The 115,343-nt window shown below is 42.2% G+C and carries 109 protein-coding genes, 5 tRNA genes and 3 pseudogenes (2 of these 117 running past the window's edge); 49 read left to right on the top strand and 68 right to left on the bottom strand.

What is annotated here, in order from left to right; all coding sequences use genetic code 11:
- Positions 1-99: the 5' portion of a winged helix-turn-helix transcriptional regulator gene (locus tag FSB76_RS24100; protein ID WP_225976291.1), read on the bottom strand. 195 nt of this gene lie to the left of the window's left edge; only the first 99 of its 294 coding nucleotides appear in the window; it begins with the start codon at positions 97-99; its stop codon lies beyond the left edge, outside the window.
- 380 nt (positions 100-479) lie between these two features.
- On the opposite strand from FSB76_RS24100, the pseudogene FSB76_RS32535 reads away from it, so the two are divergent.
- Positions 480-1,183, top strand: a pseudogene (locus tag FSB76_RS32535) (enoyl-CoA hydratase/isomerase family protein).
- Positions 1,184-1,381: 198 nt separating this feature from the next.
- On the opposite strand, the gene FSB76_RS24085 reads toward FSB76_RS32535, so the two are convergent.
- From FSB76_RS24085 to FSB76_RS24030, 12 genes are all read right to left on the bottom strand, one after another.
- On the bottom strand, positions 1,382-2,512 hold the full coding sequence (locus tag FSB76_RS24085) for a TlpA disulfide reductase family protein (RefSeq protein ID WP_147057944.1): 1,131 nt from the start codon (positions 2,510-2,512) through the stop codon (positions 1,382-1,384).
- 32 nt (positions 2,513-2,544) lie between these two features.
- Entirely contained in the window at positions 2,545-3,891 is a 1,347-nt protein-coding gene (locus FSB76_RS24080; protein ID WP_147057942.1) for a MutS-related protein, read from the bottom strand.
- Positions 3,888-5,237 (bottom strand): MutS-related protein, encoded by a 1,350-nt coding sequence (locus FSB76_RS24075; protein WP_147057940.1) that lies wholly within the window; start codon positions 5,235-5,237, stop codon positions 3,888-3,890. The genes FSB76_RS24080 and FSB76_RS24075 overlap by 4 nt, the downstream gene beginning before the upstream one ends.
- 2 nt (positions 5,238-5,239) lie before the next feature.
- A complete protein-coding gene (locus tag FSB76_RS24070; RefSeq protein ID WP_147057939.1) occupies positions 5,240-7,540 on the bottom strand; it encodes a Gldg family protein in 2,301 nt (766 codons plus the stop codon).
- Positions 7,541-7,546: 6 nt separating this feature from the next.
- Complete coding sequence (locus FSB76_RS24065) at positions 7,547-8,488, bottom strand: ABC transporter ATP-binding protein (protein ID WP_147057938.1); 942 nt, start codon at positions 8,486-8,488, stop codon at positions 7,547-7,549.
- A gap of 40 nt (positions 8,489-8,528) precedes the next feature.
- Positions 8,529-9,410: a Rossmann-fold NAD(P)-binding domain-containing protein gene (locus FSB76_RS24060; protein WP_147057936.1), complete on the bottom strand. Its 882-nt coding sequence runs from the start codon at positions 9,408-9,410 to the stop codon at positions 8,529-8,531.
- 24 nt (positions 9,411-9,434) lie between these two features.
- Complete coding sequence (locus FSB76_RS24055) at positions 9,435-10,946, bottom strand: RagB/SusD family nutrient uptake outer membrane protein (RefSeq protein WP_147057934.1); 1,512 nt, start codon at positions 10,944-10,946, stop codon at positions 9,435-9,437.
- A gap of 11 nt (positions 10,947-10,957) precedes the next feature.
- Positions 10,958-14,560, bottom strand: coding sequence for a SusC/RagA family TonB-linked outer membrane protein (locus FSB76_RS24050; RefSeq protein WP_158642969.1), 3,603 nt, complete (start codon positions 14,558-14,560; stop codon positions 10,958-10,960).
- A 288-nt stretch (positions 14,561-14,848) separates the two neighbouring features.
- On the bottom strand, positions 14,849-16,045 hold the full coding sequence (locus FSB76_RS24045) for a FecR family protein (protein ID WP_147057930.1): 1,197 nt from the start codon (positions 16,043-16,045) through the stop codon (positions 14,849-14,851).
- Between the two features lie 104 nt (positions 16,046-16,149).
- Entirely contained in the window at positions 16,150-16,746 is a 597-nt protein-coding gene (locus FSB76_RS24040; protein ID WP_147057928.1) for an RNA polymerase sigma-70 factor, read from the bottom strand.
- Positions 16,747-17,301: 555 nt separating this feature from the next.
- Complete coding sequence (locus tag FSB76_RS24035; RefSeq protein WP_147057926.1) at positions 17,302-18,084, bottom strand: HD domain-containing protein; 783 nt, start codon at positions 18,082-18,084, stop codon at positions 17,302-17,304.
- Entirely contained in the window at positions 18,081-18,872 is a 792-nt protein-coding gene (locus FSB76_RS24030; protein ID WP_147057924.1) for an alpha/beta fold hydrolase, read from the bottom strand. Before FSB76_RS24030 ends, FSB76_RS24035 begins: the two co-directional genes overlap by 4 nt.
- 304 nt (positions 18,873-19,176) lie before the next feature.
- Here FSB76_RS24030 and FSB76_RS24025 point away from each other — a divergent pair, with 304 nt between their 5' ends.
- The 5 genes from FSB76_RS24025 (at position 19,177) to FSB76_RS24005 (ending at position 23,927) form a co-directional block, all read left to right on the top strand.
- Entirely contained in the window at positions 19,177-20,058 is an 882-nt protein-coding gene (locus FSB76_RS24025) for an AraC family transcriptional regulator (RefSeq protein WP_147057922.1), read from the top strand.
- Between the two features lie 268 nt (positions 20,059-20,326).
- Positions 20,327-21,157, top strand: coding sequence for an alpha/beta fold hydrolase (locus FSB76_RS24020; RefSeq protein WP_147057920.1), 831 nt, complete (start codon positions 20,327-20,329; stop codon positions 21,155-21,157).
- 185 nt (positions 21,158-21,342) lie between these two features.
- The gene (locus tag FSB76_RS24015) at positions 21,343-22,614 is read left to right on the top strand and encodes an aminotransferase class I/II-fold pyridoxal phosphate-dependent enzyme (protein WP_147057918.1); all 1,272 of its coding nucleotides are present in this window, start codon (positions 21,343-21,345) and stop codon (positions 22,612-22,614) included.
- Positions 22,615-22,634: 20 nt separating this feature from the next.
- Positions 22,635-23,288, top strand: a complete 654-nt coding sequence (locus FSB76_RS24010) for a TetR/AcrR family transcriptional regulator (protein ID WP_147057916.1) — start codon at positions 22,635-22,637, stop codon at positions 23,286-23,288.
- A gap of 72 nt (positions 23,289-23,360) precedes the next feature.
- A complete protein-coding gene (locus tag FSB76_RS24005) occupies positions 23,361-23,927 on the top strand; it encodes a hypothetical protein (protein WP_147057914.1) in 567 nt (188 codons plus the stop codon).
- A 10-nt stretch (positions 23,928-23,937) separates the two neighbouring features.
- On the opposite strand, the gene FSB76_RS24000 is transcribed toward FSB76_RS24005, so the two are convergent.
- The gene (locus FSB76_RS24000; RefSeq protein WP_147057912.1) at positions 23,938-24,348 is read right to left on the bottom strand and encodes a helix-turn-helix domain-containing protein; all 411 of its coding nucleotides are present in this window, start codon (positions 24,346-24,348) and stop codon (positions 23,938-23,940) included.
- A 29-nt stretch (positions 24,349-24,377) separates the two neighbouring features.
- The gene (locus FSB76_RS23995; protein ID WP_147057910.1) at positions 24,378-24,770 is read right to left on the bottom strand and encodes a helix-turn-helix domain-containing protein; all 393 of its coding nucleotides are present in this window, start codon (positions 24,768-24,770) and stop codon (positions 24,378-24,380) included.
- A gap of 438 nt (positions 24,771-25,208) precedes the next feature.
- Between FSB76_RS23995 and FSB76_RS23990 the strand changes: the two genes are divergently transcribed.
- The 3 genes from FSB76_RS23990 to FSB76_RS23980 are packed head-to-tail and all read left to right on the top strand — an operon-like array spanning position 25,209 to position 31,351.
- Positions 25,209-28,499 carry a SusC/RagA family TonB-linked outer membrane protein gene (locus tag FSB76_RS23990; protein WP_147057908.1) on the top strand — a complete coding sequence of 1,097 codons (3,291 nt, stop codon included), beginning with the start codon at positions 25,209-25,211 and terminating at the stop codon, positions 28,497-28,499.
- A gap of 10 nt (positions 28,500-28,509) precedes the next feature.
- Positions 28,510-29,898 (top strand): RagB/SusD family nutrient uptake outer membrane protein, encoded by a 1,389-nt coding sequence (locus FSB76_RS23985; RefSeq protein WP_147057905.1) that lies wholly within the window; start codon positions 28,510-28,512, stop codon positions 29,896-29,898.
- A gap of 22 nt (positions 29,899-29,920) precedes the next feature.
- On the top strand, positions 29,921-31,351 hold the full coding sequence (locus FSB76_RS23980; RefSeq protein ID WP_147057903.1) for a TlpA family protein disulfide reductase: 1,431 nt from the start codon (positions 29,921-29,923) through the stop codon (positions 31,349-31,351).
- A gap of 63 nt (positions 31,352-31,414) precedes the next feature.
- Here the strand turns inward: FSB76_RS23980 and FSB76_RS23975 are convergent, their stop codons facing one another.
- From FSB76_RS23975 to FSB76_RS23960, 4 genes are all read right to left on the bottom strand, one after another.
- The gene (locus FSB76_RS23975) at positions 31,415-31,708 is read right to left on the bottom strand and encodes a DUF6520 family protein (RefSeq protein WP_147057901.1); all 294 of its coding nucleotides are present in this window, start codon (positions 31,706-31,708) and stop codon (positions 31,415-31,417) included.
- 100 nt (positions 31,709-31,808) lie between these two features.
- On the bottom strand, positions 31,809-32,258 hold the full coding sequence (locus FSB76_RS23970) for a MauE/DoxX family redox-associated membrane protein (RefSeq protein ID WP_147057900.1): 450 nt from the start codon (positions 32,256-32,258) through the stop codon (positions 31,809-31,811).
- Positions 32,259-32,270: 12 nt separating this feature from the next.
- The gene (locus FSB76_RS23965; protein ID WP_147057898.1) at positions 32,271-34,883 is read right to left on the bottom strand and encodes a lanthionine synthetase LanC family protein; all 2,613 of its coding nucleotides are present in this window, start codon (positions 34,881-34,883) and stop codon (positions 32,271-32,273) included.
- A 346-nt stretch (positions 34,884-35,229) separates the two neighbouring features.
- Positions 35,230-35,805, bottom strand: coding sequence for a Crp/Fnr family transcriptional regulator (locus FSB76_RS23960; protein WP_147057896.1), 576 nt, complete (start codon positions 35,803-35,805; stop codon positions 35,230-35,232).
- Positions 35,806-36,048: 243 nt separating this feature from the next.
- Between FSB76_RS23960 and FSB76_RS23955 the strand changes: the two genes are divergently transcribed.
- The 4 genes and pseudogenes from FSB76_RS23955 to FSB76_RS32530 all read left to right on the top strand — a co-directional run.
- The gene (locus FSB76_RS23955; protein ID WP_147057894.1) at positions 36,049-37,236 is read left to right on the top strand and encodes a hypothetical protein; all 1,188 of its coding nucleotides are present in this window, start codon (positions 36,049-36,051) and stop codon (positions 37,234-37,236) included.
- A 651-nt stretch (positions 37,237-37,887) separates the two neighbouring features.
- Positions 37,888-38,730, top strand: coding sequence for an RteC domain-containing protein (locus tag FSB76_RS23950; RefSeq protein ID WP_147057892.1), 843 nt, complete (start codon positions 37,888-37,890; stop codon positions 38,728-38,730).
- 218 nt (positions 38,731-38,948) lie between these two features.
- Complete coding sequence (locus tag FSB76_RS23945) at positions 38,949-39,128, top strand: phosphoribosyltransferase domain-containing protein (protein ID WP_147057890.1); 180 nt, start codon at positions 38,949-38,951, stop codon at positions 39,126-39,128.
- Between the two features lie 338 nt (positions 39,129-39,466).
- Positions 39,467-40,246, top strand: a pseudogene (locus FSB76_RS32530) (recombinase family protein); the annotation flags it as partial.
- Between the two features lie 742 nt (positions 40,247-40,988).
- Here FSB76_RS32530 and FSB76_RS23935 read toward each other — a convergent pair.
- The 3 genes from FSB76_RS23935 to FSB76_RS23925 form a co-directional block, all read right to left on the bottom strand.
- Positions 40,989-41,061, bottom strand: a tRNA-Lys gene (locus FSB76_RS23935).
- Between the two features lie 95 nt (positions 41,062-41,156).
- Positions 41,157-41,229: transfer RNA gene (locus FSB76_RS23930), tRNA-Lys, on the bottom strand.
- A 133-nt stretch (positions 41,230-41,362) separates the two neighbouring features.
- Positions 41,363-42,370, bottom strand: coding sequence for a WD40/YVTN/BNR-like repeat-containing protein (locus FSB76_RS23925; protein ID WP_147057888.1), 1,008 nt, complete (start codon positions 42,368-42,370; stop codon positions 41,363-41,365).
- A 116-nt stretch (positions 42,371-42,486) separates the two neighbouring features.
- Here FSB76_RS23925 and FSB76_RS23920 point away from each other — a divergent pair.
- The 4 genes from FSB76_RS23920 (at position 42,487) to FSB76_RS23905 (ending at position 44,205) form a co-directional block, all read left to right on the top strand.
- A tRNA-Leu gene (locus FSB76_RS23920) sits at positions 42,487-42,570 on the top strand.
- A gap of 156 nt (positions 42,571-42,726) precedes the next feature.
- Positions 42,727-42,810: transfer RNA gene (locus FSB76_RS23915), tRNA-Leu, on the top strand.
- A gap of 106 nt (positions 42,811-42,916) precedes the next feature.
- Entirely contained in the window at positions 42,917-43,852 is a 936-nt protein-coding gene (locus FSB76_RS23910) for an alpha/beta hydrolase (protein WP_147057886.1), read from the top strand.
- A 62-nt stretch (positions 43,853-43,914) separates the two neighbouring features.
- Positions 43,915-44,205, top strand: coding sequence for a hypothetical protein (locus FSB76_RS23905; RefSeq protein WP_147057884.1), 291 nt, complete (start codon positions 43,915-43,917; stop codon positions 44,203-44,205).
- A gap of 51 nt (positions 44,206-44,256) precedes the next feature.
- Here FSB76_RS23905 and FSB76_RS23900 read toward each other — a convergent pair whose 3' ends face one another.
- Positions 44,257-44,622, bottom strand: coding sequence for a nuclear transport factor 2 family protein (locus tag FSB76_RS23900; protein ID WP_147057882.1), 366 nt, complete (start codon positions 44,620-44,622; stop codon positions 44,257-44,259).
- A gap of 322 nt (positions 44,623-44,944) precedes the next feature.
- Here FSB76_RS23900 and smc point away from each other — a divergent pair, with 322 nt between their 5' ends.
- Positions 44,945-48,484 (top strand): chromosome segregation protein SMC, encoded by a 3,540-nt coding sequence (smc, locus tag FSB76_RS23895; protein WP_147057879.1) that lies wholly within the window; start codon positions 44,945-44,947, stop codon positions 48,482-48,484.
- A 170-nt stretch (positions 48,485-48,654) separates the two neighbouring features.
- Here smc and FSB76_RS23890 read toward each other — a convergent pair whose 3' ends face one another.
- Genes FSB76_RS23890 through FSB76_RS23875 form a run of 4 tightly spaced genes read right to left on the bottom strand, consistent with a single transcriptional unit; the run spans position 48,655 to position 51,798 of the window.
- The gene (locus tag FSB76_RS23890) at positions 48,655-50,169 is read right to left on the bottom strand and encodes a S41 family peptidase (RefSeq protein WP_147057877.1); all 1,515 of its coding nucleotides are present in this window, start codon (positions 50,167-50,169) and stop codon (positions 48,655-48,657) included.
- Between the two features lie 54 nt (positions 50,170-50,223).
- The gene (locus FSB76_RS23885; protein WP_147057875.1) at positions 50,224-50,832 is read right to left on the bottom strand and encodes an HAD family hydrolase; all 609 of its coding nucleotides are present in this window, start codon (positions 50,830-50,832) and stop codon (positions 50,224-50,226) included.
- Positions 50,822-51,130 carry a hypothetical protein gene (locus tag FSB76_RS23880; protein ID WP_147057873.1) on the bottom strand — a complete coding sequence of 103 codons (309 nt, stop codon included), beginning with the start codon at positions 51,128-51,130 and terminating at the stop codon, positions 50,822-50,824. Before FSB76_RS23880 ends, FSB76_RS23885 begins: the two co-directional genes overlap by 11 nt.
- A gap of 14 nt (positions 51,131-51,144) precedes the next feature.
- Positions 51,145-51,798, bottom strand: a complete 654-nt coding sequence (locus FSB76_RS23875) for an ABC transporter ATP-binding protein (RefSeq protein ID WP_147057871.1) — start codon at positions 51,796-51,798, stop codon at positions 51,145-51,147.
- A gap of 180 nt (positions 51,799-51,978) precedes the next feature.
- Between FSB76_RS23875 and FSB76_RS23870 the strand changes: the two genes are divergently transcribed.
- The 3 genes and pseudogenes from FSB76_RS23870 to FSB76_RS23860 all read left to right on the top strand — a co-directional run bounded on the left by FSB76_RS23870 (position 51,979) and on the right by FSB76_RS23860 (position 56,929).
- On the top strand, positions 51,979-55,083 hold the full coding sequence (locus FSB76_RS23870; RefSeq protein WP_147057869.1) for a sensor histidine kinase: 3,105 nt from the start codon (positions 51,979-51,981) through the stop codon (positions 55,081-55,083).
- 60 nt (positions 55,084-55,143) lie between these two features.
- Positions 55,144-56,340, top strand: a pseudogene (gene sucC, locus FSB76_RS23865) (ADP-forming succinate--CoA ligase subunit beta); the annotation flags it as partial.
- A 91-nt stretch (positions 56,341-56,431) separates the two neighbouring features.
- Complete coding sequence (locus tag FSB76_RS23860) at positions 56,432-56,929, top strand: DUF4304 domain-containing protein (RefSeq protein ID WP_147057865.1); 498 nt, start codon at positions 56,432-56,434, stop codon at positions 56,927-56,929.
- A 35-nt stretch (positions 56,930-56,964) separates the two neighbouring features.
- On the opposite strand, the gene FSB76_RS23855 is transcribed toward FSB76_RS23860, so the two are convergent.
- From FSB76_RS23855 to FSB76_RS23835, 5 genes are all read right to left on the bottom strand, one after another.
- Positions 56,965-58,155 (bottom strand): winged helix-turn-helix domain-containing protein, encoded by a 1,191-nt coding sequence (locus FSB76_RS23855; protein WP_147057863.1) that lies wholly within the window; start codon positions 58,153-58,155, stop codon positions 56,965-56,967.
- Positions 58,156-59,191: 1,036 nt separating this feature from the next.
- Positions 59,192-59,662 carry a hypothetical protein gene (locus FSB76_RS23850; RefSeq protein ID WP_147057861.1) on the bottom strand — a complete coding sequence of 157 codons (471 nt, stop codon included), beginning with the start codon at positions 59,660-59,662 and terminating at the stop codon, positions 59,192-59,194.
- 430 nt (positions 59,663-60,092) lie between these two features.
- Positions 60,093-60,632 carry an AAA family ATPase gene (locus tag FSB76_RS23845; RefSeq protein WP_147057859.1) on the bottom strand — a complete coding sequence of 180 codons (540 nt, stop codon included), beginning with the start codon at positions 60,630-60,632 and terminating at the stop codon, positions 60,093-60,095.
- A gap of 261 nt (positions 60,633-60,893) precedes the next feature.
- Positions 60,894-61,163 carry a DUF1456 family protein gene (locus FSB76_RS23840; protein WP_147057857.1) on the bottom strand — a complete coding sequence of 90 codons (270 nt, stop codon included), beginning with the start codon at positions 61,161-61,163 and terminating at the stop codon, positions 60,894-60,896.
- 15 nt (positions 61,164-61,178) lie between these two features.
- Positions 61,179-62,480, bottom strand: coding sequence for a DEAD/DEAH box helicase (locus tag FSB76_RS23835; RefSeq protein WP_147057855.1), 1,302 nt, complete (start codon positions 62,478-62,480; stop codon positions 61,179-61,181).
- A 132-nt stretch (positions 62,481-62,612) separates the two neighbouring features.
- On the opposite strand from FSB76_RS23835, the gene FSB76_RS23830 reads away from it, so the two are divergent.
- The 8 genes from FSB76_RS23830 (at position 62,613) to FSB76_RS23795 (ending at position 67,407) form a co-directional block, all read left to right on the top strand.
- Entirely contained in the window at positions 62,613-63,269 is a 657-nt protein-coding gene (locus FSB76_RS23830) for a hypothetical protein (protein ID WP_147057853.1), read from the top strand.
- A gap of 80 nt (positions 63,270-63,349) precedes the next feature.
- Positions 63,350-63,706, top strand: a complete 357-nt coding sequence (locus FSB76_RS23825; protein WP_147057851.1) for a DUF1801 domain-containing protein — start codon at positions 63,350-63,352, stop codon at positions 63,704-63,706.
- Between the two features lies 1 nt (position 63,707).
- Entirely contained in the window at positions 63,708-64,466 is a 759-nt protein-coding gene (locus FSB76_RS23820; RefSeq protein ID WP_147057849.1) for an NADAR family protein, read from the top strand.
- Positions 64,459-64,839: a DUF1801 domain-containing protein gene (locus FSB76_RS23815; protein WP_147057847.1), complete on the top strand. Its 381-nt coding sequence runs from the start codon at positions 64,459-64,461 to the stop codon at positions 64,837-64,839. The genes FSB76_RS23820 and FSB76_RS23815 overlap by 8 nt, the downstream gene beginning before the upstream one ends.
- An 89-nt stretch (positions 64,840-64,928) precedes the next feature.
- Positions 64,929-65,519: a GDSL-type esterase/lipase family protein gene (locus FSB76_RS23810; RefSeq protein ID WP_147057845.1), complete on the top strand. Its 591-nt coding sequence runs from the start codon at positions 64,929-64,931 to the stop codon at positions 65,517-65,519.
- Between the two features lie 69 nt (positions 65,520-65,588).
- Positions 65,589-66,317 carry an esterase family protein gene (locus tag FSB76_RS23805; RefSeq protein WP_147057843.1) on the top strand — a complete coding sequence of 243 codons (729 nt, stop codon included), beginning with the start codon at positions 65,589-65,591 and terminating at the stop codon, positions 66,315-66,317.
- A gap of 84 nt (positions 66,318-66,401) precedes the next feature.
- Positions 66,402-66,473: transfer RNA gene (locus tag FSB76_RS23800), tRNA-Arg, on the top strand.
- Between the two features lie 244 nt (positions 66,474-66,717).
- Positions 66,718-67,407, top strand: a complete 690-nt coding sequence (locus FSB76_RS23795; protein ID WP_147057841.1) for a VIT1/CCC1 transporter family protein — start codon at positions 66,718-66,720, stop codon at positions 67,405-67,407.
- A 119-nt stretch (positions 67,408-67,526) separates the two neighbouring features.
- On the opposite strand, the gene FSB76_RS23790 is transcribed toward FSB76_RS23795, so the two are convergent.
- Positions 67,527-68,198 carry a cytochrome b/b6 domain-containing protein gene (locus FSB76_RS23790; RefSeq protein WP_147057839.1) on the bottom strand — a complete coding sequence of 224 codons (672 nt, stop codon included), beginning with the start codon at positions 68,196-68,198 and terminating at the stop codon, positions 67,527-67,529.
- Between the two features lie 269 nt (positions 68,199-68,467).
- Between FSB76_RS23790 and FSB76_RS23785 the strand changes: the two genes are divergently transcribed.
- The 3 genes from FSB76_RS23785 to FSB76_RS23775 all read left to right on the top strand — a co-directional run bounded on the left by FSB76_RS23785 (position 68,468) and on the right by FSB76_RS23775 (position 71,273).
- Entirely contained in the window at positions 68,468-69,145 is a 678-nt protein-coding gene (locus FSB76_RS23785) for a response regulator transcription factor (RefSeq protein ID WP_147057837.1), read from the top strand.
- On the top strand, positions 69,142-70,392 hold the full coding sequence (locus tag FSB76_RS23780) for a sensor histidine kinase (RefSeq protein WP_147057834.1): 1,251 nt from the start codon (positions 69,142-69,144) through the stop codon (positions 70,390-70,392). The genes FSB76_RS23785 and FSB76_RS23780 overlap by 4 nt, the downstream gene beginning before the upstream one ends.
- 122 nt (positions 70,393-70,514) lie before the next feature.
- Positions 70,515-71,273: a hypothetical protein gene (locus FSB76_RS23775; RefSeq protein WP_147057832.1), complete on the top strand. Its 759-nt coding sequence runs from the start codon at positions 70,515-70,517 to the stop codon at positions 71,271-71,273.
- Between the two features lie 337 nt (positions 71,274-71,610).
- On the opposite strand, the gene ychF is transcribed toward FSB76_RS23775, so the two are convergent.
- Complete coding sequence (gene ychF / locus FSB76_RS23770) at positions 71,611-72,714, bottom strand: redox-regulated ATPase YchF (protein ID WP_147057830.1); 1,104 nt, start codon at positions 72,712-72,714, stop codon at positions 71,611-71,613.
- Positions 72,715-72,946: 232 nt separating this feature from the next.
- Between ychF and mgtE the strand changes: the two genes are divergently transcribed.
- Complete coding sequence (gene mgtE / locus FSB76_RS23765; RefSeq protein WP_147057828.1) at positions 72,947-74,320, top strand: magnesium transporter; 1,374 nt, start codon at positions 72,947-72,949, stop codon at positions 74,318-74,320.
- Between the two features lie 82 nt (positions 74,321-74,402).
- Positions 74,403-74,900, top strand: coding sequence for a DUF5362 family protein (locus FSB76_RS23760; protein ID WP_147057826.1), 498 nt, complete (start codon positions 74,403-74,405; stop codon positions 74,898-74,900).
- A 75-nt stretch (positions 74,901-74,975) separates the two neighbouring features.
- Here FSB76_RS23760 and FSB76_RS23755 read toward each other — a convergent pair whose 3' ends face one another.
- On the bottom strand, positions 74,976-75,308 hold the full coding sequence (locus FSB76_RS23755; protein ID WP_147057824.1) for a DUF3276 family protein: 333 nt from the start codon (positions 75,306-75,308) through the stop codon (positions 74,976-74,978).
- Between the two features lie 165 nt (positions 75,309-75,473).
- Entirely contained in the window at positions 75,474-77,261 is a 1,788-nt protein-coding gene (locus FSB76_RS23750) for an ABC transporter ATP-binding protein (RefSeq protein ID WP_147057822.1), read from the bottom strand.
- A 216-nt stretch (positions 77,262-77,477) separates the two neighbouring features.
- Here FSB76_RS23750 and FSB76_RS23745 point away from each other — a divergent pair, with 216 nt between their 5' ends.
- A complete protein-coding gene (locus tag FSB76_RS23745; protein WP_147057820.1) occupies positions 77,478-77,702 on the top strand; it encodes a DUF6965 family protein in 225 nt (74 codons plus the stop codon).
- A gap of 56 nt (positions 77,703-77,758) precedes the next feature.
- Here the strand turns inward: FSB76_RS23745 and FSB76_RS23740 are convergent, their stop codons facing one another.
- The 15 genes from FSB76_RS23740 to FSB76_RS23670 form a co-directional block, all read right to left on the bottom strand.
- Positions 77,759-78,253 carry a nuclear transport factor 2 family protein gene (locus FSB76_RS23740; RefSeq protein WP_147057818.1) on the bottom strand — a complete coding sequence of 165 codons (495 nt, stop codon included), beginning with the start codon at positions 78,251-78,253 and terminating at the stop codon, positions 77,759-77,761.
- A 226-nt stretch (positions 78,254-78,479) separates the two neighbouring features.
- Positions 78,480-79,721, bottom strand: coding sequence for an efflux RND transporter periplasmic adaptor subunit (locus FSB76_RS23735; RefSeq protein ID WP_147057816.1), 1,242 nt, complete (start codon positions 79,719-79,721; stop codon positions 78,480-78,482).
- Positions 79,711-80,976: an efflux RND transporter periplasmic adaptor subunit gene (locus FSB76_RS23730; RefSeq protein ID WP_158642968.1), complete on the bottom strand. Its 1,266-nt coding sequence runs from the start codon at positions 80,974-80,976 to the stop codon at positions 79,711-79,713. The genes FSB76_RS23735 and FSB76_RS23730 overlap by 11 nt, the downstream gene beginning before the upstream one ends.
- Positions 80,960-82,195, bottom strand: coding sequence for a TolC family protein (locus FSB76_RS23725; protein ID WP_147057811.1), 1,236 nt, complete (start codon positions 82,193-82,195; stop codon positions 80,960-80,962). The genes FSB76_RS23730 and FSB76_RS23725 overlap by 17 nt, the downstream gene beginning before the upstream one ends.
- Positions 82,196-82,198: 3 nt before the next feature.
- Positions 82,199-84,091, bottom strand: a complete 1,893-nt coding sequence (locus FSB76_RS32750) for an efflux RND transporter permease subunit (RefSeq protein ID WP_147057809.1) — start codon at positions 84,089-84,091, stop codon at positions 82,199-82,201.
- Positions 84,088-85,362, bottom strand: a complete 1,275-nt coding sequence (locus tag FSB76_RS32745) for an efflux RND transporter permease subunit (RefSeq protein ID WP_147057807.1) — start codon at positions 85,360-85,362, stop codon at positions 84,088-84,090. The genes FSB76_RS32750 and FSB76_RS32745 overlap by 4 nt, the downstream gene beginning before the upstream one ends.
- A gap of 51 nt (positions 85,363-85,413) precedes the next feature.
- Positions 85,414-85,659 (bottom strand): heavy metal-binding domain-containing protein, encoded by a 246-nt coding sequence (locus tag FSB76_RS23710; protein ID WP_147057805.1) that lies wholly within the window; start codon positions 85,657-85,659, stop codon positions 85,414-85,416.
- Positions 85,660-85,795: 136 nt separating this feature from the next.
- The gene (locus tag FSB76_RS23705) at positions 85,796-86,176 is read right to left on the bottom strand and encodes an HYC_CC_PP family protein (protein WP_147057803.1); all 381 of its coding nucleotides are present in this window, start codon (positions 86,174-86,176) and stop codon (positions 85,796-85,798) included.
- Positions 86,177-86,366: 190 nt separating this feature from the next.
- Positions 86,367-86,738, bottom strand: coding sequence for a DUF6799 domain-containing protein (locus tag FSB76_RS23700; RefSeq protein ID WP_147057801.1), 372 nt, complete (start codon positions 86,736-86,738; stop codon positions 86,367-86,369).
- A gap of 52 nt (positions 86,739-86,790) precedes the next feature.
- Entirely contained in the window at positions 86,791-88,815 is a 2,025-nt protein-coding gene (locus tag FSB76_RS23695; RefSeq protein WP_147057799.1) for a copper-translocating P-type ATPase, read from the bottom strand.
- 144 nt (positions 88,816-88,959) lie between these two features.
- Positions 88,960-91,221: a multicopper oxidase domain-containing protein gene (locus FSB76_RS23690; protein ID WP_192910096.1), complete on the bottom strand. Its 2,262-nt coding sequence runs from the start codon at positions 91,219-91,221 to the stop codon at positions 88,960-88,962.
- Between the two features lie 42 nt (positions 91,222-91,263).
- Entirely contained in the window at positions 91,264-91,773 is a 510-nt protein-coding gene (locus FSB76_RS23685) for a DUF3347 domain-containing protein (protein ID WP_147057797.1), read from the bottom strand.
- 339 nt (positions 91,774-92,112) lie between these two features.
- A complete protein-coding gene (locus tag FSB76_RS23680) occupies positions 92,113-92,529 on the bottom strand; it encodes a hypothetical protein (protein ID WP_147057795.1) in 417 nt (138 codons plus the stop codon).
- A 96-nt stretch (positions 92,530-92,625) separates the two neighbouring features.
- The gene (locus FSB76_RS23675) at positions 92,626-92,817 is read right to left on the bottom strand and encodes a hypothetical protein (protein ID WP_147057793.1); all 192 of its coding nucleotides are present in this window, start codon (positions 92,815-92,817) and stop codon (positions 92,626-92,628) included.
- 42 nt (positions 92,818-92,859) lie between these two features.
- Positions 92,860-93,144 carry a hypothetical protein gene (locus tag FSB76_RS23670; RefSeq protein WP_147057792.1) on the bottom strand — a complete coding sequence of 95 codons (285 nt, stop codon included), beginning with the start codon at positions 93,142-93,144 and terminating at the stop codon, positions 92,860-92,862.
- A gap of 139 nt (positions 93,145-93,283) precedes the next feature.
- Between FSB76_RS23670 and FSB76_RS23665 the strand changes: the two genes are divergently transcribed.
- Positions 93,284-94,075, top strand: a complete 792-nt coding sequence (locus FSB76_RS23665; protein WP_147057790.1) for a CHAD domain-containing protein — start codon at positions 93,284-93,286, stop codon at positions 94,073-94,075.
- Positions 94,076-94,152: 77 nt separating this feature from the next.
- On the opposite strand, the gene FSB76_RS23660 is transcribed toward FSB76_RS23665, so the two are convergent.
- The 3 genes from FSB76_RS23660 to FSB76_RS23650 all read right to left on the bottom strand — a co-directional run bounded on the left by FSB76_RS23660 (position 94,153) and on the right by FSB76_RS23650 (position 95,688).
- A complete protein-coding gene (locus FSB76_RS23660) occupies positions 94,153-94,656 on the bottom strand; it encodes a GNAT family N-acetyltransferase (RefSeq protein WP_147057788.1) in 504 nt (167 codons plus the stop codon).
- Positions 94,657-94,754: 98 nt separating this feature from the next.
- Positions 94,755-95,258 (bottom strand): peptide-methionine (S)-S-oxide reductase, encoded by a 504-nt coding sequence (locus FSB76_RS23655; RefSeq protein ID WP_147057786.1) that lies wholly within the window; start codon positions 95,256-95,258, stop codon positions 94,755-94,757.
- A gap of 64 nt (positions 95,259-95,322) precedes the next feature.
- Positions 95,323-95,688, bottom strand: a complete 366-nt coding sequence (locus FSB76_RS23650) for a response regulator (RefSeq protein WP_147057784.1) — start codon at positions 95,686-95,688, stop codon at positions 95,323-95,325.
- Positions 95,689-95,858: 170 nt separating this feature from the next.
- Between FSB76_RS23650 and FSB76_RS23645 the strand changes: the two genes are divergently transcribed.
- Positions 95,859-96,344, top strand: coding sequence for a CAP domain-containing protein (locus FSB76_RS23645; protein ID WP_147057782.1), 486 nt, complete (start codon positions 95,859-95,861; stop codon positions 96,342-96,344).
- 42 nt (positions 96,345-96,386) lie between these two features.
- Here FSB76_RS23645 and FSB76_RS23640 read toward each other — a convergent pair whose 3' ends face one another.
- A complete protein-coding gene (locus tag FSB76_RS23640) occupies positions 96,387-96,698 on the bottom strand; it encodes a hypothetical protein (RefSeq protein WP_147057780.1) in 312 nt (103 codons plus the stop codon).
- A 45-nt stretch (positions 96,699-96,743) separates the two neighbouring features.
- The gene (locus FSB76_RS23635) at positions 96,744-97,577 is read right to left on the bottom strand and encodes an SDR family NAD(P)-dependent oxidoreductase (RefSeq protein ID WP_147057778.1); all 834 of its coding nucleotides are present in this window, start codon (positions 97,575-97,577) and stop codon (positions 96,744-96,746) included.
- A gap of 377 nt (positions 97,578-97,954) precedes the next feature.
- Between FSB76_RS23635 and FSB76_RS23630 the strand changes: the two genes are divergently transcribed.
- The 9 genes from FSB76_RS23630 (at position 97,955) to FSB76_RS23590 (ending at position 104,968) form a co-directional block, all read left to right on the top strand.
- Positions 97,955-99,040 carry a Glu/Leu/Phe/Val family dehydrogenase gene (locus tag FSB76_RS23630; protein ID WP_147057777.1) on the top strand — a complete coding sequence of 362 codons (1,086 nt, stop codon included), beginning with the start codon at positions 97,955-97,957 and terminating at the stop codon, positions 99,038-99,040.
- 48 nt (positions 99,041-99,088) lie between these two features.
- On the top strand, positions 99,089-100,036 hold the full coding sequence (locus tag FSB76_RS23625) for a transcription antitermination protein NusB (RefSeq protein WP_147057775.1): 948 nt from the start codon (positions 99,089-99,091) through the stop codon (positions 100,034-100,036).
- A gap of 81 nt (positions 100,037-100,117) precedes the next feature.
- On the top strand, positions 100,118-100,555 hold the full coding sequence (locus tag FSB76_RS23620) for a DUF1573 domain-containing protein (RefSeq protein WP_147057772.1): 438 nt from the start codon (positions 100,118-100,120) through the stop codon (positions 100,553-100,555).
- Between the two features lie 21 nt (positions 100,556-100,576).
- Positions 100,577-100,903, top strand: coding sequence for a preprotein translocase subunit YajC (gene yajC / locus FSB76_RS23615; protein WP_147057770.1), 327 nt, complete (start codon positions 100,577-100,579; stop codon positions 100,901-100,903).
- Between the two features lie 157 nt (positions 100,904-101,060).
- On the top strand, positions 101,061-102,008 hold the full coding sequence (locus tag FSB76_RS23610; protein ID WP_147057768.1) for a CdaR family protein: 948 nt from the start codon (positions 101,061-101,063) through the stop codon (positions 102,006-102,008).
- A gap of 599 nt (positions 102,009-102,607) precedes the next feature.
- Positions 102,608-103,204 carry a dephospho-CoA kinase gene (gene coaE, locus FSB76_RS23605; protein ID WP_147057766.1) on the top strand — a complete coding sequence of 199 codons (597 nt, stop codon included), beginning with the start codon at positions 102,608-102,610 and terminating at the stop codon, positions 103,202-103,204.
- Between the two features lie 53 nt (positions 103,205-103,257).
- Positions 103,258-104,202: an MBL fold metallo-hydrolase gene (locus tag FSB76_RS23600; RefSeq protein WP_317131355.1), complete on the top strand. Its 945-nt coding sequence runs from the start codon at positions 103,258-103,260 to the stop codon at positions 104,200-104,202.
- A gap of 64 nt (positions 104,203-104,266) precedes the next feature.
- Positions 104,267-104,461: a DUF5522 domain-containing protein gene (locus FSB76_RS23595; RefSeq protein ID WP_147057764.1), complete on the top strand. Its 195-nt coding sequence runs from the start codon at positions 104,267-104,269 to the stop codon at positions 104,459-104,461.
- A 57-nt stretch (positions 104,462-104,518) separates the two neighbouring features.
- The gene (locus FSB76_RS23590; protein WP_147057762.1) at positions 104,519-104,968 is read left to right on the top strand and encodes a MarR family winged helix-turn-helix transcriptional regulator; all 450 of its coding nucleotides are present in this window, start codon (positions 104,519-104,521) and stop codon (positions 104,966-104,968) included.
- Positions 104,969-105,124: 156 nt separating this feature from the next.
- Here the strand turns inward: FSB76_RS23590 and FSB76_RS23585 are convergent, their stop codons facing one another.
- The 4 genes from FSB76_RS23585 to FSB76_RS23570 all read right to left on the bottom strand — a co-directional run bounded on the left by FSB76_RS23585 (position 105,125) and on the right by FSB76_RS23570 (position 108,941).
- Complete coding sequence (locus tag FSB76_RS23585; protein WP_147057760.1) at positions 105,125-106,108, bottom strand: aldo/keto reductase; 984 nt, start codon at positions 106,106-106,108, stop codon at positions 105,125-105,127.
- A gap of 214 nt (positions 106,109-106,322) precedes the next feature.
- A complete protein-coding gene (locus tag FSB76_RS23580) occupies positions 106,323-107,402 on the bottom strand; it encodes a family 10 glycosylhydrolase (protein WP_147057758.1) in 1,080 nt (359 codons plus the stop codon).
- Entirely contained in the window at positions 107,395-108,474 is a 1,080-nt protein-coding gene (locus FSB76_RS23575; protein ID WP_147057756.1) for a carbohydrate-binding family 9-like protein, read from the bottom strand. The genes FSB76_RS23580 and FSB76_RS23575 overlap by 8 nt, the downstream gene beginning before the upstream one ends.
- Positions 108,475-108,527: 53 nt before the next feature.
- A complete protein-coding gene (locus tag FSB76_RS23570) occupies positions 108,528-108,941 on the bottom strand; it encodes an EVE domain-containing protein (RefSeq protein ID WP_147057754.1) in 414 nt (137 codons plus the stop codon).
- 78 nt (positions 108,942-109,019) lie between these two features.
- On the opposite strand from FSB76_RS23570, the gene FSB76_RS23565 reads away from it, so the two are divergent.
- Positions 109,020-110,225: a tyrosine-type recombinase/integrase gene (locus FSB76_RS23565; protein ID WP_147057752.1), complete on the top strand. Its 1,206-nt coding sequence runs from the start codon at positions 109,020-109,022 to the stop codon at positions 110,223-110,225.
- 31 nt (positions 110,226-110,256) lie between these two features.
- On the opposite strand, the gene FSB76_RS23560 is transcribed toward FSB76_RS23565, so the two are convergent.
- The gene (locus tag FSB76_RS23560; protein WP_147057750.1) at positions 110,257-110,670 is read right to left on the bottom strand and encodes a hypothetical protein; all 414 of its coding nucleotides are present in this window, start codon (positions 110,668-110,670) and stop codon (positions 110,257-110,259) included.
- A 50-nt stretch (positions 110,671-110,720) separates the two neighbouring features.
- On the bottom strand, positions 110,721-110,957 hold the full coding sequence (locus tag FSB76_RS23555) for a hypothetical protein (protein ID WP_147057748.1): 237 nt from the start codon (positions 110,955-110,957) through the stop codon (positions 110,721-110,723).
- Positions 110,958-111,096: 139 nt separating this feature from the next.
- Between FSB76_RS23555 and FSB76_RS23550 the strand changes: the two genes are divergently transcribed.
- The gene (locus FSB76_RS23550; RefSeq protein WP_147057747.1) at positions 111,097-111,891 is read left to right on the top strand and encodes a hypothetical protein; all 795 of its coding nucleotides are present in this window, start codon (positions 111,097-111,099) and stop codon (positions 111,889-111,891) included.
- Between the two features lie 2 nt (positions 111,892-111,893).
- On the opposite strand, the gene FSB76_RS23545 is transcribed toward FSB76_RS23550, so the two are convergent.
- From FSB76_RS23545 to FSB76_RS23535, 3 genes are read right to left on the bottom strand one after another with little or no spacing between them, the layout of a single operon-like run.
- Positions 111,894-112,601, bottom strand: a complete 708-nt coding sequence (locus tag FSB76_RS23545; protein ID WP_147057745.1) for a hypothetical protein — start codon at positions 112,599-112,601, stop codon at positions 111,894-111,896.
- Positions 112,561-113,022 carry a phage holin family protein gene (locus tag FSB76_RS23540; protein ID WP_158642967.1) on the bottom strand — a complete coding sequence of 154 codons (462 nt, stop codon included), beginning with the start codon at positions 113,020-113,022 and terminating at the stop codon, positions 112,561-112,563. The genes FSB76_RS23545 and FSB76_RS23540 overlap by 41 nt, the downstream gene beginning before the upstream one ends.
- 7 nt (positions 113,023-113,029) lie before the next feature.
- Positions 113,030-113,512: a lysozyme gene (locus FSB76_RS23535; RefSeq protein ID WP_147057741.1), complete on the bottom strand. Its 483-nt coding sequence runs from the start codon at positions 113,510-113,512 to the stop codon at positions 113,030-113,032.
- 64 nt (positions 113,513-113,576) lie between these two features.
- On the opposite strand from FSB76_RS23535, the gene FSB76_RS23530 reads away from it, so the two are divergent.
- Entirely contained in the window at positions 113,577-114,242 is a 666-nt protein-coding gene (locus FSB76_RS23530; protein WP_147057740.1) for a ribosome-recycling factor, read from the top strand.
- On the opposite strand, the gene FSB76_RS23525 is transcribed toward FSB76_RS23530, so the two are convergent.
- The 3 genes in view from FSB76_RS23525 to FSB76_RS23515 are tightly spaced (each overlapping or abutting the next) and all read right to left on the bottom strand, a layout consistent with a single transcriptional unit that may run on beyond the window.
- Positions 114,239-114,733: a hypothetical protein gene (locus FSB76_RS23525; protein WP_147057738.1), complete on the bottom strand. Its 495-nt coding sequence runs from the start codon at positions 114,731-114,733 to the stop codon at positions 114,239-114,241. The genes FSB76_RS23530 and FSB76_RS23525 overlap by 4 nt on opposite strands.
- The gene (locus FSB76_RS23520) at positions 114,733-115,323 is read right to left on the bottom strand and encodes a DUF6712 family protein (RefSeq protein ID WP_147057736.1); all 591 of its coding nucleotides are present in this window, start codon (positions 115,321-115,323) and stop codon (positions 114,733-114,735) included. The genes FSB76_RS23525 and FSB76_RS23520 overlap by 1 nt, the downstream gene beginning before the upstream one ends.
- A protein-coding gene (locus FSB76_RS23515; protein WP_147057734.1) for a phage portal family protein crosses the window boundary here: on the bottom strand, positions 115,316-115,343 show its 3' portion. 1,967 nt of this gene lie beyond the right edge of the window; only the last 28 of its 1,995 coding nucleotides appear in the window; the start codon falls outside the window, past its right edge; the stop codon is at positions 115,316-115,318. The genes FSB76_RS23520 and FSB76_RS23515 overlap by 8 nt, the downstream gene beginning before the upstream one ends.

Here is a 115,343-nt window from a genome sequence, read left to right as displayed (position 1 = left end):
CATTAAGGGCAAAACCTTTTGAAGTTTACCGAAACGATTAACATTTTTGCTTACAGCGTAGATGATCAGTATCTTCCACTTGCCGCCAATCTTATTCATACAATGGGTTACGGGGCAATTGTAGGGGTTATAATCTTTGTTTTTTCGCGTATCAGGCATTGGTCTAAAATATTTTACTTATAAAATAAAAATTGACTACTTGTATCTCCTTTATAAAGATAACAATTTTACTACGGCATCAGAGAAAGTGAGATTGTTGTGTCTTCCGGCCAATACAATCAGCTGAATACCTCAACGCTTAATCATTGCCAACAAACATTACTAAGAACTAAATTATGGATTAAAATCAGCTTTTACAGAATAGAACCAATCTGATAGATAGCAATGTACTTGTTGTAACCAAACAAACCCCAGGATACCTTCGTGCGGTTATTGCCGACCCGCCCCTCAACCTACTGGGCCCCGAGGTATTTGCTGGCTTGCAGCTGCTAAAAGATTATGCTGAAGGCAACAATGGTGCTAAGGTTGTTGTTTTCGAATCAGCTGTACCAGATTTTTTCATAGCTCATCTGGACCTGGCGCAAATGAATATAGTACCAGACATCCCAGGCGCGAAACATGTATTGAAGGATTGGCCTGCGTATAGCCATTGGCTGAGTACAACCCCCTTGGTATCCATTGCCAAAATCAGGGGCCGGGCGCGTGGCATGGGTAATGAATTTCTGTGTGCGCTTGATATGCGCTTTGCCAGTAAAGAAAATACCCGCCTGTGCCAAATGGAAATAAACTTTGGGGGGCACCAGGTGGTGGTGGTATCGAATGGCTGCCCCGCCATGTAGGCAGGTCCCGTGCATTGGAGATCATACTTGGCGGTGATGACTTCGATGCAGACACCGCAGAACTTTACGGCTGGATAAACCGTTCGATCGCAGATGCTGAGTTGGACAGCTATGTTGATCGGCTTGCAAGGAGAATAGCACAAATGGACGAAACGGCACTTGCAACAGCAAAGCAACTGATCAACCTACGGTCACCTGTTCCTGCGATAGCTGATTTCGAAGAAACTTTCCGAATCCTGGCCAAAGTTGCTGGCAGTGAAGGCGCAAAGGAGGCTATAAGGCGAAGCAAGGCCAACGGATGGGGAACCGAACCGTTAGAAATAGAACTGCCAAGATATGATTGAGAGAGATAAATCAAAATCCCGATAATTAGTTTGCAAAACATAACTAAAAAAAAATTTGCTGAAATCGCGTGATCCAGTGCTTTTTTTCTTCCCCCATGGTGCTAATGCCATAAATTTCCGTTCAAGCAAAAAGGCTGCCCCGAAAACATTCGGGACAGCTGAATTAAATTTATCAATAGTTATCTATGTCGTTCAGACTTAATTAAGTAACGAGGCCAGTTTCTGAATGAGTTCATCGCCATGGAGATTTTTCGCAATGATCTTACCACTGGGATCAATCAAGAAATTTTGCGGAATTGCCCTGATCCCATACAATTCAGCAGCTTCGCCATTCCAAAATTTGAGGTCGGAAACTTGCGTCCACTCCAGTTTGTCTGCTTTGATGGCTGCTATCCAGTCGTTTTTCTTGCCGGGGCGGTCAAGAGACACGCCAAGTACCGTAAAGTTTTTGCTTTTATATAAGTTATAGGCTTTGACAACATTCGGATTTTCGTTTCTGCATGGCATACACCAGGATGCCCAAAAATCAAGCAGCACATATTTCCCTTTAAATCCGGCAAGAGAAACAGGTTTGTCATTGACATCATTCAGCGTGAATAAAGGGGCAACTGCCCCGATAGCAGTTGCGCTGGCCGCTTCAAGCGACTTTGCAAAAGATTTACCAGCCTCAGAATTGCGAATGTCCGCTGACAAGTTATTATATAATGGTTCCATTTCCTGTACGTTAATCGCATCCCCGCCAATTTCTATTAAAGAAAGCAGACTGACATAAGAGTCCGGGTGTTGTTGAATGAAATCCTTTTGCAATTCTCGTCTTTTCGCGATTAGTGTATTAGCCTTCGATTGCAGGCTGTCGATAAATTTCTGGTCCCGTTTTTTATCGGCTGGAGCAGCAATGTAGATTCTGTTTAACTGCGCAACTTCCTGTTCGGGACCTGCAAGGAATGCTTTATACATTTTGTTCTCGTCGTTTAGTTTTGAACCGCTGATGGCCGCTTTTTTTACCGAATCCTTAGCCGTCAGGGTCAAAGTTCCCTTGTCAAGGTAAAACACCAAAAAATCAGCACTCCGGTCTAATCTGGCCAAACCAACCCCTTGGTGGTCGAGTACCAACTGAGCAACCAACGGATCATTCAGCGCGCCCTGGAACTCAAACAGCCCGTTCCTGACCGTCACAGAATCTTTTATAACATTTTCCCCTTGCTTGTATATCAGGTAAGCTTTGGCCGGCGCGTTGTCCTGGCCTACCTGCGCTTTTATTAAGAATTTGCTTTGGGCCAGCACAGCGGCCGGGATCAATGCCAAAGTCAATAAAATGATTTTTTTCATAAAGTTTTTTGTTTGATTATTTACTGTATTGATTAATTTCCCGGAGTTCGGGGTGCAGCTTCCACCTGTAATAAGTCCAGAATCCCTTCATTTCGGATGATCGTCATACCGTGGCGGTCCATCGTAATACCTTCCGTCAGCCGGTAAGTGTACCGCGGGCGGAGGCCCTGCATAATCGTCGGCAAATAGGTGAACCGAAAATTATTACAGCGCTCTCTCAATATTTCTCCAACTTCTGTTATATGGGTTGAGATCATAAAAAAACAGTTCCGGTTCTCTGAAAACGCTTCCGTGATAGCCAGCGTTGCGTCATAGGCATCTTTCACATTGGTGCCTTTGAACAGCTCATCAAAGATTACGACAAGATCCTTGTCTGCCGCTACGTCTGTCGCGACCTTTTTTACTCTTAACACCTCCGCATAAAAATGACTGTAACCCAAGCCGATATTATCTGACATGTTGATCGAAGTATAAAGTCCGTCCCTGACCGAGAATTCCATAGCTTCAGCCGCGACCGGAAATCCCATATGCGCAAGGTAGACAGCTATACCCATGGATTTCATCAGCGTCGATTTGCCGGCCATGTTGGCCCCGGTTAAAAACAGCACATTATTTTCCTGGTTAAGCGTTATGGTGTTCCCTACTGCCTTTTCGACCGTAGGGTGATATAAGCCCTGAATGTTCAAAACATTACGGGCTTTCGGCAAGGCGGTCGCATAACAGAAGTGATGATCCCTGGCTACAGCGGCGACGGCAGTGTATACGTCGAATTGAAAGATCGATTCGATGATTTTTTCCATTTCCTTTTTCAGCACACACCTCAGCAGATAATCATACTTTATCATTTTGAATAGTGGAAGCTCTTTTGCTGCCGGCACATTTAACACCTTTTGTAGTTTTTGAAGCCTAAAAATATCCTTCAACGCTATCAATTGTTCCCTGAGCAGGCCTTCATCGGTTTCCAGGGTGTCGATAAAGTCACGAAACCGGATCAAAAGCTTAATTGTCGATATAATTCCGGAATTAAAGAGGCTGTAAGCTTCGTCCTGAGCGACCACCTGAAGCGCTTTTTTTGATATGGCATTTTTAATGACCTCAGCCCGGTTGAGACTTCCCCTTGCTCCGAGATAATCTTCCAGCACAACGAATTCTTCAGCGCTGAACGGCAATGCTGACGGATACGCGGTAAAACGTTTAAAAATATCACTACGTTTATTGATCTCCGCCGGATCGGTAAGAGGCTGACGGAACATATGTTCCAGGAGCCTTATTCCCCCTGTTGTAATTACCTGATCAAAAAGAAAGGTAATAGAGTTGTTTTTGTACCTGCCAGTGATGTTCAGGTCGTCAAGTGTTTGTTTATCCGTGAAAAAGCTCATGCTCCTGGTTGTTTAAATTTCCGGCTCCGAATGATCTCCAGGATACGTTCATTATTGATAATGACCATTCCATGCCTGTCAGATGTAATGCCATTTTCTAATTTGTAGCTGTAAACCGGGGTGTTACCCTCCATATGGGTTGGCAGGTAAAGAAATTCAATATTGTCACACCGGTCCTTCAGTACGTCCCCGGCCTCTATAATGTGCGTAGAGACAACGAACATGCAGTTGCTTTTGCCGGCAAAGGCTTCGGTCAGTACGATCGTTCCTTCACAAGCATCCGTTACATTGGTTCCCCTGAACAACTCGTCCAGAATTATGAAAAGATTTTTACCCTGTGCAAGTTCCCTGGCAATTTTCTTTACCCGTAATACTTCAGCATAAAAGTGACTGTTGCCGGACCCAAGATCATCGGGGAGGTTGATGGTTGTAAATAAACCATCACATACGGAAAATTCCATTCTTTCAGCAGCTACGGGAAAGCCGATATGTGCGAGATATAGGGCTATTCCCAGCGATTTCATAAAGGTTGATTTACCGGCCATATTCGCACCGGTAAGAAAAATAATATTGCTTCCCGGCATCATATGAAGGGTATTGGGCACAGCCTGTTTTACTTGCGGATGCCAGACGTTTTCCAGGCGCAGGACATGCTGACCCTGGGGAAGTGGAAGGGGAAAAGTCAAATTTCTTTCGCGGGCTACTTTTGCAACAGTAATACAAACGTCCAGCCAATAGATCTGCTTCAGGATCTGCCTGATCTTTTCATGGTGTTGGAATCTGACCAGTTGGTCAAGAGCCGCAGCTTTTTCAAAAGAAAGCTTTGGGCCGGCATTCTCCGTCAACAGAGAAACCAGCGAAGGATCGTTTAACAGGCCCGATATCGTTGCTATCGCTTCCCGGATTGCAGGGGGCAGTGTACGCTTCGGCAAGCCGCTGACTAATGCTTGCAAAGCCCTAAGGGTCTGTATCAGTGCTTTTATACCACCAGCTATTTTTCTATAGGCTTCGTCGCCGGCGATGATCGCCGAAAGTTTTCTGACCAGCGTGTCGTGCACCGCAGACAGTTTCGACCGCTCGTCGGTATCCGCCATATACTGTTCCAAAACAGCCAGGGATTCGCTCTGAAAAGGAAAGTCAATCCCCACTGTTCTGAAAAAGCGAATCGCGCCGATCCGGCGGTCAATTGCATTCGGGTCTGAAAGTGGCAGGAGAAACATGGATTCCATGAGTTCAGCTCCGCCCTGCGTTCGCGTATGATTGAATATGTTATAAACCGAATCACTACCCCGCTTACCGATCAGATTCAGATCGTCCAAAGTTTGCTTATCTGTTGTAAAACTCATTTCTATTTTCTTTTTCGGCGGATTAATAATATAGAACCGATCACCAGCATCAAACCCGGAACCAAACCGAGGTAGAGCACTTTCATCACCTTCACCTGCACCGCCGTTACAGTAATGGTATTATCCGCCGGCGGACGGGGGGCAGTGAAGATGGGAAACTCGCCATCCGCGAACCAGCTGAAAAGCGCGTTCGCGAAATTGAAGTTCGCCGTTCTTATGTTCTCCTGGTTAAGACCCTTATTGCTCAAGAAATCAGCATCGCCTGTGATAATGATCTTTTGCTGCTTATTGCCTACTTTCCTTGTCAGGGCAATCGCGGTAGGAAGGGCACCCTTCTGATCCCCCTCTTTCGGCGAGTAAACGAGATTTGCCGAGTCAAGCACCAGCTTTCCTGTTCTGTTCCAGCTGTTTTTTGCGGATGTCATTAGCAAGGGAGTAATGCTAAACCCATTCGTCTGCGTATAACTCAGGGCAGAAACCCCGGGCATTAACACAGGATTTCCGTTGCTGAAATCGTCGATCAGCATGGGGGATAATTTTGCTCCGCCGGCAGTGATTTGCAGCGTCACCTGGTCACCTGAAAAATCCTTGCTCGGCTGCACGATGGTCCCTTCCTGCAGATGAACGCCTATAAGGTTAAGCAGGGCGTTATTCAATTGCTGCTTACTACCCTCAGCCGCCACAAAAAGATTACCACCTTTTTGAATATAGGAACGAAGCTTATTTAATGTCGCGGTATTATAATTCAGTCTTCGGTCAGCTATAACCAGCACTGTGGCATCGGGAGGAATTTCCTGGTTCTGTAACGAGATAGAATCCACGGCAAAGCCCCGGTTAACTAATGACGACCTGTTCGTTTTAAAAGTAGTTAATCCCTTATAATCTTTATCCCCGATCTTATCGATGCTTCGTTCATAACCGTCATTCACAAACAGGATTTTAGGCACCTTAACCATCAGGCGTTTTAAAGCGGTGGCTACTTCTGTTTCGCCGGGCCAAAAGTCGTTATCATCGAAAACACGCAAAAAAGTGGAGCGCCCCTTGTATTTAACCTGCATGACCAATCTATTCCTTTCCTCCCGCAGATCAAGCATCCGGTGAATCTCTCTGGGACTCCTGAACTGGCTGGGGTCAACTTCCATGAACCTGGCTTTTTTATCAAAAATTTGCTGCAGTGATTTCCCAGCATTCATACCGGTATAGAAGTAGGGATCCGGAATGCTGTCATAGTAATAAACCCATTTGAGGTTAATATTAGGTTTAAACCGTAAATAGGGCTCCCAGCGATCCAATTCCCTGAGGCGCTGATCCGGCGCGCCTTTACCGTAAGTGCCATCAAGAAAGTTTACATATTCCGTTATTTCTATAGGCTCCGGCCCGGTTTTCCCGAGTACCTCCTGCGTTTTTAGCCGGAGCGTGTTTCTTTTGGTAGCGGTGGCGTCATAATAGCCGGTATACTGTTGTCTTGAACTCAGGTAACTTACTGTTAGGCCCGAAAAGACAATGCCTGCATAAACACCCATGCGAAATAGGAAGTTTTTAGCGTCCCGTGCCATATGCAACTTACTTATGGTCAGCGCTATAAAAATGTAAACGATAACAAAAAAATAAATGACGTCCCGTGTAGTTAAAAAGCCCGCCAGCATTTTAAATGTTCTCCCCGGCATAGAAAGGCTAAACGCAAGGTCCCTGAGAAAATCCTTGTCCTGCCAGAAACTGCCGATAAGGGACAGGAATGCAAAAACCATAAAGGTGCTGATCGCGGCTACGACCTGATAGGTGGTCAGACTGGACATAAACAAGCCGATGGCAGCATAGGCGCAGAGCAGCAGGTAGATGCCTAAAAGCGCCGACATTACCTGCTGGTAACCAAAATGATCAATGGACAATGCACCTCCGATTCCAACTAAGGCCAACAGTCCGATCAATAAAAGATTGTAGGTCATCATCGCTAAAAACTTCCCGAGGATGATCTCTGAAATCTTTAAGGGCGAAGAATATAACAGCTTGATCGTCCCGCTGCTGGTTTCCCTACTGATCAGGCTCATGGTCACCAGCGGTATATATAAATATAAAGTTGAAAGCAGGTTGCTGAATATTCCCTGTCCGTTTTTGGTGAAAATATTGCTGGTGAGAAAGGAGAATGTCAGTTTATACCACTCCTGGGAGCGCTGCATACTTTCGATTGCGCCTACGAAGCCATATGCTACCTGTAGAAATAGCACAATCATCAGCAACCACGCAATCGGGGAATAAAACAATAAGCTCAGCTCCAGCCGCGCTATTTGCAAAGTTTTTTTCATAGAGATTTATATTTTAATCTTTTTAGAAGCTGAGACTTTTGACAACTGGGCGAAGGTGTCATTCAATGAGTTTTTTTCCATACCGATTTCACTCAGCCGCCAGCCGTATTGCGCACTCGCGAGGACAATTCTTTCTGCTACCGCCTTATCACCGTTAAAATGGATACGGATCTGGCGCTCTGTAAGAAATTCAACGCGGGCGACGCCTCCCAACTGGGATAAGGTGTCGGCAGAAGGGGCTTCCTCCATCACAACTAACAGACTGTTTGGCGCAACATAACTGTCAAAGGCCTCCATGGTATCAGCAAAAACGATCCTTCCGCCTTCAATCATCATGATATCCTTACACAAATACTGCACTTCGGAAAGTATATGTGTGGAAAGAATAACCGCATGCTCTACCGCTATCTCCTTTATCAGGCCGCGGACCTCCAGTATCTGGTTAGGGTCAAGCCCGTTGGTTGGTTCATCCAAAACAACCAGCTTGGGACGGTGAATAATAGCCTGTGCAATGCCCACCCGTTGCCTGTACCCGCCTGACAGATTCCTGATCAGCCGGGTGCTGATGTGCGATAAGCCGCAACGATGCTTCACTTCATCAAGCGCAGATTTTAGGTTTTCTTTTTCTACAGACCGTAATATGGCACAGTGGGTCAGGTATTCGTCGACGGTTAGTTCCGTATACAATGGCGGGGTTTGCGGCAGAAAACCAATAAACTGTTTCGCTTTTTCCGGCTCTTTCCTGAGATCCACGCCATTGATAAATACATCTCCTGATGTTTGTGTCAGTACCCCACAAAGTATGTTCATCGTTGTCGATTTACCGGCTCCATTTGAGCCAAGTAGTCCCACAATGCCGTTCTGATAAATTTCCATATCGATGTCCCGTATGGCCCAGGTGCTGCTATAACGATGTGACAATCCCGAGATCCTAAGAATAGGTTCCATTATTTATATATAATAAGTAAGTGTAGTGTGTTCTGTGTTTTTATTGCGGTACAGTGAAGCCTATAGTCTTGAAAATATCCAGCAGATAATTATACTTTTGGATAACCAGCGGATACGATTGATAGGTGTTCACAAAATCTGCAGGCGACATAACCAATACCGTATCGAGATAGGCCGCTAGGTCTTCAGCGGGCCCGTGAACATCATAATAGTTTGGTCCTTCAGTACCGTCAGGCAAAAGACCATATACAGGTTTGGGCTGATAGATAAGGTAATACGGACTCTGTGTTGAGCCATAAGCAGTCTTACCATAATAGGCACTACTGACCGCATAAAATTTCGTGGTTAGCGATGGATCTGCACCGATCTTTGCCGTTAAGATCACCTTCAGGATATCTTTCCGGTATATTTTCAACTGTGTCTGATCCATTGTTTTGATCGCCGGCACATAGGAAATAGCAACCGTATTAAAACCTAAATAAGCACTCAAAGGAACTTTTACAAGCGCGCCGCTACCGGAAGGATCGGGTTGAAATGTATACACGGAGTCGGTCAGCAGAATTGAATAAGGTTTCAACGAGTTAGATAGATGGGGAGCGATCTGATTTTTAACAAAATCCAAACCAGCCAGGATATCAGCCTGGTTGTGCAGGTATTTGGCAGTGACCATAGAATCTACGGTCGTCAAGTGATACCCGAGATTCAATTTGGTTAGCGGTGTTTTAGCTACCGTATCATTGTATAAAACCGGGATCCCGCTTTCTTTGTAAAACAGGTAGATCTGGTGATCGGCCGGATTATTTGTATTGTCAATGCGTGCAAAGGGGTCCTGCATGTTGGGTGACGCCTTCGGATTCTCCTCTTTTTTGCAGGATGCCAGGAACAGGCATATCGCAGAAAAATATATTAAATATCTTTTCATCGGATTTAATTGTGCTTATGTGAATTAAAATGTTCTGTTCTGACGTGCAGGGTTTTGCTTTAATGCGCCTTCATTGAATATAATTGCGTCTTGCGGTATCGGGATCAGGTAGTCCGGATCACCTGGCTGCAAAGTCAAACTCGCCTTTAAAAAAGGGCTTGAACCATAGTTTACATCCGAGTAATTATGAACGATGGTCGTGATAAAAGGGAAAGCCTTGTTCACCGCGTATCGCTTCAAGTCAAACCATCGGTGTCCCTCAAAACAAAGTTCACGACGACGCTCATCGCGAATAAAGCTGACCAGCTGCTCGCCGCTATAATTTACCGGAACGAATGCAGACGGAATGAAACGTGCTTGCCTTAGCGTGTTTAGCGCGTTATCGGCGTCCGCGGCACGGTCCAGCATAGCCGCTGCTTCCGCTTTGTTCAGGTAGGCCTCTGCATTTCGCAAATAATAGTTGTCAGAGAACATCTCTGTCGGGAATATGTTATAAGTCCGGGACCGGTACATTTTTGTATACCGTATTTTACCTGCGGCATCTGTTTCAAAGAAGGCGCTTCGGCGGAGATCGTTCGCCTCGTACAGATTAATCAGCGAAGGGCTGGCCTGGAAGGACTTCGTAAAGGCATCCCCCATTAAGTATACCATTGCATTACCTCCCTGTGTAAAGAGTGCTTCAGGATTGCTGCCGGAGAAAAAGCTGGTCTGCGGTTTGTAGGTCGAAAGATTAAAAAGCGCCGGTTTACGGGCAATAACCTTGTCAGCTGCAGCGATTGCATTTGCCCAGGATTGCATATAGAGGTAAACCCTGCTTTGCAGCAGATTAACGGCATTAACATCCACATGATAAAGTGAGGATTGTGTTACCCCGCCCAGATATTGCTCCGATGCATTTAAATCCGTCAGCATTTGTTGATATACGCTGTCAACCGTTGACCGGGTAAAGAATTTATCCTGTACAAACTCCGTTATTTTCAGGGGTACGCCCATGTCAGTCTTCGCGGTTGCCGGATTGTAAGCGGAAGCATATACATTCACCATATAGAAATAGTAGAACGCGCGCAGAAATAACGCTTCACCTTTTATCCGTCTTAATTGTGTAGGATTATCGTGAAGCTGGTCTGCCTGGTATATCATAATATTGGCCGCATTAATCGACTTATACACTTTGGACCAGGTATCGTCAGTAAATGGATGATATGTCTTATCTACAAAAGGGTTCGCCTGCCAGGTGTAGAAGCCGAATACGTCGTCCCGGTTATCAATGTAATAAGGGCGGCTCACAAACTCGGTAATATCATCATCCATGGCATTGAGCCAGGGAAAATACATAGCATCCGGGGACTCCTTATAAGAATTGCTTGGCGGGTTGGTGAAATGTCTCATATAAACATCACCCTGCATGACCTCGTCCAGTTTTTGCCAGGTATTGGCATAGGCCAGATCCTGTGATTGTTCTTCTAAAAACTTATTACAGCCTGTAAAAAGAAGGGAAGCGATCAGAACTGATAGCAGGTAAATTATATTTTTCATAATCAATACTTTTAAAATGAAACATCTAACGTAAGGGAATAAGTTGGTCGAGGCGATAACTGTGTACTCTGTGTAAAGTCCGACTGCTCCGGGTCCTGTCCATCCAGCTTTTTACTTGCCCAGGTATACACGTTGGTTGCAGAGAACATCACCGAAGTTTGTTTAAGATGCAGGCGCTTGGTTAAGCCATCCGACAGGGTATACCTGAAGTTGAACGTTTTAATTTTCAGGTAATCACCGCTGGCAACCCGCAGGTCTGAGTTATCATACATCTGCCAGATATTTTGCGCGTACTCATAGGTCTGGTTAGTTGACCAGTGTGCCAGGGTATTGTAATAGGCAGCACCTCCGACCAGTGCAGGAATGGTTGTGCGGGCCTCATCGCCGGGAGCGCGCCACCTGTTAATGAATTGCAGGCTCACGTTATTTTCCGGAAGTGGAGCTGCTACCGTAGAGGAAACAATTCCGTTTTCCGTGTTGCTGTATAATGGTTTAAGCCTGACTTTGCTGCCCAAACTATAGGTCAGATTAAAACTCATCGAAAACTGCTTATAACTGAATACATTCAGCAAGCCGCCCTGTATGGTTGGTACGCGGCTTCCGGATGGAACCATCACTTGTTTGATGATCTCGTCAAGTGACATTCCTTTGTATTTGTCAGCTAAGGCAGGATCGTCATTTTTGAATGTCGGTAGCCCGGTATTGTGATCAAGACCGGTAAATTGATAGGAATAAAAAGTGTTACTTGCCTTTCCATCCACTACTTGGCTTCCGGTGAGGTAGCTATTGTAAACATTTGCATTCTGCTCACCCAGATTCTGTGTGTTTATACTCTTTGAAAGCAGCTTATTGATCACCTGGCCAAGTTGCGGATCTACGCGCCAGGTAAAGCCTCCCTTTGTTCCACCTTTACCCAGGTTATTGATGGGCGTGAAACTAAGAGTCAGTTCAATGCCCTGATTTTTGATCGTGCCGGAATTAACTTCATAAGAGGTAACCCCGTTGATGTCAGCCACATTTTTATTCAAAAACGCATCGCTTGTCGTTTTGTTAAAATAATTGAACACACCCTGGATCTTGTTATTAAAGAAGCCGAAATCCAGTCCGATATTAATCTCTTTATTTCTTTCCCATTTCAGGTTGGGGTTGGGGTAAAAAGCAATGTTCGAATAGTAAGTCTGGGTTATCGGATCTATTGAACCTTGTTTAATAATGAGATTGGGTGTCTGATTCTCCAGCATATTACCCTGGAAACCGTAAGATGCCTTTAGCGCAAGCAGGTTAACAGATTTACTATCTTTAAAGAAATCCTTATCTATATCCCATCTGCCTGAAACCGACCATGTGGGTAAAAATTTCTCCTTCGCCCTTGATCCGAATTTGTTCGAGAAATCCGTACGAGTATTAAAATTCAGGATATACTTGTCATTAATGGTATAGCTGCTGGAAAAATAGGCTGATGCCAGATTGGTAAGTTCATTTCTGACAATATCCATGTCATTCAAGGTCGCCCATTGCGCGTATAAAGGATATTTAACCGGATCTATTGCAGCGAAGGTTTGTCCCCGGTCAGGCAGATAGCCCCTTCTGTCCATATTATAGCCGGAATATTTGTTGGACGATATTTCGGTGCCCAGGGTAACGTTCAGGTTATCCCTCGAGGCTATCGGTCTGTCATAGTTCAATTGTCCCCTGACCAGGTAAGACTCATTACGAACCTGGCTGGATTTCATCTCTCCGCCATAAGGCATCAGGCTGTTGGTGCCAGCAGGCTGCCCGAATTCACTTCCTCTTAATGACGCCGCATAAAATGTATTCTCTTCGTATACGGTTTGGTCATTACTGTTGTTATTGGAATAGGACAATAATACCGTACCATTTAAATAGGGATTGACTTTCAAATTCAGGTCGGTCGTCAGGTTAATGCCGGAATTGCCGATCAGGTCCCTGGAATGCTGCATTTCATTTTGGATATTAAAGGCATAATAGGCATTAGCAGCTGTAGGGCTGTATTTCTCGTAATAACTCAAGCTGCCATCTGCATTGTAGGCAGGCACTGCTCTGCTGGTGTTATAAGCGTATGATAACGCATTTACAGAACCGGCAACATAGTTGCTCTTTTGGGTATTACCACGCAGTGTCATATCCCAACTGAGTTTTGGGGTGAGCGTCGCATTTAATTTGACCATGGCAGTATACTGATCAGTTTTATCGCCCTTCAGCGTACCTCGTTGTGTGGCTACACCGACAGATGAATAATAAGTCATCTTGTTGGTACCACCGGATATGCTGACATTGTTTTGCGTAGATACCGCATCCTGCAGGATCGTCCCGAACCAATCCGTATTCATCGTTTCCATGGCCTGCACCTGATCCTGAAACTGGGCGTAATTGATTTTACCGGTATAAAGGTTATTCAACGCACCTTCATAGCCGACATAATTGATATTACCGGAATAATCCAGGCCGCTATTGATGATATCACGGGAATAATCAATCCGCTGTCTCGAATTCATTACGTTAATATTGTGGTCGGAATAGCGGGGGCGGCGGGTAAGCGTGGTTGACTGATCTAAAGTCACTAAGGGGTCCCCAGTCTTGCCCTTTTTCGTCGTAATTACAATTACCCCATTGGCCGCCCTTACTCCGTAAAGTGCGGTAGCCGAAGCGTCCTTCAGCACATCGATTTGTTCTATATCGAACGGCTTTAGCCCTGAAATTGCATTACCGAGCCTGTTCACAAAATCCAGGTCATTGATCGTTGCAGGGTCAATACCAACCGGATCATTAACGACGACGCCATCAACAACCCAGAGCGGCTCACGGTTACCCAATATCGTTGATGTTCCCCGGATCCGGATTTTGGGAGATACACCAATATCGCCTGAATTATTCAATACAAACAATCCGGGTATTCTACCCTCCAGAGCCTGGTCAACGGTGAAAAAAGCCGGATTACTAATATCCGACATTTTGACCTGAGTGATGGCACTTGTCAATTTGCGTTTGTCGATTTGTTGATACCCGTTGGTTACGACCACCTCGTCCAGCGTAGCAACCCGGACTTTTAATACAATTGCCTTTAAATTCGACTTTGCCGGAACTTCCATAGTTTCGTAGCCCAGGTAAGAGATCAGTAGGATATCATCTTCATTTACATCCGAAATGATAAACACACCATCTTTTCCCGTCTTTACACCCCGGCTTTTACCTTTTATTACTACGGTAGCATCTGCTAATGGTTCGCCCTGTTCGTTAGTTACCCGGCCGGTAATAACCATACTGATCATTTTTTCTTTGGGGAGCACTGCCAGATCAGCGGGCTTTTCTTTAATAACTATTGTTTTATCCGCAATCGTGAAGGTCATGGCCGTTCCGCTGATCAGTTGTTGCATAACTTCATCCAACGGGGTATCCTTAAAGTCAACGTCGATACGTTTACTGGTCTTGAACTTGGATGTAAAAGCGATCACATCATAGCCTGTTTGATCGCTGACGGCTTTGAAAACTTTCTCGATGGAGACATTTTTCCCCTTCAGCGTGATCCTTTGCGCAAATGTCGCCGCGCTAACCTGCATCAGTGCCGCAACTAAAATGAGTACGGTGATCTTCATGATTAATAATATTTTAGAGGGGCACGCAGGTGGAGCCCACCAACTTTTAGTAGAATTTTTATACATTTACAAGTCTGTTTTTGGGTCTTGTGCATAGTTTTACAAGGACGAGCACATCGCCGGTTAAGAAATATTTGTTAACGCAATATTTGAAATCAGATGAAAGGGCTTCGACCGCAAATCGGGGTCCTTTATCTTTTTAGCTGGGGATCAGGGAATTTCGTCTGGCTGTTTCATGTGTGGTTCTTTTGTTTATGGATCAATTAATTAGGAATTTGAATTATAGTGCTATTTCTGTATTCTGCTTATCGTAATGGTTCTTCCTTCCACCCTGAATTTTAATTTGTCGGTCCGTTCCATCATCTTTAATATTTTCGAAATATTCTCGTATCGGCTGAGTTTGGCAAAAACAAGCTCGTGTTTCAAAGTTTCATCGTCATCATAGACGATTGTTGTGTTATACCATCTGGACAAAGTTTTCATGATGCTGCCCAATTCTTCGTTATTGAACATAAAGTAACCGTTCTTCCAGGCAATGGCATCGGAGGCTTCCACATCCAGCTCGTTAATAGAATTAGGCGTTAATATCGCCTGCTGGTCCGGCTTTAATATCAGGCTGTCAGCGGCAGGCATCGTTTGAATGCCGGACCGCCTGACGGCGACCCTCCCCTCCAGGAGGGTCGTTTTTACCGCTTCATTATCGCGATAGCTGTTAACATCAAAATGGGTACCCAATACGGTAACTTCCTGGCGGGCCGATTGAACAATAAAGGGGTGAGCTTTATCCCTGACCACTTCAAAATATGCTTCACCATCCAGTTGGACCATTCGCTTCGAAATTCCTGCAAATGATGCCGGGTATTTCAGTTCCGAAGCTGCGTTCAGCCATACCTTACTTTTATCCGGCAATAAAACCATATAAGTTTCCCCATTGGCCGTAGTAAGGGTATTCATTTGGCCGGGAACCGCATTTACATCACTTACTTCGTATACAATTTGTCCCTTAGCGGTTTTCCTGATCCGGACGCCGGACTCTCTGGCCAATTCACCATTGGCCGCGTTCCCCAGCTTTATCTTCCTGCCATTTGCCAGCGTAAGTGTTGCGCCTTCTTTCCCCGGAAGGATATGGGCAACAGCAGGGTCGTTGGTATGCTCCCTGAACCGGCTGACAAAGAAGATCATACCGCCAATCATAAAAATAGCAATAGCGGCAGCTATGGAAAACCTTGGCCACATTTTCAGGATCCTTGACCTGTGTGGTGTTCTATGAGAAACTATAAAGTTCAAAATTTCCGCTTCCCGATTTCCATCCATCGCGATGAGCTCGGTTTCCGGAATAACATAATACGAGGCGTCGACTACCTCATCGAGCAATATTTTTTGCTGGGGATCCTGTAAGACGCTACCCCATTCAGCCATTTCCTGCGGAGTGGCCAAATGCTGTTGATAGCGCTGGTACAGGTAAGCAATTCTTTCTTTTTTCATTTTTTTCAAGGCAAACTTTACAGTTTAAATACAATAAAATAACCTTTTTTTAATACAAGACGTTTTAAAGGGCGGGATCGGAGTAACGGGAAAAAAAATAAATATTACCTAATCTTTAACAAGATCAGCGCGATCGCAATTTTGCTGTTTGTTGCTACGTAAGTCCGGACAAAACGTAATGCAAGCTGCATGTGCTTTTTAACGGTCAACGGAGATAGATTTAGCTTTTTTGCAGCTTCTTCATACTTCAATCCTTCCTGTTGACATAGCTGATACACTCGTTTTTGCTGGGGTGGCAGTTGGTCTATCGCCGTCTGTAGTAAATTGCGTGTATCATTCAGCAGAATAGCTTCCTCGGTATCATTATGACCTTCAATCCAATTTTTACCTTCCTGTAAATCGGACTTCATTTCCCGCTGTTGTAACCGTAATACATCGAGCGATTTATTACGGGAAAGCGTGACCAGATAGGCTTCAATATTGAGAATAGAATTCAGTGAGTCTCCTAATAACCATATTTTTAGAAAGCATTCCTGGACGACCTCTTCGGCCAGTTGCTTGGAATTCAATAGCCGAAACGAGAAAGTATAAATTTTCTTAACATACCTTTCATAAATCACAGTGAATGCCTGCTCATCTTTTAATGCTATTTTCAATAACAGCTCTCTTTCGAGACTAAGATTTCTGTCGTCCGCTGGCATCTTTCCAGTATTTATTCCAAAGTCATTAATAACTGAGCTAAAATTCGATATTTAAGAACGTAATATTAAACATTTTAATGAAATACTTGAAAAAGCACGTTTTATTAACGATAAATCAACTACACGAAGCCGTTAATTAACAATTTCTCAATAATTCAATGGACCGTTGGAGCTTCCCCCAATATTTTAGCAAGAGCTTTTCCGCCATAGGGCCTTACAGATGAACAAAATTTTTGTGAGTACGACTGCGGAAGAAATGGACATTTGGTCTGGTTGAGGGTCGGAAAAGCCGGGAGGCCAATAGCTTTCCGGCTTTTTTGTTGTAAATCCATTGCTGTGATAAGGGCCTGCCATTGTTAAAATTAAAACGAATGGTGGCGATTCTTCAGATTTAAAATAGCCGATCATAAATTTAATGACTCAGATACTGAATAAGATGGAATAGGTAATAATAGCAGTAATGGAAACACAAGCGCAAAATATGAAATATTGATATTTATTTGTACCCACAAGTTAACGCGGCGTATTTAATTCGGTTGCCATACAGTAATTCTGTTATTTATTTGAAAGATCAACATGTTCCAGTTGATTCAACGGGTTCTTCTTGCTCAACTTCTCCGCCCCAAATTTGGCGAAAAATGCTCCCCTTGAATTGGGCAAATGTTTCACATCCAAAATGTCCTCATTGAATTTCAACCGGGGGTACTCGTGAATGATCTTTGTTTTTTCCGACAGAGGTATCTTGGTATGTCCACCTCCTAAGAGATCCATAAAGGCTCCGCTTTTCAATAAAAATCCTTCCAGTCCATCTGTTTTACTAACCATTGGATTCAAGTGCATTCCTATGGCATTAAACAAAGCAATGGAGCGTTCTGGCATCCAGCCTTTTTGTTCAACAAATGCTTTTGCCTGGCCGGCACCAGTGATCGCAAAACAACATGATCCAATCTTGTGCTCATGAACTTTGGATAATCCGATATCATGTAATAATCCGCTAACATATAGAAATTCTAAATCCGGATGCACATTATCATATTGCCCTAACAAAACACCCCACAGATAGGTCCTAATACAATGATTGAGTAATGGCAGATCATACAACTCAGAAGCATATTCAAACGTTTCTTTAGCGATTTTTGAATCAGGTATAATAATCTTGCTGGCATCAACCCGGGCCATTTTATTTCTATTCAAGCCCAATTTATTCCCAGCCGCATTGAGAGCATCGAAGAGTTGGGCAGCTACCAGCTGACCAAACAATGCGATGCTCTCTTTTAAATTTAATGAGGTGTCCGTCGACAAACTCCATTCATAGGTGCCTACCTTCGAGCGCTTCATAATTGTTCCTGAAGGTTAGCCTTAGCAAAGTGACCGATGAGTTCAGCAACGCAATCAGGTTGTTGTAACATGCTCAGGTGCCCCGCATCTTCGACAATTACCAATTTAGAACCGGCTATTACGGCTTCAACTTCTATAGCCAATCTTTCCGGTGGATCGACAATGTCATTTTCTCCGGCAATGATCAGCGTAGGAACTTCAATCCCATCTACTCCGGCAGACACATCCTCAATCAGAGCAATTGTAGGCCAGCCTATTCTTGAGCTTTCATTGTGGCTTTGCATATCATGAACTAATTGAGCCCTGATTTCAGGTTTGATATCGGATGCCTTAAAGACATTGTCAATGGTCGCATTAATGCCCTCTATGGAGGTGTAAGCACGTTTCATGCCTTCATACCTCTCCGGAGGCATTACGGTTGGAACTGATGGGGATGGTGCAACTAAAATTAGTTTACGTAAACCAGCAGGTTTCCGTGCTGCAATATATTGAGCCACCTTGCCGCCCATTGAATGGCCTACAATAACATAATCGTCAAGATTCAAAGTTGCTATTAATGCGAGCGCATCTTCAGCCAATGAAGCGATGTCATAACCCGTTTCCGGTTTTTCAGACTGTCCCCAGCCGCGATGATCATAATTGATGCAGCGGAAATTGTCTTTTAGTTGGGTTGTTACTCCATTCCAGGTTTCTGTCGATCCTCCCCAGAAGTTCAAAAATAACAAGGCCAGGCTTCCCTCGCCTTCGTCCTTTACGTAAAGTTTTACGTTGTTTACTGTGTAGTACATTTGATTTTCTTTAATGATTTAATAAGTCAAATGTCGCCACAGTTGGATGGCAGGGAAAGGTAAATTAACGCTTTTTGATGATACTTTTTACCTTGATAGGGAAAGGTACAGGTCGTGAAAAACAGTTGGTGTGTAGTCTGTATGCTTCCGGAAAGACTTTACAAAATCGGTGGCTATTCAAACCCAAGCGAAAAGCCAATGTTTTCACGGTGTCATTACCGTAAATGGGAAGTCTTTTGGCGGCCAATAGGAATGTGTTGGCCAAATCATGTAATTTAGCAGTGTGTTTTTATAACTAATTCGATTGAACAAAACAAATAGTATACCCAATATCGATTTTGAAGGGCCTCAAAAAATAGGATTTGAGATTCTAAGTATCGATAGCCGTGATGCTCTTAAAATGAAGTATTTGAAGGTTCCTCACCGCGCCTCTTTTTACTGTGTTTTATGGCTAATCGAAGGAGCTATAACTCATCTTGTGGACTTCAAACCAATTCATCTTGTTGAAGATTCCCTACTATTTGTAAGAAAAGATGCTGTGCAGTATTTTAATCATAGCGACACTTATAAATTCCGCATCCTCTTGTTTACCGAAGCTTTTTTTTGCAAAAGCGAGGGTGATGTTACCTTTTTGCAGAATTCGCTACTCTTTAGTGATTCTAAAGCCAGCGGGCAACAGAGCGTTGGTCGAATGTCTAAGCCGCTCCGGGAACTGTGGCAGGAAATGGAGAAAGAGTTCTTGCTGCCGGATGAGCAGTTTCAATCAGATATTCTAAGAAATTACCTTGCAAACTTGATTTTTCTCGCCCAGCGCGTGACCTGGCCTGAATTGCCTGTAATTGGGCCGGCGAAATCCGGCGGCAACCTAATAGTCGAATTTAGAGAATTATTAGAACAGCATTTTCGGGAAGAGCAAAATGTTAAGTTTTACGCGCAAAAATTGGCAGTAACTGAAAAGTACCTCTCCAGATTGACTGCGAGGGCTACCGGTCGAAGTACAAAAGCTTTGATAAATGAACGTTTGATGCTTGAGGCAAAAAGGATGCTTATCTATTCTGACGTGTCAAGTAAGACCATCGCATTTGATCTCGGGTTTGGAGAACCAACAAACTTTACTAAATTCTTTAAAAAACAAGAGGGTACCACTCCCGCTGCATTTCGTGATAAATTTCCGCTTGCAGGTTAATTCGTCCGAGATTCACAATTTACAATGCCTTCCAGTTTGAACCCTTTTTAGTGAAAATCTTATTGTATTAAAAAAACATTAATCAATAGCAAGGCTAATGGTGGCAAATAGTATCATTTTTTGGCCGAAAGTTACCTTTATTAAAAAGGCTAAATTTCCAACTTTGTGTCGTATTAATTCACATAATGTTCAGCAGGCAAACGTTGCAAGCGTAATATACTGTTGCAAGCCCACGATCGATCAATTCACCATTTAAAGTATTTATTGTATGAGCAAAGAAAGCAAAATAATGTTGGAGTCTGATAATATAGAAGTAGATGGTTTATCAATCCGCCTTATACATCATAAAAAAAATGACGGAATTCCAATCCTTTTCACGGCACCCTGGCCGGAAAGTATTTATTCATTTTATCGTATTCTACCGCGCCTGGTAGACAGTTATTCCTACGTCGCGGTTGACTTGCCTGGATATGGTCATTCGCAAAGCCGGGCAGACGTGATGTCTCCGGAAGCAATGGGCGATTTTATCATTACTTTATTAAAGCAACTTGGTATTACCCGGACACATGTCGTTGCACCTGATGTTGGTACTCCAGCGGTTTTGTTTGCCGCTGCAAAAAAACACGAGTTATTCGAAAGTTTAGTTCTTGGGAGTGCAGCAACAAGGCTGGATTTGGCCGGTGGCATATTGAAAGATGCGATATACTCACCTAAGGATGCTTTCGTCGATATTGGTGCAGAGGCTGTTAAAGATTACCTAACCCATGCTGCGCAACTGACGCCGGCAGATATAATTGAAGACTTTCGGAAGGGATCTACGGGCCGTCGGTTTGAGGACGCCGCGCAATTTGTAAGGGCCTATAAAACTGACTTGCCAAAACTGGAGGTTCTGCTGCCGACAATTGAAACCCCTGTCCTGATTTTGGCTGGTAAAGATGATCCGATTGTTCCACCCGCAAACGGACAATTTTTATCAGAAAAACTTATCCGCAGTCGCTATGTATTGCTTGACGCATACCATAGAGTCTGGGAGGAAGCTTTTACTTCATATACGGATGAGCTTATCTCCTGGCTTGCAGGTGGATATCGCTCGATTTGAGTTCGCATTTTTTTAACACCTGATAAAGGCAAGATATCCGTTTAAAGATTCCCCACAGCTTTGCTGCCGGGGAATCTTTACGTTTAACCTAAGCTTAGGGTCGTGCCGCCGACCAAGCGATGATCTTTTAATACATCAGCTTGCATTAAGTTAGCCAGATCTGTTTGATCTAACAAAATTCAATTATGAACTCTTCAATAAACTTTGCAAAAGCAAGCTTCAAAGACTTTGAAAATATTTCAGGACTAAACGCATTTGAAAGAGCCGAAGTATTTCAGGAATTCACTGATTATATGGTAAAAAATGGTCAAATGAATTTCAGGTTTATGACCAGTAAACAAGGATGCGGCCCCGAAATGTGGGTTACATCTCCATTTAACCAAAAACCCAGAAAGTGTGTAAGCCTGGTTTCCAATGATTATTTAAATTTCACACAGCACCCGGAGGTAAAATTAGCCGCAATAAAAGGCATTGAACGATACGGAACTGGTGCAGGGGCATCTCCCCTAATAGGGGGCCATCACGAATATCATGAAATGCTTCAAAAGAAGGTCGCCGGATTTTTTAACCGTAGTGAAGATTCTGCACTGGTATTTACTACCGGCTACACCTCAAACAGTGCCGCGCTATTGGCTCTTTTGAAAGGGGAAGATGTGGCTATTTTGGATATGGCGGTACATGCATCGGTTTATGAGGGATGTAAGGAAACCAATCTCAAAATGTTTCCCCATAATGATCTTGATTTTTTGGAGCGGAATTTAAAAGAAGCACAGGAAAAATACCGAACAAGGTTGGTTATTATAGACGGCGTTTATTCACAGGACGGCGACCTTGCCCGGATGAAAGAAATTTACGATTTAACGAAGCGTTATGGCGGATTTTTAATGGTCGACGATGCACATGGTATAGGCGTAATAGGAAAAAACGGACGTGGTGCTATGGAGATTTTTGATCTGGTGGACAAAGTTGATATTATTTCCGGGACGCTGAGCAAAGCATTTGGTCATATCGGCGGTTTTATAGTTTCTACTCCTGAGATCATTAATTTCCTTAAATTCCAGTCCAGGCAGCAAGTGTTTTCATCAACTTCAACACCAGCTGCAGCAGGTTTGTTAAAAGCAATAGACTTAATAGATGAGGAGCCAAAGTGGCGGGAAATGCTTGCAGATAACGTGGCTTATTTTAAAAAGGGATTAATTGATTTGGGATTGAACATTGGCAATACAGAATCTGCAATTATCCCTGTAAAAATTGGCGACCCCCATAAAACAGGGGATGCTGGGCGGCTTTTGCTGGAGGCCGGGGTTTATGCCAATACCATCGTTTATCCAGGTGTAGCCCGCAAAAATGCTCGGATCAGAACGAGTTTGATGGCTACACATACTCGTGAACATTTAGATAAGGCATTAAATGCGTTTGAATATGTAAATCAAAAGCTGCATATTTCCGTTAATTAGGGACTATGTAATTTTGAATCATGCCAAAGAAACCTTACAAGGGAGCCTCTAATGATAAGGAACGCTCAATGCAAAAACTGGTAGATGCTGTTGGTACCATTATTAGAACTAAAGGTTATACAGGTCTCGGCCCTACTAACATCGCGAAATGCGCGGGTCTAAGCAAAAGACTGATCTACTTTTATTTTGGAACAGTCGACAAGTTAGTAGAAACTTATGTTCGGGGAAAAGATTATTGGGTAGCTACCAGTGGTAATGCCGGAGATCTAATGGAGACAAAAAAAGGCGACGATACCAGGGAGATTTTGGAAGCATTACTGTTAAATCAGTTCGACTATTTCTTTAATGAGGAAGAAATGCAAAAAATAGTGCTGTGGCAATTAAGTGAGCGAAGCCAAATTATGTATGAGGTTTGCGAAGAAAGAGAACGTTTAGGCTCAGAATTCTTTGATCTCGCCGATCCCTATTTTGAAAACACCAGCGTGGACCTGCGGGCGGTCGCGGGTTTGTTGGTTGGGGGTATTTATTACATGATATTGCATTCCAAATCAAATGACAGTTTATTTTGCCAAATAGATGTGAATTCGCCGGAGGGCGCAGCAAGAATTAAAAAGGCGGTTTCGGAAATTCTTTTGGATACTTATAAGCGCGCTGAAAAGCAGCGTAGGAACTAAAAATTTCATCGATCCTTTCAATTTTAACTATATGGGGAAAATTGTAAATTTGATCAATAAAAGTTTTTACCAATGAAAAAGTCTTGTTTATTAATTGTAACCCTTTTGATTGTTGTTGCAACGTCAAACGAAGTGCATGCCCAATTGAAAGTCAGAGTAGTATCAGGAATAATTGACATTAATGATGGCCCGCTATATCGCAATGCAAATAAATACGCGTCACTATCTGATAGCCTGGATAAGAATTTAAAAGCCAATCCAAAGGATACGACAAGTTTATTTTTCAGGGCGTTGCTTTATCTTAAATCTAATGATGTTATAGCTAAGCCCTATCAAAGGACAAAGGGGACACTGGAAAACTTAACTATAGCCAAAAATATGGCTGAAAAGGCGGTCAGTTTAAAAATGCAGGATTTCAATTTAAAAGTGCTTCGGGCTGAAATATACAAGGAACTAGTATACCGGTTTACAGGCGATGAATCGTGGATGTTTAATAGCAAGCAAAAGAATGAAAGGAAGGCGCTTTTTAATAATTATAAGGAATTGGCCAATAAGTATTATGATGAATTGATACAATTAGATAATCAGAATGCCTATGACTACGAAAAACTAAAAATAAAAGACAACTATCCTTTATAAGCCTTGGCAATCATTGGTTAATATTTTTATTACGCAGTATTTCTACTTTTTCCCGTTCAACTTTAAGGAGGCTTTCGTAAAGTTCTATAATTTTTTCAATCGGGTTATTAATGATTGTAAACTCATAACCATTATTAATTGAAGAATGTGTCACTGAACTACTATCATAAAAATTATGGTTATTGTTTAGTACTGTTTCATCATTAAAGCGCTTCAGGCCCTCTAACGTAACACCCAATACCGTTGCAATTTGTTCCAATCTTTCCTCATCGATTATTTCACTTTGCTCCAATTTAGATACAGCCTGTTTCGTAATGCCTAAACCTGTTCCTACTTCTTCTTGTGTTAATCCCCTTAACTTGCGAACTCTTTCAATCTTACGTCCTATATGTAATATTTTTCCTTTAGTGGCAGTTTCCATGTTAGATATTCAAATGAAGTGTTTTAAGTTTACTTATTTTTTAAAAGCTCATTTTTTTCCCGCTCGGTGGTCAACAGTCGCTCATATAATTCTGCAATCTTTTCTATTGGGTTAAAGACAAAATTATTAGTTGCATTATCTTTAATTTCATTATTGTAAATGTTATATTGATGATTTATTATATATGTTATCTTATCTTCATCAAAATTCTTAATTACTTCAGGTGTTACACCTAAAGCTTCGGCAATCTGCCTTAATAAATCGTCCTCAATTTCCTCTTCTTGTTCAATTTTAGAAACGGTTTGTTGTGATACACCGAGTTTACTCGCTAGGTATTCCTGCTTAAACCCCCTGAACGTTCTGATTCGTTCGACCTTCTGTCCGATGCTTAAGTGCTTCTTGTTAAATACAGTTTCTTCCATCAGAAAATATTATGCTTTAAAGTTAGTAAAAATCAAATTGAATAAAGTAAAAGTCAATTGAATAATTTTCCCTTATTAGGGAAAATTGGGTTAATTCGGTCAATTAATTATGCGCAATATAGTCAATAGCACCGACCAACAAAAAATAGTATTTGGACATCCATTCTACTACCATTTTGCAGTGTTTATTGAATTCAAAATATTCTTTTCCCCTGCCAGTATTCAAACGGCTAATGAATATCTGGTTAAGCCCTTTGCGCTTGGCAAAGCCCATTCTATCCCCTTCCAAGACCCGATTAAAAATGTCATTTGTTCACCGGAGTGACAAAAAAGGGCGACGGCAACCTGGAATCAGTTAATAGTTAATTTCTGCTTTATAGGTTGCCGTCTTTTTAAGCTTTAATTGACCGATACGCTAATTATCCGCATTTAATTTAAATGAAAAAAACAACGACCAAAATCGTAGGGGCATTGCTATGTACCTGCTATAGATATTTAAAAGAGAAAATTCCTGTATTCTTCTTGTCTTTAATTTTAACCCTTTTAGTAACCCGTTCTTACGGCCAACAGGTAAATCATACTAAGATAACTGGTATTGTTTTGTCAGCAGAGGATCAGAAACCCTTGCCTGGAGCGACTGTTTTGGACGTTAAATCGAACAATAAAGCCATAACTGACGCGAATGGCAGGTTTCAGCTTAACACGACAGACACTAGCGGATATCTGGTGATTTCCTATATAGGTTTCAAAACTACCCAAATAAAGGTTAGTCGTTCCGATCATCAGCCTTTAAAGCTTTTGATCAACCCTGAAACTGCCATGCTAAAGGAAGTACTGGTATCGACCGGGTATCAAACTTTACCAAAAGAAAGGGCAACCGGCTCATTTGCCCAAGTTGATAATCAGTTGCTTAATAGAAGGGTTAGCACTGATTTATTAAGCAAATTGGAAGGTGTGGTGCCGGGTCTCTTGTTTAATAGAAATACTAATAATTCTGCGGGCGGTCAGGCTGATATCAGCATTAGAGGAACTAACACGCTCTATGCCAATAATCAACCGTTAGTAATCCTGGACAATTTCCCTTACGACGGTAATATAAATAATATCAATCCCAATGATGTAGAGAACGTTACGGTATTGAAAGATGCTGCTGCTGCGAGTATCTGGGGTGTAAGATCGGGCAATGGTGTTATTGTTGTAACTACCAAAAAAGGCAAACTCAATCAAAAGCTTACCGCAGAGTTCAATGCTAATGTTACGGTAGGAAGTAAACCGGATCTTTACTATGGCCCTTATAATCTTAAATCCACCGATTTTATTAATATTGAACAGAACTTATTCAGTAAGGGACATTATAATAACGATTTGAGCACTGGGTATATCCCCGTAACCCCTGTGGTTCAGATATTAGCAAATCAACGCGGAGGTATTATTTCCTCCGCCACTGCTACTGATCAAATTAATGCACTACGAAACATTGACGTAAGGGATCAGTTAAATAAATATTTTTATCAAAAATCCGTCAATCAACAGTATGCGCTAAATCTTCGTGGCGGCAATAGTAATAGTAACTATACCTTTTCTTTAGGTGACGATCAGGGTCAAAGTTACTATAAGGGCAACTCCAATGGGAGGATCACAATCAACTCACTCTATAACTTTTATCCAGTTAAAAATCTTCAACTGTCAGCGGGACTAAATTATACGCAAACATCTACTCAAACTAATAACCCAATCTATAACAACGGCGGGCTGACCATTAATAATCAGCGGATTTATCCTTATGCGCAATTAGTAGATGCAAATGGCAATGCATTGTCGATTGCTAAGGATTTCGCAACATCCTATACCAGCACAGTAAATAGTAAGTACTTGGATTGGAACTACCGCCCCTTGGACGAATTAAATAGTGCCGACAACACCAGTAAATCAATAGATAACCGAATTAATTTAGGGGCGCAATATGACTTTCTAAAACATTTTAGTGCGAGTCTTAAATATCAGTACGAACATGCTAATACAAATACTCAAAATTACAATAGCCAGAATACCTATTTTACCCGAAATCTGATTAACGAGTACACTCAGATAAACGCTGATGGCAGTCTGAATTATCCAATACCTGTCGGGGGCATTCTACAGCAGACAGACGGTTTTCTCACTTCGCATCGGGGACGAGCACAAGTGAACTACAGTAATACTTGGAGTCAGCAACATGAACTTAATGTCATCGCAGGAGCCGAGATAAGTGCGGCTGTAAGTGAAACAAATTCAAACACCGCCTATGGGTATAATAAGGACACTGAGACAAGCCATGCCAATGTTGACTACGCAAGCAATTTTACAATAAAACCTTACGGATATGGTCAACAGATCCCAAACTCTCTTGGTTTTGCAAAATCTACTGACCACTATTTATCTTATTTCAGCAATGCCGTATATACTTACCGAAATAGGTACACAATATCGGGTAGCGCCAGAATAGACAAATCCAACCTTTTCGGAGTGAACACCAACCAAAAAGCCGTGCCTTTATATTCCGCTGGTTTTGCGTGGGATTTGAGTAAGGAAGACTTTTATCGATTGTCCTGGCTTCCTTATATTAAATTAAGAGGCTCTTATGGATATACCGGTAATATCAATAAAAGCGCAACAGCGGTAACAACGATAACTCAGTTTAGCGGTAACTACTACACAGGCGGGCCTGGTTCGCAAATTGCCAATCCCGGAAACCCTGAACTGCGATGGGAAAAAGTCCGTATGATTAATTTGGGCTTGGACTATGCTTTGAAAAGTGACATTGTTTCTGGTAGTCTGGAAATTTATAATAAAAAAGGAATAAACCTCTTTGGCAACTCTCCCTTAGCCCCTTCCACCGGATTAACAACTTTCTTTGGCAACACAGCAGACACAAAAGGGAACGGATTTGATATAGTTATCAATACGAAAAACATCAACGGCAAAAACTTTAAATGGACAACAAATTTATTATTGAGTCATGTCATAGACATTGTAACTAAATATGGTGTTACGCTTAAATCGTCAAATTATATTAACTCAGCCAGCGCAAGTTCTATTTTTCCATTAACCGGTAAATCCTTGTATGGACTATATAGCTATAAATGGGCCGGGCTTAATGCCACTGGCAATCCACAAGGTTATTTGAATGGTCAGATAAGCACAGATTATAGAAATATCATATCGAAAACCTCAGTCGACGATATGGTGTACAACGGTAGTGCACGTCCTACGACCTATGGATCTTTTAGAAATACTTTCTCTTATCAAGCCCTAACATTATCATTTAACATTATCTATAAGTTCGATTATTATTTTAGGCGCACATCGTTTACCTCTTCCGGCTTGCCTTATAGTGGTACTTCCGATTATTATAACCGATGGCAGAAACCAGGCGACGAATTAACAACGAGTGTGCCGGCATTTCCATATCCTTTTAATACTAATCGGGACGCCTTTTATAAAAACTCATCGGTCCTTATTGATAAAGGTGATCACATCCGTTTACAGGATATAACGTTAAGTTATGATTTGGATAAAGGCAAATTAAAAGGAATCTTTTCACACCTACAGGTCTACAGTTATATTAATAACATCGCTATCCTGTGGAGAGCCAATAAAGACCATCTTGACCCGGATATCAGCACCAATTATTCAACCGCGCTGCCGTTGCCCCGCACTATCGCTTTCGGAGTAAAAGCTAAATTTTAAACAGATCATTATGAAAAATCAAATATCAACATTTATATATTTTGTGGGTTTTAGTTGCTTGCTTTTGATAACAGGTAGCTGTAAAAAGCAAGATGCTTTTTTGGATACGAAGCCAAATCAGGCGTTGTCCGTCCCTGCAAGCTTAGGTGACTTGCAATCATTACTTTATAACGAAGGAGTATTCAATTTAAATGATCCTGCACTTGGCGAAATGAGTACTGATGATTACTATTTCACTGATGCAGATTGGGCAAGCTTGTACCTAACGCAGGAAAAGAACACTTACACATGGGACAAAGAGTTTTATGACGCAGGTTCGGTCGTTTTGGATTGGAACTTGCCATATCAGCAGGTCTATATCGCAAATACCGTTTTAGACTATTTGCCTAAAATTTCATATTCTGCCAGCCAGCAGACACAGGCCAACCAAATTAGAGGAGCTGCATTGTTTTATCGTTCTATTGCCTTTTATAATCTCGTTCAAACGTTTGCATTGCCTTATGATGTCAAAACGGCAGCAACAGATTTAGGGATTCCTTTACGATTAAATTCTGACCCGAACATTACTTCGATACGGGCAACAGAACAGCAATGTTATGATCTGGTCATTCAAGATTTAAAAATTTCATTGCCACTACTGCCTGTTATACCTGTTTATAAAACTCTTCCTTCAAGACCGGCAGCTAACGCTTTATTGAGCAGGGTATATCTTGCAATAGGTGATTTCAACAATGCTTATAAGTATGCGAATGATTGCCTTTCCGATTATAATACATTGGTGGACTATAACTCCCTAAATCCCGGAACTAATTCTTATTTAAGCAGTACATTTTTGTCGGAAGATATTTTCCATTCCGTTTTGGAAGCGTATTCAAATGATCAGCCTAATTCTGTTTCGATTGCAGACACACTATTGTATAAATCTTATGCAAATAATGATTTGCGTAAGAGTGTGTTTTTTACGCCTCGCAATGGGGCCTATTACTTCCGCGGGACATATGATATAAAAGGGTATTCATTTAGTGGGATTGCTACCGATGAAGTTTATCTTGTTAGAGCTGAATGCAATGCAAGGTTAGGGAATACGGCGGATGCCATCAAAGATCTTAATACATTACTTGTTAAGCGTTGGAAATCAAATACATTTATTCCTTATACCGCCAGTTCTTCTGATGATGCATTAAAGCAGATTCTCCTGGAAAGAAGAAAGGAGTTACTTTATAGAGGGTTACGCTGGACAGACCTGCGAAGACTTAATAAAGATAGCCGGTTCGCAATCACCTTAACCCGAAATCTCAATGGAGTAGTTTATTCATTGCCGCCAAATGATAAACGGTATGCTTTGCCTATACCTGATAATGAAATTCAATTAAGTGGCATTGCACAGAATGTTAGATAATTCTTAAAATCTAATTGATCAAATGAAGAATATATTATTAACAACATTATTGGTAGTAGGCGCTGCTATGAGAATTTACGCATCGGATTACGCAGTAATTTCAGGTTCTGTAAGCCAAATTGAAAAAGGTGATTCTGTTATAGTTCTTGTGAGCAAATACGGTTATTCTTTTTCCGAACCATTATTTGAATTTAAAGTTTATAAAGCTCCTATTTTAAACCATCGCTTTAACATTAAAATTTCTGTCGGTAACATACCATTATATACGGAAATCCGATTCGGAAGCAAGCATAAGGTAAAGCCGTTAATTGGTTATCTAATAGAAAAGGGGGATAATATAACGGTTAACTCAACTCCCGATGGATTCTATTTCACAGGAAAGGGTTCAGAAAAGTTGAATGTAATTTATGATATTGATAGAATTGAAAAGAGCGATTTGAAGGGAATCGGTGAAGATTTAGTTCATCCTGAAGGGCTAAACAATATATTTATGAAGATTGATATTTCAGCAAGTCACCAACTCCAACTATTGGAAACTCGAAAGCCAGATATTAGTAATGAAGCGTTTGTACTTATCAAAGCTCAAATACTTTTTAAACTTTATGGTGAAGGCGTTTCCAGGTACTATCAGAATTTTTCGAGAGATTCTTTGAGTCAAATAGCGCTAAAAACTGTTATTAATTACCCAAAGCCTGAAATCGTTAATCCTTCGTCTGTATATCTCTTCAATAAGAATGAACTACTGCAATATTCTGCAACATACGCTACCGCTTTAATATTAAAATATCAATTCGATTCTTGCTATGTTCGCCACAGGCCATTTCTCATTAATCCTTGTTATAAATTCATAAAAAATAATTACTCAGGGAGATTGCGCGAGAGGTTGATAACCAACCTTTTATACTATTACCGTGGAGATGACCAAGACCTATCAAAGCCTTTAAATGACGCATTGACTTTCATTCGCAATAATGACTTTGTAAAACTTTTATTTAAAATCAAATCATCAAGACTTATCGGGACACAAGCTTATAACTTTAAATTAATAGATACTATAGGTAAAATGCATAGACTTTCAGATTATAAGGGCAAAGTTGTTCTTATGGATTTTTGGTACACCGGATGTGGAAATTGCATACAAATTGCTCCTTACTTAGAGGAATTGGAAAAGACATATGCAAATAGACCGGTGATTTTTTTGAGTATAAATATTGATAGAACAAGAAATCAATGGATTAAAAGTATAAATGGGGGTAAATATAATTCGCACTATGTTACAAACCTTTTTACCAACGGAAAAGAGTTAAAGCATCCTATTTGTCTCCATTACAATATCAATGCCTGCCCAACTTTGATTTTAATTGATAAATCTGGCGCATTAATGCAGAACCCAACCGATCCTCGAATTGACAATGGTTATAACCTAAAAAAACAAATTTTAGATTCAATTTGATATAAAAGACACTGCATTTAAACTTCTAAATGCAGTGTCTTATTCGCTAACTTAAACCAGCAATTACCTGTAAATTTTATTGTCACTGGCATGTTGGACAGTATAATTGTCCGGAAAGCTGTTTTGAGTATTCAAAACGTCAGCCTGTGGAGAGGTCGAAGTTATTGTACATGCTACCGAATTTCCTGACTGACAACTTTTGCCAGATGGGGGTGTTAACGACCATACCTGATTTGAACCACTTAGGCTTGCATAATAGGTAGTGCCAATTTGTTTTTTGGGCGCGTTAAAAGCAAAAGCACTTCCGATACCACTCATTGCCGCAAAGGCCATTAGGCCCATTCTGATCTTTTTCATAATTGATTTTTTTTAAATTAATTATTAATAGCCAATTTTACCCAGGATTGGCGTAAACCTGATTTCGCGCGTGAAATATTTTTATGTTTGATAAACATTTTTAACGTTGATTTTTGGTGCTGTTTTTTCTTTCTTTCTTAATATTTAAAAATTCCATTCTGAGTACTAAACCAGCAATTAAAATAAAAAACAGGTTGAGAAATAAGTGTGGTAGCCAGCCAAGAGATTGTATTAGCCCGCCACACGAACACGGCACTATGGGAAATAAATTCAATAGAATAGCAACAATATAAAAGGTAAACAAGCTCATTATAATTATAAAGGCGTACAAACCCAATAGTCTTGTTCTTGAAAAAGCTAATAATCCAGCAATAGCGATCTCCAAAGGTGGAAGCATCCATATGATGGAGGTTACTAACCAATTAGGGAAAGGCTGCCGATGCATTGACTGCTGAAAGTATTTGAAATCGGCATATTTGCTAAAACTTGCATACACAAACAGTAGCACCAAAAGTGCGGAAAGAGAATCTTGTATTGCTTGCTTTTTCATGCTATTAGCGTTTTAGAATGGCAGCTCAATTTTATTAGGGTATAAGTAGTGCATGAGGAAATTAATGATACCCGCATTTCCATTCAGATAACCAGCGGAGGGCCGGGTATAATTTTCTTCGTGCCAATATGTAATTTTATCCAAGTCGGTTTTGCAACAATTCATGAAATAATAAACGATATACCTTGCGCGCTCTTTCCATTCATCATCTTCAAAGATTTTAAGTGCTTCAATATAAACCTGACCTAATCCACTAAGTCCGTTATTCATAGTGATATAGTTGCTGGAAATAAATTGGGGGTGACTTTTTAAAGCCTCTGAAGCGGCCTCCTTAAACATTTCATTCTTGAAAATCTCGTATGCTTTGATAAAAGTAAAGGCCACCCCCGAAAAGCCGTTTTCAAACCAGGGATCTATAACGCCATTTGTTGAATTAAGCGGCCATACCATGTGGACATCAGTGGAAACACGCTGTTTTAAAAGCCAGAATAATGCCTTCAAAATAGATTGCTTTACTTTCAAATCATTGTGCATTGAATAATGCATCATTAGGAAATAAACTATTCCAGCAATTCCATAAGAAAAGCCTAAAATCTTAATTCCTTTATAATCGGAATGATCCTGTTTAATTAGCCACGATCCATCTGTTTGTTGTTCTTTTAATATTTTTGAAACAATTGAATTGAGTTCCGGATAGTAAAACCGTTGATTGGTTCGTGATGCACAATATAACATCGCAAGGCCGCGGCCAGCCACGCCTGTTGCCAGATTTACACCGTTATCGTGTTTAGAAAGCCCTTTATAAATTTGGTTATGAAAGTGAATGGTTTTTTCTAAAAGCCCAGCATTTACCATGGCACATATTGCAACTGATTTGCCTGGGCTCCCATAAAACAACCCTGTATCATCATTTTCAGTCCGATCCGAATTCAAGCTCAAACGTTCCAAATTTCTTGTGATCGTAGAATTTAATGATCCAAGATCAAATCCCAATTTTTCCGCGTTTGCAAGCATATAAAGAACTCCTGCTGTTCCGTTAGCAAAGTCCTGGGCTGTTTCACAATTGTATAATTCGTTGGCTATTAAACCATCTGTTATGGCGGTTTTACCAATCCAGTGTCCAAACTGATCTATCATTATTGGATGAGCAAAGGCGTTTATTCCTTTTTGGATGACCTCTTTTATTTCCTTCGTTTCTTCTGAGTGAATTTTTATTTGTGGCCCACCGACTTGCTCATTTAAATTAGTTAGCAGTAATGCGTCATAAACTAATAGGGTGTGTCGAATAGAATTGATATTTGGTCTTAATGCGGGATCATAGGCCAAGCAGCTGCTGACCAGAGATGCAATAGCGTTATTACTTGTAAAAAATTTCATGGCCTTGAAAATAGATTCCTCATCATTACCTTGAAATTTTGATGGCGACATCCCGGTAAAGATTTTTACCATTAAGCCACCAAGCCCATAATAATCATCTTCCAGATTTGGTGTCATAAACTGAATTTGCTGCGGAGATATATAGCCAGGCGTACCCAATGTGTATGGGGGCTTAGGCCTGTTCGAACGATAATCGTAAATCAATTCAATGTCTATGGCCACAACAGTACCATCTTCACGGACTAAAAAATTTCCAGGACTAATATCGCGATGAACCAAACCCTTATCATGAAACAGATCTACAATTGCTACAACATCTAACAGAATTTTGAGTAATGCACGTTTAGCCTCAACTGGCATGTTTGACCACATCGTTCCTTGATGAAGTTGATGGATTTTATCATATAAATGGAGGCTCTCAATAAATTCGGTCACCAGGTAGGCATTACCTTGCTGTTCAAAATATTCGAGTGCCTTCGGTAAAGGGATTTTACCCTCATAGTATTTTAAAAGGTCATATTGCCATTCAAGCCTGTCTTTTATAGTCCTGCCAAAATCATCGGCACATTGGTATGCCAAGCCCTGTTTAATCACGCACCAATGAATATTAGTCCATCTTGTGACATTCAGGCATTTATACACATTGCCTTTTGCATCGCCTTTTAACTGCTGGACTATAAAATATTTTTTCAACCATTTCTTTGTTTTCGGATAAAGCGGCTTAGAAATTGAATAGAATGGCCAGCTAAAATTTAATCCTTCGCCATGATTGATTCCGGTATAAACAATACTGCGTAAATGAATAGCTGTAGGTATCACAGGCCCGGCAAAATCTCTAGTCAATTCGATTAGGTCTTTAGCTATGAGCAGGGCATTTTCGTCATTATAGGGATAAATACAAATAACCTTTCCTATTTGCTCATATCCTAAGCTACCATCTAAAATCGATGAATGGGCTGCACCGCTTTCCGGGATCTCAAATGATACACCGGCCATCAGGAGTTTAGGTATTAACAAGTTAAAGAGAGGGAACGCCTGTTGCCTGATAACTGAAAGGTATAAGACCCATCCATAATAAGGCCTTTCGTGTTCAACTATAATGTATGGACTATAAATATGGTATTTTACATCCCCGGTTTTAAAAAACGCTTCATAATCCCAATTTGAGGATATATTCAAACCGGGTCCAGTGATCGCTTTCGTTCCTGAGTTTACCTGATCAGTTCTAGGAATAGCAGATGTTTCCATTCACTTAATTAATTGTCAGTTAAAGCTACGGTACAATGAGGTTTGGATTTGTTGAGGAAACGTACAAAAAACACCATTTTTCTTTTGTGAATTTTGTACGGTAGATTATGCTAATTGATAAGGTATATCAACAAAAGATGGAAAATAATAATTATTAAATACTTTATTTCTGATGCCTGAGTCTGCAAATTTGGGCCACGAAATTGATAAGGCAATTGTAGTTTGCAACGGTAAAATAGAGTAAATTTCGACAAAGTTATTTTAATGAAAGTTACGGTACAATAACAAATAAGCGTGGAACATTATAAAATTCAATGAAGTAAACCGATGAAAAAGTTACGGAATATCAATATGGTAAGCCCTTATGCAGACGGCTGAATGTTTCTTTGGTAACATTCAGGTAAGAGGCGGCAAGATAATTGGGTATCCTCTTTAAAATAAAATCCTCATTTTCGGAAAGGAAATTGTACCGATCCTTAGCCGCCGGAAGCCTTAACAGCTTTTCCCTGTATTGCGCCTCGGTAGCGGTTTCTGCAACCAATAAAACCAGCAATTCCATTACTTCAGGTATGGTTTCACCAATTGTTTTTAAGCTTTTAAAAGGCAACGCAATAAGGCTGGTTTTGGTTACTGCGCTAATATATTCTCCGCTTGGCTGCTGATTGATAAGACCTTGTGGTATAATTAAACTCCCGTTCTGTTTGAACCATGTTGTTATTTTTTCGGCAGACCCCTCGATAGCCCCCCTTACTAATCCGTTTTCTATGTAATAAATAGAACTCGCATAATTACCTGGTGAAAGAAAGGTTTCCTGTGCTTCAAACCGGTTAGTCCTAAAGGCTTCCATTAATACGTTGGTGAGTTTTAATGAAAGTGTTTTGGTTCGGTTTAGGCGCTGTATAAATCCAACGGCATCAATCATTATTACTATTATTTTTTAGCAAATAACTATAATCTGCAAGCAGGGGTCAAGTGGCAACAGGTTGCAACAAAATTGCCACTCCTTATCAAAACGCATATTTTTGTCAAATTTGCGTATTAAGCAAAACAATATTCCCTTATTGGGGAAATTTATAAATATTTTTGTCGTTTCTTTTACATCTGTTTTTTTACAGCACTTTACCCCCTAAATAATACGGATACCTACCCATGACATATAAATACTATGGCCGCCTCGTTAACAAAAATAAAAGGATTTATTCAGACCTATTCAGGTTACAATTTTGAAAACCTATCGGAAACTGAATTTGAGGAATTAAAGAATTTCGTCAGCCAGGCATTATTAATGGTTCGATGGGAAATAGGGGACGAATTACACCAGATACCCGATGAACCCGGAAGATCACAATATGTCTCGGGGCTTCAATCGCAGTTAACCTATATGGCAGACGGTATCATCGGGTTCGAAAACGGCGAGGACATCAGAATTCCATTGGTGCCGGCGTTTGAATGGGTGATGATGAGCATTTTTGACCTGTTGGAACATATCAGGAATTATTTTCCCGACTACTTTGATTTTGGCGCAATACTGCCCAAAGAGTTTATTTCCCGCCACAGGGACAAAGACAAATTTTGGGGGTCGCAATTAATTGAGGTTTTAACAGAACATCACACAGACCCGGTATTAATCGAATTAATCAAAAACTATAATGAGGCTACAGATAAATCGGAATGGTTTAAAATAAAAACCTGGCGGCAATGGGATTTTTTAATTAAAACAGTCACGGTGATATCGGATTTTATGGACAATCCACCAAAAAGTGACATTGACCTCGAATTATTTAAATTATTTGTCCGCCGTGATTTTAACAGCATACAGGTATATGCGTATTTTCTAAAATATATTGAAAGGATTACGCTAAGTGAGGCCAGCTTCGAGGAACAGCAGCAGGATTTACTTTACCTGTTAAAAGTTTTCAAGCAGGTTAGAATAGAGGAGAAATATGTTTATGACCCCCAGGTGCAATCTTTAAAGACTTCTGTAATTGAAAGCATTAGCGCAGAACTGAATTATCTGGAGGAAAAGGAAAAAATTTATTTACAAAGCTTTAAACCTGCTGACACCGAAATACCCTCAAAATTTTATTTTAAAGTCATGGTTACCTTAGCAGAGCTGATGTTTCTGTTTCGGATTTTTATTGAGGTTGGATTTATAAATACCAAGTTTAAATCTTACCTGTATGAATTTGTTTCCAATCATATCCAAACGGATCGTTCGGAAAAGCCGTCCTTAAAAAGTCAGCGTAATCATTTTAATAACAAGCCATTTCCAGACAGGACAGTTCAATCAATCCGCAACTGGCTTTCTAAAATGATTCAGCATATTGACCTTTATTATAAAATTACTATTTAGCAGGAAATTACTTTTCCATTAAATGAATTAGCCCCGCACTATCTAAAAATCTGATTACCTCATTGAACATTATATAATCAAAATTATCGGTTTCCCGCATACCTTTCCATCCTTTGTTGGTCACCTCTATAAGTTTACAAATACCTTTACTTTTCAGGTACGTTTTGCAACCGGTGCTTAGACTCAAGTCTACAACCGGCTGTTCAAGAATTTCATGTTTACTGTCCCCCATAAAAAAATAGCGTGGAACACCAGTTATCTGCTACAGGAGGTACGGCTAAGAACCTACACACAGGATAAACCAATGCCCACGCAAAGCTTGGACGATCTATCTATTACACCCTTGTGTGTTTTATGAATTTAGCCGATTCCCTGTAACAAGGTCAATAGTGTCGTTATATTTTAATAATTGCTTCTTTAACTCATTCTCAAAAATACTTATATGCCTTGCAAATTGCGAGAACTCGAAAAAAAAATTAAAAAAAACGACAATCAGGGTTGCTTCTATTTTCCTGGTTACTATGCTCAAATTGCTTATTATTAACGGAGTATGGCATAAATACCAGCCATCTTAGCCACTTTACATCAAAGTTATTTTATACCAAGTTTGCTGCTGATTTTAAAAATGGTGTCAAAAATAATTTTAAAACTATGATAATCGAACCTGCAAAAGCACGCTTAGTACAACTTGATGAAGATCTGGAATTATTTGATGAAATGGGAATTCCAGCCGGGCAAAAACTGAACGGTAAGCTCAACAGCATCAGGCAGGCAATTGCCGACCTTAAAACATTATTGAACCAACATCCCTTTTCTTCAACAGATGAGGAAATCCAATTTTTTAAATATGTCAAACCGCAGTTCATTGCGCGGCAATTATTTGCCTTGGACATTTTTACCATCGAAACAGGTAAACCCGTTGATACTGCCGAAGTGATTAAAAATTACTTTGAACAAGAACTAAAATATACCGTGAAATTTCACGACCAGAATAAATTTATGCATCAATATTACCTGTTTGATGGAGCTGAACTCGATGCCTTATTATTTGTCCGCAATGTTCAGCCACCAAGTTCGCTAATTCCTGATGCTCAGAGTTTCGATCCCGAATTTTCAACCGCCGGTGATTATGTATTTGCAAGGTTTATTGCCAATGAGTGGGTGCAGGAGTTTTTAACGGATCGTTTGTATAGCCCTGAAGAAACCGAAAGGTTATCCAACATGACTAAGAAGAAAGTGACATTAAAGTGGACGGGCGATGCGATTAACCTGGCGGAAATGGCTTATGGTATATGGCTGACCGGTCAGATCAATCAGGGCAACGCCGGGATTGCTGAAATTGTGCGATGCCTGGAAGTTACCTTTCAGGTAAGCATTGGGCGGCCATTCAGAAGGTGGCAATCGATCTCCAGCAGGAAGCGGGTGAGCCAGGTTAAATATATTGACCAAATGAAGGCCGCAATATTAAAGCGGTTGGATGATGAGTATGCGTGAGAAAAGGAAAGCCGGAAAACCTGGCTTTTTTTATTTCAATGAGTTTTATTACTTAATTTTATGCCGCATATAAAGCCGATCCGGCATGAAATTAATGCCCCGAAAACTGAGATATGACCATACGCGGTCCTTTGATTTCCTGCATTTATGTTATTACCTTTCCAAAAACGAATTCAAGGATCAGGGTCAGCAGCGTATCATCGACTTTAATCTCGGATATGTTCGACCTTAATACCCGTAAGTTGATAATCATTAACGATGTAGTTACTACAGGTTCAACAACATGTGCCATTATTGAAGCCATTTTGAAGGTTTATCCCAATGCCGACATTACCGTTTTTTCACTTGCCTGGACGCTTACGGCCAAACAACAGGAATACCTTCGCCAGCTGGAGTAACCGCAGGCGTTGCTTAATGAACCAGCCGTTGAATATGGAAACATACGGTCTGAGAAATTGGTGGATGAGGATTTTATAAATAGAGAAACTAATATCTCAATAACCATAATTAGAGGGGCCCACCCTTAAAGGCACCCATGACATTATAAAGAAAAGACCATCATTGTTTTTTATGGTCTTTTTATATTTATTATGTCCCAAAAGAGAAAAATCAACCCGGAAATGGCAGTCAAAATTTTAAAGAAAAACAACATCGAAGTTGATGAAAAAGAAGCGGAAAAAGTCTTGGAAATGATGTATTTTTTTGCTAAATTGATTGTAAATCAGAACTTTAAACTATGAAAATCGCAGATCTTTATATCAGGGTAAGTACAGATGAGCAAGCCGATAAGGGTTATTCGCAACGCAGCCAGGAAGAAGTATTAATTAAATATTGCGAGCTTCAAAAAATCACTGTCCGCAAGGTGATCTTTGAAGACCACTCTGCAAAAACCTTTGTAAGACCGGAATGGGCAAAATTACTTTCCTATCTCCGTCAGCATAAAAATAAATCCGATTTAATTCTGTTTACAAAATGGGATAGGTTCAGTCGTAACGCACCTGATGCTTACCAAATGATAGCCACGCTAAAGGGCTTGGGTGTCGAGCCGCAAGCTATAGAACAGCCGCTGGATATGTCCGTGCCTGAAAACAAAATGATGCTGGCCATATACCTTACCGCACCTGAGATAGAAAATGACCGCCGGGCGCTGAATGTTTTTTATGGTATGCGCAGGGCAAGGAAAGAGGGGCGCTATATGGCCACCGCACCCGTTGGCTATGTTAACAAAACATTAGAGGGCGGAAAAAAAATGATCTTACCAAAGGAACCGCAGGCATCTATCGTCAAATGGGCATTTAATGAGATTAGTCTTGGGCATACAACGATTGTGGATGTATGGCGTCAAGCAAAAAGGCAGGGTTTAAATTGCAACCGGAGTAACTTCTGGAACACTATTCAAAACCAAGTTTATATTGGAAAGATAACCATCCCAAAACTGAAAGACGAAGATAGTTATACAGTCGATGGACTGCATGAACCATTGATCCCGGAGAGTTTGTTTTGGGCAGTACAGGATGTAATACATGGCCGTAAACGCGCCGTAAAGGCAAGAATTATTACGATTGATATGCTGGCATTAAAGGGCTTTATTAGTTGCCCAAAATGCAGAAAAGCATTGACAGGCAGTGCATCTAAAGGCCGGACTGCCTATTATCATTATTACCATTGTACCTCAGCTTGTGGCTACCGCATTAAAGCCGAACAAGCTAACACTTTTTTTAACCAGCAGCTTGAGGAATTCGTTTTAAATCCCAAGACTTCAGAACTTTTTAAGCAGGTAATAATGGATGTTTATTCCGAAAGTGATGGGGCTACGAAATCCAACCGAAAGCAACTTATTGATCAGATCACTTCTTTGGATAGTCGTATAAGTAAAGCGCGTGAATTGTTGTTGAACGGGGACATTGATGCGGTTGATTTTAAGGCTATCAAATCAGAAGCGGAGTATAAGATGCGAGCTTTAGAAAGTCAGTTGGAAGACCTAAAATCGGGTTTTATGAAGCTTTCAGAAGTAGAAAGGTTATTGGATGAGGCATTAGACAAAATATGCCTTCTTGATAGAATTTACAGCAAATCAGAGAGTTACGACCAAAGAAAAATAATTGGTTCGATATACCCCGAAAAATTCACTTTTGAAGAAATACGTTTTCGAACCGCAGAGATGAGTGACCCATTCAAACTTATATGGTTGATTAACAATAAGTTAGAGGCAAAAAAAAGTTGGACTGCGAACGATTTCTCGTTGCAGTCCAACTGGGTGATCCCGCTGGGATTCGAACCCAGGACCCCAACATTAAAAGTGTTATGCTCTACCAGCTGAGCTACGGAATCATTACTTTTCAACTTTTTCGGTACTGCTACCGTTTCGGCTTAAAGCGATTCATTATGGTTTTAAATAAGAAAAGCCTTCTTTCAAAGGCTTTTCGTGATCCCGCTGGGATTCGAACCCAGGACCCCAACATTAAAAGTGTTATGCTCTACCAGCTGAGCTACGGAATCAAACTTTTAACTTTTCCGATACTGCTACCGTTTCCGTTTAAAGTGGTGCAAATATAGGGCGATTAATAATACGATGCAAGTGCTAATTGTAATTAATTGTAAAGTATTTGTTAAGCTATTAATTGCCAATAAACTACATTTTAAATACCGCTATTTTACCCCTGTCGCCGGCCAGTAAAACCAACTTTCCGTGTTTAGCCCTCCGGCAAACATTAAAGCTGGTGCTGTCGATTTTTTTCCAGGACTCACCGTACGCTGCCGACAAGCTGGTGCCAGATGTCCCGGTGGATAAATATGTCCGTCCCTGTATGCGCTCAACGCATGACTGAAACCCGGTAGCACCTGCAGGCAAAACCTTATATACGTTGCTTTTTTTGTCGTACTTACAAATTACAGAATCCGTGGCTTTATCTTTTGAATAGTTGCCACCTACTGCCACCAGCAGATCGTCAGATATCGAAAAAGAGCCTTTACTGCTTGCATTTTGTGCCAGCGGTAAACTTTTTGTTTGCCATTGTGGCTTATCGCAATTACACAATTGCAAAAAACGTGCAGCCATGCCACCGCTTGCTATAACCACGCCCAAATCTTTATTAACCCTTAAACAGGTACCGCTTGCCGCAAAGGCAGCCTCGCCGGGTAAGGCATCGGGCGTGTTTTGCATTTCGGCCCAGGTTTCGCCGCCATCTTTGGTTTCCATCAGCAGGAATTTATTTTTTATAGGGTCGCCTAAAATATAGCCGTGTTTGGCATCGGCAAAATCCATGGCATCAAAAAAGTATATGCTATCGGTTTTGCGGCATTTTTCCTGCCAGGTTTTACCGCCATCGGTAGTTTTTAACACCAGTGCCGGAGTGCCCGAGCTCATGATTACGGCCTCTTTATCATTAAATGCTTCAATATCCCTAAAATCGGCTTTTTCATAGCCGGCAACCTGTTGCCAGGCCCAGGTTGTGCCGCCATCGGTAGTAATGGCTATGTGGCCTTTGCTGCCGCTTATCCAGGCGATTTTATCATCAACAACCGATAAACCTCGAATGCTGGTTGGCTTATCCTGTTGTAAAATGGTGATGGTTTGCGCTGTCGAAATAAATGGAGTAAGTAGTAAAACTGTAATTATTAACTGGTAAAAACGTTTCATGAAGCCTAAATTAAGCCTAAAGCGGGCAAGTAACAACTGCCCGCCAATTTTTTTATTTATTATAATGCTTTTTGACGGAAACGTTTATATTTGCACGCTTGTTAATAAAACAACAGGCCCGGATGGCGAAATTGGTAAACGTTGCGGTCTCAGAAGCCGTTGAGAATTGTCTCTTGAGAGTTCGAGTCTCTCTTCGGGCACGCCTTTTTTAAGATATGAGAATTGAGATGTGAGATTTGAGAAAATTTCACGTCTCGTCTCAAATCCAACATCTGGTCATCGAGTGTCAGAATTGAATCGGATGTGTGATTATTTTCCGGTCTCATATCTCAAATCTGACATCTCAAATCTATAAAGCCCAGGTGGCGAAATTGGTAGACGCACCATCTTGAGGGGGTGGCATTCGTAAGGATGTACGAGTTCGAATCTCGTTCTGGGCACTTCGCAAAAATTCAAAATCATTTCCTTCACAACCCCAGGTTATAACAAGCATGCTTGCAAACATCTGACGATATTGGTTGTAACGTATATACGTTAAACAAGCAGATGTATAAGTATACCCTATCTATTTTCATAACTATAGCTGCCGCCTGCAACCTGCCGGCGCAAAACCAGCCTATCCATCAATATAAAGATCATGTTTTTCCGAATATAGACGTAACGGAAAACTTAACTTATAATCCCGGTTCAAAGCCTGCCGACGCTAATTCATACCTGTTTGATCTATATCAGCCCAAAGGCGACCATTCAAACGCCAGGCCTTTGATTATCTGGATGCACGGGGGTGGCTTTAAATACGGCTCGAAAACAGCCAAAGGCATCAAAATATGGAGTACTGATTTTGCCCAACGTGGTTATGTATGCGCGGCCATTAACTACCGGCTAAGCAAAAACAACCCGGTATTTCATTTTGACGAGTTGCAAAAAAGTTGTTATTACGCTGTGCAGGATGTAAAAACGGCCATAGCCTATTTTAAACAGCACCATGCCGAATACCATATCGACACCAACAAAATAATTCTTGCCGGTAATTCGGCGGGCGGCATTATAGCCTTGCAAGCCGCTTATAGCAGCAATGCCGAACTATCAAGACGTACAGGCGTAGTTGACTCGACAGCCTTACTTAAACCCGACGACAAAGCCAAAATTGCCGGCATCATTAACTTTTGGGGAGGCATTCTTGACATCCGCTGGTTAAAAAATGCCCGGATACCTATTGTAAGCGCCTATGGATCGCACGACCGTATTTTAAACCCCATGCACGTAGATACCGGCATGTATGGCAGTATCACTATCCATCATAAGGCAGATGACCTGCATATAAAAAACAACATAAAAGTATTTGAAGGTTTTGGCCACGAGTTGCAACGGCATTTCAACCCTTTGTTTGATGCCGGTAAGCCCACGCAAAAAAGGTGGCTTGAGGCAGCACAATTTGCAGCCGATTTTTACTACGAAATATTATTTAAGAAACCGGAGTAAACAATTGTTGTTTTTTGTAGTTATAATGCTGAATTTGCTTTGATCCAATTAATTACAAGTACATGAAAGTCACAAAAATCATCACAATTGCAACCATAGCGCTCATGAGCTTTGAGGCTTTTGACGCCACTGCCGAAGCCCTACCGGTTGTTGAAGCAACATCTGTTTTACAGGTCAGGCTTCCGCCACCACCGCCCAGGCCGCCTGCACCACCAAATCCGTTCAGGAGGCATCACCGCCGCGTACGCAGGCATCGCAGGTTGCATTTAAGGCTGCCGCCACGCCCGCCGGCTCCGCCAAATCCGTTACATTTGCCAACACCGCCGCGTCCGCCTTTGCCGCCGCGTCCATAATTAAAAAAAAGCCCTCCCGATAGTGCATCCGGAGGGCTTTTATATTTAGGTTTATTGGGGCAGGCTATAAAAAAATGTTTCGGTTACAATTTTGCCTTCTTTAACTTCGTAAACACAAACTTCGCTCATCATGCTGCGCCCCTGGCCTTTATAGGTTACATCCATATCCATGGTAACCGAAAAAAAGTTACCGCTTACAATCGGGTCAGATACCTGGCCGCTATGCACCTCTTCAACCATATCATACCACTGCTGGTTTTTGGCTATCGCGGCTTCCTTGCCCTCCGACAGTTCCATATGCGAACCTTTGGGTTCATGGCTTACTACATCATCAGCATAAAGTTCATCTATCGCATCTAAATTTTTGCCTTCGCGGCAAAACTCAACTAACTTGTTGGCTACTTCCTGTGTATTCATCTCAATTGTTTTTATTGGTTATTGCTTATATAAAGTTAATCAGTATCATAAAATATCAAGGCATTATTTGTTTTAAGTTTAGGTTAAGCTTTATTCAAGTCAATAGTCTTAAGTTCTAAGTCTTTAGTCGACTTTGTACTATCTGATACGGCATTCAATACTTAGGATTCAAGCCGCCAAAAAACGAAACAAAACACACCAACCTTTCACCCTTAACCTTTAATCTTTTACCTCCTCCCCCTTTCCCAAAAAAAGTTTAATAAACTCAATTTTTTATGATTACTTTGAAGGTTAAATTTTTGCAAGGGATACAACAAATTAAATGCAGCTTACCCGCTTAGAAATCAAGGGCTTTAAGAGTTTTGGAGATAAGATCACCATTAATTTTAATGAGGGTGTAACTGCTATAGTAGGCCCCAACGGCTGCGGTAAATCAAACGTTGTCGACTCTATCCGCTGGGTACTGGGCGAACAAAGCACCAAGATGCTCCGATCTGAGAAGATGGACAACGTGATATTTAACGGAACCAAAAGCCGTAAAGCTGCCAACCTTGCCGAAGTTTCCCTTACTTTTGATAACACCAAAAACGTACTGCCTACTGATTATTCGCAGGTTACCCTTACCCGCAAGCTTTACCGCACCGGCGAAAGCGAGTACCGGCTGAATGATGTGCAGTGCCGTTTAAAAGATATTACCGACCTTTTCCTGGATACTGGTATCGGGTCTGATTCCTACTCCATCATCGAACTGCGGATGATTGACGAGATCATTACCAACAAAGAAGGCTCCCGCCGTAATTTATTCGAGGAAGCATCGGGCATATCCAAATACAAACTGCGCAAAAAACAAACTTTTAATAAGCTAAAAGATACCGAGGCCGATTTGGAACGTGTGGAAGACCTGCTTTTCGAGATTGAAAAGAACCTGAAAACACTGGAGAACCAGGCCAAAAAAACCGAACGCTATTACCGCATTAAGGATCAATATAAATCATTGAGCATTATGCTGGCTTCGTTCAGGATAGTATCCTTCAGCGAATCGTTGGCAAAAATCCAGGACCAGGAACAAAAGCAAAAAGCAGATAAAGGCGGCATTGTTGCCCAGATAGATACTTTAGAGGCTGCCCTGCAGCAGCAAAAGCTGGATAGCATAACCAAAGAGAAAAACCTATCGGTACAACAAAAAACCACCAACGAGTTTGTATCGAAGATTCGCGCTTACGAAAGCGAGAAAAAGATTAAGAACGAGCAGCTAAAATTTCAGCAGGACAAGGAAGCGCGGTTGACAGAAGAGCTTGACAAAGACAAAAACCAGTTAAACCACGTTTTTTACAACATCAAACGCCTGTCGGAAGAAAAGGCGCTGGAGGATGAAACCTTGCAAACCATTAAAACCCGTTTGGCGGATTTGAAAGAAGCCGTTGACGAGTTGCGCCTGCAGCAAACATCGGCCCGAAACGAACTTACCGAAATAACCGGTATCAATACCCGCCTGCAAAACCAGGCCTATAAGGCCGAAAAGGATATCGATATTCTGCAAATTCAGCAACAAGCGCTGGAGCAGGAAAGCCAGCGTAACATGGAAGACACCACCAATAAGGAGGTAGAACTTTCGCACTTTAACCAGGTAGTTGCCGAACTGCAAAACCGTAAGGAAACTTTGGATTTTGATTACCAGCAGTCTCTCGATTTTGAAAATAAATTAAAGGAACAAATAGCCGAAACAGACAGCGAATTAAGTTTGGTAAAAGATACCATCATTAAAGAAAGCCGCAAGCTGGATGCCAAACAAAACGAATACAACCTTACCAAAAGCATGGTTGATAACCTGGAAGGTTTTCCCGAGTCTATCCGCTTTTTAAAGAAAAATACCGACTGGGCCAAAAATGCCCCCCTGTTTAGCGATGTACTGTTTTGTAAAGAGGAATACCGGGTAGCTATTGAAAACTACCTGGAGCCGCTGATGAACTACTATGTGGTTGAAAATTATGACGAAGCTATAAATGCCATTCAGTTATTGAGCAATTCGTCGCGTGGCCGTGCGCATTTTTTTATCCTTGAAAATTATAGCGACATAAACCCAACCAACCCTGCTTTTGAAAACGCGGGGGCGGTATCGGCCCTTAAAGTTATTGAGGTTGATAAACGGTACCTTAACCTGTGCAACCATCTGCTGAAAGATGTATACCTGGTTGATGACGATAAAGACCAGCAAATTAACAACGCCTCCCTGCCCGATGGCGTTGTGCTGATAGGTAAAAGTGGTAAATTCAACAAATCAAGGCATACCATGGCCGGCGGATCGGTAGGTTTGTTTGAGGGAAAAAGGATTGGCCGGGCCAAAAACCTGGAAAACCTGGCTAAAGAGATTAAGGGTATCGAAAACCTGGTTAACACACAGAAAAATAAATCCGACGAGTTGCAGAGTAAGCTATCTGCATTAAGATCATCAACCAAAAGCACCGAGATTAATGAGCAGCAGATGATCATTAACCGGCTGAATACCGAATTGATCACCGTAAAAACCCGACAGGAACAATACCAGACTTTTATTGAAAACAGCCTTAATCGTAAGGATGATATAGCCCGCAAAATTGAAGGTATTAAAACCGAAATGGAGGTGCTGCACCCGCAGCTGGCCGATTTGAAAGCCCAGAAGCAAATTCAAAGCGAATTGCTGGTTGACAAACAGGCGGAATTTAACGAGCTGAACGAATATGTATCGGTACAATCAAACGCCTTTAACCAGGAGAATATCCGTTTCCATCAGCAGCAGAACAAGGTATCGGGCCTGGTAAAAGATTTGGAATACCGCGATAATCAACAGGAAAACCTGGAAGCCCGCATTAAACAAAACAGCGCCGAACTGGAAAAGGTAAAAATTGCCATACAGGATAACCTGAAACAATCTGACAACTCCGACGATGACCTGCTGGAGATGTACGAGCAGAAGGAAAACCTTGAAAAAGCTACCCAACAGGCCGAGCAGGAATACTATCAATGGCGTGGCATCATCACCGAAAACGAAAACGAGATAACCGCCCTTCGCCGTAAAAAGGATAACCACGAGGTGATTGAAAATGAACTTCGTGATGAGCGCAATAACCTCAAGCTTGAACTCAACGCGCTTAAAGAACGCCTCTCTGTTGAGTTTAACATAGATATTGAAGACCTGCCCGAAACGGAAGTACCTGCAGAAAGCGAACAGGAACTACGCGAAAAGGCCGAAAAGCTAAAAAAACAACTTGACGATTTCGGCGCCATTAATCCGATGGCGGTTGAGGCCTATAATGAGATGAACGAGCGTTACACCTTCATCCAGGCCCAAAAGAAAGATTTGAGCGAGGCTAAGGCATCGCTGCTGGCCACCATCCAGGAAATTGATGATACCGCCAAAGAAAAATTTATGCATGCCTTTGTTATGGTGCGCGAAAACTTCATCAAAGTGTTCCGCTCGCTATTTAATGATGAAGATTCATGCGATTTGATCCTGACCGATCCAAGTCACCCGCTGGAATCGGACATTGACATTATCGCGAAGCCGAAAGGCAAACGCCCGCTGTCTATCAACCAATTATCGGGTGGCGAAAAAACGCTCACGGCCACAGCCATACTCTTTTCCCTTTACCTGTTAAAACCAGCCCCCTTTTGTATTTTTGATGAGGTTGACGCCCCGCTGGATGATACCAATATTGATAAATTCAATAACATCATTCGCACTTTTTCAAAAGATTCGCAATTCATCATTGTATCGCACAATAAACGCACCATTGCCAGCACCGATGTTATTTATGGCGTAACCATGGTTGAGCAGGGGATCTCCCGAGTAGTAGCTGTTGATTTGCGTGAACTGGCAGATTAGATATGTTCATGCGAAGTAGCTGAGGGACTACGAAAAAATAAGTTAATCATTTTGGGTCTTCGCACGAAACAATACTATTGGTTTTGGGTTATATATTACGCTCCTGCCGAATTAAAAAGGGGCAAAGGATAAAACCCATTGCCCCTTTATATGTGATTCATGTTTTCCGCTTATTTATGGCGAAGGTCTTTTTTACCTCCTACCATTCCTCTAAACTTACGTTCGTCTAATTTAAGGGTCATGGTGTTCACCTGGTCGGCTGTCATGGTTTGTGATTTGCCCAGGCTTTGAACTCTTGGTCCGGATACGGCGTAGGTACCGGTTTTAATAAAGTTTAAGGCGTGTTGCAATAACACTTCTGTACTATCGCCAAAATCCTTGGTAACATCGTCATAATCATTTTTACCTGGGTAATCGGTGGTACCGGGATTCATACCTGCATAATAACCGCCTACGCCGGCCGAGTTTTTGGTTTCAAACTGCGGCACATATAACTGGTATTTATTAATATCTATAGCAAAAAAGCCCACCGGTTTACCATAGCTTGTACGGCCAATAAATTGTACATCCATTTCGGGGCGCAGGTTATTGATAGTTAATTCGCTGGCCGAGGCTGTTGAACCTGTTACAATAAAAAACACCCTGCTGATATTTAACGTGCCGTTTTTAGCAAAATTTACGGTGTTGTTTGCAGGTAAAAAGTCGCCTTTTTGAATATTATATACCGCGCTCAACAAGGGGTGGTTATCGGCTTGTAGCTTATCGTTATAGTAATAAGTATACATTTTCGATCCGTTTTTAGCAGTTGGCACAATCAGGTTGTCTAAATATTCGGCGGTTGATACATAGCCGCCGCCGTTGTAACGCAAATCAACAACCAACTCGGTAACACCGGCATCGGTAAAAGCCTTAAACGCTTTTAATAGTTGCGGGCTGGCATTGGTTGGCGAAGTAAAAGTATTAAACACCACGTATCCCACTTTTTTTGTTCCTTCGGTAAATACTTTATAGGTTAAAACCGGGTTTGTGGTATAAGTTGCCACGGCCAATGAAACATCTGCAGATGTGCCATCGGGCTTTTTCACGGTCATGGTAAGCGGGTCGGTCCCAAAAACAGCATTTACTACAAACTGAACGTTTGTTCCGTTATCATAATCCAGGCTGGTACGGCCGTTTATTTTGGTTACCTGGTAACCTCTTTTCAGCCCCGCATTATCGGCCGGCGAACCGGGATATACGTATTTGATGCGCAAATCGGTAGTTTCCTGGTATAAAACCGAAAAACCAAAGTCGCCATTGGTACCACCCAACTCGGTTGATACCGAACCGTCATCGATAAATGAATATTTAGCCGAGCCCGGATCTGCTGCATAATACTCATAAGGCTGGCCCGTGGCAGGGTTTATTTTGTATTGCGATATCTGGTCAACCTCTTTGGTAAGTGCTGCTGCATCAGTAGATGCCGTGATGCCGCGCGGTTGAAATGTTTTGTAATCGGGTATGGCATCGTACCATAAATAAGTTTCCTTGGCATACAGATAAACCGAATCTTTTATCAAATCGAGCGTAGTACCTGTTTTAGTTGGGGCAGTTAATATACCATCATCTGTGGTGGTATTTTTCTTTTTTGAGCAGGCGGATAAACCGGCTGCCAAAATTATAGTTAAGTAAAGTATTTTTTTCATGTACAACGAGTATAATGTGTTAACGAAATAAAAATAAGTATGTTACAACAGACGTTACAAAAATTTACCGACGCTGATGTAGTCAATTCCAACGGTTTCAGCACATAAACTATCTACCTCCGAATTGCCTATCATCAAAATGTCCCTACGTTGCAGGTTATGCTCCTGCATTAACAGGTGTATTACATCTGGCTCGGGCTTTGGAGCAGTTTCATCGGCCAGGTAGCAGGTAAGATACGGTTCAAGCTTATGCCACTCTACCTGTTTTATCTTATTTACCTGTTGAACAACTTTCCCGTTGGTTACAATAAATAGCTTTTTACGGTCAACAACCACTTCCTGCAGTAAGGTAAGCATATTTTGATATAAAAGCAATTTCAACGGCAGCTTGGCTGTATCAAAAAGACCGTAAAATTTATCCTTGTATTGTGCTGCAACAGGAAACTCATCTTTAAGCTTATCAAATACAAACTCCGGCCCTTCGGCAACATAGGTATCTGTCATCAAGCTAATTACTTGTTTGGCATCAACCAGTTCAACATACTCCAGCATGTTTGCAAACAGGTAGTAAACCTGGTATATATAATCTTTTGCCGGGTATAATACATCGTCCAGCTCCAGTACAAACGCGGTTTTGCGTTTATCAATATCTTTATAGGTCATCGTTGCCGGCAATGATTGTTATATTATATTCGTTAAATAATACTTCCGATTGTTTTAACAGTTCGGTTTCCTGTTCACGGAAGAGGTAAACCTTGCTTACACCTAAGTCGAGGCATAAAGCCAGCATTTCATGCGTATAACTTGGCGATGCAGGGTTCGGTAGCCTAATAAGCTGGCCGGGCTTCAGCATAAAATCCGGCAGGTCCATGTAATCGCCCATGATTATGTCGGCACCGTTTAGTTTATTTTTCTGCTTGTAAGCCGGTGCAGCGTTTGCTGCTGTTATCAGTATCTTCAATTTAATAGCTAAGCTTATTGTACAATTAAACCGTCTTTCATAATAACCGTACGGTCAGACAAGTTGGCAAGATCCTCATTATGAGTAACAATTACAAAGGTTTGATTAAAATCCTTACGCAACTTAATGAAAAGTTCATGCAATTCCAGCGCATTTACCGAATCGAGGTTGCCCGACGGCTCGTCGGCAAATATTAACGCGGGATTATTGATAAGGGCCCGTGCAACGGCTACCCTTTGCTGTTCGCCGCCCGAAAGCTGGTTGGGTTTATGGCTCACCCTATCGCCCAGCCCCAGCAAATTCAGCAGCTCTTTAGCCCTTTTTTCGGCCTCCGATTTTGACACGCCTGCTATAAACGCCGGGATGCACACATTTTCCAGGGCGGTAAACTCGGCCAGTAAATGATGAAACTGGAAGATAAAGCCTATTTTACGGTTCCTGAAATCGCTCAGGTTTTTATTATTAAGCTGGCTTAACTCAATATCATTAATATATAACTGACCCGAATCGGGCCTGTCTAACGTGCCCAAAATATTAAGCAAACTGCTTTTGCCGGCGCCCGATGCGCCAACAATGGTTACAATTTCGCCACGTTTAACCTCCAGGTCAACACCTTTCAATATCTGTAACTGCCCGTATGATTTGTAGATGGATTTAGCTTTAAGCATGGTGTAAAGTTACTATTTTGATTGATTTTATTGCGCCGCCTGTAACCCGCAGGCTTGCTGATAAAATTAAAGGCGATGACGTAAAAATAGTACAACAAAATATACCAAAATCCGTATAAAAAGCCGTGAGTTAAAACCTTAAGGAGTAATAATCTTATTGCTATCATCTAAATATAAAATATGCGCGTTCTGATAGTTTGCTGCATTATACTTTTCAATGTACCGCTTTTAAATGCCCAGCAGCTATTTGTTGAAAAATACCCAATGAACGTTTACGGCGCCGGCATACAAAGCTGGACCATGGCACAGGACAACCAGGGGGTGCTGTATATTGCCAATAACGATGGCGTTGTTAAATATGATGGACTCATCTGGGATTTAATGCCCATTGCCAATCAAAATTACGTGTTTTCACTGGGCCTTGATTCAAAAAACGAGATTTTTGTGGGCTCCTACAACGAGCTTGGTTATTTCAGGAAAGATAGCGCAGCTAATTATAAGTATCATACTTTATTGCCCCTGCTTCCCAAAACTTATAAAAACCTGAATGATATACGCCAGACAATAGTTTTTAACGACGAGGTGTTTTTCAACAACAATAAAAACATTTTCAGGTATAGCAAAGGCAGGCTTAAAATACTCAACATTGCCGATAACTGGCTTTTTAGATTAAAAAAACAATTGTTTTCGCTAAGCAGCGCTGGTTTGCTGGTTTATAAAAACGGCCAGTTTGCCGATGCCGGTTTTGCCAAACAAATAGCCGGCCTACATTTAAAACGAATTGCCGATTACGAAAACGGCAAATACCTTTTGCTCGACGATAACAACCGGATATGGTCGTTAAACCCGCTTGAAGCCGATAGCAGTAAAAAAATAGTGCTCCTTACCAAAAATCCGGTTACCAGCACCAAAAACAATCCGGTACGAAGCCTGATTTACCTGGACATGGGAAAAATAGCCATTGTTGCCGAAGAAGGCGTTTATCTTTTAAACAAGGCTGGCGAAACGGTAAACTTCAACTCAAAAGATATGCTGGGGCTTAACCTCAACACCGGGTTTTGTTTCCTGGATAAGGCCCAAAACATTTGGCTTGGTGCCGATACCTATATTACGCAGCTGATTTCAAGTTCGCCGCTATCTATATATGACAATAATAATGGCCTTGATGGTACCATATTATCCCTTGGTAAAAAAGGCAACGATTTATATGTGGGTACCGATAAAGCGCTTTATTATAAAAATAACAATTCAACTTTTTCTGCCATCCCGGGCACCGAAACCGAAAACTGGAATATGTTTAATTTCGGCAACAAACTATATTTAGCACATCGTAACGGGGTTTTCGAAATACAGGGCAAAAAAGCTATTCCGCTCATCCATCATTGGTTTATCCAAACCCTCGGCGAGGTAAAAAACAGGCCCGATTGTATGATTATGGGCACCTACAATACGGGCATCTGGCTTTTATCAAAAGAAGGCAACACCTGGCACGAAAAAAAGATCAGGGGCTTTGAACAGGAAACCCGCTATATACAACAAGACGATGAAGGTAATGTATGGATAAGCCACTACAATAAAGGAATCTATAAGCTCCGGCTAAATACGCAGATGGATTCGGTAATCAGTACGGCCTTTTATGATACCCAAAACGGATTACCATCAACACTTAATAATCGCATTTACCGCTTAAACGGCCGCATTATAGCCACCACCACAAATGGTTTTTATAGCTACAACAAAACAAAAAACAGGTTTGAGCCCGATGCCGTACTTGGTAAGGTAAGCCAGGGCGTTTGCATTTATACAGCTACACAAACTGCCAAAGGCGATATTTACTTTTGGGGCGCACCATCAAAAAAAGAGCAAAATGCAGGAGCTTTTATTAAGCAGCCCAATGGCGCATTCAGGCTGCTGTTTACACCGTTTAAAAAAATCGCGTTGGCTACACATGGCCTGTTGCCGGTTGATGTAGACGCACCGGTGCTGGCAGCCGGCGCCAACCAGGTATGGATTGGTAATTTAAAGCGGGTTGTAAATTACAGTCCCAATCAGCCAACTTATTACAATAAAGCCTTGCCGGTATACATCAAAACTGTTAAGGCGGCAGATTCAACCATTTTTGCCACCGGGGCCGGGTTACCGCAAAACGATATTCCGTTTTCAAAAAACAGGTTGAAATTTGTTTTCACAAGCCCGTTTTTTGAAGATGCCGATAAAATTCTATATCAATACCAATTAAACGGGTTTGAAGACAAATGGTCGGGCTGGAGTCATGACCGCGAAGTTTCATTTACCAACCTTGCCGATGGCGATTACACCTTTTTTGTGCGGGCCAAAAACATTTACGGGCAAATAAGCCGCACAGACTCCTATTCGTTTCATGTTAACGCGCCCTGGTTTAAAACATGGTGGGCGTATTTGCTTTACGCATTTACAGCCGCCCTGTTGTTTTACCTGTTTGGTATATTAAATAACGGCCGCATCAACAGGCAAAAATTGGTGCTTGAGCAAAAGGTGAAAGAAAAAACCAGGGAGTTGAGCGACAAAAACGACGAGATATTGGCCCAAAGCAAGGCACTGCAAGAGTCAAACCTAACCAAAGACAAACTTTTCAGCATCATATCGCACGATTTAAGAGGCCCAATCGGCCAGCTCAAACAAACCCTCGACCTGGTAAAATCGGGTTCGATCTCGCTTGCAGAATTAGAGGAGCTTATTCCCCATCTCGACGAAAATATTGGCTCGGCATTTAGCCTTACCGATAACCTGCTCTACTGGGCAAAAAGCCAGATGGACGGCATCCAGGTAAACCCGGTTTTATTTGACGTAATGGAAATTGCCGACGAAAACTATCACTTGTTTAAACTGAATACCGACAATAAACACATTGAGCTGGTTAACAACATTAACAAAAGCATTGCTGTTTACGGCGATAGGGACATGATAAAACTGGTACTGCGCAACCTGCTTGGCAATGCTACTAAGTTTACCGCAGTTGACGGCAAAATAACCCTGGGATACAGCACCAAACCCGGCTTTGTTGAAGTGTATGTAGAAGATACCGGGGGCGGCATGTCTGCCGAGGATATTGCCAAAATATTCCGCAAAGAAAACTTTCATAAAGATGGTACCTCGGGCGAAAAAGGCTCGGGGCTGGGGCTTTCGCTTTGCCAGGATTTTATCGAAAAAAATGGGGGTAAATTAACCATCCAAAGCGAATTGGGCAAAGGCAGTAAAATTTCTTTCTGGCTCAAAAGTCATGATAAAATAAGTACTGTCAAATAAACGCTACAATCCTCCCCTACTTTAAACAAAAATTGTAGATTTACCGCAAATTCTTCAAAAAACATGAATATCCACGAATATCAGGGCAAAGCGATATTGAAAAGCTTTGGCGTACGAGTACAGGAAGGCATTGTTGCTGACACACCCGAAGAGGCTGTTGCAGCTGCCCAAAAATTGAAAGAAGACCTGGGATCAAGCTGGGTGGTTATAAAAGCTCAGATCCATGCCGGTGGCCGTGGTAAAGGCGGTGGCGTAAAGCTGGCCAAAAACCACGACCAGGTTAAAGAAATTGCAGGCAATATTATTGGCATGCAGCTGGTTACCCCACAAACCGGCCCCGAGGGTAAAAAAGTAAAAAAAGTTTTAGTAGCCCAGGATGTTTACTACCCCGGCGAAAGCGAAACTAAAGAGTTTTATATGAGCGTACTGCTTGACAGGGCTAAGGGCCGTAACATTATCATGTACAGCACCGAAGGCGGTATGGATATCGAGGAAGTTGCACACTCAACCCCAGAACTGATATTTAAAGAAGAAATTGATCCTAAAGTTGGCTTGCAGGCTTTCCAAACCCGCAAAATCGCTTTCAACTTAGGCTTATCAGGCGAGGCCTTTAAGGACATGACCAAATTTATCGCGGCCCTGTACAAAGCTTACGATGCTACCGATTCATCGCAGTTTGAAATTAACCCGGTTTTAAAAACATCTGATAACAAAATTTTAGCTGTTGACGCCAAGGTTAACCTGGATGACAACGCACTGTACCGCCACCCGGATTATGCCGCCATGCGCGATACCGACGAGGAAGACCCTACTGAAGTGGAAGCCAGCAAATCAAACCTTAATTATGTAAAGCTTGACGGTAACGTAGGCTGTATGGTTAATGGCGCCGGCTTAGCTATGGCCACCATGGATATTATTAAAATTGCCGGCGGCGAACCTGCCAACTTCCTTGACGTTGGTGGTACTGCCAATGCCGAAACCGTAAAAGCTGGTTTCAACATCATCCTGAGCGATCCAAACGTTAAAGCCATCCTCATCAACATTTTTGGTGGTATCGTTCGTTGCGACCGTGTTGCACAGGGTGTTATTGATGCCTACAAAGAAATTGGCAACATCCCTGTACCTATCATTGTGCGTCTGCAAGGCACCAACGCTGCCGAAGCAAAAGCACTGATTGATAATTCAGGTTTACAGGTTTACTCGGCTATCTTATTAAAAGAAGCTGCTGAAAGAGTTAAAGAAGTATTGGCTTTGTAATTAAGCTGATATATAATATATTGAAAGAGGGGCCCTGTGCCCCTTTTGGGGTTTAAAACTAATCGCATATCCCAACCTTAAAACTAACCAAATGGATGCGAAGGAAAAACAAACTGATTTTATTAAAGCCTATTTAAAACCGACGCTAAGACAGTTCGGCTATTTAACCAACAGCCAAACATGGTGGAAAAGTCGTGAAGACTTTCATATAGTTATCAATCTTCAAAATTTTTCGTGGAACTCCAAAGAGGAGGTTAATTTTTTCTTTAACATAGGTTTAGCGCTTAAAGCCACTACAAAGGATAATTCCAAACCGTCATACCATGATCTCAATATCTTAATGAGGCAAAATGGGTATTTACCTATTAACCGTTGCGTACACGATTATCATAACAAAACGGGATACATCATTAAAACAGGTTCTGACTTGGCAAAGTTCATAAATGAGTTTCAGATAGACTTTGAACAAAACATTTTGCCGACACTGGATGACCTTAATACGTTAGAAGACTGCATAAACTACTACCAAACTATTCCATTTTGGGGCGAAAGTTTAAGGCAACAAATTACAGACTTAGGGCTACGTTAAATTTTCAAATCTAAAATTTGCATGATCCCTTTGCATCAAAACGCCCCTCCAATCACCTCCATATAATCCTCCCTGTTACATCTTTTGAAAACAATATCCCGGCATTTGTTAAATTGAACGAAGGCCTTCAGTGCCACTATTATCTTCCCAATCATTGCTTCGTCAAGCTCCACATCCTCAAAGTGCAGGTTGTGTACAAGCAGTACCTTTTGTTTCCTGTCGGCTTTGGCATCCATGCGGGCTACAAAGGTGTCGCCTACCAGTATCGGTAACGAAAAATAGCCGTACTTGCGCTTGGGTGCAGGCACAAAACATTCAATCTGGTAGTCAAAATCGAAAAAGTCCTTCAGCCGGTGCCTGAAAACATTCAGGATATCAAAGGGCGAAAGGATAAACACATCACCCGCCAGTTCAACTTCGGTTTGCTGATGGGGCAGCATATAAAGCGGCGCGCTTTTCAGCCCTTCTACCTGTACCATGCGTACTTCGCCGGTGGCTACCATTTTCTCCAGTTCTTTTTTTACCAGGTTGCCCTTTACATAACGGGCGCGCCAGGCCATTTCTTTAACGTAGGCTATCCCCAATGCACCCAGCGTACGCATGATCACGAAGCGGGCGAACTCTTCTGCCGAGGGCATGGTTAAGTCCGTATCCGCAGGGATTAGATTCATCGGCACATCATATACCTTATGGAAAGCCTTTGTGCGGGTAATGGTCAGTTTGCCATCCAGGTACAACCTTTCAAGCGCCACTTTGGCCGGTCGCCAGTCCCACCAGCCCGAGCTGGCTTCCAGGCGGTCGTTTTCAAAATCGCCAACCATCAGGGGGCCTTCGCGTTCTACTCTGTCGAGTACCTGTTTCATGAGGCGGGTCTCGGCCGGGCTTACAGGCTTCCGGTTTACCGAAAAACCTTCTTTAACGGGCAGCGAAAAGCGGAAATCCCCCATCGGGATATAACCCGCGTCGGAAGTAAAATATTCAAAAATCCGGCCATCGGCGGTTAGCTCGCCCAGCCATTCCGGCTCATAGTCAGGCACCCGCGCGGCCATCACGTGGTGGTGCGCCCTTTCAACCACGTAATTGGTATCCAGCTGCACAAAACCCAGGTGATCTATCAGCCGGTAAACTGCCTCAATCCCCGTCCCAAATTGCGCCTGCCGGGCCAGGCCAGCGGCATACAGGATAATTTTGCGGGCCTGGGGTTTGGTGAGGGTTAGTGGTTCCATAATTCAAAATAAGGAAATATTTTGTAAATGGGACGGCTTTACGCGAATTGTTGCGGCGCAAATACACCAAAACATGGTTAACATAACTTAACATATTTTAATTAAAAAACATATCAAATACCTTATAATCAGTAATTTATATTTAAATCATGGTTAACATTGAAAATGATGTTTCGCGTAAACAGAGTTGCCGAAGTATTAGCCATCCGGTCTTGACTCTTAATTCTTGATTCTCCTTCATAGCGATGCCTGCGGCCCGGGCTGTGCACTCATACGCGCACAAGGCATTAGGCGCCTGGCCGGTATCCCTGTCTGCCGACAGGCAGGCGTTTCCATCCCTATCGCGGGGGAATTTTGTCTGAGCTTGGATTGAGCAGATTTTTCAGATTACAGGATTTTGCATACTTAAGAACTAAAACAATCACAATAAGAAGCACTCGTTTTCCCCAAAGTGTCAGCAGAACAGCTTCAATTCTTTGTCTGAACCAGAATTTTGCAGAATTAAAGAATTAGCAGAATTTCAGCTGCGGGTTATTGATAATAAGAAGCTCTCGTCTTCCCCAATGTGTCAGCAGAACAGCTTCGGGCGAAAACGGCCAAAACGATGGTGGGCAGTGCGGCTGCAGGGCATAGGAAGTTTTGCCAGAAGCGGTGCCCTGTGCGGGCAAAGCAAAGGGAGCAAATAATTCCAGCTCAGGTTTTGGCCGTTTTGCGGGGCAAAGGCCCCGAGCGCAAAGAAGCATTTCTGCTGACTTGAATTTTGGTTCTTTTTTTCAAGAAAAAGAACAAGCCCTTCCCGCGGCGAATGAGCGGGCCGATGTTGTAGCCTCTACAAAGTAATTTCGTAATTCACAAAACATGAAGCATCGTTTGGAGTTTATTAATGTTGCGTTTGTTTTTATGGGTATTAACGAGTTCACTCCTTTAGAGCAAAGTTTCTATCTCCATCAATATGCTGCCTTTTCCATATAATTACTCGCACTACAGCAAATATTATCGCCAGGTTCGGCAAGTATTGTAACTTTTAATTTACCTATCACTTATCCAGCAGGATAAATATTTTATCACCACCTATCAAACTAAAGAAGCCGTCTCTAAAATAAGTTTTCCCAATAATCTCGTTGTTAAGTTCATACACAGGAACATTGATACGTATATATTCGTTTTCTTCATAAAACACCGATTTAACTTTCGGTGAAAACCAATCTTTCACAAAGTCTTTTCTTAAGTACACATCACGTTTGATATTCGCTTTACCTTTAATAAAATTATCCTTAAGCGTATTGTAATCAATTCTGCTTATTTCAATTTCAGCAAATAAAGTATTGTCGTTAGGCCCGGGAATAGATCGATTATCTTCATTGTTAATTGTCATCATTTCCCATCTGACTGCCTTAACATCCAAATGAAAGTCGATTAGCCGTTTTAAGCTATCAATTGATGTACTTATTGATCGTTGTATTTTATCATTTTGGTTTCGACCACAGGCGCTAAAAAATATTAACATCACAAAAAGGAAGAAGACGCACCTTTTGCACATAATAATGTGATTTTTTATTATCAGTAGTTTTTTATTTCTATATAAAGGCAATAGGTAGCATTACCGATTGATTTAAATCTGGTTACTTGATCGTCTTTTTTATTTCCGTAGCTGGTTTTCCTTGCCTGAAAATTTCCTGCTTAATCCTAAAGAAGGCGTAAATCAACAGGGTTAAACCCAGGATCCAAAACAGGGCATAAAAATTCCTTAGCTTTTCCATTTAATGCAAATATGGGGTAATAAATGTAATATTAATTAATCGACATTGTAACTAACCCCACCGCCTGCCACGCGTAGTTACGATTAAGTGAGTTAGTTTTCGTTCTGCTAAATCGTTCCAAAGGAAATACTATCACTATCATCCATATCCAGGTAAGTTATATTTCTGTTTTTATTATCAGTTTTTCATTGCTTCCAGTTTCCGCAATACAGCCCCTACCCTTTCATTAACGGTAGTATCACCTTCAATAATCAAAACGGGCTTTTTCAGGTTTTTTATCCAGTTTTGGTGTACCTGCAGGGTGCGGCCATCGGTGGTATTATCGTCGTAGCCATTGGCCCAGTCTAAAAATTTGTGGTAAAGGGCAGCTCGTTCGGGGTTAGTGTATATTTTGTCGCCATAGCGTTCAAACTCCCGTTTTTTGAGCCTGTCCATTCTTAATGCGTTCGGGATATATAAAAATACTGAGAGGTCGAAATCCCAGTTATTGTTCCAGCCGACTACCGAACCGCTTAGTATCCAATTTTTGTGAGGGGCTGTATCCTGGTTAAGCATGGCATTACGTTCTTCCGGTTTTCGTTTAATGGTGAACGGGGTTTCAGATGGTATCCAAAAATATTCATCGCCATCAAAGGCGGGATAACCAAGCGCCTTGCCCAGGGCTTTCCCCAAAGTGGTTGAGCCGGAGCCGGATGCTCCAAAAATATTAATCTGCATTACAATACAACTTTATCCAATCGGCTGTGTCCCCACAGCCGGTTTTATTGCAAGGATATAGTTGGCTGTGAGGACACAGCCAACGCGACAAGCGCTGGGGCGAAAGAGAAATCTTTTACGCCCTGCATTCCAATGGGCTTTTTGAGGTGCAGGGCATAAAAGATTTCTCCTCGTACCTCGTTCGAAATAACATTTTTTTGTTAATTATACCATTCCCACCCATCCGGCTGCGTCCCCACAGCCGGCTTTGCTGCAAAAAGCTTATTTTTTTTCTCCCTCTTTCTTCACTTCAGTCTTAGGCGCGCGCTTATCGGGCATAGGGCCGCGTTTGTAGATGATAAGGCCGTTCAGAAAATTGCGCAGGATCTGGTCGCCGCAGGGCTTAAAGTTGGGGTGATCATCGGCACGGAAAATGGCGCCCAGTTCGGTTTTGGTAATCCGGAAGTTGGCCAGCTCCAATACTTTTACAATATCATCGTCGGTAAACTTCATAGCTACCCGCAGCTTTTTCATGATATCATTATTGCTCATGCTATTGGTATTAAATTATATGGAAATATCTATTTTAACCTTCTTGTTTTTAATCTTTTCGCCCTTAATCTGCTGCACAACCTTTTCTATTTTGTTACGCTTCACGGCCGCGTATGAGGTGTAATCCAGCACTTCTATCAGGCCTACATCCTCTTTATCCAACCCGCCTTTTTTAAGCAGCAGGCCAACAATATCAATTTTATTTACCTTGTCTTTTTTACCGGCAGCTACATATAGCGTTGCCCAGGGCGATGGCTTGGGCACCACCGGATGTTCGGGCAGTTCCTCAACCTCGGGCATCTCTTTTAAATAGGATGGCTTCTCATCCGGCGCCAATAGCAGGTACGATGTTCCTTTGGCGTGCATGCGGGCTGTACGGCCGTTGCGGTGCAGGTAAGCTTCTTCGTTATGGGGCAGCTGGTAATGTACCACATGCTCTATCTCGGGTATATCCAACCCGCGCGACGCCAGGTCGGTAGTGATTAATAAGCGGTGGCTGCCGTTCCTGAATTTTAGGAGAGCCCGCTCCCGGTCGTCCTGCTCCATGCCGCCGTGAAAAATATCGTGTGGCAGTCCCCTGTCATATAACAAATCGCTGATGCGTTCAACAGCCTCGCGATGGTTACAGAAAACCAGTGTGGCCTGGTCGCCTATTTTGCAAATCAAGGCAAACAAGGCATCCAGTTTGTCGGCGGCTTCGGCAATTACCGCTTTTTGTTTAATGTCGGGTTTGTTGGTGGCATTGGCCAGGTAATCCAATTCTATCGGTCTCACCATGCCGGTAAACGAAGGAATTTCGTCCATTTTGGTGGCCGATGTCAGCATCCGCTTTTTGATATTGGGCATCTGCTTAATGATAAAAGCCATATCTTCCTGGAAACCAAATTCCAACGCTTTATCAAACTCATCCAGTATCAGGGTATGAATGGTATCGGTACTAAAACTGTGACGGCGCAGGTGGTGCGCTATGCGGCCCGGCGTACCAATAAGCACGGCCGGCGGCTGCGAAAGATTGTTGCGCTCAATTTTAACCGGGTGGCCGCCATAGCAGCAGTTAACTTTAAAGCCGCTGCCAATGGTACGGAAAACCTGCTCAATCTGCAAGGCAAGTTCGCGTGACGGTACCATAATCAACGCCTGCACGGTGGGGATATTGGCATCCAGCAAACCCAGCAAAGGCAATAAAAACCCAAGCGTTTTACCAGAGCCGGTTGGCGATAGCAGGATCACATCGCTTTTTTTGGCCGCGTTAATGGCTGCCTCCTGCATCTGGTTCAGGGTGTTTATTTTAAGGTTTTCGAGCGCTTGCTTTATCATTGTGTGGCAAAGATAAGGTAAAAGCCCCGTCTCCCGGTTGCGAAAGGCAAAAGCGGGATAAATAGTTCAATAATTTCGGAATTCAAAATAAAAATTTAGCTTTATGGTACGCGTCAATCATAGCGCTAACAAATGAACACTTATCAATTTAAACAAACCGGCGGTGCAAAATATGCATCACTGCGTGCAACCTGGCCTTTTGCTACTTTAACCGTCACACAAAATCAACTCAGTTTAAACCTGTCGTTATATACGCTGCATTTCAGGCCGGCTGATGTAGTATCTATCGAGCCATATAGCGACAATTTTTCCAGCGGAGGCATCCTCATCAACCATATAGTACCCAATTACAAAACTCCCGTAGTTTTTAAGCCAACTGGCGATGCCCACGAAACAATGGCACAAATAGGCAAAACCGGCTTCCTGGATAATAAAGCAGCATTGCAGCCCGACATTGATACGCAAATTATTGACTTACAATCGCAGGGGGCATTTGCTATGAAGATTCCTGCTGTAATCATCATAATAGTTATCTGGAACGCGCTGCTTATTCCGCAGTTCTACCGCGTAGTCGCGCAAAACAACCCTCGGGATATGTTCATGGGCATGCGATTGGCAACGGGCTTTATGGCATTACTTTGTTTAACGTTCATCGTGTCCGTCCCGTTCAGGAATTTGATATTAAAGGAAGGACGGACATTTAAAGATATTAAAATGTTCATATACTTTATATTGGCAATTTGCAGTATAATGTTCCTTGTATCGTTATTAATGCCAGAAGTTGCATAAACAACAGATTTATGTTTACTCAATCACCTGTAAATTACATACGCCGAATCGCGACCAAGGACTCTGTAAAAAAATAGGATATGTTATTGCCATTAGATCAGTTTTACATTGAACAAAACGAGCCATTAAAAAGCAGTTTTCTTGCCTTAAGGGATATCATTCTGCAACACGATAAGAATATCACCAACGCCTGGAAATTTAATATGCCTTTCTTTTTATATAAAGGAAAAATGTTTTGCTATATATGGACGCATAAAAAACTACAACAGCCCTTTATCGGCTTTAATGAAGGTAAACGAATGGAACACCCCGACCTTACTTTTGAAAACCGGTCGCGGATAAAAATAATGATAATGGATGCAGGGAAAGAATTACCTAAAGATACCATTAAACAGGTTTTGGATATGGCAATTGAACTGGTAAAACGGGATTTATAAGATGGAACAAAATTATAGCCTGCAATGGCTCACCGATAAATTTGAAAACGGCGACGCTATTAAGTACCTGTTCTTTTGGGGGCACAGGACCAAACGGGCCGAAATTAATAAATCGTGTTTTAGCCAATGGTTTGAATTGCCTTTTACTGTTGATGGCATTACCTACAAAACAGCCGAACATTGGATGATGGCCAATAAAGCCATGTTGTTTGGTAATCCAAAAATCAGCGAAAAAATAATTGCCGCCAACAGCCCCGGCGAAGTAAAGGAATTAGGCAGACAGGTGTTGGGCTTCGACGAAATTATATGGGCACAAAAACGGTTTGGGATAGTCGTTACCGGCAATATCCATAAGTTTAACCAGCATCCTAAATTTGCCGAATATTTGATAAATACCGGCGACAGGGTATTGGTAGAAGCCAGCCCGATTGATACCATTTGGGGTATTGGCCTGGCGCAGGATAATGAAGACGTGAATAATATTTATTGCTGGCGCGGACCAAACTTATTGGGTTTTGCATTAATGGAAGTGAGGGATTTTTTAAAGGAATTTGGCCATTTTGAGGCATTTGCCCCCTTAGTGGCCCCGCCATGGAAATTGTTCCCAGGAGTTGAATCGATGGGCATGTTTTGGGGTATGGGCAAAGGCGAAGACGCTGCAATGAAATATGGTTTTTACTACAATTCTTTATCCGATAGGGACAAGGAAATTCTGAGGCTAACCACCCCATCTCCCTACGATTGGAATTATTATGACTGATGATACGCTAACACAGCTTGATAATTTTTACCTGCAAAAAAACGAACCTGTAAAAGGCTGCCTGCTGGCGCTGCGCCAGATTATCCTGAAACAGGATGCCGATATAACTGCCGCCTGGAAATATGGGATGCCATTTTTTTGCTATAAAGGCAAAATGTTTTGCTACCTGTGGGTGCATAAAAAATTGCTGCAGCCTTATATCGGCATTGTTGAAGGCAAACGTTTTGATCATCCGGGGCTGATCATCGAAAAACGGGCACGCATGAAAATTATGCTTTTTGATGCCGGTGAGGATTTGCCGGTTGAAACTATTGAAGAAATTTTGAAGCTGGCTATTGATCTGTACAAAACCGGGATGATAAAAATCCGTTGAGTTAACAATAGAAATAAATGTTTGTACTATATTGCCCGCTAATGGTTTTAAATACTGTTTATTTATTACGCAAACGCTAAAATAGTTTAATGTATTGGTACGAAGAGGATATTAAACAACTTGAAAAAGTTAGTTTGAACAAGGAATATGAGCCCGAAACTATTTTTTACGGCAGTTCGTCTATTAGAATGTGGACAGGGCTTAAGGATGATTTTAAGGAATTAAAACCCGTTAACCTGGGTTTCGGCGGATCGACCCTGGCGGCATGTGTTTGGTTTTTTGACCGGGTGATGGAAAGCTACAGCCCCAGGCGGCTGGTTATATACGCCGGCGATAACGATTTGGGCGATGGCCGCCATCCAGAAGAAGTTTTTATATTTTTTCAGCAATTGGTTGCCGAAGTGCAGCACCGTTACGGCGATTTACCCTGCTATTTTGTTTCATTAAAACCAAGCCTTAGCCGATGGAACATTATTGATAAATTTAAATACGCCAATAATCTTATCGAGACCGAAATAGTTAAAAACACCAACAACTGGCGATTTATTAATATCTATAAAGAGATGGTTGACGCCAAAGGCTACCCTAAAAAAGAATATTTTGTTGGCGATGGCCTGCATTTAAGCCCGCTTGGTTACCAGTTATGGAAACAGGTTATTACAGCTAATATTAACAGGTAAGCATTACCATTTATTTAATTTTGATTAACATTTGTTTTGGAAATTTCGCAGCAAAACGCCGGACCACAAATGAACAGAGCCTATCACAAATGGTTTAGCGCCAGTTTACACCGTAATATGGAGCTATTGGTATTTGGGCATGCAGGCCGGGCAGTGCTGTTTTTTCCTACCCGGATGGCGCGGTTTTATGACTACGAAAACTGGGGCATTGTTGAGGCGCTGCAAACCAAAATTGAAAACGGCGAAATCCAGCTTTTTTGTGTAGATAGTATTGACATCGAAAGCTTTTATAACCACTGGGTGCATCCGGCCACACGCATAGCGCGCCATTTGCAATACGAGCAGTATATCCTTACCGAGGTTTTACCTTTTATGCGCAGCCAAAATAGCGGCAGTTACTTTGAAGTTGCAGGTTGCAGCATGGGATCGTTCCATGCCATCAACATCGCTATGAGACACCCGTCTGTTTTTAAAAAAGTTGTATGCATGAGCGGGCGTTTTGATCTCACCCTGCAAATAGACGATTTTAAAGATTTGTTTGATGGCTACCGCGATGAGGACATTTACTTTAACATGCCCCAGCAATTTATGGCCAACCTGCATGACGGCGCCATTTTAGATGCCATTCGTAACATCGAGATCATCATGGCCGTAGGCGAAACAGATCCGTTTGTACACAGTAACCGCGATTTTAGCGCCTTACTCAGCGGCAAAGACATCCCACACCAATTATACATTTGGGATAATTACGCGCACCGGCCAAGGTATTGGCGGCAAATGGTTGCTTTGTATTTATAAACGCGATATTAACCAGGCTTAGCCCATATATCTTCTTTCAAATTTCGACTGTTTTAACTATCATTTTTATATATTTGCGCCATTGCTTCCGTAGTTCAATGGATAGAATTATGGTTTCCGGTACCATCGATATGAGTTCGAATCTCGTCGGGAGCACATTAAAACCCGTTTATACCTAAATAAGCGGGTTTTTTAATTTAGTTTGAGCGGAATTTGAGCGGTTTTATTCGTCCAGGTGTGAAATGCCATGCTTTTCCGCATAAACCACAGCCACCAGCACCAAAAACAACAACAGAATTAGCGGGGCCCTTTAGGTTCTAAATCAAGAATAATTCTAACTTACCATTCAGGCTCACTACTATAACTTAACAGTAGTATATTCGTTATTAAAACAATTTAAATGCATCACGAACACCATGTAACCAGCTCGGAAACTATCAGGGACATTGTTATCGGCATGTCCGACGGCTTAACCGTTCCATTTGCCCTGGCAGCTGGTTTAAGCGGGGCCATCAGTTCATCTACCCTTGTGGTAACTGCGGGCATTGCCGAAATTGTTGCCGGATCAATTGCCATGGGCCTGGGCGGTTACCTTGCCGGGCGCACGGAGGTAGATCATTACCAATCGGAATTAAAACGGGAGTATGAGGAAGTAGAGAAACTACCCGAGCAGGAAAAAGCCGAAGTAATGGAAGTGTTTGCCGGGTTCGGCCTGTCTGAACCATTGCAAAGGCAAATTGCCGATGAGTTGGCTAAAGACAAAAAGCAATGGGTAGATTTTATGATGCGTTATGAACTTGGGCTTGAAGAACCCAACGCTAACCGCGCCACCAAAAGCGCTATCACCATTGGTGTATCCTACATTATTGGCGGCATCATCCCCCTGTCTCCATATATTATTATCGACCGGGCCCAGGAGGCCTTATATTACTCATGCGGGGTTACCTTGATATGCCTGTTTATATTTGGCTACTTTAAAAGTAAAATGACAGGCCAGCCGGCACTAAGCGGCGCTTTTAAAGTAGTAGTTATTGGCGCGCTTGCCGCCGGAGCCGCTTTCCTGATGGCCAAGTTGATTACCGGGAAATAAGTCTGAAGTCTTGAGTTCTAAGTTCTAAGCCAAAATCACAATTCAGACGTCAGGCTTCCTACTCAAGACTTAGAACTCAAGACTTATGATTTTCGGCTTAAGACTATCCCACTACACTATTATTTACCGCCGTTGATCATATCCGAAACCATGCCTTTGCCATCATCCTTTCGCTCGGCCAGGAAAACGCCTGCAATATGAACAACAATAAAAGCAATAATAAGGTACATGCAAAAACCATGAACCTCTTTAACACTGTGCCTAATAGATTTGAATGGCGCCAGCAGATCTTCAAAAGCCAGGAATAAACCGGTTAAAGCCATAATAATAAGCAACAAATAAAACACAGCGTAAATACTTTTTACAACAAGTTCATGCTTTGCAAGTTCTCTTTCCTTTTTAGTAGTTTGAAAATGCCGGTACGCGCCTTTTATTCTACCGATGAATTTTTGATCGGCTAACTGGAAAAACTCCAGTACCAATCTAAACAATAGCAAAGCAGCTAATGCATATCCAAAATAGGTATGAATGCTCCATACGCTGTCGCCAAGCGCGTGGGCAACAGAGCCGGCCTGGTCGTCGGTTACTGCGGCACCCGCGTGCTTCAGCTCATCTTTAACCAGTGCTGTTACGGGCCTTCTATCGGTAATGGTTGCATTAATTAATACGGTAAGCAGCGAACCACTGATGACAATAGTATTGGCCCAATGCCAAAGGCGAAGGGGCGCCGAATATTTTTTAATATGTCCGGGATGGGTAACATCCTCACGAATAGGTTCAATAATTGCCATATTGATTTTATTTTAGCTGCCTGTTTTGCCCAAAAGATAAACAATTCCATTTATCAAACCAATTTGCCCCCGCTCGCCTTCCGGATTGTTACAAAGGATCGTTTATCCTTTTGGGCGATAATGGTATACTGGCGTTTTGAGGTATATTTTTTTGTAAATTACCACAAGAATATGAAGCAAATCTGTAGTTACTACATCATGATCCCCAAAAGGAGGCGTACTTCAGTTTATCTTCAATTTCGCATTTTATCTTTGATTAAAAAACCGCATTGAAAATCCTGGTAATAGAAGATGAGCAAAGCTTACGTGAAAACATAACAAGCTACCTGAATGTTGACGGCAATATATGCGAAAGCTGCGGTGGATTAACTGCAGCGCTACAAAAATTAGCCGATTACGACTACGATTGCGTACTATTGGACATAGGTTTGCCAGACGGCCAGGGATTTGATGTGCTTGAATTTTTACGGACCCACCATAAGAATGAGGCCGTGCTGATCATTTCGGCCCGCAACTCGTTGGATGATAAGCTGAAGGGGCTAAACCTTGGTGCCGACGATTACCTGACAAAACCATTTCACCTGGCGGAGCTAAAGGCGCGTTTAATGGCAGTATACCGCCGGAAAGCGTTAAACACCAATAACAAGCTGATATTTAACGAAATTGCGATTGATATACCGGGCAGAACTGTTGAGGTAAATGACACGCCCATTATACTTACACGTAAAGAACACGAAATGCTTCTTTATTTTATTGCCAATAAAGGTAAGGTAATATCCAAAAATGCCATTGCCGAGCACCTTTGGGGAGACGAAATGGATATGCACGATAACTTCGATTTCATTTATACCCATATCAAAAACCTGCGCAGGAAACTGTTGGATGCAGGCGGCAAAGACTACCTGACGTCCATATACGGGCTTGGCTACAAATTTATCAGCTCATGAAATTAGCTGAGCATTACACCCGCACAAGCGTATACATTACCCTAACCGTTTTACTGTTTGGGGCGGTTATTTATTATTTTGCAATTAATTATATAGCGCAACAACAGCTTGACCGTGGCCTTCAGCAACAATTAACCGAGGCCGAAGAATATGCCAGGAGTAATGACCAAAACCCGCAATTGTATGACCTGGACCGGGACCACGCAGTATTTGTAAAAACAAACCTGCAGCAATTGCAAAAACGTTTTTTTGATACAACTTATTTTAACCCCAAAGAACAACGGGCCGAAGCCGGCCGCGCGGTAGAAGACCTGGTTAAAGTAAAAAGCAGCAATTACAAAGTAGTTATCGCCATTTCCAGGGCCGGACAAAAATATCTTATCGAGGTTATCACCATTATTACGCTCACATTACTGGCTGGCTTATTGTTTGTGCTGTTTATTACCAACAAATACCTGCTTAAGGGCCTCTGGAAGCCCTTCCAGCTAACATTAAAGGAAATAAAGCAATTTAATATTGCCGACGTTGACCAATTTACCGGAAAACCAAGCGAGGTAGACGAATTTACCGAACTAAACGAAGCCATCCGGGAAATGTCATTAAGGGTAACACACGATTACCTGAAACTGAAACAGTTTACAGAAAATGCATCGCATGAAATGATGACACCGCTGGCAGTAGTAACAACCAAACTGGATACACTGATACAAGACGAAACTTTGGGTGCAAATCAGTTGGCGCAGATAACAGATATTTACAGTTCCATTAATAAATCAAGCCGGCTTAACCAATCGTTGTTATTACTTGCCAAGTTAGAAAACAAACTCATAACCGAGGAAGAACCCATTGAGCTTGACATTATACTGGCCGAAAAGATGCAGCAATTTCAGGAATTAATGCAAAGCAAAAACCTTTCGCTTCAGCATCAACTTCAACCTAAGCAGATACTGGCCAGTAAATACCTGGTTGATATCTTGTTAAACAACCTGTTCAGCAATGCCATCAGGCACAACAATACAGGGGGCGTGGTTATTATCCAATTAACAACACATTCATTATCCATAAAAAACAGCGGGGGCGCTAATCCATTAAACACCGACCTTATTTTTGAGCGCTTTCAAAAAGGTAAAGAATCGCAGGGTACCGGCCTGGGATTAACGCTGGTGAAAAACATTTGCCAGCATTACGGCTACACCATCCATTACCATCACGAAACAGTTTTACACGCTTTTGTAATCACGTTTTAGAGCGTATTTTGTCACCTTAGTGATACAATTAAAATTTAGCGGTTAACTTCAGTTTTGCTTCAGATTGTCACCATAGTTTTATCGTGTATGCCTTTGGTGTACATTATAAAAGTACAAACTCAATGAAATATTTATGCTTGCTGGCCTTTGCCTTTATCTCCTTACAACTTAAAGCACAGGATAACTACGAAATCCAGGTATATGGTTCAGAAACGGTAGAAAAGGGCAATACCATGGTAGAGCTTCATAGTAATTATACCATCAACGGCAGTAACACAAGTGTCAATGGCGAATTACCTACCAACCATGTTGTACATGAAACTATCGAGATAACTCACGGCTGGACTCCCTGGTTTGAAACGGGCTTCTATTTTTTTAATTCGATAGGCGATGGCGGGCGAACTGCATATGTGGGCTCACATATCCGGCCAAGGGTAGCAGCCCCGCAAAGCTGGAACTGGCCGGTGGGCGTCAGTATCTCTACCGAATTTGGTTTTCAAAAAAGCGCGTTCTCTGCCAATACCAGCACGCTTGAAATAAGGCCTATTGTGGATAAAAAATGGAATAAACTATATATTTCTGTAAACCCAACATTAGAAAAAAGCTTTGCCGGGCCCGACGTTAACCGCGGGTTTACCTTCTCGCCCAATGTTAAAGGCAGTTACGATGTAACCAAAGTTGTAGCGCTTGGGTTAGAGTATTACGGAAGTACCGGGCCATTTTTCCATTATGATGCATTCAAACAGCAGGACCACCAATTATTTATAGCAACCGACCTCAACTTCGACCCCAAATGGGAAGTTAACGGAGGCATAGGCTACGGATTTACTTCAAATGCGGATAAAGCAATTGTTAAAATCATTATTGGCAGGAGGTTTTGATAGCGTTTATAGCAATCACTTTTAGACTTTCTCAGCTACAAACGGTTGACCTTTACAAGATAATACACTTTTAAGCTGCCTCGTAGAGGCTACCTGTTTGTAGAAGATCCACAGACAATGTTTTTTGCGCCGTAGGTGCTACCTTTTTCAGGATCAACTTTTAAATGCAGTATGGATATAGCACTGCTATGAGGCTATTCTGCCATATCAAATGCGTAAATTCAGCAGAAAAAAAGGGAATGCCTCTAAAAGCACTCCCTCTTTATTGCAGGCCGGGCGGAACCGCGTATTGATTACTTTCGATAACGCCTTGATTTCCCTGCTCTATATTGTTTAATTAAACATTAAACCTGAAGTGCATAATATCACCATCCTGCACAATGTAGGTTTTACCCTCGATACCCATTTTACCGTTCTCTTTTATCGTAGCTTCCACGCCGTTAAATTTTACAAAATCGTCATATTTAATAACTTCGGCGCGGATAAAGCCTTTTTCAAAATCGGTATGAATAACGCCGGCGGCCTGCGGTGCTGTAAAACCCTGGGTAATTGTCCAGGCGCGTACTTCCTGTACACCGGCTGTAAAATAGGTGGCCAGGTTTAGCAAGCGGTAAGCAGCTTTTATCAGTTTATTAACGCCCGATTCTGTTAAACCCAGATCGTTTAAAAACATCTGGCGTTCCTCGTACGATTCCAATTCGGCAATTTCGGCCTCAATCTGGGCAGATATGATCAACACCTCGGCTTTTTCTTCGGCTACGGCAGCTTTAACCTGCTCTACATAAGCATTGCCGTTGGCTACCGAACCTTCATCTACATTACAAACATACATTACGGGTTTAGCGGTAAGCAGCCATAAGTCGGCAACATATTCTTTATCTTCTTCTTCAACCGGTGCAGTACGGGCCGATTTACCTTGCAGTAAGTGGTTTTTATAAACGGTTAAAACATCAAAGGTTTTTTTAGCCTCTTTATCGCCGCCGGTTTTGGCCATTTTTTCAACTTTCTGAATCTTTTTCTCGATAGAATCTAAATCCTTTAGCTGCAATTCGGTATCGATGATCTCTTTATCGCGGATGGGGTCAACCGAGCCATCAACGTGAATCACGTTATCGTTATCAAAGCAACGCAATACGTGGATGATAGCGTTGGTAGCGCGAATATTGGCCAAAAACTGGTTACCAAGACCCTCGCCTTTGCTGGCGCCTTTTACCAGGCCGGCAATATCCACAATTTCGATAACGTTTGGCACTATGTTTTTGGGCTGAACTATTTCAGTAAGCTTTGTTAAGCGCTCATCCGGTACGGTAATTACGCCTACGTTTGGCTCGATGGTGCAAAACGGAAAGTTAGCCGCCTGCGCCTTGGCATTTGATAAGCAATTAAAAAGTGTTGATTTACCCACATTTGGCAAACCTACTATCCCACATTGTAAACCCATTCTTTAAGTTGATTAAGTTGATTAGGTTAATGGTTGATTGAGTTAAAAGTGATGAAGACTATGCAAGTTTTAACTAACCTAATCAACCATTCACCTAATCAACCACTCACCCAAAATTCCCGCAAAGATAACAGAATTTTTTGCCGGATTATTTGAAAAAATAAACGACTTTTGCCCTCGTTAAAAAACAGGATCACATTAATAATACGATGTAAAAAACGAGGGTATTTATATGGAAGAGATGGTTGAGCAAATAGAATTGTTACTGGAGCAGGACAACAATACCCAATTACAGGAATATTTGAATAACCTCAATATATCGGATGTTGAAGAACTGATTGATGAACTTCCTGAACACGGCCCCTTATTTATCGAGATACTTTCGCTTAACCGCGCAGTTAACGTATTCCGTATCCTGGATTTCCCTACGCAGGAGCGCATCATTAAAAAACTATCGGGTCCAAGAGTTGCCGAATTGGTTAACGAACTCCCCCCGGATGACCGTACTGCCCTTTTTGCCGAATTGCATGGCGACGCGGTTAAAAAACTGATCCTGCATTTATCACCCGAAAACCGGAAAGAAGCATTATCGCTTTTAGGTTATGAAGAAGATAGCGTTGGCCGTTTAATGACCCCCGATTACATCGCCGTTAAAAAAAACTGGGATGTTACAAGGGTACTCTCGCACATCCGCCGGTACGGTAAAAATTCCGAAACCATTGATGTAATTTATGTAATTGACGAAAATGGCATCCTGCTTGACGATATCCGTATCCGCGAAATATTGTTGGTAAAACCCGAAACAAAGGTATCTGACCTGATGGATGGCCGCCTGATAGCCCTGAGCGCCAGCGATCCGCAGGAAGAAGCTATCAACGTTTTCAGAATGAATAACCGCACTGCCCTCCCGGTAGTTGATAAAGAAAATATTTTATTAGGGATTGTTACCGTTGATGATATCCTTTGGATAGCCAATGAAGAATATACCGAAGACATTCAAAAAATTGGTGGTACCGAGGCACTGGATGAGCCTTACCTGGATATTAACCTGTTTAAACTGGTAAAAAAACGCGTAGGCTGGCTCATCATTTTATTTTTAGGCGAAATGTTAACCGCTACCGCCATGGGCTTTTTTGAAAAGTCGATAGAAAAAGCGGTTGTACTGGCATTGTTTATCCCGCTTATTATATCAAGTGGCGGTAATGGCGGCTCACAGGCATCTACTTTGATAATACAGGCAATGGCCCTTGGCGAAGTAACCGTAACCGACTGGTGGCGTGTAATGCGTCGCGAGTTACTCTCGGGCCTGATGCTGGGAGCTACTTTAGGCATCATTGGTTTCTTTCGTATTTTTGCCTTTGCCATGGTTTGGCCGCACCTTTACGGCCCGTATTGGATGCTGGTTGGGTTAACTGTAGGCTGCGCTTTAATTGGTGTGGTTTTATGGGGATCATTAGCAGGATCAATGCTGCCACTCATCCTGAAAAAACTGGGTGCCGACCCGGCTACATCTTCCGCCCCGTTTGTAGCCACCCTTGTTGATGTTACCGGGCTTATCATTTATTTTTCAATAGCGTTATTATTTATGAAGGGCACTTTGCTGTAGTTTCATTGCATTCAAAATTATTGTTTGCTTAATTATTTATATATCTTTAGTACATATAAACACTTAAACTTAAACACTAATAATGGAAACTGACGAAACCTACATCACCCCTCCAGGCTCAACCGAAATCATTTTAACAGCCGAAGCGCAAAGCTATTTGCTGTCGGCAGGTAAATGGGCCACCTTTTTAGGTATCCTGGGCTTTATTTTTTGCGGCTTATTTGCTTTGTTAGCCTTATCAATAGGTACTATTTTTTCAAAAATGGCCGAAACGATGCCATACAATCCCGGCCTGAAAATGATGGCAGGTTTTGGCAGCGGCGTTACTATTTTTTACCTGTTAATTGATCTGCTTTATTTTTTCTTCGCGCTTTATCTTTACCAGTTTGCGGTAAAAATAAAGGCAGGTGTAAACTTTAAGGATACAGCCCACATAACAGCTGGCCTGGGTAAGCTAAAATCGTTTTTTAAGCTATGGGGAATTGTAACCATAGTTTTCATTTGCGTATACATATTAGCAATAATATGTTTTGTAGCGTTTGCTGCTACTATGGCAAAAGATATGTCGGCAGGAATGTAAGCTCCTTACTAAAATAAAAACCCTGCCTTATGGGCAGGGTTTAATTATATCATATTGTAGCCTGGTATCGCACTGTTAAATCTCAAACGAAAAATCCTCATCGGCCGATGCTTTGGCAACTTCCGGATTTTCGCCGTATTCATAACGTTTTTCAACCACATCCTGGTTAGCCCTGATGTAATCAACTGTGTCTTTTAAACCTTCGGCAAATTTTTCAAAATCCTCTTTGTATAAAAAAATCTTGTGCTTAATAAACACACCATCCTCCAAACGCTTTTTACTCTCTGTTATCGTAACATAGTAATCGTTTGAGCGGGTTGCTTTTACATCAAAAAAATACGTTCTCTTCCCGGCTCTCACCTTTTTAGAAAATACCTCTTCACGTTCTCTATTGTCAAAATCTCCCATAAATATCCCTGAAATTAGTTTTGGTTGGCATAAATATAAATAAAAATTCAAAGTGCAAGTATTTTATTCATTTTTATTGCAACTTTTAAAACAAAACAGGGATTTTTTTGTGCGCAAGTTAAATTTATTATTGCCACGAACTTAGATATTCGTCAACCGGAGGAGTTAGGCATTCTGCTCTTCTTCTAACAGCTGCTTTTCATACAGTTCAAAATAGGTTCCTTTAAGCTGCATCAGGTATTCGTGGTTGCCATGTTCAACAATTTCGCCGTTATCCATCACCAGTATCTTATCGGCATTTTTTATTGTTGATATACGGTGCGCTATAATAATGCTGGTTTTCCCCTGCATTACACGGCCAAGGTTATTTAATATTTCTTCTTCGGTACGGGTATCAACAGCCGAAAGACAATCATCAAATATCAATATTTGCGGATGTTTAAAAATAGCCCTGGCGATAGATACACGCTGTTTTTGGCCACCCGACAGGGTTACGCCACGTTCGCCTATTAAAGTGGTAAAGCCGTGCTCAAGCTCCATAATGTTATTGTAAACAGCGGCATCCCGTGCGGCTTGTTCCACCACGGGCAAATCAAGTACATCGGCACTAAAGGCTATATTGTTGGCAATAGTATCGCTAAACAGGAAAACTTCCTGCGGCACAAAGCCAATTTGCGAACGATAACCCTCCAGGTTAAGCTGTTGCAGGGGTATGTTGTCTGCCAAAACTTCGCCTCCGGTAGTATCATACATGCGCATAACCAGGTTGGCTATGGTTGATTTGCCAGATCCTGTACGCCCAATAATGGCAACCATTTGCCCCGGTTCAACTTTGAATGATACATTTTTTAAAGCCTGTATACCGGTATCAGGATAAGTGAACGATACATTATCAAATTCAAGTGCGCCTTTAATGGCGTATACCGGTGCTTTTGATGAAATGATTTCGGGCTGCTGATGCAAAAATTCATTGATCCGCTTTTGCGACGCGGCCGCCCGCTGCACCAGCGAAGTTACCCAACCCAGGGCAATCACCGGGAAATTGAGCATATTCAGGTATACAATAAATTCTGCGATATTGCCCGATGTAATATTGCCTTTCATTACCTCTACCCCACCCACATACATGGTAATTACGTTGCTCAGGCCAACCAGCAACAGCATAATGGGGTAAAACATAGCCTGCACCTTAGCGAGCGCCATTGAGTGCGTTTTATAATTTTCACTTTCGGCGGCAAATTTTTCCCGTACAAAGGCTTCCCTGACATAGGATTTGATTACCCTAATGCCCGAAAAATTCTCCTGCACAAAACTTGATAAGCCCGACAGCCGTTCCTGGATCTGTTCGCTCCGGTAGTTGATAACGTTGTTTACATAGTAAATAATCCCCGCCAGCACCGGCAGCGGCAATACCGACCATACCGCCAGCCGCACATTTACAGTAAGCATGGCATAAATTACCATTACAAACAGCACCACGGTATTAATGGTATACATGATGCCCGGCCCGAGGTACATACGCACCCGGCTCACATCTTCGGTAACGCGGTTCATCAGGTCGCCGGTGTTGTGGCGGCGGTAGAAAGCCAGCGACAGGCGCTGGTAGTGACTATAAATTTCGTTCTTTAAATCATACTCGATATGCCTGGACATCAGGATGATGGTTTGGCGCATAAAAAAAAGGAACAGCCCCCTTAACAAGGCCAACACCAGTACCAGCACGCCGAACAGCATCAAACTGCTGCCAAAAATATCATAGATCATGCCCTGGCGATTAAAGCCTGCAAAAAGGTGGTAGGCGCCAATGTTCTCGGTAACCAGGTCAAACGCTACCCGGATAACCTGGGCCGGCAGTACACCAAAAATGTTGGATATAATTACAAACAACACGCCCGGGATTAGCCGCCAGCGGTATTTGTAAAAAAACTTATTGAGGTATGCGAGGTCTTTCATTTATATAGTCCGGAAGTTAGGAAAGTCGGCAAGTCCGAAAGTCTGCTTTTCCGTCTGACCAAAAGTATTAAATTTTGAGTGGATTGTTGATGGCCGAAAAGTAACATTGATGTAAGAAAATAACAGGTGTAAAGGCGAAAGGTTAAAGGCGAAGGGTAAAAGGTGAAAGGTAAAAAGGCATCACCGATTACCGGTTTGCTTTTTTACCTTTGCGGCATGACAGAGCAGGAGTTGACAGCTTATTTTGAAACCGCAGATTTACCCCAAAGTTTAAGAATTGACCGGGCAACCACCCAACACGACGTGAAAGAAGCCGTGGCCCGCAACCTGGAAACCATGCGTACCGAAGTTAAACATAGCGGCGCCAGGCATCGCCTCATGCGCATCGTCAACGCGCTTGAACATCCTTACGATGGGCCGGGAATCCCGCGCGCCTGGTAGCTGATAACAGGTAGAGACAGCGGCGGCTATTTGTTTAAAATACTGACAGTTTTTTATCAATGCCCAACGCTTACCACACGGCTCACCTTCCATTGGCCGTCTTTTAGCTGCCAAATGTGTACAAATTTCATAACGCCAATTACCGGCTTACCGTTTTCGGTATGCGTAAAACGGTGGGTGCCCATTTCAATAGCGCCGAAACCCGGCATAGGGTATACCTCCAGGCTTTCGGGCAGCAGGTCGCGGCGCAGGTCGGCGGCTTGTTTGTTTTCAAAAATGCCTTTAAAACCGGCTATAGTGGCATCATAACCGGTAACACCTTTACCATCATTATAAAACTCCACATCGGCAGTAAATAAACCCTTCATCACATCCAGCTGGCGATTATTAAAGGCGTTAAACATTACACTATCCATGTGCGCTATGGTTTTAAACAGGGCTGCATCTTTTGGTTTAAAAACAGTGGTTTGGGCCTTAACGGCAAAACCACTTGTAAGGGCAATAAACATTACCGAAAAACATATACGGAAAAATAAACGGGGCGTTGTCATGATTAAAAGTATTAACTATACCGGATAGACGCACGTGGGTGGGCTGTAGTTACTGCTGAGCAAAAATAATTGCGCGGGCAATCATATGATTGAGGTGTGAGGGTTTGGGTATTGAAAAGCTTAATGCTGCGGTTCCTGCCCTGTAGCAGGCCCGGCTGATGGGTAAACAATATGCTAAGTAGTGAATAGGATGGTGAATTTCATTACAGGGAGTATTAACCGCCTTTTATTGCATTTTCATCCCACTCATATCAGCTTCGTTTCCGTTTTTAAATATGGCTTCGCTGTTTAATAAATAGGTGCCGTTTGTTACAACCACGTCGCCGTTGTTCAGGCCGGAAAGTACGGGTACGTATTGCCGGTTGCCGGGGCCTACGGTAACCTTTCTGGGCGAAAAACTGCCGTCGGTATTTTTTATCCATACTTTGTTGCCCTTGCCATCGGTTAAAACGGCCGACGCGGGTACTGCCAGAGATTGGTTGCTCCCTGTTGCCGCGCTTACATAAGCCAGCATGCCCGGCCTTAATAAGCCTTGCGGGTTTGGCACACTGATGCGCAGCAGGTTTACTTTGGAGGCATCTGATAATTCGGGGCTAATAAACGCTATTTTGCCGTCGGTGGTTTGCCCGTCCAGGTCAGGGAACGACAGGGTTACCCGGTCATTTATTTTATAGCCGCCGCTTTCGCCGGCGTACAACTGGGCTTCCACCCACAAATTATTCAGCGACTGGGTTTTTAAAATGGTCATGCCTTCGGTAACATAATCGCCCTCGTGTACCCCTATTTCGCTTACCGTTCCGCTCACGTTGCTCAGTATGGTTGTTGTGGCCGCGGCTTTGCCCGAAGTCGCGAGGTTATTGATCTGTGCGGATGACAGGCCCCATAACCGCAGCCTGCTTTCGGCCGAGGCCGTGAGTTGTTTATAATCAACATCAGGATTGTGCAGGAGCTTTTGTTGCTGCCGGGCCAGCAGGTATTCTTTCTCGGCCTCCAGCAAATCTTCGCTATAAAGGGTATAAACCGGCTGGCCTGTGGTTAGCTGGTCGCCAATGGCGCGTATAAAAAGCTGCTGTACCCGACCGGCTGTCCTGGCGCTAAGTTCCCGGGCGGCGGTTTCGTCGGTTGTTACCGTACCCGTCAGCATTTTTTGGGCTGCAGTGTTTTTTGTGCCGATGGTATCTGTTTGTATGGCTGCTAACTGCTGTTGCGTGGCGGTTAGGCTTATTCTTATGTGAGCGGCATCGCCGGCAGCGGCGGTAAGCCCGACCTTAATCAGTTTCATGCCGCAAATGGGGCAATTACCGGGATGATCCTCATGTACCTGTGGATGCATGGAGCAGGTGTAGTAAGCTTTGGGCTGCACCGCTGTTTTGACAGCCGGCACCTGTGGCTTTTGCTTACAGCCGGTAAACAGGCTAACCGCCAACAGCATCAAAAAGAAATATTTTAAAAAATAGTTACTGTTCATGACTTTGAACTTTAATAAAGTTTTCGCTATCGGTTAAATATTGCGCGTTGGAGGCCAGGCTATCGGTAAGCATAAGCCCTTTGGCTACCTGGATATAGTTGCCATTCATCAGGCCTGTACTAACTTGGCGGGCCCGGTAGGCCGCACCTTTTTTTAGCCATACCACTTGTGTTTGCCCAAGGTCAACAACTGCCTCCCTGGGTATCCATAAGCCATCGGCGATGCCGGTTTGTATTTTGGCTTTAACCAGGGTGTTTACTTTAAGGCTATGATCCATGTTATCCACGTAAACCCGTATACTGGTGGTTTTATCGCCCTGCTGTAAAACCGGCTCGATAAAATTCACTTTACCGATGATGGTTTTACCAGGCATATCGGGCAGCTGCAATTGAACCTGCTGGTTTAATTTTAAAGCCGAAACTGATGAACGGTCGATTTTAACAATAGCCCAAAGGCTGTGCGGGTTAACAACATTAAACAAGGTTTGGCCTTTGGTTACATACATGCCTTCTTTGACAGTTAGGGGCTGGCTGGCTGCCAAATCGCCCGGCGTTTCGGCTACCGGCGGGCCTGCCATCTGGCTGTGCTGTGTATCATGCACGTGGCCGGTATAAGGGCTGTAAACGGGCAGGCTATAAAAGGCTTTGCCTGTTTTAGCTACCTGGTTTACCTGCGCCATGGTCATGCCCAGTAGTAGTAACTTTTGACGGGCCGCGTTTACCAGTTCGGGCTCGGGTACCGGATTGCGGGTAAGGTATACCAGATCTTGCTGGGCGGTAACCATATCGGGGCTGTAAATATCAAAAACGCGCTCCCCGGCATGTATTTCCTGGAAAGCATATCTGATATACAATTTTTCTATCCGCCCCGAAAACCGGGATGCTATGTTATTAAACGTGCGGGTATCAAAATCAAGGTAGCCATCGCCATTAATTTCGGTAGCGACAGATCTTTGAACCGGCGTAATGGCAGGTACCGACGACACAACGCTGCTGTTAACCGGTTGCAAAACCGTGCCAAGGCTAACCCCAGGCTCCTCGCCGGCCTGGCCTGTTTTTCTTACCAGGGTCATGCCACAAATGGGGCAACTGCCGGGACTATTCTCCATAATTTGGTGGTGCATTGGGCAGGTATATTTTACATCGCTTTTAGCCTGTTTTTGTGCAGCGGGGGCCGGCTTTGGGTTGCTGCAGGCACTTAACAACACATGCATAACCAACAGTGATACTGTAAAGATTTTATTTAGTGCTTTCATACTCCCTTTCATAAGCTACCTGTGATGTTAAAAGTTCCTGTAAACGGTCAAGGGCTGCCATGCGGGCTGTTTGCAGGCTTTTTATGCCATCGAGTACGGTGGGCAGGTCCCCCGTATTTTGGTCATATGCCTGCAAAGCGGTTTTGTAAGCGTTTTGCAGCGCAGGTATAATTTGCCGGTTATAGATGTTAAGCTGCCGCTTTTTGCTACCGATGTAGGTTTTTAAACCGGCTAACTGGCCCTGGGCCTGGTTAAGCAGGTCGGCTTTTTTTTGCTGTAGCGCTGCCACCTCATAGCGGATGCCCTTTAGGTTGGCCTTATATTCTTTAGACGCCCAGGGAACGATGGGTATGGTAACCGAAGCCATCAGGATGTATTGGTTGGCATACCCGCCATAACTTTGCATATGTGCCGCCTGTACGCCAAAATCGGGTTTACGCTTGCTGTATTCAACCTGGGCGTTCAATTGCTGCAACTCAATATTGCGGCTAATTCCTTTAATATCACTGCGCTGCGCGGCCAGCGCTGCGGTATCAACTATAGCTGTTTCGTAATCCTGGTATATAACATTTGTATCTACAGCAAAGGCGGTTTGGCGGTCCCTGTTCATCAGCGTGTTCAGCATAATGTTTCGTTGGTTTAAGTCGTTGTTCAGCTGTTCGCGGGCGTTATCCAGTTCAAACAGTTCGGCTTTGGCTTTGTAAATATTGGGCAGCTTTTCCTTGCCGTAGGTAAGCCGGATATTGGCATCCTTCAGCATGTATTGCAGCAAACCCTCCGTATTTTGCAGCAGGGCCAGTTTTTTTTCGAGCACTACCCGCTCATAATAATATTGCCGGGCCTGGGCCATGAGCTGGTTTTTCAGGTTGCCTTTGTCAGCCGCGGTTACTTTAGACATTCCCTGCATATAAGCTTCCTTGGCTTTCAGCTTGGCTGGGTTGGTAAACATTTGCTCTGCCTGTATCATCAGGGCCCCTCCATTTGGGTTTAGCCGGTATGGCGTTTGGTATTGTCCGGCGCTGATTTTAGGTGCATCCAGGTTTTTGGCGCCGGTGGCGTAGGCATCCTGTGCACTTATCGTGGCATCGTATGCCAGCAAGGCCGGGTTGGCATTTATTTTAGCCAAAACACTATCCAGCGGCAAGCGCTCCTGTGCCTGCGCGGTTGCTCCGGTAAGGCAGATGAACAGGGTATATATAATTTGATATTTTGCTTTCATGATTTATTCCTTTACATCCAAAACTTCCAGCTTGCCATATTTTTTCAGCTCGTACTCTTTCACCATCAAAAAGATGAGGGGTGTAACCAGCAAAATATGGGTGGAAGATGTTAATACACCGCCTATCATAGGCAGTACAATGGGCAGCATCACATCGCTGCCGGTGCCGGTAGCCCATAACACGGGCACCAGGCCAAATAAGGCAACACAAACGGTCATGAGCTTTGGCCGCAGCCGTTTTACCGCGCCATTCATTACGTATTCGCGCAGGTCGTTTTTGCTGATGTTTTCTTTTGAATTTCCTTTTAAGGCAACAAGCTGCTGCATGGCATCATTAAGGTATATCACCATCACAATCCCTGTTTCGACAGCAATACCAAATAAGGCTATAAAGCCAACAGCCACCGCAACCGACAAATGCACCCCGAAAAAATACACCATATAAGCCCCGCCTATTAAAGCGAAGGGAATACTGATCAGGCTAAAAAATGCCTCGCGGATGGAATGAAACGCAAAATACAGGCAGGCAAATATGATGATGAGTACAACCGGCAGAATGAACTTTAAGGTGTGCCCGGCGCGGATCAGGTTTTCATACTGGCCGCTCCATTCAATAAAATAGCCTTTGGGCAATAGTTTAACCATGGCGTTTAACCGGGCCTGCGCCTCCAGAACGGTGCTGCCCAGGTCGCGGTCACGAACGTTGAACAGCACGGTGCCGCGCAGCAGCGCGTTTTCTGACTGGATCATGGCCGGGCCATCGCTGATGTTGATATCTGCCACAGATGATAATGGCACGGGACCAAAGGATGGTGTTTGTACCAGCGTGCGCTTAATATCTTCTAAGTTACTCCGGTAATCCTGCGCCAGGCGTAGATTTACGCTAAAGCGCCTGCGCCCTTCAATAGTTGGGGTAAGGTTCATACCGCCCAGGGCGCTCTCTACCACTTCGTTCACATCGTCAACACTTAACCCGTACCGGCCTATAGCATCTTTGTTCACCCGGATATCCAGGTATTTGCCGCCGGTTATTGGGTCAACATATAAATCTTTTACACCGTTTATCCCTTGCAAAGCCTGTTTCATTTGGCTAGATAAAGCATAAATGGTATCCAGGTTTTGCCCGTACACCTTTAGGCCCACATCAGTACGGATACCTGTAGAGAGCATATTAATGCGGTTGATAATGGGCTGTGTCCAGCCGTTTACTACGCCGGGTATTTGCAGTTTGGCATTCAGCTCGTTAATGATATCTTCTTTTTTAATTCCCTTACGCCATTCGCTGGTGGGTTTTAACAGAATAATGGTTTCAACCATGCTTATGGGCGAATTATCTGTAGCCGTATTGGCCCGGCCGGCCTTGCCCAACACATTTTTAACTTCGGGAATGCTTTTAATGATCCTGTCCTGGACCTGCAATAGTTGCTTGGCTTCGGCGTTGGAGATATCGGGCAGGGTAACCGGCATAAACAGGATGGTGCCTTCATCCAGCGGGGGCATAAATTCGCTGCCCAAACTCAGTAAAAGCGGGATGCTTACCAACAAGGCAATTATATTAATGCCGATGGTAGTTTTACGCCAGGTTACACACCAGCTGAGTATCGGCCGGTATATTTTTTCTAACCCACGGTTTATGGGGTTATGGTCATCCGTTCTTAACTTCCCTTTCAGGAAAAACGAGATCAGCACAGGGGCCAGTGTTACGGCCAATATGGCATCAATGGCGAGGATAAAAGTTTTTGTCCAGGCCAGGGGGCCAAACAACTTCCCCTCCTGTCCTTCCAATAAAAATACGGGTAGAAATGAAGCAACAATAATGAGGGTAGAGAAAAAAACACCGCGCCCCACCTGTTTACAGGATGCTTCTATGATCTTGATTCTTTCGGCAGTGGTCATGATTGCTTTTTTTGTTGTGCGATGGATAAATTGCGATGCGAATTCTCGACCATTACGATACCATTATCTACAATAACACCGATAGCCAACGCTATACCTGTTAGCGACATGATGTTGGAGGAAATGCCAAACGCATTAAGCAGTATAAAGCTGGCCGCTATAGTTATCGGGATTTGGATGATGATGCTCAAAGCACTGCGCCAGCTAAACAGGAAAAGGATAACGATAATGGATACCGTAATCATTTCCTCAATCAGCGTATGCTTAACCGATTTAACGGCGCTTTCTATCAGTTCGCTGCGGTCATAGGCTATGTTAAACTTTACGCCCTGCGGCAAGCCTTTTTCAATATCGGTCATTTTATTCTTAACCGCGTGAATCACCTTATCGGCATTCTCGCCATAACGCATCACCACAATACCGCCAACCGCTTCGCCCTGGCCATCCTGGTCAAAAATGCCCAGGCGTTCATCGCCGCCCATTTGCACGGTGGCAATATCTTTTACCCTTACGGGGATGGTTTTAATAACACCAACGGCTATATTTTCTACATCCGCCAATGATTTAATGTAGCCCAACCCGCGTACAATATAGCCGGTGCCGTTCATCTCAAACTTGCGGCCGCCTACATCATTGTTATTGCTTTTAACCGCCTTAAGTACCTGCGACAAGGGAACATTATAATAGTTGAGCTTATGCGGATCGATGCTGATCTGGTATTGTTTTTCGAAACCGCCGAAGGAGGCTACCTCGCTTACGCCTGGCACGGTTTGCAACCCCAATTTTACATACCAATCCTGCAAGGCACGCTGCTCGCCCAGGTCGATGCCTTTGGCGTCAAGCGTGTACCATAATATGTGGCCAACACCCGTACCATCGGGCCCCAGGGTGGGTGTTATGCCTTGCGGTAGTAAACGCTGGGCGTAGTTCAGGCGTTCCAGTACGCGGCTACGGGCCCAGTACACATCGGCTTTATCTTCAAAAACAATATAAACAAAACTCATCCCAAACATGGACGTTGCCCTAATGGCTTTAACCTTCGGGATGCCCTGTAGGTTGCTCACCAGCGGGTAGGTTACCTGGTCCTCCATAATTTGCGGGCTGCGGCCCTGCCACTCGGTAAACACGATAACCTGGTTGTCTGACAGATCGGGTATAGCATCAATGGGGTTTTCATTTACCGCATAGGCGCCCCAGGCAAAAAGGGCAAGCGCAATAAACAAAACGATATACCTGTTTTTTAACGACAGGCTAATAAGTTGGTTAATCATCTTAATGGTTTTGATAAGCCCGGCCGCGGGTTGGCGGCCAGGCTTAATGAATTACATTTTCATGGCCGCCGGTTTCTTTTTAGCAGGTGATTTTTTTACCAGGGTCATGCCACATTTTGGGCATTTGCCGGGTTTATCGCTCAATACCTCGGGGTGCATAGTGCAGGTGTACTGTACTTTTGCAGGCTTGGCCTTTTTGGTGGTATCGGCGCTCATTTTACCGTTTGGTACATTGGCTGCAAAAACAGTTGCCGCAGAAAACAGGATGGCTACTGCCATCAGCATTACTTTTTTCATGGATTTTAAAAATTGAGAAATGAATAAATAACACAGGCAAAACCTGCGCGTTGATTATAAATTAAGATGATGTATTTTAATTTAAAGGTTAGCCCCTTTACACATGGTAACGGCTAAAAAGAGAGGGGGAACAGGATCAGATCCTGTAGATGCAATTAAGGGTATATATCGGGATATCAGTACTCCCCGGCGGGGCATTAGCCTGATAAGCGATAGCGGATGGCAATTCCTTAACGGTACTGGCTGATATCCAGTGGTTAACGACCGGTAACAACACCGGCGATAATGCCTGTAACGTAAATAACGAAGCACTTACATGGGTATCTTTAATTTTAAAGCCTTGTTTTTCGTTTTTGCAACAACTGTCATCGGCTTTTTTATGCGCCTGGCTGTCATCGGCACCATAAATAAGGGTAACTGAAGCCAGCTTACCACAGCAATAAAAACGGTTAACCCCGATACCCACGCAGGATAATAGGTAAATGGCCGTGATTAAAATTAGTGCTGTGCGTTTCACAAATCTAAGGTATAAAATAATTGAGATATAAGCGATGAAGAATTCTAAAATGACTATGAGTTAACAGCAGCAATAATTTGCCTGATATGCTGTGTATTTAATTTTTTTTTACCCTAAACTATCCGGGCAACATACACGTCACAAAAAAAACGGCTTACCAAACAACTATAAGCCGTTCTTTAAATCCAGCCTACATTTTATGCCTTGCGGTATCTTTTTTCATCGGCATGTTTGGCATTTCGCCATTCATCATCACACACTGGCCTTCTTTCAACTTTATTGTTTTGCCGCCTTTCATCTTACAGGTTCCATCGGCCTCAACAATGGTACCGTTTGTCATGGTTTTAGCTTCTGTCATGGGCATGGTTTTGCCATTCATCATGGCTATCATTTTACCGTCTTTCATCATTACACAATCGTGCATTTTATCCATCGACATATGCGACATCTTGTGCATTGACTTGTGCGACATTTTATGCATAGTAGTGTCGGTTGTTTTGGTTTGTGCTATAGCGCTACAACTTAAGGTAACAGCCATCAGGGCAATCATCATTTTTTTCATTTTTTGTTGATTTATATTGGTTAAATATTTTGCTTATCGATAGAGTCCCGGTTTATTCTTTCACTTTTAGCGTGCTGGCGTTTATAGCCACAACCACGGTACTTACCGTCATTAACACCGCCCCTACAGCCGGGCTTAAAAGTACGCCCCGGCTATATAACACACCCGCAGCCAGGGGTAGGGCAACAACATTATATCCGGTTGCCCAAATCAAATTCTGGATCATTTTACGATATGTTGCCTTGCCAAACAGTATCAGGCTTACAATATCTTTCGGATTACTGTTCACCAGTACAATACCGGCAGTTTCGGCTGCTATATCGCTGCCCGAGCCTACTGCAATACCTATATCTGCCTGGGCCAGCGCGGGGGCGTCGTTAACACCGTCGCCTGTCATGGCTACAAATTCGCCATTGATTTGCAAGTCTTTAATCTTATCCAATTTTTGATGAGGCAATACTTCGGCAATAAAGCTGTCCATGCCTAAAGTTTTACTTACACTTGCCGCTACCTTACTGTTATCACCGGTTAGTAAAACAGACTTGATGTTTTCCTGCCTCAAAGTTTTGATGGCATCTGCCGATTCGGCGCGGATCTCATCCGACAGGGCAATGTATCCGGCCAGATGCTGGTCAATCAGTACAAATACTACCGTTTCAGTATCATTGGCCTGGTATTCACCGGGAACGGCCAGCTTATTTTCTTTTAGATAACCCGGACTAACCACCAATACTCTTTTCCCATCTACCGTCGCCCCGACACCCTGGCCGGTTATGGCCTTAAAGTTTTGCGCCTGCGGGATAGTAATTTTTAAGTCTTTCACTTTTTGCAGGATGCCGGTGGCTATGGGATGCTCGGAGTTTTGTTCTAAGGCAGAAGCAAGGCGGATAAGGTCGTCCTGTTTGATTTCTTTATTAAACGAAACAACTTTTGATACTTCAAATTTACCCAAGGTAAGCGTTCCTGTTTTATCAAATACCACGGTGGTAATTTTCCGGGCATTTTCAAAGGCGGTGCGGTTTTTAATGAGCAGGCCATGTTTGGCCGATAATGCTGTTGATTTGGCCACTACCAACGGGACAGCCAGCCCCAAAGCGTGTGGGCAACAAATAACTATAACGGTTACCATCCGTTCCATGGCGAAGGCTATGGTTTGCCCGGTTAAAAACCAGTACATAAACGTACCGATGCCTGTTATTAAGGCTATAACTGTTAACCATTTTGCTGCTGTATCGGCCAGCAACTGCGTTTGCGATTTTGACTTTTGTGCATCGTCAACCAGCTTAACTACCTGCGATAAATAGGAATCTTTGGCGGCGTGTGAAACTGTTACTTTAAACGAACCGTTACCGTTGATGGAACCGGCTATTACTTTATCGCCCTTTACTTTTTGCACCGGCCGAGATTCGCCTGTGAGCATCGATTCATTGAGGTAGCTTTCGCCTTCCAGTATAATACCATCTGCCGCAACTTTCTCTCCGGGTTTTACCAGGATAACGTCATTGGCTTTTAATGTATCTGTTTTTACATCGTGCACCATACCGGGCATTACCATGTGGGCATCGGCCGGCATAAGCTTAACCAGCAGCTCCAGCTCATTTGACGCACCCATAACCGATCTCATTTCTATCCAATGCCCTAAAAGCATAATGAGGATAAGGGTGGCCAATTCCCAAAAGAAATCCATCCCTTTGAGACCGAAAACGATGGCTACGCTGTAACTATAAGCCACCGTAATAGCAAAACCTATCAAGAACATCATCCCCGGATTTCTGGCTTTTGCCTCGCTTACCAAACCGGCTAAAAAAGGCCAGCCACCATATACAAACACCACCGATGATAAAGCAAACAAAATGTAGGATGAGCCTTTGAACTGCCAGTTAACCCCCATAAAATGCTGGATCATGGTTGATAACAACATGATAGGAGCGGTAAGCGCCAATACCACGTAAAACCGCTTTTTAAAATCGGCTATCATCATGGCATGGTGGTCATGTTCTGACATTCCCATATGCGGATCATGGCTATGGTGCATTTGCTGATGCTCCATCCCCTCATGCATTTTGTTCATTTCCATTTCAGGTGCATTTCTACAAAAACTCCGTAATACTTCATCTTTACCTTTTGCGTTTTGTTGTTCAACTGAATAACCAAACAAAGCTGCTAATTACAAACCAACCAGGGAATGATCACCGTCATATAAACAACTAACAACCATCACTTAATAAGTTAAGGTTAAGCCGCCACCCAGGCCCATATCACTATCATAATGTGATGATACTGAGAAATATTTGGTAAAAATATAGCGCATGCCTACAGCGTATTCCCTATCTGTATTTCCCATCAGCGTAAACCTTAGCCGGCTGGTTAAAGGAATATCTTCCCTTCCCAATTGAAACCTGAATTTGCCATTGCCGTCCACACGGGCATCGGCAACAAACAGCATGGGTAATATATACGATACCCCTGCAACTACGGTATGGCGGTTATTTTTATTGCTTTGCTGGCCAAACAGGTTCTTTTCCTGGTCGTTTGTTTTTTTGTAGTGGTAATCAAACCCTGCATATGCATATAGCCATTGCATTTGCCCAAAATAACGGCCTGCCATGGTTTCGCTTTCATAACCTTTGCGGCTGTTTACACCAAGGTGCCATAGTGTTGATAATTTCCACCGGGTATTGGCTATGCTAACGGTACCGTCGCTGCCATTGCTTTCCAGACCTATTTTGGCAGCCGGGAAAAAGCGGCGGTCATCGGCGTATATTTTTTTTATGGCACTGGCCGGGTCGGGCAGTTCGGGGTTGGCCGGCGAATTTTCATAGCTGAATATGCGCCCCATCCCGCTCATCATATGGTAAAGTATATGGCAATGGAAAAACCAATCGCCGCTTGCGGTAGCCGCAAACTCAATGGTATCAGTTTCCATCGGCATAATATCCAGTGTGTTTTTTAATGGCGAATAATCACCCTGCCCGTTTAACACCCTAAAGTAATGCCCGTGCAAATGCATGGGGTGGCGCATCATGGTATTATTGTACAGGATGATACGCACATTTTCGCCTTTTTTGATCAGTATCTTATCCGATTCGGAAACCGTTTTATTATTTATCGTCCAAACATAGCGGTTCATGTTACCGGTAAGGTTAAAATGCAGCACCTTTAGCGGGCCGGCAGGTAAATTAGTGGGTTTAATGGCCTTTAACATCGCATAATTAAGGGTAACCATATCGGTGTTAGCTGCCATATCCATACCAGGCATATCACTCATTTTTTTCGCAGTAGCACCCGTATCTTTTGCGGCTGTTTCATCCCCTGTTATTTCGGGATACATTACGGTATTCATGTCCATTACCTGGTTGGTCATCACCATGCCATCCATTTTTTTCATGTTGCCATCCATCCCCATCATGTCGTTCATCATCTTCATGCCTTCAAAATATTTGAGCCTGGGCAATGGCTTGGCTTTAAACTGCGCGCCACTACCGAGCCATAATGAGGTTGACCGGGTACGATCTTCGGAAGTCGCCAAAAATTCAAAGCTGCCGTCGTTAGGGATGGTAACTATTACATCATATGTTTCGGCTACGGCTATGATCAGCCTGTCAACAGGCACCGGTTGCACATCTTCGCCATCGTTAGCTGCAACGGTAATTTTGCCGCCTGCATACTTTAGCCAAAAGTAGGTTGATGAACTGCCGTTAATGACATGTAGTTTCACCTGGTCGCCTTTTTTAAACTGCGGGGCGTTATTAACTGCTTTGCCATTGCTAAAAAAACGGTCGTAATAAACATCGCTTACATCCATGGCTACCATTCGCTTCCATTCGTTGGTTAGCTTGGTTTTAAGATGACCTTCGGCTACAGCTTCCGCATAATTTTGGGTACTGCCTTTACGAATGCCGTACCAATCGGTTTGGTTATGTAATGACCGTTCTACCTGGTCGGGGTTTTCATTGGTCCAATCGCTTAGCAACAAGGTATATTCCTTTTGTTCGGGCGGCTGCTTGGGGTGAATAATAAAGGCGCCGTACATTCCGCTTTGCTGCTGCGTCATAGTATGCGAGTGATACCAGTAAGTGCCGTGTTGTACCAGCGGGAACTTGTAAAAATGAGTTTGTCCGGCCTCAATGGGCGCGGTGGTGAGGTACGAAACGCCGTCATAGCGGTTAGGCAATATAAGCCCATGCCAGTGGATAGAAGTTTCCATCATCATTTGGTTATGCACATATATTTCGGCAGTATCGCCCTCTGTAAACTCCAATGCCGGAGCAGGTATGCTGCCGTTAATGGCCATAGCCGGTTTTAATTTACCTGTGTAGTTTACTGTAGTATCGGCAATGTATAAATGATATATTTCGCGATTACCCACTTTGGTATAAAAGGGTTTTCGCGGTTCCTTTTCGTCCATTTTCATAGCCATATGTTGCGCATAGGCTGAGAGAGACAAAAAGAAACTCAATAAAATTATTGCGTATCTTTTCATAATAAAATAAGCTGCCGGATGATACCGGCAGCATTTAATGAATTATTTGGTTGCCGGGCTAATGGTTTCGCTAACCTTGCCGCAGGTAAGCATCATATTGCCGTAATAAGGATTTTTAATGGCCGCATCTGCCGATAGCCAATAGCTTTTTTTCATGGGGCAATAAGCGTAGTAAACAGGCTTATCGGTTAATTTTACCGCTTTGACCAGCTTAAAGAAATTTGCCGAAAAATTGGCAAAATGCTCCCTTTGATGGGCTATATCCTTACTTTCGGATATGTGCCGGGCATCAAAAGCCAGTTTTTCCTGTAATGATTGAAACGCCGCAGCATCTGTAGCAGGCAGCGACTTTATATCGACCCCGTTAACAGTTTTTAAAAATTGACCCGCGCTGGCGGCTGCATCGGCGCTGTTCGATTTTATTAAAGCATCTTTAACACCATAGTAAGATGAAAGAAGCGGACTGAGCGCAGTTGCTTTAGTGTCCTGTGCAAAAAGTTGTTGTGCAAATGCTGTTGCAATTAAAGCAACCAATAAAAATATTTTTTTCATGATTTTAGTTATTAAGATAAACAGATGAGCTGCCTTACACATGTATAGGCAGTTTTTTATAGTAGCTAAATGCTTCCCTTTTATTCTGTACAAATTTAACCTGTATGACAGTTTAATTTCTTACAGAATTTTGTTATTAAGTTATGTTATTTATTGATTTTAAGCCCCGGCCGGCATATACGGCAGAACAGGCAACATTACGCGATAAACATCATTGAACTTCCGATAGACGTTGCACAACGCCAATAATATGGCGTACAATATAACCAACGTTATTTTACTTGAGGCAAAAAATCGGGCATTAAAAACCAGGGCCGGTGGGTACGGCAAAAGCTTGAATCAGATAAGAAGAGTTTTGTTATAAATGTAAATGGGTTGCGATGCAACAAACGGCGGGCCGGTGGCCCTGGGCCAGTTTTTTGATTTGGCCGTTGCCTGCGGCACGTGAAAAACATGCATATTAACAGGCAACATCACCGCTACCTGGCCAATTGCAAATTGAAAATCAAAACCGGGGCTAAAATTTTCTTTTACTACATAAGTTCCGTGGTGGTAGCAACAATTGCAGTTGTCGCTTTTGCAGTCATCATCGTCGTCCTGATCTTTACCGGCATCCTGATGCGAATGGTGCGCTTGCTTAGGCGGGGCCAGGTTGGCAACAAGATATCCGGTTGTGCAGTGCAACACGCAGGTGTATACCCCTGTTGTTAATAACAGGTAAAACGCGGTAATAACCAAAGCACCGATTTTTTTCATTTAGCCCCTGCGGTAATTATTGGTCAAAGGTATTATTAAAATAATGAATGAAATAAAGGTTAGTAAAATTTCACCCGCTATCTGTTAACATTGTTCCTATTTCTCAAACTCATCCGGGTTTAACTCGGGTTGTTCGGTTTCATCCGGCGGCAGTTCATTTGGGATGTTTTCAGGACCTTCTTCGGGTACATCCGGTTCACCGGGATCAGTTGGCTGCCTTATTTCGGGCCTTTCGGGTGTAACCGGCATCTCGTCGGGCTCGTTGGGCGTTGTTCTTTTTTTGCTCATGGCTTATATGGTTAAAAAATGGTTATCCTGTTTTTGTATTCGCTATTCGGCCTTAAACTGCGGATGCTTTACAATTTGCGCTGCAATGCTTAATAAATCCTGGCCGGTAAAAGCTCCTGGTCCGTCAAAATCAAAATGATGATCGCTATATACCGTAATGATGCCCAACAAGCCATCTTGCGGCACATCTACCGATCTCGATTGCTCGTAATCTATCCAATCTTCGGCCTTATCAGCCGCATAAATCTTAAATTGATTAACTTTATCCTGCGGTTCGAACTTTAACAGCCGCTGCCCCTGGCCAACGCGTATTTCAAAAGCTTTCATTATAAATATAATTGTATTTAAAAGACAGTTTTGAACCTAAAAGGTTTGCAAAAAACCTTTCATATTGCAATCAAATCCAGGCTATTGAAACATACCTGCGGCATATAGGGTTACCCTATTATTGAACATTGTTTTAAACATGAAGAAAAAAGACGAAAAAAAATATATGGAGCGCGAATGGCATTCCATGACCCATCATTTAAAAGACTTTATAAAAACCGGTAATCAGGAAAGCCTGCATCATTTTCGCACGGGTGTAAAAAAACTAAGGGCATTTTTTACGTTGATCGAAAGTACTAAAAAGGGCCACACCTCAACCAAATTATTTAAACCTGTACGTGAAATTTTTAAGCAGGCAGGTCATGTACGCAATGCATATATGAACATTCAGCTGGCCAAAGGCCAGCAGGTTGTACAAATAGATTTTATACAGGGACAGGAACAGTCATTAAAAACTTTAGCAGAGCAGTTTAGAGCAGATGGGATACAATACCTGGTTACTTTACACAAGGTGCGGCGAAAATTGAAAGAACGCATCCCAAAGTTAAAAAACCTGCACATCGGTTTATATTATGAGCATCAGTTAGAAACCATTGCTACCGGGCTGCAAAAACATAGTTTCGCAGAGGATTTGCATACCTGCCGCAAGCAAATTAAAATGCTGATTTACAATTATCACCTTGTAAAACCTAACCTTGACAGAGCTTTTAACGAAGATTACCTGGAACAAGTACAAAATGCGGTTGGCAACTGGCACGATAACAGCGTTACCATGGAGCTTTTTACCGCCGAAGCCACGGATGGTGAAACTGCAGTAGCGCTACTGAAGAAACAGGCAGTGCAGCTAAAAAGACGCGTAACCAAATTGCTTAAAGGGTTTTATGACCGGGCTACAACGGTAACCGAGTTGCCGCTGGAACAGGTGAGTTAAGTCGATAGTATTAAGTCTTAAGTCAAAAGTTTAAATTATCCTTATTTGATCTGGTACTTAAGACTTTCGACTAAAAACTACCTCCTCGGATATTCGAAATACGACAGGATCAATCCTTCATACCTGTCAACCAGCCCCTGGTCGATAAAGCCACTTTTGAGGAGCACCATTTGCGAACCCTTGTTTTCCTGATCGGTAACGGCCACTACTTTCTGGGTTTGGGGGATAGTAAAAGCATAGTCAACAACCAGCTTTGCCATTTCGGTAGCATATCCTTTGCCCCAATAGGGCGCTGCAAGGCTGTAGCCCAGTTCAATGACTGCATCATCGCCCGCATTAAATTCGCGTAGCAGGCAGCTACCCATAAAATTGCCCGTTTCGCGTTCAACGATAGCCCAGCGGTTAAGTGCTGCGTGAGGCTGTGCCATACTTTGTTGCAACAGTTCGCTATACTGTTCGGCCGTGCGTACTGGTAAATACACATTCACCAGCGGGTCCATATGTATATTAACGTAAGGTGCTTCATCGGCAGCAATAAAAGGCCGGATAATAAGACGCCGCGATTCGAGACTAAAACTCATAACAATTCAATTTTAACAAATGTGCCAAATTCAAAAACGAGTATCAAGTAGTTAGTATCAAGTATCAAGACTGAATATGCGTAGGTGTCAGATCGGCTTTACAGGTGGCTTAGTTTCCCGGCGTCTGCCACGTTAGCAAAACGCGCCAGCAGCACTCTCAATTTAGGGTTCACTACATTTTGGCAAAAAGGCTTATCGGGGTTACTGTAGTAGTAATTCAGGTAACTGTCGCTATTAAGCCGGAAACGTTTGTAAGGAATAACTTTGGTGATAATAGCACTTTTAAATTCCGGTTGCAGGGCGTCAATAACGTTTTGTGCGGCCATTGCCTGCCTTTCATTAAAAGTATAAACTGCCGACCGGTATTTATCCCGCATACTGTGATTAATCGTGCAACTGTGGGTATATAAATGTACCGCAATAAGTGTTTGTATTGCTATTGCCCTCTCATCAAATTCAACAATAACGGCCTCGCTAAAAGTAGAATTTTGGCCATCAGACGCTATCCAGCCCTGCTGAACAGCTACCACTCCCTTTAACGATAAAAATATTGCTTCGGTGCACCAATGGCAACTTCCGCCAAAACCTATTTTGCTGACCATTTTTTAGTCCACAAATTTAACAATCGGTCGGTGTATTTTGCAGGAGAATGAAAACCTTTATACCCTAAGCTGCCAACTGGTTACCTACTTTTTGCAGTAACGAATCGATATCAAAAGGTTTGGGGATAAAATCGTCAGGAGCACTATTTTCGTAGCCATCCAGGCGCAATTCGTCCGAGCCCGAAATCAGGATTATCGGGATATGATTGGTTTCAGCACTTTCCTTTAGGTTTTTGCACAGTTCGCGGCCATCCAGGCCAGCCAGCATTACATCCATCAGGATCAGGTCGGGTTTAAAGGTATCCATGGTTTTTTCAATCATTTCGCCGCTGGTAAGCGTCCAAACATTGTAGCCTTCTTCCATCAGTATAAGGCAAATGAGTTCAACCATTTCAGAGTCATCGTCGACAATTAGTATATTCTTGCTCATGGCATTGGTTATATGTATCAGATAGTCTAAATTTCATGCCAATGATTTAGGTTAGTGCTCCCTTGTTTAAATAAGAAAGAGTTGGGTGTTACCAACGCAATAGCTCCGGTCATCGTTGTTATTAACATATTTTAAATTAAATTGGGGCTTTATTACCGGTAAAACCTGGCATGCTAAATATTGTTAAGAAACTGATACTCCCTTTTATAAGCGTGATCATACTGGGTACCTCTTGCCGTAAGGCAGTACTGGCACCCGATAATCCGTCGAAAGCTAAATTATTGGATTTGGTGAACAACTACCGGGCGTCGGGCTGTACCTGTGGTACTGTTTATTATCCGCCGGTAAACCCCGTTGTTTGGAACGATACCCTACAGGTAGCCGCTCAAAGGCACAGTAATGATATGGACGAGAAACAATTCTTTAGCCATACCGGCAGCGATGGCACCAACACCGGCGACAGGCTAATGAGCCTAAATTATATTTTCTCTACCTACGGCGAAAATATTGCCGAAGGTTATGCCAACGAAACTGATGTAATGGTTGGCTGGATTAAAAGCCCCGGCCACTGCCAAAACATTATGAATGGCGATTTTAGCCAAATGGGCGTTGCCACCAGCGGGAAGTATTGGACACAGGTTTTTTCGGCGCATTAGCAAATAAAAATATTATTGCGAGATCGCGGAGGTTAGCGTCGATCACCCAAAATATGCCTCAGTTGAAGCCACAAGGTTCAGTAATTCCAATACCGGCTCTGTTTCCAATCCGCTTGCCCAAAGCTCATCGGCAAATTTCTTGAATGAGGCCAATGATTGCAGTACCTGGTGAGCCTCTTCGTTTTCCAGCTGATCAAAATGCATAAAGGTTTTGCCGTCGGGCAGCAGCCAGCAGGTGTATTTGATGCCGGGGTGGTTTAACCGCTTTAACTCGGCAACAATGCCTGCTATATTGGCCTGGTTAATGGGTGCAAACTCTGGCTTAGTGGTATATTGTACGCGTACTACTTTCATTTTTTTAACGCTTTTATATTATCAAATTGGCAATTTTTTGGATTATCAGTCTTTCTCAAATTTCGGACGTGCCGTCTTTCGGACTTCCGGATTTGACCGATAGTTGAGGGCCGCGGTAGTTCCGCCCGTTACATCGATGGTTACACCGGTTATGTTACCTGCTAAATCCGAAACCAGGAATACGGCAGTATTGGCAATATCAGCCATGAGCGGCAGCTTTTTCAGCATCGTATCAGCCTCCATCTGTTTCAATACCATGGCCATTACTTCAGGACGATCTTTAATAGCATCTGCAAATACCCTGGAGTCTGGCGAGCCACCCGAACGGATGTTTACTACACGTACACCATACTGGCCAACTTCGGATGCCAGGTTGCTGCTAAAACTTTCAACCGCGCAGCAGGCAGCGGCAAAGCCGCCGGTATATGGGTACCCGATACCACCGGGCGTTGCAGTAAGGAACAGGATAACACCCGAACCTTGTTCGGCCATCACCCTACCCGCCGCTGTAGCGGTTAAAAACCGGGTTCTCAGCGTGGCCGTTACCGGCTCCACAAAATCATTTGCAGATAAATCAACCAGCGGAACACCCTGTTTAACATCAACACCAACGGCATTAAACGAAATATCCAATGTGCCTGCTGTTTTTAAAACTGTAGCTATATGTTGCTTAATGGCGTCAGCGTTAAATGCATCAACTTGGGCAACTTCGGCAAGCCCACCAAGGGCAATGATTTCATCGGCAACTATTTGCAAGGGGGCCAGCGTGCGGCCTGTTAAAAACACTTTTGCGCCGGCTACAGCCAGGGCTTTTGCAACCGCGCCGCCCAGAGAACCGCCCGCACCGTAAATAATGGCATTTTTGTTTTGGAGTAACATATTAATTCCGGTTTTTAAAACATATCAATCACTCGATGCCCCACAGCGATAAGGGTAAAGCGATCACCATCGTTATACAAACCTATAACTAAATATCCTTTTTAAGATGGGTTATTGCAGACAATTTCGGGGTGCATTTGCGACATATAGGAGGATGTGTTACGGCAAGAATTTTTTTTTAGAGCCCCGGGCAACCCAGGTTATTCTTGTACGTATAAACCACTGTTTGCATAAAAAACATTTCGTTACAGGTAAATGAACCGCATTAATTTAACTTATGCCTATGAACTAACTACATTAGCCTTTAATAAACTTTGCTGTAACCAAAAAAACATCTACTTTTGTGCCGCCTTAAAACATTTACCGTAGTATAACTAATGCCCGATCAACAATCACAACAATCCATTTTCAGCCAACTCGATGTTTTCGGGCATAAAAAAGTGGTGTTTTGCAGCGATCCGGATACCAATCTGAAAGCTATCATCGCTATTCATGACACCACCCTTGGGCCTGCTTTTGGCAGCACCCGCATGTGGAGTTATAAAACCGAAGGCGATGCGTTAAATGATGTATTACGCCTGGCCAAAAGCATGACCTATAAATGCGCCATCGCGGGGCTTAATATGGGCGGCGGTTATTCGGTAATTATTGGCGATTCGCGCCGGGATAAAACCGAGGCGATGATGCGCAAATTTGGTCGCTTTATCAAAAATCTTAACGGCGAGTTCATCACATCTGAAGATGTAGGCACCAATCCACGCGATATGGAATACATCCGCATGGAAACCCAGCATGTTACCGGTATCCCAGAAACGCTTGGCGGCAGCGGCGATCCTTCGCCTGTGGCGGCACAGGGTGTTTTTATGGGGATAAAAGCTTGTGTTAAAGAACAGTTTGGCACCGATACCCTAGCGGGCAAATCGGTTATTGTTCAGGGTGTAGGCCACGTTGGCGAGCACCTGGTGCGCCTGCTGCGCGATGAAAAAGTAAAAGTGTATATCAGCGATATCCAGGAAGAACGCGTTGGGCAAATTGCCAAAAAATACGGCGCCGAAGCGGTATCAAATAACAGTATTTTTGATATCGATGCCGATATTTATGCACCTTGCGCGCTGGGTGGCACTGTAAATACCCAAACCATAAACAAGTTAAAATGCAGCATCATAGCCGGATCGGCCAATAACCAGTTACTGGATGAGGCGGTTCATGGCGAAATGTTATTGAACAAAAATATACTATTTGCGCCCGACTACGTTATTAATGCCGGCGGCATTATTAATTGCTATTCGGAGTTAATGGGATTCAGCAAAAAACGCACGTTGCAACTTACCGAAAATATTTACGAGGTAACGCGCAATATTTTAAAGCTCTCGAAACTGGAAAACATTTCTACCGTTGTAGCAGCAAATAAAATAGCAGAGAAAAGAATTACGGATATTAAAAAAGTAAAATCGTCATATTAATTATAGTTTAAACCGCTGGCCAGCTGGCCGGCCAAATCGTTCTTACACATGTTAAACAGAAGGCACCTACGGGTAAAAGTACTACAGGCATTATACGCGTTCCACCAATCGGACACCACCGACATTAAACAGTATGAAAAAAACATGCTGGGAAGTATAGATGAAGTTTTTGAAATGTATATCTGGATGTTATCACTCATTTCAGAGGTGGCTAACTATGCCGCAAATGATAAAGAGGAGCGCGCCAACAAGCATTTACCCACCGCCGAGGACCTCAATGCCAATATTAAAATAGTCAGCAACAGGTTTATCCTCTCCCTGAATGATAACCGGGATTATCTTATCGCCTCAAAAAAATACAAGGTTGACTGGGGTTTTGAACCCGAACTGGCTAAAACCCTGTTTACAACCCTAAAAAAATCGCCCGAGTATGCCGAATACCTGGCCAAAACCGACGATACCATCCAAACGGATAAAGACATCATTAAATTTATTTTCAAAAAAGTGATTTTAAAATCATCATTGGCCGAGCAGGTTTTTGAGGATAAATTCATTTTTTGGCCTGTAGACAGGGATGTTTTGCAAGCTTTGATTGCCAAAACATTCAAAAACTTTAGCAGCGAAGATTTTAAACAAAATCAGCTTGCCGAGATAACCGGTAACTGGGCCGAAGACCGCGAATTTGTGGTTGACCTTTTTGCAAAAAGCATCCGTTTTGATAAGCCCTACCAGGAATTAATTGCCGCTAAAACTACCAATTGGGAGCCCGACCGCATTGCGATGATGGATACGCTGTTAATGAAAATGGCCATTACGGAGTTTGTAAACTTCACTTCAATCCCGGTAAAAGTTACCATTAACGAGTACCTTGAAATTTCAAAGGAGTTTAGCACACCTAAGAGTAATTCATTTATAAACGGTATCTTAGACAAGATTTTGATTGACCTTAAGGCCGAAAACAAGATCAAAAAAATTGGCAGAGGATTGATTGAATAGTTTTGATAAGTATTGGGTACTAAGTTGTAAAATTTAACACCCGATTTTTAAGAGATTTTAAATAAAAACCGACTATATAAAATGAAGAAACTGTTTTTAAGCTTAGTAGCGGCAGGCTTACTATTATCGGCCTGTAACCAATCAAAAACCGGCAGTACTGCGGCTACAACCGATAGTGCGGCTACAACTACCGCCAACGCGGCTAACGCGCCGGTAATGAAGTTTGAAAAAGAAAGCCATGATTTTGGCAAGATAAAAACCGGCGATAAAGTTAACTACGATTTTAAATTCACCAATACAGGCAAGTCGCCCCTGATTATCAGCGAGGCACATGCTACCTGCGGCTGTACTATTCCGGAGTGGCCCAAAGCCCCTGTTAAACCAGGCGAAAGCGGCATTATAAAAGTTACCTTTAACAGCGCAGGCAAAAGCGGTTTGCAGGACAAACAAATAACCGTAACCGCCAATACCGTACCGGCCCAAACTATGGTACACCTTATTGGCGAGGTTTTAAAATAATAATTTCAATTAATTTAAACAATGATAGCAACAATTTTTTTACAGGCCGCTGCAGGCGGTGCTTTTGGTAGCTACAGTACTTTAATACCTATGGTATTAATTATTGTAGTGTTTTACTTTTTTATGATACGCCCACAGGTTAAAAAACAAAAAGACCAAAAGAAATACGTAGATGAACTTAAAAAAGGCGATAAAGTGGTGACCACAGCTGGCATTCATGGCCGCATCATTGACCTTAACGACTCTACTTTTTTAGTTGAGGTTGAGAACGGAAAAATCCGTTTCGATAAATCGGCAATATCATTAGATGCATCAAAAGCATTAAATACACCTGCTGTAGTTAAGTAGGTGAAAGGTTACACGTTAAAGGTAAAAGGATAAAGGTGTCTTGTCCTTAATCTAAATAATAAGGCGAAAGGCGATTGGTAGTTAGCAGTTCAACCTGTGAACATTTACCTTTAACCTTTCGCCTTTACCCTTTAACATCAATAACAACCTCAATAATATGGCAATAGTAAAACTATCCACAACAGAACGGCGGCGGCTATCGGTATTTTTTACCTGCCTTGGCCTGGCCATTGTTGCGTGGATTTTTACTACGCTATCGAGTCCGCTGCCCTTTATTATTAACGAGGCATTAGTATACAAAAACTCACCGCAAAAAAAGGCTTTCCACCCCCTGCAGGCAGATACCATAAAAATTACCATACAAGGTACAGGCTGGCAAATGCTTTTTTCGAAAATGAAGCCCGATAGTAAGCCCATCACGGTCGATTTAACACCCCTGGAAAGCCGCAATTACGTAGTGCTTAGCTCGCAGCTTAAGCTCATTAATGCCAAACGAGATGCCAACCAGCAAATTACGGCCATTGACCCCGATACCCTATATTTTGATTTCACCAACCGGCTTACCAAAAAAGTACCTGTAAGGGCTTTATTGGGTATTGATTACCAAAAACAGTTTGCCATATCGGGCAACGTATCTATCAAGCCTGCCTATGTAACCGTAAGCGGCCCTGCCGACAGGTTACAAAAGATAGACGAATGGAAGACTGATTCGATAAAGGCAAGCAATGTAAATGAAAGCATTGCCACGCGGATAAATTTGCAGCCGGTAACCGAAGGTAATTTAACCATATACCCTAAAAGTGTACAGGTGAATATCCCGGTGGATGAGTTTACCGAGAAAACGCTGGATATCCCGGTTAAGCTCATCAACAACCATAATTACGATAACGTTAAGGTGTTTCCGCAAAAGGTAAAAGTGACATTTACCACGTCGTTAAGCCGTTATAAGGATATGAGCGATGATCTTTTTGAGGCTACCGCCGATCTTGATCTTTGGCGCGATCATGGCTACTCTACCCTGCCGGTGCAGTTAACGCGCTTCCCTCCTTTTTGTAAAATAGTGAAAGTAAGCCCGGCGAATATTGATTTTATTATCAAAAAATAATGAATATGTGTGGTACTTCTAAAATAGATCGATACTGTTTTTAAGGGAAGGAATATCTTTGTAGATAAATACTCGTTTTATGACGATACCAATAAGATCCGCGCCTATCCTTAAAGGAAATGTCGCTAAGGGATTTATAAAAAAGGCAGATGCTAACTTAAGTAAAAAATCGACCATTGATTTTTCCAAAGAAGTTTCTATCTCCAACAAAATTTTAAACAAAACAAAAAAATGAAGAATCCAGTTTGGAAGGTATCTAATTACAGGGAAACCGCTTTTAAAAATTTGGTGTAGAAAGGTAACCCCTATGGGGCAAAAAATACATTTGATATTGTTCTACAAAATGGGTTGCCTCTACGAGGCATCATATCATACAAATAAAGGCGCTTGCCTCGTAGAGGCTACCTGTTTGTAGTAATATTTATCTAAATTTCTTTTATGCCCCATAGGGGCTACCTATCTCAGCATTAAAAAACCTATTACGCGCGATTCCCCGTATTTCATTGACAACCTTACAAACCTATAATTAAGGATAAAGCGGATCCATTTTCAAGAATGATATATTTAATTTCGATGACTAACTATACCAATCCCTGCAAATGCTTAAAATTGGTTTAACAGGCAATATAGGCAGCGGCAAAACCACTGTAGCTAAAGTATTTGAGCTATTGGGTGTACCGGTTTTTTATGCCGACGACGAAGCCAAAAAGGTTATGGTTACCGATGCTATACTTATAGACGCCATTAAGCAAACATTTGGTGCCGAATCTTATTTTGCTGATGGCTCTTTAAACCGCAAATATATTGCCGCTATTGTTTTTAATAATCCGGCGGAGTTAGAGAAACTTAATGCATTGGTGCACCCTGCCGTTTTCAGGGCTTTTGAAGTACTTGAGGCAAAAGCAAAAAATGCCCCTTACATCATTCGCGAGGCGGCTATATTATTCGAGAGCGGCTCATACAAAACCTGTGACCGTTCTATCATTGTAACCGCCCCCCTGGATAAACGCATTGCCCGCGTAGTGCAACGCGACGGCATTAGTGTTGATGAAGTTAAAAAACGCGAAGGCCGCCAGATGCCAGAAGATGAAAAGAAAAAACTGGCCGATGACGTTATTATAAACGATGATAACAGGTTGGTAATTCCGCAGGTGCTTGCCCTGCACCAAAAATATCTGGCCCTTGCCCATAACTAACTTATAACGAATTAAACATTAGCTTTTAGCTGTACGCCTTAAGCTTTTAGCTCATGAAAATGATACTCGACGATTTTGTACTTATAGATGATAAAGGCCTTTACTGCAAGTATGGCGATTTTTACCTCGACCCTAAACTGCCTGCTAAAAATGCCGTTATTACGCATGCCCACGCCGATCATGCCATCAGCGGCAATACCGATGTTTATTGTACCCGCGCCACGGCAACCGTAATGCAGTTAAGGTATGAACGCACTGCCGCCAAAGTTTTCCACATTGTACCCTTTAACCAGCCTTTTACAATTGGCAGGGTGCAAATTACTTTTATACCGGCCGGTCACATGCTTGGTTCGGCACAGATACTTATGGAGTACGAGGGGACCCGTTACCTGTACACCGGCGACTATAAACTACAACCCGATGCCACCTGCGAGCCCATAGAATGGGTAAAAACCGATGTTCTGATAACCGAAAGCACCTTTGCCGACCCTGCCGTTATACACCCTGATCCGGTTGAGGAGATTAAAAAGATCGTCGATATCAAGATCAATATTTTGCTGGGTGCTTATGGGCTGGGCAAAAGCCAGCGGCTTATTAACCTGATAACTGAACACGCCCCCCGGAAAAAAATTCTGGTGCATCATAAAATTATGCCCATTAACGCCATTTACGAAAACATGGGCTACCGCCCCGGCAAATACCAGGTTTATGGCCGTAAGCTAATGAAAGTGCAGGACGAATTTGTATATATAGTGCCTCCGTTTACTTTTGACAGCTACATCAGGGCCACCGGTGTAAAGCGATTGTTTGCATCGGGCTGGAAAAACCTGCAGGTAAACAGCCAGGATACCCTTTTTATATCCGACCATGTGGACTGGAAAGATATCCTGGAAACCATTGCCCGTACCCAGCCAAAGCAGGTATGGACACTGCATGGCGACGGCCGGCATTTGAAGAATTATTTTAAAGATGAGATATTTGTAAAAATACTCAACTGATTATATTGATGTGCAGATATGCAAACCTGTACAGCTAATGACTAACAGCTAAAATTTGGTATTCATGCTGAAAGAGGGTATTGATTATTATATTAATGAGGATGGCAACTTTGTTTTTACAAAGCAGTATCATTTAGCGCGCGGCTATTGCTGCAAAAATAAATGCCTGCACTGCCCCTGGGACTATGGTAAACCAAAATTGGACAGCAGCAACTTTAACCCAGATGACCTGCCAGGGCAAAAGCCAATACCCGATTAGTTTACCTCAATTTAAAAATAAATAAACATATTTGTACTTTGGTTATTATAAACTATTATGCGGATAGACGACGAGATACAAAGCAACAAATTTGAAGACAATTACCACAAGGTAGTCATTAACATTGCCTACACTTCTGGATGGTTAAACAATGCTTTCCGTTGCCATTTTGATAAGTATAACCTTACCCAACAGCAATTTAATATCCTGCGGATACTAAGGGGGCAATACCCAAAACCCGCCACCATCAATTTATTGAAAGAAAGGATGATTGATAAAATGTCTGACGCCAGCCGCATTGTTGATCGCCTGATCCAAAAAGAATTGGTTTCGCGTTGCACCAACAATAAAGACCGCCGGGCTGTTGATATCCGTATAAGCGACCTTGGCCTTCAAACCCTTGCCAAAATGGATGAAGAGTTTAAAACCCGCAAAATTCTTGAAGATAACCTTACACCAGACGAAGCCGCACAGTTAAGCGACTTGTTGGATAAATTGCGTGGATAGTAGTCTATCTAAAATGCTATTCGGTTAAGTAAAATAAAACGCAGGGATAGTAATAATGAATAATGAATGTCCAACACCGAAGTTTTACCTTCATTATTCGATGTTGGACGTTCAGTAGTCGATATTTAGCGATCTCAACCCGGTAAATTTCGAGGATCAATAATGCCCTCTTATCTTCCCAATAATTTCCGCATCATACAAACTCCTTAATTGCTGATGAATAGCTGACGACAAGGGCTCCAAAGCAGATGCCCCCACATTACTATCAACCTGTGATACTTTTGATGCACCGGGGATAACAGTGGTGACTTCCGGATGATCCAATATCCAGCGGATAGCCCATTGCGGCATACTCCCATCGGGTAATATTTGTTTTATTTGTTGAGATAGCTTCAACCCTTCGTTAAACTCGATGCCCGAGAATGTTTCGCCGGTATTAAAGGCTTCGCCGTTGGCGTTATAATTACGATGGTCATTTGCGGCAAATTTGGTTTGCGCGTTAAATTTACCGGATAATAACCCACTGGCTAAGGGGACTCTTACAATAATGGCGACGTCTTTTTCCCTGGCTTTGGCAAAAACTTCGTCGGCCACATGTTGCCTGAACAGGTTAAATATGATCTGTAACGATGCCAGACCTTCCTGCTCCAGGCAAATAAGCGCTTCCTGGGACGTTTCTACACTGGCGCCAAAGTGCTTGATAAGGCCTTGCTGCTGCAGGGTACGTAAATGATCAAATACCTTACCCGATTTCATTTCTTCGGTTGGGATGCAGTGCAATTGCTCTAAAAATAGTTGCGACACATCCAAATGCTTCAGCGAGTCTTCCACATTCCGTTTCATTATATCGTAGGTAAAGTTTTGCGGCCAGCCGTTTGGTGCATCGCCGCGGCGGCCCAGTTTGGTAGCTACAAATATTTCTTTATCTGTTGTTTTTAAAAATCTGCCAATAACGGATTCACTTACCCCCATACCATAAACATCGGCGGTATCAATGAAATTTCCTCCTCCATCGGTGTATGCTTTTAATATGGCGAAGGCGTCATCGTCATTTACATTGCCCCAATCGGCGCTACCCAATTGCCAGGTACCCAGGCCAACTTTGGCAATGGGGGTATTTTTAAATTTTCTGTAGTTCATATGGTTAATGCCTTTTGTAAGTTATTGGCTGTCAGTATAAAATTTCCCTCATTGCGAGGTACGAAGCAATCCCGAACTATGTGGAACTGAGCATGTCGGGGATTGCTTCGTACCTCAATGACGGTAGCTTAGAACATTGATTTAGCTACATTTCGTTGCACGTCATAACATTTTTTTCAGATTTTTCCTGGTGGTCATTCGCCATAACGATTAGTTATGACTTCCCCGTTTCCTCGTACAAAATATCTAATATCGTAGGTGTCACTCTGCCAAAAAATGAGATACCGGCAGCACCATTTTTTAATGCATATTGTATCCCGATGCGCACTTCATCGTCATTTTTAAAATCGGATATATATAAGCCTGCATACAGCGGGAATTTTCCATCCAAAAAGTGTACACCTTCGGCCACGGCGTCACCTATCCAGCTTACACCCTCTTTATAAAAGCCATGATAAATCATGGGGCAAACGCCATCCAGGTGAAAATTTGTCCAGTCCTGCCTCACGTTGCGGCGTGCAACTTCGGGCGTTGGGAACACAGCCGCGGTTATGGCCTTTTTATGTTGTTTAGCCACCTCCGAAATTTTGTTGACTACCCTGATAATATTACCATACCTGAACAACCGCCACGAAAGGCTGGCATCCGGGTATTGTATTGCTTTTACATCCTGTCCGTATTGTTCTTTAAACTTGGCCTGGCAAACTTCGCAATAGCAAAAATCATATTCAGGCAATTCCCTGGTTTGTTCAATTTTGTAGTGGTCCCAAAGGTTTACTGGCAGTACAACATCGCAATAACGCACATAATCCAGGTGAATACCATCTACATAATCCAAAGCCAGTATCTTATCAACAGTAGTCGTCAGGTAATCCTGTACTTCGGGGCGCGATGGGCAAAGCCAGCGGTAGTAAGTTACGTAGGGTGGTTTATCGGCACATGAATCGCCGTTGCGGCTTTTGCTGTACCACTCGGGATGCTCAGTGAGCAGTTCGGCACGGTTAAAAGTCCATATCCAGCGGTGGGCTTCAATTCCGGCAGCTTTAGCCGCGCGAAAATGCCGCTCGCTGTCGTTTTCAAAAAATATACCTGTTATCCCTTTAGCTTTATAGGCAGTATAATTGGCTTTTAGCTCCTCATCCGTATCCTTCAGGTTAGGATTTATCCATATCCAGTTTTTCTTTGTTTTTTTTCTTGCAGCCGCGGTATTTACCGGGGCTGCGGTGCTTAGCAATGGCAACTGGGCAGCAACACCGGCCAATAAACCGGCTTTTAAAAATTCGCGCTTATTCATGGTGTATCGGGTTTAATTGCTCTATAAAACCTTCGTGGTTTATGGTATAGGTGGTGTTTGTTTTTGCGTCGGTAATAAAAGCCTCAAACTGGTTTTGAGTGCTTTGCAGCTTTAATTTATTGCTGATACCGGCAATATCATACTTATTGTTAATACCCAATTTACCAAGCGACGAGGTATATTCATGATGTTGCCTGTACCATTGTTTTTGCCTGTAGTAAACCAGCCAAAGGTATTTCTTTTGCTCCTCGGCATAGGGCATATTAAATACCACATCGTCGGCCTCATGTGTGCTGAACAAAAGATACCCCCAATGTTCGGGACTGTGCATGGCAATCTCGCCCTGCGGCGACCACGACCAGTTATGTTCCGGAAGATCGCGCCCGGCAGAATCCTTCAGTTTTACATTTCTGCCTTCCGCAATTTTAGTATCATACTCCACCCGTGAAAAATTTATCCGGTAAATGGTGCCGTTTTCAGGAACCTGCGATTTAAATCCCATGGTGATGGCACTAAAAGGGATAGCCATTTCAACCGTCCAGCCCTCATCAGTATCTGATGCGTTGTTGAGTGTGCCCTGCACCTTAACTGCCGAACGCAGGCCGCTGGCATCCCAGCCTATTAGCCCGCCTCCCCTGTTGCGGTATGGCTTATTTAAAAATAAATCAAAAATGGTATTCAGCGCATTTACCTCAATTTCGTAATAGGAATGGGTTGTTGTAGATGGATCGATAAACAATTCAAAATCGTTATCGTGATATACAATATCATCGTGATTTTTTAAAGTAGCCCATACTTGTGATTCTTCCATATGGGCGGCTATATATAAATAATTGTCGTCCCAAAGCATTTTTACCTTGGTTTTGTAAGGCGGCCTGGGTTTAAGGTCGCCTTCAATATCAACAAAGTCTTTGGTCCATTTTGCTTGCTGCCAAGCGGCGTCGTTAATATCGCCATCAATTACCGGCGCATTTGCAATATGTTTTACCACGTAATTTTCGGGCGTTGCAAACAAATTCTCCAGGCCGGCAAATGGCGATTGTGCCTTGGTAATTTGGGGAGTAAATAACATCGCTGTAAGAAACACCGTTTGTATACCGCGACTGACTGCAAGTGGCATGGCCATTAGCTGCCCAGCTCTAAAATACGGTCAAACTCCTCGCGTTTTAGCGCCATTACCGAAAGGCGGCCCTGCCTTACAAGCCCAACGTCCTTCAGTTGTTCATCGGCTTTTATTGTTTCTAAGGTTACCGGCTTCTTTAATGTTTCTACAGGCGAAAGATCTACCACAACCCAGTTTGGGTCTTCGGTTGTTGGGTCCTGGTAAGCTTCTTTAACTACTTTGGCTATGCCAACTACCTCCTTACCATCGTTACTGTGGTAAAACAGCACCAGGTCGCCCTCTTGCATCAATCTTAAATTATTGCGTGCCTGGTAGTTGCGTACGCCATCCCAAAAGGTGCGGCCATCTTTATTGAATTTTTCCCAGCTATATTTTACGGGTTCGGATTTTACTAACCAAAAAAGTGTGTTTTTCATATCGTTAAGGCACTTTTTGAGGTAATAGGGAACAAATTAGGGAACGAAAAATTTATAAAATCCATAACTTTACAAAAAATGAAAGAGAAAAAAAGCCAGACAATTTTACTGACCTCGTGGGAGGGAATTGATTTCAATTTATACATACCAGTCATAAGGGATAAAGATAACAAGCCATTTGTTTATTTCAACTTTCTTAACCCGGAAACCAATAAAAATAAAAAAATAGTAAAATCGGCAAAACTTGACCGTAACGGTGATACCAAAACTTTAAAGAAACAGGGCAAGGAATTAGCAGAAGATTTAATTGAACTATTATCAAACGGATGGAATCCTGTAACAGGCACATTTAATGATTTGTCGATAACCCCGCTATCGCCAATTTCTGAATGTATGGAATATTGGATTAAAACCCGTGAAGAATCCGTTGCCAATAATGCTATGGGCGAGAAGGCTTTGAAAAGCAATAAATACCTAATGGAATATTTCACCACGTGGTTAAAAGCTAAAAACTTTCTTTTCCGTAAACCAAGTTCCTTTACTTACTTAGATATTGACAACTTCTTACAATCCACAGCTAAAGAACGGGGTTGGGGTAAAGTTTCATATAACTGCTACCGTACCGACCTGAACACCTTTTTCAAGTTCCTTGTTACAAAAAAGGTTATCCCGGAAAGTCCTGTAGCTAATTCAGAAAAGAAAAGCACCAAAAATGATTCATCCAGATTTGTGATTTTTGAAGAAAGTGAGTTGAAAAACGTGGTGGGTTTGTTAGAAAAAGACGCTGCTTACCGAGAATTATATATTGCTTCCAAAATCCTTTTTTACCTTAACATCCGCCCTATCGAGATTACCCGGATACAGGTTTATAACATCGATTTTGAAAAAAAGCTTTTAACCTTAGAACCAACCAAAACTAAAAACGGTAATGAAGCTAAGTGGGAACTAACTGATGAATTATTTAACCTTTTAGATGATTACATCAGGGATACGCCTAAAGATTACTTTGTCTTTGCCAATCATAATACCCCTAAACCAGAACAAGCGCATCAGGATTTTTTAGGACAACGTTGGAGGGCATTTAGGAAACAGTATGACATTCCATCACACTTAAAATTATACGCCCTGAAACATAGTGCCGACTGGTACGATTTAGAATCAGGGGTTGGTATTCAGACGATAAGTGAACGTAACCGACACGCTAACCCAAATGTAACGATAGCGTACGTAAAGGAAAGGTTGAATAAGAAAATCATTAAACCATCTGAAAATAAACGATTTTAGATTAAACGATAAGCCCCGGCAACGGGCTTTTTTATTTAAGCCAATAACCAGTTACCGCACTAATTATTGAACAGGGTAATGTCTTCGATTCAGTAGTATTTACTACCAACAAATAAACACTTATACCTAATAAAATTAAAGTAACTACTATTCGCATAATAGCTTTTAAACGATTTTCAAAGATATCATTTGCAATTTCCGTCCGGACTGACTTCCTCTTAGGAGGGTTATTTAATCTGGTAGTTTGGTCGTCTTTTGAACCATCAACAGAAATTGCCCCATCTTTAGGTTCCACGAAGGTAACAGCCTCATCTCGCAATACAATTTTTCTATTGTATCGTTCTCCTAACTTAATATAATCCTTTAGTGATATAACCTCATCGACAATTTTAAAGGCATCAATAGTTTCCCTAATAGTACTGCCAAAAAGTGAAACAATTTCCATAATTTAGGTTTTCAACTAATTTACATTTATATTTAAAAAGAGCAAAGGTTTTATTTTCTTCGCTCATTTGATTTTAATTCTAAAGCTTCATCTATTCTTTCACCGAGGGCTTGCACGTCATCTATTGTTAATTCTCCGTTGTTAATGTGTAAGCGCACCCATTCACCATTACGTTTGATTATTGAGCCATAGCAGTAACTATCAATGGTTACGTAATATGTATTACCTTCCATACCAGATGGTACACCCACTTCAACCTTTATCAGGTCATCCCCTACTGGTGCCATAAACTTCAAATTAATCACATTCGAAATTATACCAAAATAGTTAGCAATTAACTAAATGTGGAAAAATAGTACTTCCTATCATTACTAACCTTGTTAGCAGGCAAATAAAAAATATTATATTTGGATAAGTAAAAATTAAATGAGTAAAAATAAGAAAGTAGGCATTCAAATAAAAAAAGTAAGAGGCGACATTGTACATAGTACGGGGCGAACCGGAGGAATAACTACCCATTTGGATGAAAAATCAAAAAGCCCTAATATTCATCAAAATGAATGGTGGAACACAACGTGGTTTCAAGTTTTAGCTTTTATAAGCATTTTACTCACTTGTTTGGGTTATTTCGGAATGCAACCTCATTTTGGTGTAAAAAACGTTTCACCAAATTATCACTCTCCAAAAAAATCAAATACTCCCCCTGTTTTAGTTAAGAAGGATGATGTAACAAATAGATTAGATACTCTTTTAAAAGTACGTTCAAAGAAGTTAAAACATAAATCAAATATCTACCTATCTAAAACGATTGTTAAACCGTCACGTGATACATCAAAGAAACAACTACAAACGCCAACAGTAGCAGTTTCTGGCAATGGAAATAATGTAAATGTTGGCACAAACAACGGAGTTGTTGGTAATGTAATTTTCGGTGAACGACATCTTACTGATGATGATAAAACTAAGATTTTAAACAGGATAGAAGAATTAACAAAAGAATTTAATATACAAGGAAAAAAACTTTGCGTATTTGCTACCGTAGAATCAAACGCCCAAACCTTCACTTACGAACTAAAAAAATATCTCGCTGAAAATGGATATAATATTGTCCGAGGAACTTTCGTTGAAGGAAATGACGGTGCAGCAATAAGAGTTTTCCAATCTCCTTTAACTAATCCAGAACAAATTGTAATAAAGGTAGGCATACTTCCTCAACGCTAAGCTTACTTATGCAGTAATAAAAACGCTGCTGCACTTATTGCAACTACCCCGCCTATCTTAATGGCTGTATGCTTGTTTTTAGGCTGAATTTCGAATGATTTTACATCAGTTATAGTAACGTATGGATTTTCATTTTCTACGCTTATAACGTAAGATTTAGGCTTAAATAAACCATTGCTTTTATCGTGGCTGATTATCTGGTAACGGTCGTGCATTGATAGCTTCAATCCTACTGAATCATTCTTAACTTCAACCTTTGCAGTGTACCATTTCTTAGGTTCTTGAATATCCTTCACCAGACTATAACTTAATTTTCCCGTTGAATCTTTAATCATATAAACAGTATCAGCTTTAACTACTGTATCAATACGGGTAACGGTTTTCATATCGGTGTAGTTGCGTAAACCTGATGTATTTTTAACAGCCTGATAAGCTTTAGAATCACTTGTTTTAAGCACTTCTAAGGCATCTTCTTTGCTACCGACAAAGATTGTGCGCCCTGCTCCTGAACCGCCTGTCTTAGTCCTGTATAAGCGTACAGTATCGGTAATAGCTGCTAATTGTTTAGTGCGGGTTTCAATTATTTGATATTGGTGGTAAGAATACCAACCCAAGGCTAAACAAGCAAAAAAACTTATGATTAACAGGAAGTAAAAGTTTCGTTTATCGTTATTTATCATCTTTGGAATCATCTTTAATTTCGGCTGCATCTTTCAATTTTGTATCAAAAAAAGCAACTACCTTATCTTTAATCATCATCCAAAGGTCTACCCCGGTGATGGTACTGATATTTTCAATATTGCTTTGGAACTCAATTAGTATAATGTAACCGCCGACCAGTTTTGACAGATAAAGGGCTACAGCACTAAACAGGGTTATGTCAACCTGAAAAGCAATGAATACAGCTATTGAATAGAACACAAATTTTATAATGGTGTCCCTCATACGCTTACTGGTTATAGCTTCTTTACTCCTTAAAGCTTTGGTCACCCCGGTTATCAGGTCAAATATTAGTAATATATAAATCGTGTATAATAACGGGTGTATTGGTGTCAAAAACATCAGAAATAGTATAGAATACTTACCTGCAAAAGCCCATAAGCCAGAGAAGAAATTTGAAATATAGTTCATTATGGTTTTAGATGTTATGTTCATTATTCATTGATTTTATGAACATATCGGCTTCAAGTGTTCTACGTGTTTTCAAATCAGGAATAACCTTACCAGAAGCTTTAATCCACATTGAAAAAGCGGCTTTTATAAGGTCTGGTGAAGCTTTGGCGTTTATCCTTTTAAGCAGGGTTGAACCCAAAAAACCTTTGGTAGCGTTGCCAATGCCTACATTGTAGGTGAAGCTTACCAAAGCGTTAAATTGTGACTGATTTAGGGGTACTTTAACGGCTTTGTTTACCGCATCTTCATAACTTTTTACCATAGCGATAAACATTGAATCGCACTGCTCTAAACTGATGATATCACCAATTTTAACGTTCTTACCAGTAGCCGGGTAATAAGTCATACCTACCCCAATTGTAGCAACTTCGGCAACATCGTAATAGGCTTTTAGCCTTACCCCTTCCTGTTTGTATATAAAATCCCTTCCGGCTGCATCTATTCTCATTAACCGGGAAATAGGCTAAAACAGGTAAAAAAAGAAGTTGTATTTTTACCGAAAACCTTATTAAATGGCTACTACTTTTGATGATATTATTGATAGATTAAATAAATTGGCATTCGAAAATTGGGGTGAGCTACATCAAATTGAAGAACTGGCTGTAGAACTTATTAAACGTTGCTTTCCAGATGATTTTACTAACGAAGTTCGAAGGATTCGTGGCATTATTTATAAACCAAGACGAGGGTCTGAACTTTGGAGAGACCCCGGTGGAAATCCAGTAGAAGCTTGGAATGGGGGTGTAGGAAAGTTTAAAGGCATCATAATAGCCAAAAAAGAAACCTATAGCTTACAAACATCAAACGGTAATACTGTAGAAAAAGAAACAAAAGAAAATAGCAGGGATGCTGTTAAAAAACTATTTGCAAAAGTTGAGACTGAGCATAAAGAAAAAATTGCAAAGTTAGATGCAAAACTTACTTCAAAAGAAGCCGAATTGAAGAGCACCTTTCAGGAACTTTCAATCCTGAAATCTAAGGTTAAAAAGTTCGATATAACCTATGTGGTTTCGATTGCAACTATAGCCGGGGTTGTTTTGTATATCGGTTATTTTTGGGGAAACAATCGTTTTGATGCTGAAAAGTTATCTATGCGGGATTCAATCATCAGTCTTCAACATCAAAACCAAATCCTGAAAAAGCAAATAGTACCATTTATTAAACCTGTTAAACCTTAAAAGAACTCATTCCCGAAAGGTGGGGAATAAGGTCTTTCATCATAGCTGATATTATCCTTAGTTGGTATCGCACAGGGGTTAATTTCTCTGGTTTGTCTTACAGATGCTGTAAATACTATCCCGGCTGTTCTGTCTGTACCTGATTCTGAAAATTGTTGAAAAGTAGTATCAGTATCTAATAAGAAATCAGGGTAATCATCATCACCAAAAAAAGTTAAAAAGTCATCAGCTATTAAAGCACAATCAGACCAAATATCCTGTTCAGAATTGCTGTTTTGTGGATTTTCAATATCAGCAATTATAAATTTAAAGCGGTTAATGATTTCCTTACCCCTTAATTGACTATCGACTGATTGAATATGTACCACACGGTATAAAATATTCGGGTACGCTGAAAAATCAAAATCATCAGCATAAATGACAGTATTGACCTGTGAATGACCACTGAAAAAATTTATAAATTTTTGGCTTATCTGGTTTAGGGTTAACATTAAAATCTGCTTCTATAGTAACCGGAATAAAACCCGGTTTTATTGGCTAAACTTTCAAAGTAATCTGAAAGGTTAACTTCATTATCTGGTAAGTACCAACCAGTAACTTCACCTGTACTATCAACCTTATCAGTTGAACAGTTATCAGGTTCTTTTAAATCAATTTCTAAGTGCTTTTTAAGCCTTTGCCTATAAGTACTGAACTTTGTATCGTAATTATCCTTAACTGCTTCCAGTTCCTTTAAATCAAGCGTGGTAGCCCGTTCATCATTCTTGCGGTTTACACCTTTATTGGTAATCTTGTAGTGCAGTGGAATAAAGCCATAACTAAGCGTACCATAAATCAAAAATGGTTTGATATAATCATCCAACAATTCCCGATTCACTGGTGTAATCGTATAACCTGAAATAGTTGATGCTGATACTATTTCATTAGCTATCGCTGAATAAAGGTCTTTGCCTAACACTGGCTCCAATTCCAGATTTTGAACCTCTAAAATTGTGTTCGATACAATTTTGGAATCAACATTAGTTTCAATTACAGAATTTTCTTTAATCGTTTGTTCTGATATAAATAATACTTTAATCATTGTTTGATTCTCCTTCCGGG

The organism is Mucilaginibacter ginsenosidivorax (genome assembly GCF_007971525.1).
GTDB lineage: Bacteria > Bacteroidota > Bacteroidia > Sphingobacteriales > Sphingobacteriaceae > Mucilaginibacter > Mucilaginibacter ginsenosidivorax.
This window is presented reverse-complemented; position numbering and strand designations above follow the sequence as displayed.

Excerpts from the sequence above, each read along its gene's own strand:
- FSB76_RS23955 (WP_147057894.1), top strand. The coding sequence starts at position 36,049 with ATGGCCGCCTCGTTAACAAAAATAAAAGGATTTATTCAGACCTATTCA.
- FSB76_RS23760 (WP_147057826.1), top strand. The coding sequence starts at position 74,403 with ATGGAAACTGACGAAACCTACATCACCCCTCCAGGCTCAACCGAAATC.
- FSB76_RS23635 (WP_147057778.1), bottom strand. The coding sequence starts at position 97,577 with ATGTTACTCCAAAACAAAAATGCCATTATTTACGGTGCGGGCGGTTCT.
- FSB76_RS23555 (WP_147057748.1), bottom strand. The coding sequence starts at position 110,957 with ATGGCACCAGTAGGGGATGACCTGATAAAGGTTGAAGTGGGTGTACCA.
- FSB76_RS23965 (WP_147057898.1), bottom strand. The coding sequence starts at position 34,883 with ATGGAAACATCTGCTATTCCTAGAACTGATCAGGTAAACTCAGGAACG.
- FSB76_RS24010 (WP_147057916.1), top strand. The coding sequence starts at position 22,635 with ATGCCAAAGAAACCTTACAAGGGAGCCTCTAATGATAAGGAACGCTCA.
- FSB76_RS23585 (WP_147057760.1), bottom strand. The coding sequence starts at position 106,108 with ATGAACTACAGAAAATTTAAAAATACCCCCATTGCCAAAGTTGGCCTG.
- FSB76_RS23600 (WP_317131355.1), top strand. The coding sequence starts at position 103,258 with ATGAAAATGATACTCGACGATTTTGTACTTATAGATGATAAAGGCCTT.
- FSB76_RS23630 (WP_147057777.1), top strand. The coding sequence starts at position 97,955 with ATGCCCGATCAACAATCACAACAATCCATTTTCAGCCAACTCGATGTT.
- FSB76_RS23980 (WP_147057903.1), top strand. The coding sequence starts at position 29,921 with ATGAAGAATATATTATTAACAACATTATTGGTAGTAGGCGCTGCTATG.
- FSB76_RS23850 (WP_147057861.1), bottom strand. The coding sequence starts at position 59,662 with ATGTTAATATTTTTTAGCGCCTGTGGTCGAAACCAAAATGATAAAATA.
- FSB76_RS23680 (WP_147057795.1), bottom strand. The coding sequence starts at position 92,529 with ATGAAAAAAATCGGTGCTTTGGTTATTACCGCGTTTTACCTGTTATTA.
- FSB76_RS23540 (WP_158642967.1), bottom strand. The coding sequence starts at position 113,022 with ATGAACTATATTTCAAATTTCTTCTCTGGCTTATGGGCTTTTGCAGGT.
- FSB76_RS24020 (WP_147057920.1), top strand. The coding sequence starts at position 20,327 with ATGAGCAAAGAAAGCAAAATAATGTTGGAGTCTGATAATATAGAAGTA.
- FSB76_RS23745 (WP_147057820.1), top strand. The coding sequence starts at position 77,478 with ATGACAGAGCAGGAGTTGACAGCTTATTTTGAAACCGCAGATTTACCC.
- FSB76_RS23995 (WP_147057910.1), bottom strand. The coding sequence starts at position 24,770 with ATGGAAGAAACTGTATTTAACAAGAAGCACTTAAGCATCGGACAGAAG.
- FSB76_RS23830 (WP_147057853.1), top strand. The coding sequence starts at position 62,613 with ATGAACACTTATCAATTTAAACAAACCGGCGGTGCAAAATATGCATCA.
- FSB76_RS23820 (WP_147057849.1), top strand. The coding sequence starts at position 63,708 with ATGGAACAAAATTATAGCCTGCAATGGCTCACCGATAAATTTGAAAAC.
- FSB76_RS23625 (WP_147057775.1), top strand. The coding sequence starts at position 99,089 with ATGTTAAACAGAAGGCACCTACGGGTAAAAGTACTACAGGCATTATAC.
- FSB76_RS23640 (WP_147057780.1), bottom strand. The coding sequence starts at position 96,698 with ATGAAAGTAGTACGCGTACAATATACCACTAAGCCAGAGTTTGCACCC.
- FSB76_RS23835 (WP_147057855.1), bottom strand. The coding sequence starts at position 62,480 with ATGATAAAGCAAGCGCTCGAAAACCTTAAAATAAACACCCTGAACCAG.
- FSB76_RS23905 (WP_147057884.1), top strand. The coding sequence starts at position 43,915 with ATGAAAGTCACAAAAATCATCACAATTGCAACCATAGCGCTCATGAGC.
- FSB76_RS24045 (WP_147057930.1), bottom strand. The coding sequence starts at position 16,045 with ATGAAAAAAGAAAGAATTGCTTACCTGTACCAGCGCTATCAACAGCAT.
- FSB76_RS23710 (WP_147057805.1), bottom strand. The coding sequence starts at position 85,659 with ATGAAAAAAGTAATGCTGATGGCAGTAGCCATCCTGTTTTCTGCGGCA.
- FSB76_RS23885 (WP_147057875.1), bottom strand. The coding sequence starts at position 50,832 with ATGACCTATAAAGATATTGATAAACGCAAAACCGCGTTTGTACTGGAG.
- FSB76_RS23665 (WP_147057790.1), top strand. The coding sequence starts at position 93,284 with ATGAAGAAAAAAGACGAAAAAAAATATATGGAGCGCGAATGGCATTCC.
- FSB76_RS23780 (WP_147057834.1), top strand. The coding sequence starts at position 69,142 with ATGAAATTAGCTGAGCATTACACCCGCACAAGCGTATACATTACCCTA.
- coaE (WP_147057766.1), top strand. The coding sequence starts at position 102,608 with ATGCTTAAAATTGGTTTAACAGGCAATATAGGCAGCGGCAAAACCACT.
- yajC (WP_147057770.1), top strand. The coding sequence starts at position 100,577 with ATGATAGCAACAATTTTTTTACAGGCCGCTGCAGGCGGTGCTTTTGGT.
- FSB76_RS23855 (WP_147057863.1), bottom strand. The coding sequence starts at position 58,155 with ATGGAACCACTAACCCTCACCAAACCCCAGGCCCGCAAAATTATCCTG.
- FSB76_RS23560 (WP_147057750.1), bottom strand. The coding sequence starts at position 110,670 with ATGGAAATTGTTTCACTTTTTGGCAGTACTATTAGGGAAACTATTGAT.
- FSB76_RS23925 (WP_147057888.1), bottom strand. The coding sequence starts at position 42,370 with ATGAAACGTTTTTACCAGTTAATAATTACAGTTTTACTACTTACTCCA.
- FSB76_RS24005 (WP_147057914.1), top strand. The coding sequence starts at position 23,361 with ATGAAAAAGTCTTGTTTATTAATTGTAACCCTTTTGATTGTTGTTGCA.
- FSB76_RS23975 (WP_147057901.1), bottom strand. The coding sequence starts at position 31,708 with ATGAAAAAGATCAGAATGGGCCTAATGGCCTTTGCGGCAATGAGTGGT.
- FSB76_RS23910 (WP_147057886.1), top strand. The coding sequence starts at position 42,917 with ATGTATAAGTATACCCTATCTATTTTCATAACTATAGCTGCCGCCTGC.
- FSB76_RS24050 (WP_158642969.1), bottom strand. The coding sequence starts at position 14,560 with ATGAAGATCACCGTACTCATTTTAGTTGCGGCACTGATGCAGGTTAGC.
- FSB76_RS23790 (WP_147057839.1), bottom strand. The coding sequence starts at position 68,198 with ATGGCAATTATTGAACCTATTCGTGAGGATGTTACCCATCCCGGACAT.
- FSB76_RS24055 (WP_147057934.1), bottom strand. The coding sequence starts at position 10,946 with ATGAAAAATATAATTTACCTGCTATCAGTTCTGATCGCTTCCCTTCTT.
- FSB76_RS23815 (WP_147057847.1), top strand. The coding sequence starts at position 64,459 with ATGACTGATGATACGCTAACACAGCTTGATAATTTTTACCTGCAAAAA.
- FSB76_RS23795 (WP_147057841.1), top strand. The coding sequence starts at position 66,718 with ATGCATCACGAACACCATGTAACCAGCTCGGAAACTATCAGGGACATT.
- FSB76_RS23985 (WP_147057905.1), top strand. The coding sequence starts at position 28,510 with ATGAAAAATCAAATATCAACATTTATATATTTTGTGGGTTTTAGTTGC.
- FSB76_RS23550 (WP_147057747.1), top strand. The coding sequence starts at position 111,097 with ATGAGTAAAAATAAGAAAGTAGGCATTCAAATAAAAAAAGTAAGAGGC.
- FSB76_RS23580 (WP_147057758.1), bottom strand. The coding sequence starts at position 107,402 with ATGAATAAGCGCGAATTTTTAAAAGCCGGTTTATTGGCCGGTGTTGCT.
- FSB76_RS24085 (WP_147057944.1), bottom strand. The coding sequence starts at position 2,512 with ATGAAAAAAATCATTTTATTGACTTTGGCATTGATCCCGGCCGCTGTG.
- FSB76_RS23590 (WP_147057762.1), top strand. The coding sequence starts at position 104,519 with ATGCGGATAGACGACGAGATACAAAGCAACAAATTTGAAGACAATTAC.
- ychF (WP_147057830.1), bottom strand. The coding sequence starts at position 72,714 with ATGGGTTTACAATGTGGGATAGTAGGTTTGCCAAATGTGGGTAAATCA.
- FSB76_RS23620 (WP_147057772.1), top strand. The coding sequence starts at position 100,118 with ATGAAGAAACTGTTTTTAAGCTTAGTAGCGGCAGGCTTACTATTATCG.
- FSB76_RS23725 (WP_147057811.1), bottom strand. The coding sequence starts at position 82,195 with ATGAAAGCAAAATATCAAATTATATATACCCTGTTCATCTGCCTTACC.
- FSB76_RS23545 (WP_147057745.1), bottom strand. The coding sequence starts at position 112,601 with ATGCAGCCGAAATTAAAGATGATTCCAAAGATGATAAATAACGATAAA.
- FSB76_RS23520 (WP_147057736.1), bottom strand. The coding sequence starts at position 115,323 with ATGATTAAAGTATTATTTATATCAGAACAAACGATTAAAGAAAATTCT.
- FSB76_RS23660 (WP_147057788.1), bottom strand. The coding sequence starts at position 94,656 with ATGAGTTTTAGTCTCGAATCGCGGCGTCTTATTATCCGGCCTTTTATT.
- FSB76_RS23530 (WP_147057740.1), top strand. The coding sequence starts at position 113,577 with ATGGCTACTACTTTTGATGATATTATTGATAGATTAAATAAATTGGCA.
- FSB76_RS24030 (WP_147057924.1), bottom strand. The coding sequence starts at position 18,872 with ATGTACTACACAGTAAACAACGTAAAACTTTACGTAAAGGACGAAGGC.
- FSB76_RS23825 (WP_147057851.1), top strand. The coding sequence starts at position 63,350 with ATGTTATTGCCATTAGATCAGTTTTACATTGAACAAAACGAGCCATTA.
- FSB76_RS24065 (WP_147057938.1), bottom strand. The coding sequence starts at position 8,488 with ATGGAACCTATTCTTAGGATCTCGGGATTGTCACATCGTTATAGCAGC.
- FSB76_RS23645 (WP_147057782.1), top strand. The coding sequence starts at position 95,859 with ATGCTAAATATTGTTAAGAAACTGATACTCCCTTTTATAAGCGTGATC.
- FSB76_RS24075 (WP_147057940.1), bottom strand. The coding sequence starts at position 5,237 with ATGAGTTTTACAACAGATAAGCAAACTTTGGACGATCTGAATCTGATC.
- FSB76_RS23575 (WP_147057756.1), bottom strand. The coding sequence starts at position 108,474 with ATGTTATTTACTCCCCAAATTACCAAGGCACAATCGCCATTTGCCGGC.
- FSB76_RS23670 (WP_147057792.1), bottom strand. The coding sequence starts at position 93,144 with ATGAAAGCTTTTGAAATACGCGTTGGCCAGGGGCAGCGGCTGTTAAAG.
- FSB76_RS23990 (WP_147057908.1), top strand. The coding sequence starts at position 25,209 with ATGAAAAAAACAACGACCAAAATCGTAGGGGCATTGCTATGTACCTGC.
- FSB76_RS32745 (WP_147057807.1), bottom strand. The coding sequence starts at position 85,362 with ATGATTAACCAACTTATTAGCCTGTCGTTAAAAAACAGGTATATCGTT.
- FSB76_RS23860 (WP_147057865.1), top strand. The coding sequence starts at position 56,432 with ATGGATGCGAAGGAAAAACAAACTGATTTTATTAAAGCCTATTTAAAA.
- FSB76_RS23845 (WP_147057859.1), bottom strand. The coding sequence starts at position 60,632 with ATGCAGATTAATATTTTTGGAGCATCCGGCTCCGGCTCAACCACTTTG.
- FSB76_RS23945 (WP_147057890.1), top strand. The coding sequence starts at position 38,949 with ATGTTCGACCTTAATACCCGTAAGTTGATAATCATTAACGATGTAGTT.
- FSB76_RS23900 (WP_147057882.1), bottom strand. The coding sequence starts at position 44,622 with ATGAATACACAGGAAGTAGCCAACAAGTTAGTTGAGTTTTGCCGCGAA.
- FSB76_RS23685 (WP_147057797.1), bottom strand. The coding sequence starts at position 91,773 with ATGAAAAAAATATTTTTATTGGTTGCTTTAATTGCAACAGCATTTGCA.
- FSB76_RS24070 (WP_147057939.1), bottom strand. The coding sequence starts at position 7,540 with ATGAAAAAAACTTTGCAAATAGCGCGGCTGGAGCTGAGCTTATTGTTT.
- FSB76_RS23870 (WP_147057869.1), top strand. The coding sequence starts at position 51,979 with ATGCGCGTTCTGATAGTTTGCTGCATTATACTTTTCAATGTACCGCTT.
- FSB76_RS23960 (WP_147057896.1), bottom strand. The coding sequence starts at position 35,805 with ATGATTGATGCCGTTGGATTTATACAGCGCCTAAACCGAACCAAAACA.
- FSB76_RS23695 (WP_147057799.1), bottom strand. The coding sequence starts at position 88,815 with ATGGAAATGAACAAAATGCATGAGGGGATGGAGCATCAGCAAATGCAC.
- FSB76_RS23535 (WP_147057741.1), bottom strand. The coding sequence starts at position 113,512 with ATGAGAATAGATGCAGCCGGAAGGGATTTTATATACAAACAGGAAGGG.
- FSB76_RS23750 (WP_147057822.1), bottom strand. The coding sequence starts at position 77,261 with ATGAAAGACCTCGCATACCTCAATAAGTTTTTTTACAAATACCGCTGG.
- FSB76_RS23735 (WP_147057816.1), bottom strand. The coding sequence starts at position 79,721 with ATGAACAGTAACTATTTTTTAAAATATTTCTTTTTGATGCTGTTGGCG.
- FSB76_RS24035 (WP_147057926.1), bottom strand. The coding sequence starts at position 18,084 with ATGAAGCGCTCGAAGGTAGGCACCTATGAATGGAGTTTGTCGACGGAC.
- FSB76_RS23570 (WP_147057754.1), bottom strand. The coding sequence starts at position 108,941 with ATGAAAAACACACTTTTTTGGTTAGTAAAATCCGAACCCGTAAAATAT.
- FSB76_RS23610 (WP_147057768.1), top strand. The coding sequence starts at position 101,061 with ATGGCAATAGTAAAACTATCCACAACAGAACGGCGGCGGCTATCGGTA.
- FSB76_RS23650 (WP_147057784.1), bottom strand. The coding sequence starts at position 95,688 with ATGAGCAAGAATATACTAATTGTCGACGATGACTCTGAAATGGTTGAA.
- FSB76_RS23970 (WP_147057900.1), bottom strand. The coding sequence starts at position 32,258 with ATGAAAAAGCAAGCAATACAAGATTCTCTTTCCGCACTTTTGGTGCTA.
- FSB76_RS23875 (WP_147057871.1), bottom strand. The coding sequence starts at position 51,798 with ATGCTTAAAGCTAAATCCATCTACAAATCATACGGGCAGTTACAGATA.
- FSB76_RS24080 (WP_147057942.1), bottom strand. The coding sequence starts at position 3,891 with ATGAGCTTTTTCACGGATAAACAAACACTTGACGACCTGAACATCACT.
- FSB76_RS23805 (WP_147057843.1), top strand. The coding sequence starts at position 65,589 with ATGAACAGAGCCTATCACAAATGGTTTAGCGCCAGTTTACACCGTAAT.
- FSB76_RS23690 (WP_192910096.1), bottom strand. The coding sequence starts at position 91,221 with ATGAAAAGATACGCAATAATTTTATTGAGTTTCTTTTTGTCTCTCTCA.
- FSB76_RS23810 (WP_147057845.1), top strand. The coding sequence starts at position 64,929 with ATGTATTGGTACGAAGAGGATATTAAACAACTTGAAAAAGTTAGTTTG.
- FSB76_RS24000 (WP_147057912.1), bottom strand. The coding sequence starts at position 24,348 with ATGGAAACTGCCACTAAAGGAAAAATATTACATATAGGACGTAAGATT.
- FSB76_RS23775 (WP_147057832.1), top strand. The coding sequence starts at position 70,515 with ATGAAATATTTATGCTTGCTGGCCTTTGCCTTTATCTCCTTACAACTT.
- FSB76_RS23950 (WP_147057892.1), top strand. The coding sequence starts at position 37,888 with ATGATAATCGAACCTGCAAAAGCACGCTTAGTACAACTTGATGAAGAT.
- FSB76_RS32750 (WP_147057809.1), bottom strand. The coding sequence starts at position 84,091 with ATGACCACTGCCGAAAGAATCAAGATCATAGAAGCATCCTGTAAACAG.
- FSB76_RS24015 (WP_147057918.1), top strand. The coding sequence starts at position 21,343 with ATGAACTCTTCAATAAACTTTGCAAAAGCAAGCTTCAAAGACTTTGAA.
- FSB76_RS23890 (WP_147057877.1), bottom strand. The coding sequence starts at position 50,169 with ATGAAAAAAATACTTTACTTAACTATAATTTTGGCAGCCGGTTTATCC.
- FSB76_RS23730 (WP_158642968.1), bottom strand. The coding sequence starts at position 80,976 with ATGAAAGCACTAAATAAAATCTTTACAGTATCACTGTTGGTTATGCAT.
- FSB76_RS23565 (WP_147057752.1), top strand. The coding sequence starts at position 109,020 with ATGAAAGAGAAAAAAAGCCAGACAATTTTACTGACCTCGTGGGAGGGA.
- FSB76_RS23740 (WP_147057818.1), bottom strand. The coding sequence starts at position 78,253 with ATGACAACGCCCCGTTTATTTTTCCGTATATGTTTTTCGGTAATGTTT.
- FSB76_RS24060 (WP_147057936.1), bottom strand. The coding sequence starts at position 9,410 with ATGAAAAGATATTTAATATATTTTTCTGCGATATGCCTGTTCCTGGCA.
- FSB76_RS23755 (WP_147057824.1), bottom strand. The coding sequence starts at position 75,308 with ATGGGAGATTTTGACAATAGAGAACGTGAAGAGGTATTTTCTAAAAAG.
- FSB76_RS23840 (WP_147057857.1), bottom strand. The coding sequence starts at position 61,163 with ATGAGCAATAATGATATCATGAAAAAGCTGCGGGTAGCTATGAAGTTT.
- FSB76_RS23525 (WP_147057738.1), bottom strand. The coding sequence starts at position 114,733 with ATGTTAACCCTAAACCAGATAAGCCAAAAATTTATAAATTTTTTCAGT.
- FSB76_RS23595 (WP_147057764.1), top strand. The coding sequence starts at position 104,267 with ATGCTGAAAGAGGGTATTGATTATTATATTAATGAGGATGGCAACTTT.
- FSB76_RS23700 (WP_147057801.1), bottom strand. The coding sequence starts at position 86,738 with ATGAAAAAAATGATGATTGCCCTGATGGCTGTTACCTTAAGTTGTAGC.
- smc (WP_147057879.1), top strand. The coding sequence starts at position 44,945 with ATGCAGCTTACCCGCTTAGAAATCAAGGGCTTTAAGAGTTTTGGAGAT.
- FSB76_RS23675 (WP_147057793.1), bottom strand. The coding sequence starts at position 92,817 with ATGAGCAAAAAAAGAACAACGCCCAACGAGCCCGACGAGATGCCGGTT.
- FSB76_RS23655 (WP_147057786.1), bottom strand. The coding sequence starts at position 95,258 with ATGGTCAGCAAAATAGGTTTTGGCGGAAGTTGCCATTGGTGCACCGAA.
- FSB76_RS24040 (WP_147057928.1), bottom strand. The coding sequence starts at position 16,746 with ATGCCAGCGGACGACAGAAATCTTAGTCTCGAAAGAGAGCTGTTATTG.
- mgtE (WP_147057828.1), top strand. The coding sequence starts at position 72,947 with ATGGAAGAGATGGTTGAGCAAATAGAATTGTTACTGGAGCAGGACAAC.